This is a genomic window from Glycomyces algeriensis (assembly GCF_027622855.1).
Classification (GTDB): Bacteria; Actinomycetota; Actinomycetes; order Mycobacteriales; family Micromonosporaceae; genus Glycomyces; species Glycomyces algeriensis.
In genome coordinates this window covers 1-103081 of record NZ_JAPZVR010000003.1, presented here as the reverse complement: position 1 = coordinate 103081, position 103081 = coordinate 1, and the positions used below count along the sequence as shown (strand labels likewise).

95 protein-coding genes and 1 rRNA gene are annotated in these 103081 nt (G+C 70.7%); 52 read left to right on the top strand and 44 right to left on the bottom strand.

Annotated features, from left to right (window positions below; genetic code table 11):
• Positions 1-119: 119 nt before the first annotated feature.
• The 3 genes from O2L52_RS06720 to O2L52_RS06710 all read right to left on the bottom strand — a co-directional run bounded on the left by O2L52_RS06720 (position 120) and on the right by O2L52_RS06710 (position 2544).
• On the bottom strand, positions 120-773 hold the full coding sequence (locus O2L52_RS06720) for an excalibur calcium-binding domain-containing protein (protein ID WP_270114581.1): 654 nt from the start codon (positions 771-773) through the stop codon (positions 120-122).
• Between the two features lie 313 nt (positions 774-1086).
• Complete coding sequence (locus O2L52_RS06715) at positions 1087-1410, bottom strand: hypothetical protein (RefSeq protein ID WP_270114580.1); 324 nt, start codon at positions 1408-1410, stop codon at positions 1087-1089.
• A 6-nt stretch (positions 1411-1416) separates the two neighbouring features.
• A complete protein-coding gene (locus tag O2L52_RS06710; protein ID WP_270114579.1) occupies positions 1417-2544 on the bottom strand; it encodes a glycoside hydrolase in 1128 nt (375 codons plus the stop codon).
• A 173-nt stretch (positions 2545-2717) separates the two neighbouring features.
• Between O2L52_RS06710 and O2L52_RS06705 the strand changes: the two genes are divergently transcribed.
• From O2L52_RS06705 to O2L52_RS06670, 8 genes are all read left to right on the top strand, one after another.
• Positions 2718-3158, top strand: coding sequence for an Asp23/Gls24 family envelope stress response protein (locus tag O2L52_RS06705; protein WP_270114578.1), 441 nt, complete (start codon positions 2718-2720; stop codon positions 3156-3158).
• Between the two features lie 55 nt (positions 3159-3213).
• Positions 3214-3519 (top strand): Asp23/Gls24 family envelope stress response protein, encoded by a 306-nt coding sequence (locus tag O2L52_RS06700; protein WP_270114577.1) that lies wholly within the window; start codon positions 3214-3216, stop codon positions 3517-3519.
• A complete protein-coding gene (locus O2L52_RS06695) occupies positions 3516-3692 on the top strand; it encodes a hypothetical protein (RefSeq protein WP_270114576.1) in 177 nt (58 codons plus the stop codon). Before O2L52_RS06700 ends, O2L52_RS06695 begins: the two co-directional genes overlap by 4 nt.
• Positions 3685-4053 carry a hypothetical protein gene (locus O2L52_RS06690; protein WP_270114575.1) on the top strand — a complete coding sequence of 123 codons (369 nt, stop codon included), beginning with the start codon at positions 3685-3687 and terminating at the stop codon, positions 4051-4053. Before O2L52_RS06695 ends, O2L52_RS06690 begins: the two co-directional genes overlap by 8 nt.
• A complete protein-coding gene (locus O2L52_RS06685) occupies positions 4050-4571 on the top strand; it encodes a DUF6286 domain-containing protein (protein WP_270114574.1) in 522 nt (173 codons plus the stop codon). The genes O2L52_RS06690 and O2L52_RS06685 overlap by 4 nt, the downstream gene beginning before the upstream one ends.
• Positions 4568-5131 (top strand): hypothetical protein, encoded by a 564-nt coding sequence (locus O2L52_RS06680; RefSeq protein ID WP_270114573.1) that lies wholly within the window; start codon positions 4568-4570, stop codon positions 5129-5131. Before O2L52_RS06685 ends, O2L52_RS06680 begins: the two co-directional genes overlap by 4 nt.
• An 81-nt stretch (positions 5132-5212) precedes the next feature.
• On the top strand, positions 5213-5389 hold the full coding sequence (locus tag O2L52_RS06675) for a hypothetical protein (RefSeq protein ID WP_270114572.1): 177 nt from the start codon (positions 5213-5215) through the stop codon (positions 5387-5389).
• 44 nt (positions 5390-5433) lie between these two features.
• Entirely contained in the window at positions 5434-6435 is a 1002-nt protein-coding gene (locus tag O2L52_RS06670) for an SDR family oxidoreductase (protein WP_270114571.1), read from the top strand.
• Here O2L52_RS06670 and O2L52_RS06665 read toward each other — a convergent pair.
• From O2L52_RS06665 to O2L52_RS06610, 12 genes are all read right to left on the bottom strand, one after another.
• On the bottom strand, positions 6432-8171 hold the full coding sequence (locus tag O2L52_RS06665; protein ID WP_270114570.1) for a serine hydrolase domain-containing protein: 1740 nt from the start codon (positions 8169-8171) through the stop codon (positions 6432-6434). The genes O2L52_RS06670 and O2L52_RS06665 overlap by 4 nt on opposite strands.
• A gap of 27 nt (positions 8172-8198) precedes the next feature.
• The gene (locus O2L52_RS06660) at positions 8199-9443 is read right to left on the bottom strand and encodes an exo-beta-N-acetylmuramidase NamZ family protein (RefSeq protein WP_270114569.1); all 1245 of its coding nucleotides are present in this window, start codon (positions 9441-9443) and stop codon (positions 8199-8201) included.
• A gap of 13 nt (positions 9444-9456) precedes the next feature.
• The gene (locus O2L52_RS06655; protein ID WP_270114568.1) at positions 9457-11235 is read right to left on the bottom strand and encodes a glycoside hydrolase family 3 protein; all 1779 of its coding nucleotides are present in this window, start codon (positions 11233-11235) and stop codon (positions 9457-9459) included.
• Between the two features lie 126 nt (positions 11236-11361).
• Positions 11362-12285 carry a S66 peptidase family protein gene (locus O2L52_RS06650; RefSeq protein ID WP_270114567.1) on the bottom strand — a complete coding sequence of 308 codons (924 nt, stop codon included), beginning with the start codon at positions 12283-12285 and terminating at the stop codon, positions 11362-11364.
• On the bottom strand, positions 12282-14264 hold the full coding sequence (locus tag O2L52_RS06645) for an alpha/beta hydrolase family protein (protein ID WP_270114566.1): 1983 nt from the start codon (positions 14262-14264) through the stop codon (positions 12282-12284). The genes O2L52_RS06650 and O2L52_RS06645 overlap by 4 nt, the downstream gene beginning before the upstream one ends.
• A 14-nt stretch (positions 14265-14278) precedes the next feature.
• Positions 14279-15583, bottom strand: a complete 1305-nt coding sequence (locus O2L52_RS06640) for a M20/M25/M40 family metallo-hydrolase (RefSeq protein ID WP_270114565.1) — start codon at positions 15581-15583, stop codon at positions 14279-14281.
• Positions 15576-16400, bottom strand: coding sequence for a M55 family metallopeptidase (locus O2L52_RS06635; protein WP_270114564.1), 825 nt, complete (start codon positions 16398-16400; stop codon positions 15576-15578). The genes O2L52_RS06640 and O2L52_RS06635 overlap by 8 nt, the downstream gene beginning before the upstream one ends.
• A complete protein-coding gene (locus O2L52_RS06630; protein ID WP_270114563.1) occupies positions 16397-17413 on the bottom strand; it encodes an ABC transporter ATP-binding protein in 1017 nt (338 codons plus the stop codon). The genes O2L52_RS06635 and O2L52_RS06630 overlap by 4 nt, the downstream gene beginning before the upstream one ends.
• Positions 17403-18407 (bottom strand): ABC transporter ATP-binding protein, encoded by a 1005-nt coding sequence (locus O2L52_RS06625; protein WP_270114562.1) that lies wholly within the window; start codon positions 18405-18407, stop codon positions 17403-17405. Before O2L52_RS06625 ends, O2L52_RS06630 begins: the two co-directional genes overlap by 11 nt.
• The gene (locus O2L52_RS06620) at positions 18407-19315 is read right to left on the bottom strand and encodes an ABC transporter permease (RefSeq protein WP_270114561.1); all 909 of its coding nucleotides are present in this window, start codon (positions 19313-19315) and stop codon (positions 18407-18409) included. Before O2L52_RS06620 ends, O2L52_RS06625 begins: the two co-directional genes overlap by 1 nt.
• Entirely contained in the window at positions 19312-20400 is a 1089-nt protein-coding gene (locus O2L52_RS06615; RefSeq protein WP_270114560.1) for an ABC transporter permease, read from the bottom strand. Before O2L52_RS06615 ends, O2L52_RS06620 begins: the two co-directional genes overlap by 4 nt.
• Positions 20397-22226, bottom strand: a complete 1830-nt coding sequence (locus tag O2L52_RS06610; protein WP_270114559.1) for an ABC transporter substrate-binding protein — start codon at positions 22224-22226, stop codon at positions 20397-20399. Before O2L52_RS06610 ends, O2L52_RS06615 begins: the two co-directional genes overlap by 4 nt.
• A gap of 214 nt (positions 22227-22440) precedes the next feature.
• Between O2L52_RS06610 and aspT (O2L52_RS06605) the strand changes: the two genes are divergently transcribed.
• The 3 genes from aspT (O2L52_RS06605) to aspT (O2L52_RS06595) are packed head-to-tail and all read left to right on the top strand — an operon-like array spanning position 22441 to position 27508.
• Positions 22441-24150 carry an aspartate-alanine antiporter gene (gene aspT / locus O2L52_RS06605; RefSeq protein WP_270114558.1) on the top strand — a complete coding sequence of 570 codons (1710 nt, stop codon included), beginning with the start codon at positions 22441-22443 and terminating at the stop codon, positions 24148-24150.
• 38 nt (positions 24151-24188) lie between these two features.
• On the top strand, positions 24189-25808 hold the full coding sequence (aspD, locus tag O2L52_RS06600) for an aspartate 4-decarboxylase (protein WP_270114557.1): 1620 nt from the start codon (positions 24189-24191) through the stop codon (positions 25806-25808).
• Between the two features lie 14 nt (positions 25809-25822).
• Entirely contained in the window at positions 25823-27508 is a 1686-nt protein-coding gene (gene aspT, locus O2L52_RS06595) for an aspartate-alanine antiporter (RefSeq protein WP_270114555.1), read from the top strand.
• A gap of 1 nt (position 27509) precedes the next feature.
• Here the strand turns inward: aspT (O2L52_RS06595) and O2L52_RS06590 are convergent, their stop codons facing one another.
• Positions 27510-28400 carry an SMP-30/gluconolactonase/LRE family protein gene (locus tag O2L52_RS06590; protein WP_373897022.1) on the bottom strand — a complete coding sequence of 297 codons (891 nt, stop codon included), beginning with the start codon at positions 28398-28400 and terminating at the stop codon, positions 27510-27512.
• A gap of 144 nt (positions 28401-28544) precedes the next feature.
• Here O2L52_RS06590 and O2L52_RS06585 point away from each other — a divergent pair, with 144 nt between their 5' ends.
• The 5 genes from O2L52_RS06585 (at position 28545) to O2L52_RS06565 (ending at position 35224) form a co-directional block, all read left to right on the top strand.
• Complete coding sequence (locus O2L52_RS06585; RefSeq protein WP_270114552.1) at positions 28545-29789, top strand: cellulose-binding domain-containing protein; 1245 nt, start codon at positions 28545-28547, stop codon at positions 29787-29789.
• A 185-nt stretch (positions 29790-29974) separates the two neighbouring features.
• A complete protein-coding gene (locus O2L52_RS06580) occupies positions 29975-30739 on the top strand; it encodes an IclR family transcriptional regulator (RefSeq protein WP_270114551.1) in 765 nt (254 codons plus the stop codon).
• A gap of 450 nt (positions 30740-31189) precedes the next feature.
• A complete protein-coding gene (locus tag O2L52_RS06575; RefSeq protein WP_270114550.1) occupies positions 31190-31963 on the top strand; it encodes an MIP/aquaporin family protein in 774 nt (257 codons plus the stop codon).
• A 67-nt stretch (positions 31964-32030) separates the two neighbouring features.
• On the top strand, positions 32031-33560 hold the full coding sequence (gene glpK / locus O2L52_RS06570) for a glycerol kinase GlpK (protein ID WP_270114549.1): 1530 nt from the start codon (positions 32031-32033) through the stop codon (positions 33558-33560).
• Positions 33561-33604: 44 nt separating this feature from the next.
• Positions 33605-35224, top strand: a complete 1620-nt coding sequence (locus O2L52_RS06565) for a glycerol-3-phosphate dehydrogenase/oxidase (protein WP_270114547.1) — start codon at positions 33605-33607, stop codon at positions 35222-35224.
• A 142-nt stretch (positions 35225-35366) separates the two neighbouring features.
• Here O2L52_RS06565 and O2L52_RS06560 read toward each other — a convergent pair whose 3' ends face one another.
• Complete coding sequence (locus tag O2L52_RS06560; protein WP_270114545.1) at positions 35367-35864, bottom strand: GNAT family N-acetyltransferase; 498 nt, start codon at positions 35862-35864, stop codon at positions 35367-35369.
• 43 nt (positions 35865-35907) lie between these two features.
• Entirely contained in the window at positions 35908-36453 is a 546-nt protein-coding gene (locus tag O2L52_RS06555; RefSeq protein ID WP_270114543.1) for an ArsR/SmtB family transcription factor, read from the bottom strand.
• Positions 36454-36514: 61 nt separating this feature from the next.
• On the opposite strand from O2L52_RS06555, the gene O2L52_RS06550 reads away from it, so the two are divergent.
• Positions 36515-37816 carry an MFS transporter gene (locus O2L52_RS06550; RefSeq protein WP_270114542.1) on the top strand — a complete coding sequence of 434 codons (1302 nt, stop codon included), beginning with the start codon at positions 36515-36517 and terminating at the stop codon, positions 37814-37816.
• Positions 37817-37821: 5 nt separating this feature from the next.
• On the opposite strand, the gene O2L52_RS06545 is transcribed toward O2L52_RS06550, so the two are convergent.
• Both O2L52_RS06545 and O2L52_RS06540 read right to left on the bottom strand, forming a co-directional pair.
• Complete coding sequence (locus O2L52_RS06545) at positions 37822-38340, bottom strand: GNAT family N-acetyltransferase (protein ID WP_270114541.1); 519 nt, start codon at positions 38338-38340, stop codon at positions 37822-37824.
• Positions 38341-38389: 49 nt separating this feature from the next.
• Entirely contained in the window at positions 38390-38779 is a 390-nt protein-coding gene (locus O2L52_RS06540; RefSeq protein ID WP_270114540.1) for a DUF4267 domain-containing protein, read from the bottom strand.
• 206 nt (positions 38780-38985) lie between these two features.
• On the opposite strand from O2L52_RS06540, the gene O2L52_RS06535 reads away from it, so the two are divergent.
• A complete protein-coding gene (locus O2L52_RS06535) occupies positions 38986-39873 on the top strand; it encodes a sigma-70 family RNA polymerase sigma factor (protein WP_270114539.1) in 888 nt (295 codons plus the stop codon).
• A 216-nt stretch (positions 39874-40089) separates the two neighbouring features.
• Here the strand turns inward: O2L52_RS06535 and O2L52_RS06530 are convergent, their stop codons facing one another.
• The 4 genes from O2L52_RS06530 to O2L52_RS06515 form a co-directional block, all read right to left on the bottom strand.
• Positions 40090-42204 carry a beta-galactosidase gene (locus O2L52_RS06530; protein WP_270114537.1) on the bottom strand — a complete coding sequence of 705 codons (2115 nt, stop codon included), beginning with the start codon at positions 42202-42204 and terminating at the stop codon, positions 40090-40092.
• A gap of 230 nt (positions 42205-42434) precedes the next feature.
• Positions 42435-43841, bottom strand: coding sequence for an NAD(P)/FAD-dependent oxidoreductase (locus O2L52_RS06525; RefSeq protein ID WP_270114536.1), 1407 nt, complete (start codon positions 43839-43841; stop codon positions 42435-42437).
• Positions 43838-44095, bottom strand: coding sequence for a (2Fe-2S)-binding protein (locus O2L52_RS06520; protein WP_270114535.1), 258 nt, complete (start codon positions 44093-44095; stop codon positions 43838-43840). Before O2L52_RS06520 ends, O2L52_RS06525 begins: the two co-directional genes overlap by 4 nt.
• On the bottom strand, positions 44092-45273 hold the full coding sequence (locus O2L52_RS06515; RefSeq protein ID WP_344473095.1) for an NAD(P)/FAD-dependent oxidoreductase: 1182 nt from the start codon (positions 45271-45273) through the stop codon (positions 44092-44094). Before O2L52_RS06515 ends, O2L52_RS06520 begins: the two co-directional genes overlap by 4 nt.
• A 172-nt stretch (positions 45274-45445) precedes the next feature.
• On the opposite strand from O2L52_RS06515, the gene O2L52_RS06510 reads away from it, so the two are divergent.
• Both O2L52_RS06510 and O2L52_RS06505 read left to right on the top strand, forming a co-directional pair.
• The gene (locus O2L52_RS06510; RefSeq protein ID WP_270114533.1) at positions 45446-46075 is read left to right on the top strand and encodes a GNAT family N-acetyltransferase; all 630 of its coding nucleotides are present in this window, start codon (positions 45446-45448) and stop codon (positions 46073-46075) included.
• Between the two features lie 36 nt (positions 46076-46111).
• Positions 46112-46570 carry a hypothetical protein gene (locus O2L52_RS06505; protein WP_270114532.1) on the top strand — a complete coding sequence of 153 codons (459 nt, stop codon included), beginning with the start codon at positions 46112-46114 and terminating at the stop codon, positions 46568-46570.
• 56 nt (positions 46571-46626) lie between these two features.
• Here O2L52_RS06505 and O2L52_RS06500 read toward each other — a convergent pair whose 3' ends face one another.
• Entirely contained in the window at positions 46627-47526 is a 900-nt protein-coding gene (locus tag O2L52_RS06500) for an NAD-dependent epimerase/dehydratase family protein (protein ID WP_270114531.1), read from the bottom strand.
• A gap of 129 nt (positions 47527-47655) precedes the next feature.
• Here O2L52_RS06500 and O2L52_RS06495 point away from each other — a divergent pair, with 129 nt between their 5' ends.
• Positions 47656-48600: a GlxA family transcriptional regulator gene (locus O2L52_RS06495; protein WP_270114530.1), complete on the top strand. Its 945-nt coding sequence runs from the start codon at positions 47656-47658 to the stop codon at positions 48598-48600.
• A 54-nt stretch (positions 48601-48654) separates the two neighbouring features.
• Here O2L52_RS06495 and O2L52_RS06490 read toward each other — a convergent pair whose 3' ends face one another.
• Together O2L52_RS06490 and O2L52_RS06485 are read right to left on the bottom strand one after the other, a co-directional pair.
• Positions 48655-49398 (bottom strand): GNAT family N-acetyltransferase, encoded by a 744-nt coding sequence (locus O2L52_RS06490; RefSeq protein WP_270114529.1) that lies wholly within the window; start codon positions 49396-49398, stop codon positions 48655-48657.
• 8 nt (positions 49399-49406) lie between these two features.
• Positions 49407-51326 (bottom strand): GTP-binding protein, encoded by a 1920-nt coding sequence (locus tag O2L52_RS06485; protein WP_270114528.1) that lies wholly within the window; start codon positions 51324-51326, stop codon positions 49407-49409.
• Between the two features lie 178 nt (positions 51327-51504).
• Here O2L52_RS06485 and O2L52_RS06480 point away from each other — a divergent pair, with 178 nt between their 5' ends.
• Positions 51505-52683, top strand: a complete 1179-nt coding sequence (locus tag O2L52_RS06480) for a serpin family protein (RefSeq protein WP_270114527.1) — start codon at positions 51505-51507, stop codon at positions 52681-52683.
• A 92-nt stretch (positions 52684-52775) separates the two neighbouring features.
• On the opposite strand, the gene O2L52_RS06475 is transcribed toward O2L52_RS06480, so the two are convergent.
• On the bottom strand, positions 52776-53099 hold the full coding sequence (locus O2L52_RS06475; RefSeq protein WP_270114526.1) for a hypothetical protein: 324 nt from the start codon (positions 53097-53099) through the stop codon (positions 52776-52778).
• Between the two features lie 708 nt (positions 53100-53807).
• Here O2L52_RS06475 and O2L52_RS06470 point away from each other — a divergent pair.
• Complete coding sequence (locus O2L52_RS06470; RefSeq protein WP_270114525.1) at positions 53808-55004, top strand: serpin family protein; 1197 nt, start codon at positions 53808-53810, stop codon at positions 55002-55004.
• A gap of 152 nt (positions 55005-55156) precedes the next feature.
• A complete protein-coding gene (locus tag O2L52_RS06465; RefSeq protein ID WP_270114524.1) occupies positions 55157-56134 on the top strand; it encodes a pectate lyase family protein in 978 nt (325 codons plus the stop codon).
• 52 nt (positions 56135-56186) lie between these two features.
• On the opposite strand, the gene O2L52_RS06460 is transcribed toward O2L52_RS06465, so the two are convergent.
• The 3 genes from O2L52_RS06460 to O2L52_RS06450 are packed head-to-tail and all read right to left on the bottom strand — an operon-like array spanning position 56187 to position 60291.
• Positions 56187-56822 carry a hypothetical protein gene (locus tag O2L52_RS06460; RefSeq protein ID WP_270114523.1) on the bottom strand — a complete coding sequence of 212 codons (636 nt, stop codon included), beginning with the start codon at positions 56820-56822 and terminating at the stop codon, positions 56187-56189.
• A gap of 41 nt (positions 56823-56863) precedes the next feature.
• Positions 56864-58603, bottom strand: coding sequence for an ABC transporter ATP-binding protein (locus tag O2L52_RS06455; protein WP_270114522.1), 1740 nt, complete (start codon positions 58601-58603; stop codon positions 56864-56866).
• Positions 58600-60291, bottom strand: a complete 1692-nt coding sequence (locus O2L52_RS06450; RefSeq protein WP_270114521.1) for an ABC transporter transmembrane domain-containing protein — start codon at positions 60289-60291, stop codon at positions 58600-58602. The genes O2L52_RS06455 and O2L52_RS06450 overlap by 4 nt, the downstream gene beginning before the upstream one ends.
• Before the next feature lie 151 nt (positions 60292-60442).
• Here O2L52_RS06450 and O2L52_RS06445 point away from each other — a divergent pair, with 151 nt between their 5' ends.
• Together O2L52_RS06445 and O2L52_RS06440 are read left to right on the top strand one after the other, a co-directional pair.
• A complete protein-coding gene (locus O2L52_RS06445) occupies positions 60443-60751 on the top strand; it encodes a hypothetical protein (RefSeq protein ID WP_270114520.1) in 309 nt (102 codons plus the stop codon).
• A gap of 214 nt (positions 60752-60965) precedes the next feature.
• Complete coding sequence (locus tag O2L52_RS06440; RefSeq protein WP_270114519.1) at positions 60966-61265, top strand: hypothetical protein; 300 nt, start codon at positions 60966-60968, stop codon at positions 61263-61265.
• A 59-nt stretch (positions 61266-61324) separates the two neighbouring features.
• On the opposite strand, the gene O2L52_RS06435 is transcribed toward O2L52_RS06440, so the two are convergent.
• The 3 genes from O2L52_RS06435 to O2L52_RS06425 are packed head-to-tail and all read right to left on the bottom strand — an operon-like array spanning position 61325 to position 64130.
• Positions 61325-61834, bottom strand: coding sequence for an isochorismatase family protein (locus O2L52_RS06435; protein ID WP_270114518.1), 510 nt, complete (start codon positions 61832-61834; stop codon positions 61325-61327).
• 23 nt (positions 61835-61857) lie between these two features.
• Complete coding sequence (locus O2L52_RS06430; RefSeq protein WP_270114517.1) at positions 61858-62697, bottom strand: beta-keto acid cleavage family enzyme; 840 nt, start codon at positions 62695-62697, stop codon at positions 61858-61860.
• Positions 62694-64130 carry a KamA family radical SAM protein gene (locus tag O2L52_RS06425; protein ID WP_270114516.1) on the bottom strand — a complete coding sequence of 479 codons (1437 nt, stop codon included), beginning with the start codon at positions 64128-64130 and terminating at the stop codon, positions 62694-62696. Before O2L52_RS06425 ends, O2L52_RS06430 begins: the two co-directional genes overlap by 4 nt.
• Positions 64131-64348: 218 nt before the next feature.
• On the opposite strand from O2L52_RS06425, the gene kdd reads away from it, so the two are divergent.
• The 13 genes from kdd (at position 64349) to O2L52_RS06360 (ending at position 79281) form a co-directional block, all read left to right on the top strand.
• Complete coding sequence (gene kdd, locus O2L52_RS06420) at positions 64349-65407, top strand: L-erythro-3,5-diaminohexanoate dehydrogenase (protein ID WP_270114515.1); 1059 nt, start codon at positions 64349-64351, stop codon at positions 65405-65407.
• Positions 65408-66997 (top strand): lysine 5,6-aminomutase subunit alpha, encoded by a 1590-nt coding sequence (gene kamD, locus O2L52_RS06415; protein ID WP_270114514.1) that lies wholly within the window; start codon positions 65408-65410, stop codon positions 66995-66997.
• Positions 66994-67740 (top strand): lysine 5,6-aminomutase subunit beta, encoded by a 747-nt coding sequence (gene kamE / locus O2L52_RS06410; protein ID WP_270114513.1) that lies wholly within the window; start codon positions 66994-66996, stop codon positions 67738-67740. The genes kamD and kamE overlap by 4 nt, the downstream gene beginning before the upstream one ends.
• On the top strand, positions 67737-68117 hold the full coding sequence (gene kal, locus O2L52_RS06405) for a 3-aminobutyryl-CoA ammonia lyase (protein ID WP_270114512.1): 381 nt from the start codon (positions 67737-67739) through the stop codon (positions 68115-68117). The genes kamE and kal overlap by 4 nt, the downstream gene beginning before the upstream one ends.
• Positions 68114-69442, top strand: coding sequence for a glutamate mutase L (locus tag O2L52_RS06400; RefSeq protein WP_270114511.1), 1329 nt, complete (start codon positions 68114-68116; stop codon positions 69440-69442). Before kal ends, O2L52_RS06400 begins: the two co-directional genes overlap by 4 nt.
• 82 nt (positions 69443-69524) lie before the next feature.
• Positions 69525-70532: a serine hydrolase gene (locus O2L52_RS06395; protein WP_270114510.1), complete on the top strand. Its 1008-nt coding sequence runs from the start codon at positions 69525-69527 to the stop codon at positions 70530-70532.
• 196 nt (positions 70533-70728) lie between these two features.
• Positions 70729-72681 carry a phosphatase PAP2 family protein gene (locus tag O2L52_RS06390; RefSeq protein WP_270114509.1) on the top strand — a complete coding sequence of 651 codons (1953 nt, stop codon included), beginning with the start codon at positions 70729-70731 and terminating at the stop codon, positions 72679-72681.
• 139 nt (positions 72682-72820) lie between these two features.
• A complete protein-coding gene (locus O2L52_RS06385; RefSeq protein WP_270114508.1) occupies positions 72821-73714 on the top strand; it encodes a transglutaminase domain-containing protein in 894 nt (297 codons plus the stop codon).
• A 52-nt stretch (positions 73715-73766) separates the two neighbouring features.
• Positions 73767-74252: a cation:proton antiporter regulatory subunit gene (locus tag O2L52_RS06380; RefSeq protein WP_270114507.1), complete on the top strand. Its 486-nt coding sequence runs from the start codon at positions 73767-73769 to the stop codon at positions 74250-74252.
• A complete protein-coding gene (locus tag O2L52_RS06375) occupies positions 74252-75442 on the top strand; it encodes a cation:proton antiporter (RefSeq protein WP_270114506.1) in 1191 nt (396 codons plus the stop codon). Before O2L52_RS06380 ends, O2L52_RS06375 begins: the two co-directional genes overlap by 1 nt.
• Positions 75443-75543: 101 nt before the next feature.
• A complete protein-coding gene (locus O2L52_RS06370; RefSeq protein WP_270114505.1) occupies positions 75544-76866 on the top strand; it encodes a M20/M25/M40 family metallo-hydrolase in 1323 nt (440 codons plus the stop codon).
• A gap of 256 nt (positions 76867-77122) precedes the next feature.
• Positions 77123-78763, top strand: coding sequence for a ribosomal protection-like ABC-F family protein (gene abc-f / locus O2L52_RS06365; protein WP_373897066.1), 1641 nt, complete (start codon positions 77123-77125; stop codon positions 78761-78763).
• A gap of 143 nt (positions 78764-78906) precedes the next feature.
• Positions 78907-79281, top strand: coding sequence for a cupin domain-containing protein (locus tag O2L52_RS06360; RefSeq protein WP_270114503.1), 375 nt, complete (start codon positions 78907-78909; stop codon positions 79279-79281).
• An 11-nt stretch (positions 79282-79292) separates the two neighbouring features.
• On the opposite strand, the gene O2L52_RS06355 is transcribed toward O2L52_RS06360, so the two are convergent.
• On the bottom strand, positions 79293-80129 hold the full coding sequence (locus tag O2L52_RS06355; protein ID WP_270114502.1) for an AraC family transcriptional regulator: 837 nt from the start codon (positions 80127-80129) through the stop codon (positions 79293-79295).
• 73 nt (positions 80130-80202) lie between these two features.
• On the opposite strand from O2L52_RS06355, the gene O2L52_RS06350 reads away from it, so the two are divergent.
• Positions 80203-80679, top strand: coding sequence for a VOC family protein (locus tag O2L52_RS06350; protein WP_270114501.1), 477 nt, complete (start codon positions 80203-80205; stop codon positions 80677-80679).
• A 78-nt stretch (positions 80680-80757) separates the two neighbouring features.
• Here O2L52_RS06350 and O2L52_RS06345 read toward each other — a convergent pair whose 3' ends face one another.
• Complete coding sequence (locus tag O2L52_RS06345) at positions 80758-81732, bottom strand: aldo/keto reductase (RefSeq protein WP_270114500.1); 975 nt, start codon at positions 81730-81732, stop codon at positions 80758-80760.
• A 130-nt stretch (positions 81733-81862) separates the two neighbouring features.
• Here O2L52_RS06345 and mshC point away from each other — a divergent pair, with 130 nt between their 5' ends.
• From mshC to O2L52_RS06330, 3 genes are all read left to right on the top strand, one after another.
• A complete protein-coding gene (gene mshC, locus O2L52_RS06340; protein ID WP_270114499.1) occupies positions 81863-83104 on the top strand; it encodes a cysteine--1-D-myo-inosityl 2-amino-2-deoxy-alpha-D-glucopyranoside ligase in 1242 nt (413 codons plus the stop codon).
• A gap of 89 nt (positions 83105-83193) precedes the next feature.
• Positions 83194-84831 carry an enoyl-CoA hydratase-related protein gene (locus O2L52_RS06335; RefSeq protein ID WP_270114498.1) on the top strand — a complete coding sequence of 546 codons (1638 nt, stop codon included), beginning with the start codon at positions 83194-83196 and terminating at the stop codon, positions 84829-84831.
• A gap of 121 nt (positions 84832-84952) precedes the next feature.
• A complete protein-coding gene (locus O2L52_RS06330) occupies positions 84953-85840 on the top strand; it encodes a phenylalanine 4-monooxygenase (protein WP_270114497.1) in 888 nt (295 codons plus the stop codon).
• Between the two features lie 57 nt (positions 85841-85897).
• On the opposite strand, the gene O2L52_RS06325 is transcribed toward O2L52_RS06330, so the two are convergent.
• The 4 genes from O2L52_RS06325 to O2L52_RS06310 all read right to left on the bottom strand — a co-directional run bounded on the left by O2L52_RS06325 (position 85898) and on the right by O2L52_RS06310 (position 89604).
• Positions 85898-86614 (bottom strand): PspA/IM30 family protein, encoded by a 717-nt coding sequence (locus O2L52_RS06325; RefSeq protein ID WP_270114496.1) that lies wholly within the window; start codon positions 86612-86614, stop codon positions 85898-85900.
• Between the two features lie 52 nt (positions 86615-86666).
• The gene (locus O2L52_RS06320; protein WP_270114495.1) at positions 86667-88661 is read right to left on the bottom strand and encodes a TPM domain-containing protein; all 1995 of its coding nucleotides are present in this window, start codon (positions 88659-88661) and stop codon (positions 86667-86669) included.
• Between the two features lie 124 nt (positions 88662-88785).
• Complete coding sequence (locus O2L52_RS06315) at positions 88786-89424, bottom strand: pyridoxamine 5'-phosphate oxidase family protein (RefSeq protein WP_270114494.1); 639 nt, start codon at positions 89422-89424, stop codon at positions 88786-88788.
• Between the two features lie 48 nt (positions 89425-89472).
• Positions 89473-89604, bottom strand: a complete 132-nt coding sequence (locus O2L52_RS06310) for a hypothetical protein (RefSeq protein WP_270114493.1) — start codon at positions 89602-89604, stop codon at positions 89473-89475.
• A 102-nt stretch (positions 89605-89706) separates the two neighbouring features.
• Between O2L52_RS06310 and metH the strand changes: the two genes are divergently transcribed.
• The 4 genes from metH (at position 89707) to O2L52_RS06290 (ending at position 95302) form a co-directional block, all read left to right on the top strand.
• Positions 89707-93246, top strand: a complete 3540-nt coding sequence (gene metH / locus O2L52_RS06305; protein ID WP_270114492.1) for a methionine synthase — start codon at positions 89707-89709, stop codon at positions 93244-93246.
• Positions 93247-93336: 90 nt separating this feature from the next.
• Positions 93337-93894: a thymidine kinase gene (locus tag O2L52_RS06300; RefSeq protein WP_270114491.1), complete on the top strand. Its 558-nt coding sequence runs from the start codon at positions 93337-93339 to the stop codon at positions 93892-93894.
• A gap of 204 nt (positions 93895-94098) precedes the next feature.
• Entirely contained in the window at positions 94099-94731 is a 633-nt protein-coding gene (locus tag O2L52_RS06295) for an HAD family hydrolase (RefSeq protein ID WP_373897065.1), read from the top strand.
• A 46-nt stretch (positions 94732-94777) separates the two neighbouring features.
• On the top strand, positions 94778-95302 hold the full coding sequence (locus O2L52_RS06290; RefSeq protein ID WP_270114489.1) for a DUF2087 domain-containing protein: 525 nt from the start codon (positions 94778-94780) through the stop codon (positions 95300-95302).
• Between the two features lie 63 nt (positions 95303-95365).
• Here the strand turns inward: O2L52_RS06290 and O2L52_RS06285 are convergent, their stop codons facing one another.
• Positions 95366-95704, bottom strand: a complete 339-nt coding sequence (locus O2L52_RS06285; protein WP_344472650.1) for a winged helix-turn-helix transcriptional regulator — start codon at positions 95702-95704, stop codon at positions 95366-95368.
• Positions 95705-95792: 88 nt separating this feature from the next.
• Here O2L52_RS06285 and O2L52_RS06280 point away from each other — a divergent pair, with 88 nt between their 5' ends.
• From O2L52_RS06280 to O2L52_RS06270, 3 genes are all read left to right on the top strand, one after another.
• Positions 95793-96722 carry an NAD(P)-dependent oxidoreductase gene (locus tag O2L52_RS06280; protein WP_344473092.1) on the top strand — a complete coding sequence of 310 codons (930 nt, stop codon included), beginning with the start codon at positions 95793-95795 and terminating at the stop codon, positions 96720-96722.
• A gap of 63 nt (positions 96723-96785) precedes the next feature.
• Positions 96786-97649 carry an NAD(P)-dependent oxidoreductase gene (locus O2L52_RS06275; protein ID WP_270114486.1) on the top strand — a complete coding sequence of 288 codons (864 nt, stop codon included), beginning with the start codon at positions 96786-96788 and terminating at the stop codon, positions 97647-97649.
• The gene (locus O2L52_RS06270) at positions 97646-98551 is read left to right on the top strand and encodes an NAD(P)-dependent oxidoreductase (protein ID WP_270114485.1); all 906 of its coding nucleotides are present in this window, start codon (positions 97646-97648) and stop codon (positions 98549-98551) included. The genes O2L52_RS06275 and O2L52_RS06270 overlap by 4 nt, the downstream gene beginning before the upstream one ends.
• A 61-nt stretch (positions 98552-98612) precedes the next feature.
• On the opposite strand, the gene O2L52_RS06265 is transcribed toward O2L52_RS06270, so the two are convergent.
• Positions 98613-99479, bottom strand: coding sequence for a helix-turn-helix transcriptional regulator (locus O2L52_RS06265; protein WP_270114484.1), 867 nt, complete (start codon positions 99477-99479; stop codon positions 98613-98615).
• Positions 99480-99610: 131 nt separating this feature from the next.
• Between O2L52_RS06265 and O2L52_RS06260 the strand changes: the two genes are divergently transcribed.
• On the top strand, positions 99611-100357 hold the full coding sequence (locus O2L52_RS06260) for an NAD(P)H-dependent oxidoreductase (RefSeq protein WP_270114483.1): 747 nt from the start codon (positions 99611-99613) through the stop codon (positions 100355-100357).
• 62 nt (positions 100358-100419) lie between these two features.
• On the opposite strand, the gene O2L52_RS06255 is transcribed toward O2L52_RS06260, so the two are convergent.
• Positions 100420-101712 carry a KamA family radical SAM protein gene (locus O2L52_RS06255; protein WP_270114482.1) on the bottom strand — a complete coding sequence of 431 codons (1293 nt, stop codon included), beginning with the start codon at positions 101710-101712 and terminating at the stop codon, positions 100420-100422.
• 203 nt (positions 101713-101915) lie between these two features.
• Positions 101916-102341, bottom strand: coding sequence for an OsmC family protein (locus O2L52_RS06250; RefSeq protein ID WP_270114481.1), 426 nt, complete (start codon positions 102339-102341; stop codon positions 101916-101918).
• A gap of 670 nt (positions 102342-103011) precedes the next feature.
• On the opposite strand from O2L52_RS06250, the gene O2L52_RS06245 reads away from it, so the two are divergent.
• Positions 103012-103081, top strand: a 16S ribosomal RNA gene (locus O2L52_RS06245); the annotation flags it as partial.

The window sequence follows — 103081 nt, the reverse complement described above, 5'->3', positions numbered from 1 at the left end:
GTTCGCTGCGCGGGGACGGCCGTTTCGGCCGCCCCGTTCGGCGTTCCTCGGAGGCGCCGGGCCGCCCGCGCCTGGTGCGCGGGCGGCCCGCATTGCTCGCATCGTTCACGGCTGCCGTCTCACTCGTCCTCGGGAACCTGCGCGGCTCCGAAATCCTCGCAGGCGACACCGTCGTTGTCAGCGTCCAGGTGCGGTGCGTACCCGGGCTCGCCTTCCTTGATGGATTCCTGCCCGGCGTCGCGAGCGGCGTCGCAGTTCTGGTACAGGGAGTCCTCCGGAGCCTCCGGAGCCTCCGGAGCTCTGAAGTATTCCTCGCATCCGACGCCGTCACTGTCGCGGTCGAGGTGCGGGCCGAACCCGTACTCTTCCGGTGTCACCGGCGCCGCCCCGGCGTCGCGGGCCGCGTCGCAGTTCTCGTATTCGAACGCCTGATCCGCCGCGGCCGACTGCTCGCCGGTGTCCTCCATCGGCGGATCGGCTGCGGTGCCGTCCTGGTCGTCCGACTCCTGCATCGGCGGATCGGCTGCGGTGCCGTTCTGGTCGTCCGACTCCTGCATCGGCGGATCGACTGCGGTGCCGTTCTGGTCGTCCGACTCCTGCATCGGCGGATCGACTGCAGTGCCGCCTCGGTCGCCCGACTCCTCCGTCATGGATTCGTCGCCCGCGTCGAGCGGTTGGAAGTCGACCAGTTCGACGTGGTGGGTGACTTCCCGGTCTTGCGTTCCTCCTGCGGTGGCGGGCGTGATCGCGATGACTCCCAGGACGAGCGTCATCACCCCCGCTGCTTCGAGCAGCGCCCGAGGCAATGGGCGTCTGCGGTGAGAGAGCTCTTTCTGTCGTCCGTTGTGGACTGACGATGAGGACGGTGAATGCATCACTACCTCCAATAGCATCGCTTTCGTGCTATTCGACGACCCCTTCGGGATCCTCCTTAGACAGGATATCGGCGGCTCGGCCCGGGCACTCGAGATCTGCATTCGCCGACCCGGCCCCTGGTCGCGAAGGGGAATCGGCGCGTTCCGATCGCTTCCGGCACAGGACGATCGTGCCGAAAACCACCAAACAACGCGCCGATCAGCAGCGAATCTAGAGGACCACGCCCTCGATCTCGAAGGTCTGCACCGTGTTCGCCGGGAACGACCGGGCGAAGCGCTTGGACGCGACCTGCGTGTCCGTGTACCGCGCGTACCGCTCGGAGCCGCCGGTCTGGGTCGACCAGCGCGTGACCGTCCCGTTGGGGACCGTGGCGAACCGCGAGAGGTCGTAGGTGATCGTCTGCGCCGTGCCGTAGTTGGTGGTGACGAGCACGAGGCGCCGCGCGCCCGCATCGTAGGCGGCGACGGTGTTGGCCTCGCCGCCGTCGATGATCCGCATGCCGGGCCGGATGTGGCGGGCGTACTGGGCGTACACGAAGTACTAGGCGTTCGCGGAGCCGAGCGAGCCGGTCTCGTTGTTCGCCTCGATGAGGCCCCAGCCGCCGCCGTCGAGGACCTGCCAGTAGCACCAGGCTGTCGGGTGGAGCCAGCGGAAGTCGAGGTTGAGGTTGCGCGCCAGGCGCATTCCGGTGGCGTCGTTCTCGCCGTACTCGGAGTTCCAGAGCTTCTTCCCGGCGGCGCTGACGGCGCTGTACACGGAGTCGCGCCGGCCGTTCTCATACTGGTAGCCGTGGACGTTGACCTTCGCGATCTTGCCCTTGGCGGAGCTCGTGAGCCCGTTCCAGGTGCTCACGGCCTGGTCGTACAGGGACTCGTCGGAGGCGGTGATGGGCATCCACGAGAGCCCGCGGTTGTTCAGCTCCGTCCGCAGGTGGTCGATGACGATCGACTGGGTGGCCACGGAGAAGTGGCAGCCCTCCTGGGTGCCGGTGGCCGTCCACCAGTTCGCGATGGGCTCGTTGAAGGGATCCACGTAGTCGAAGTCGACGCCCCAGTTGTCGTGCGCGTACTTCGCGACGGTGGCCATGTAGACGGCGTGCTGCTGCCGGTTCCACGACTGGAGGTTGTCGGCGTTGCCGTCCGCGCCGCCGGAGGGGTTGTGGTTCGCGCACATCCACCACATCGGCGAGTTCGAGAACAGCTCGAAGATGTTCGCGCCGCGGTCGCGGGCCTTCCACATGAGGTTGCGCTGGGCGCTGTCGACGTTCCAGTTCCAGCTCGCGGAGGCGGGGTCGCTGGAGTTCCAGTCGGTCCAGTAGCCCTCGATCTGGCGCGAGCGCATCATGTTCGGCGAGACGACCATGCTCTCGCCGCCGATGGCGTTCCACGAGCACGCGCCCGCGTTGTAGCGCACGATGTTCATGCCCAGGCCGGGCAGGGTGGCGCCGCCGAAGGCGACGCTACCCCGGGTGAACATGATGTCCGCGAGGTCGTTGCGGTTGCCGAAGGCCTTGCCCCACCAGGCGAGCGAGGTGCCCCAGCCTTCCCAGGTGCCCCAGTTCACGCTGGGGTTGACGGTGGTCGAGTAGTCGGCCTGCGCCGCGCCGGGCGCGGCGAGGGCGCCGAGCGAGCCGGCGCCGGCGGCGGAGATGAGGGTGCGTCGTCGCATGAGGGCCTCCAGAGGGTCGCGATGCCTCCGATGATGGCACCGGGCATCGAGAAAGTCAACTCCTTCGATAAAGGATGAGAATAAGCCCGCCACCCCCTGTTCGTCACTTTCCGTGACAACTCGCGGACTCCTGTGCGACGGTGGAGGGCGGATCGCGACAAGGGAGGTCAGTGATGACGGAGAAACGCGCTGCGGCCGAGTTCAAAGACGACGGCCCGCTCGCCAGCGACCAGGGCAAGACCGTGATCGCCGACCAGGTGGTCGCCAAGATCGCCGGGATCGCCACCCGCGAGGTCGAGGGCGTCCACCAGCTCGGCGGCTCCGGCAGCCGCGCCGTCGGCGCCCTCCGCGAACGCATCCCCGGCTCCCGCACCAACTACGGCCAGGGCGTCTCCGTCGAAGTCGGCGAACGCCAGGCCGCCGTCGACCTCGACGTCGTCGCCGAGTACGGGGTCGCCATCGCCGACCTCGCCGCCGGCGTGCGCCGCAACGTCATCGCCTCGGTCGAGCGCATGACCGGCCTCGAAGTCACCGAAGTCAACCTCACCGTCCACGACGTGCACCTGCCCGACGAGTCCGACGGCGAACCCGAGGGCGAACCGCGGGTCGAATAGCCCGGTCGCGACAGCACCGGGCCCGAGCACGCAGCCGAGGAGCAGGGCCGAGGAGATGCCGAACGACGACTTCGCCGCCGACGCGGACGCCATCGCCGCCGCCGTCCGCGACGCCCCCGGCGTGAGCGGCCTGCACGGCGGCGTGCAGGGCGAGATCGCCGTGCTGCTGCCCGGCCGCCGCATTCCGGGCCTGCGCCTGGGCGACACCGCCTGCGAGGTCCACGTCGCCGTCGAATGGGACGCCGACATCCCGCGGACCGCCGCCGCGATCCGCACGGCGGTCGCACCGCTCGCCGGCGGGCGGCCCGTCATCGTCACCGTCGAAGACGTGGACGAACCGAGGAAAGAGGACAGACCATGAAGGCTTCCTTCGCCGGCCTGGTGGCCGGCCTGCTGCTGGCGCTGGCCGTCATCGGCGGCGGCTTCACCGGGTTCCTGCTCGCCGTCGTCCTCGGCGCGATCGGCTTCGCCGTCGCCGGGAAGCTCAGCGGCGAGGTCGACGTCCTCGAGCGCTTCCGAGGCCGCCGTGACTGAGGACGCCTTCAGCCTCGCCGACCTCCCCGGCACCGGAGCGGACCGGTCCCCCGAATCACGCGGCGAACTGCGCCTGGCCGACGCCGCGGTCGCCCACATCCTCGAAGGGGCCGCGCTCGCCTGCGCGGGCACCGCCGCCTCGCGCCGCCCGCGCGCCCGCGCCACCGTCAAGCACGGCCGGATCTGGGCCCACCTGGACGTGGGCGTCGTCTGGCCCGGCCCGGTCGGCGCCGTCTCCCGCGACCTCACCGCCCGCGTGCGCGCCGAGACCGCCCGCATCACCGGTTACGACATGGCCGCCCTCGACGTCGTGGTCCATCTCGTCGACGCCCCCAGGCAGGCCGAGCGGAGGGTTCTATGAAGGTCCGCGATCCCCGCCGCACGCCCGCCGCCGCCTGGCCCGCGGTCATCGCCGCGCTCCTGCTCGGCGGTTTCGCCGTGGTCCTCGGCCAGCACGCCGCGGCCGAGCTGGGCTGGATCGGCGCCGACTCGTGGCTGCGCACTGCCTTTGCGTCCCTTGACGACGCGCAGCCCTCGGTCTGGGTCCTCATCGCCGGGATCGCCGCCGCCCTCATCGGCCTGTGGTTCCTCATCGCCGCGTTCCTGCCCGCCCGCCGCAGCCACCTGCCCGCCGACGGGCCCGGCGACCTCTGGGTCTCGCCGCGCGTCGTGGAGGCGCTCGCCTCGGACGCCGCAGGGCGCGCCCCCGGCGTCCTCCACGCCCACAGCGAGCTGCGCCGCCGCCGCCTCAAGGTCAAGGCCCTGCTCGCGCCCGGCAACGAAGCGGCCGTCGCCGACATCATGGAAGCCGTGGGCGACCGCCTGGACGGGCTCGCCGAACTCGAAGTCGCCGTGCAGGCCAAGGAGGCGAGCCGATGAGGAGACCCGTGGCCGACCGCCCCGCTTCCGCCGTCATCGGCCTGCTGCTCCTGGCCGCGGGCGCGGCCGTGATCGACTGGCGCTTCGACCTCGCCGGCGTGTGGAACCGGATCGAGACCGACGAAGTGAACACCACTGTGGAGGCCGACTGGTTCGCCTGGGCCGCACTCGCAGCCGCAGTGGTGCTCGCGGTCCTCGCGCTCTGGTGGCTCATCGCGCGGCTCCCGCGCCCCACCGAAGGCCGGGTAGCCCTGGCCGCCACCGGCTCCGACCGGATCGACTTGGACGTGCGCTCCGTCGCGCCCCGCCTGCGCACCGACCTCGAACGGAACGCGCCCGTCGACCGCGTCACCAGCCGCCGCTTCGAAATCCGCGGCGGCCAGCTCGTGTCCCTCCACGCCCACGTCGACCCGCGCGCCGACGGCGCCTCGCTCATCAACGCCGCCAACGCCATCACCGAATCGGTCGCGACCGCCTTCCCCGACGGCGAGGTCACCGTCCGCGTCATCGTCGACGGCCCGAAGCGCGCCAAGGCCCGCCGCACGCCCCGCGTCCACTAGCACGATTCACCGCCCCCAGCCCGGGTACCCACAGTGGATCGGACCGCCCCCTTCGCGGTCCCCTGACACCGAGGAGGCGCCATGAGCGCGTCGTACACGGGACTGCTGGCCGGGATGCTCCTGGCCCTCGCGATCGTCGTCGGACAGGCCATGGGCGTCCTGCTCGTGCTGGTCCTCGGCGGGCTCGGGTTCGTCGCCGGCGCCCTGCTCAGCGGCGAGAGCCGCTCGTTCCGCCGCTACCGGCGCGGACGCCGCTGACACGGGTAGGGTGGGGCCGTCATCGACCGAAAAAGGGGTTTCACGTGAGCGTCAGCGTGCTGTTCATCGGCGGTACCGGCCGCATCTCCACCTCCTGCGTCCGCGAGGCCGTGCGCCGCGGCATGGACGTCACCGTCCTCAACCGCGGGCGGACCTCCGAGCGGACCCTCCCGCCCGAGGTCGCCCTCCTCACCGGCGACGCCAACGACCCGCAGTCCGTGCGCGAGGCCCTCGCCGACCGCACCTTCGACGCCGTCGTCAACTGGGTCAACTTCACCCCCGAGCAGGTCCAGCGCGACATCGACCTGTACGCCGACCGCACCGGCCAGTACCTGTTCATCAGCTCCGCGAGCGCCTACCAGACCCCGCCCGCGCGCCTGCCCGTCACCGAGTCCACCCCGCTGCGCAACCCGTTCTGGCAGTACTCGCGCGACAAGATCGCCTGCGAGGACCTCCTCGTCAAGGCCTACCGCGACAACGGCTTCCCCGCCACCATCATCCGGCCCTCGCACACCTACGACGAGACCATGCTGCCCTTCGACGGCGGCTACACCGTGCTCGACCGGATGCGCTCGGGCAAGCCCGTCGTCGTGCACGGCGACGGCACATCACTGTGGACCATCACGCACGCCCGCGACTTCGCCGTCGGCTTCGCCGGCCTCCTCGGCCGGGACGACGCCATCGGCGAGGCCTTCCACATCACCGGCGACGAGGCCCCCACCTGGAACCAGATCTTCGGCTGGGTCGCCGAAGCCGCAGGCGTGGAACCGAACCTCGTCCACGTCCCCAGCGACGCCATCGCCGCCGCCGACCCCCGCTGGGGCGCCGGCCTCCTCGGCGACAAGGCCCACTCGATGGTCTTCGACAACGCGAAGCTCAAGCGCCTCGTCCCCGAGTTCGGGCTCGGTGCGACCCCGTACAGGCTCGGCGCCCGCGAGGTCGTCGCCTGGTACGACGCCCACCCCGAGCACCAGACCGTCGACGCCGACATCGACAAGACCATGGACCGGCTGGCCGAGGCCTACGCGCCCCGGCCGATCGACTAGTCGCCCACCAGCTCCCAGCCGTCGGGCTCGAGGTCCGCGTCCTCGCACAGCAGGGCGCGGCCCTCGCGCACCCGGACCTTCTCGACGTACACGCCGCGGCCCTGGTAGTTCGGGTCGCTCGTGTACCGCCACCGCACCCGCGACGTCCCTTGCGGCAGCACCGCTTCCGCGTCGATCCACTGCCGTCCCGCGAAACCCGAGAACACGCCCTCGACACGCCAGCAGTGGTCCTCCGTGCGCAGGTCCAGCGGCACCGCCGTCCACACCGCACCGTCCGGGCTCGCCTCGAGCACGCCCACATCGGTCGCCTCGGTGTCGTACCAGAGCTTGAACGAGGCCTTCGCCCCCGAGACCGCCCGCGGCAGCATGCCCGTCAGCGTCGCGGTCGCGGCGTCGGCCTGACCCGCGTACCAGGCCCGGTCCTTGATCCGCACCGGCACGGCCCGGCCCATCGGGCGGCTCGCCGCCCGCCGGTACGCGCTCGCCGTGCCCCGGTTCCGCGTCGGGTGCACCCGGTTCGTCAAGAGCACGAGCAGCGTCCCGGCGAGCGGGTCGAGCACGAGCGACGTCCCGGTGTACCCGGTGTGGCCCACCGTGACCGGCGAGCTCATCGCGTCCATGTACCAGCGCTGGCCGAGCTGCCAGCCGAGGCCGCGCGCGGCGCTCTCGCCCATGCCGGCGTTCATGTCGGTGAAGACGAGCCGCGCGGTGTTCTCGGTGAGGACCTCGGTGCCGTCGTGCCGGCCGCCGTTGAGGATCATCTGGCCGAAGACCGCGAGGTCCCAGGCGGTGGCGAAGACCCCGGCGTGCCCGGCGACGCCGCCGAAGGCCCACGCGTTCTCGTCGTGCACCTGGCCGTGGACGACGCTCCGGCCGGTCCACGGCTGGAACTCGGTGGCGGCGGTCCGGGCCCGGTCGACCGGGTTGTACCCGGTGTCCCTGAGCCCCAGCGGTTCGCAGATGATCTCGTCCACGAGCACGTCGAGGGGCTTCTCGGCGACGATCTCGAGGATCTTGCCGAGCACGATCAGGTTGAGGTCGGAGTACTCGTACCCGCTGCCGGGCGGTCTGCGCAGGGGGCGGGCGTAGATCGCCTCCATGCGCGACTGCTCGTCGGGGAGGTCGTACAGGTTGATGAACGCGATCATCCCGGAGGTGTGGGACAGCAGGTGCCCCAAGGTGATCGGGGTCTTCTGCGGGTCGAGCGCGTCGAAGTCGGGCAGGTAGTCGACCACGGGCAGTTTGAGGTCGATGCGGCCCTCGTCCATGAGCGCGCCGGTGACGGTGGCGGTGAAGAGCTTCGAGATGGAGGCCAGGTCGTAGACGGTGTCGCGGGCGGCGGGCAGCAACTCCTCCCGGGGCAGTTCGACCGCGGTCTTCGTCGCCTCGTCCCAACCTGAGTAGCGCAGCCGGTGGCCGCCGGCGGCGTGTTCGACGACGACGCCGTCACGCGCCGCGAGCACGGTGTAGCCGGGGAACGCGGGGGCCGGCCCCTCCATGAAGGCGTCGAGGCCGGGGGCGATGCGGGCGATGTGGGCGGGCGTGAGCCGGGCTTCGCGGCAGGATCCGTACCGCAGTCGTGCAGGGGTTTCAGGGAAGGTCACGTCGTAGGGGCCGGCCGTTGGCGGGCCGGTGAGTTCGGGCATTGAGGGGATCTCCTCGGCGTTGGCGCGGGAGGCGAACGCGAGCGCCAGCGCCGCCCCCGCCGCGCCCCCGAGCATGGTTCGACGCTGCATTCGTGTCTCCTGGTTATCGTGCCATCACTAAGCGGTGCCGCGATAGAGCAAGTACGATTCTCTTTGCTCGGAAAACGCATCCAATTCGTCGGCCCAGAGCGTCGTCACCTCGTCGACGTCGGCGTCCGCCTCGATGGCGAGGCGAACGGCCTGGTTGCCGGTGAGCTTGTCCAGCCAGAACGAGGTCGTGTCCTGCGAGCGCCACCCGTACTGCGGGTAGGCGCGGCGCTGGGCGATGATCATCGCGAGCGCCGTCCGGATCGGGTCGAAGTCCCGCCGCGAGGTGACCTGGAGTTCGACGCCGCCGCAGACCTTGCCGGCCCATTTCGAGAACGTCGGCGTGAAGTAGGCCTCGCGGAAGCGGGTCCCGGGCAGCCCTTGCACGGCCTCGGCCCACGCGTGGTCGATGCCGGGAGCCCCGAGCAGTTCGAACGGCTTGGTCGTGCCGCGCCCCTCCGAGAGCGCGGTGGCCTCGAACAGGCAGGTTCCGGGGTAGGCGGCGGCGGTGGCGACGGTGGGCATGTTCGGGGAGGGCGCGACCCACGGCAGGCCGGTCTCCTCGAAGTGCATGCCCCGCTTCCAGCCGCGCATCTTGACGACGTGGAGGTCGGCCGGGGCGGGCACGAACTCGCCGTTGAACAGGGACGCGAGTTCGCCCACGGTCATGCCGTGGCGCTGCGCGATCGGCTTGAGGCCGACGAACGTGGCGTGCTCGGGGTGGAGTACGGGCCCGCTCGCCTCGCGGCCGGTGATCGGGTTCGGGCGGTCGAGCACGACGAACCGCAGGCCGAGCTGCCCGGCCGCCTCCAGGGCGAGGTACATGGTCCAGATGTAGGTGTAGAACCGCGAACCCACGTCCTGGATGTCGAAGACGAGGGTCTCGACGCCGGTGTCGGCGAGGAGCGCGGCCATCTGGTCCTTGTTGTTGTACGCGTTGTACACCGGGAGGCCGGTCTTCGGGTCGAGGAAGAAGTCCTCGCCCTCGCCGGCCTGCGAGACGCCGCGGAAGCCGTGCTCGGGGCCGAACACGGCCGCGATGTCGACCTTGCCGCCGGCGTGCATGCGGTCGACCTCGTGGCTCAGGTCGGGGAGCACGCTCGTGGGGTTGGCGATGATCCCGACCTTCTGGCCGGCGAGTTCGGCGAAGTCGTCGTCGGCGAGGACTTCGATGCCGGTGCGGACCCTGCGGCCTCCGGCCCGGGCCGGGACGGCGGCGGTGGTCGCGAGTGCGGCCCCGGCGAGGGCGCTCCCGAGGAGTCGTCTGCGCTGCATGGAATCCGCCCCTTCACTCGTACGAGAGGCCGTGGCCGAAGGCGTACAGGACCGATTCGGGGTCGTCGGCCCGCGGGATGTCCACGGGCAGCCGCCCCTGCGGGTCGAGGTGCCCGAGGACGGCGGCGACGGCCGATTCGAGGGCGTCGGCGGAGTACGAGTAGGTCGCCAGGTAAGCGTTGACGTCCTCGGTGAGGTGCGCGATGTCGTAGGGGTTCCTGACGCCGAGCGCGACCACGGGCACGCCGGTGGCGGCGAGCGCCTTGACGAGTGCCGCCTGGGAGGGGTTGTCGGCGACGCCGTTGGTGCTGACCACGATGAAGCTCTTACCGTTCGCGGCGGCGACGGCGGCGTTGATCTGCGCCTGCGTCGGGGCGATGCCGGTGACGACCCGGGTCGGGGTGAAGCCGCGCTTCGTGAACTCGGCGGTGAGAAGGTTCGTGGTGGTCTCGCCCCAGCCGGTGACCAGCAGCGGGCCGCCGTCGTGGGGGACCGGCAGGATCCCGTCGTTGTGGACGAGGGTGGTAGTGCGGTCCGAGAGTGCTTGGGCCGCTTCGAGATTCGCGGTGGTGCCGACGATCGCGGCCACCTCGTCAGGGTCGGCGTACGGGTTGTCGTACAGCCCGAGCCGGTACTTGAGTCCGAGGATGCGCGTCACGGACTGGTCGATGCGCCGCTCGGTGAGCTCGCCGTCGGCGACGGCGTTGAGGACCGCGTTGTATGCGAGGTCGAGGTCGACGGGCATGAGCAGCATGTCGATCCCGGCCTGCAGCGCGAGCACGGGGATGCGGTCGTCGCCGTAGCCTTCGCGCACGCCCTCCATGGCGAGGGAGTCGGTGACGATGACGCCCTCGTAGCCGAGCTCTTCGCGCAGCAGCCCGGTGAGGATGGGCTTGGAGAGCGTGGCGGGGGTGAGGGTCGGGTCGAGGGCCGGGAACTGGATGTGGGCGCTCATGATCGCGCCGACCCCGGCGTCGATCGCGGCGCGGAACGGCGGCGCGTCGACCTCCTGCCACTCCTCGTAGGTGTGGTCGATCTGCGGGAGGTCGGTGTGGCTGTCGTCCTCGGTGTCGCCGTGGCCGGGGAAGTGCTTCACCGTGGCCGCGAGGTCGCCGCGGGCCTGGTAGCCCTCGACCTGGGCGGCGGCGAAGCCGGCGACGTGGGCGGCGTCGGACCCGAAGGAGCGCACGCCGATCACCGGGTTGGCCGGGTTGACGTTGACGTCCGCGTCCGGCGCGAAGTTCAGGTTCAGGCCCATCGCGCGCAGCTCGGTGCCGCTGATGACGGCCGCGTCGTAGGCGGCGCCGGTGTCGTGGGTGGCGCCGAGCGCCATCGCGCCGGGCAGCTGCGTGGCGGGCGCGGTGATGCGCACGACGAGGCCGTGCTCCTGGTCGGTGGCGATGAGCAGCGGCTCGCCGCCGTCCGCTGTGGACGCCGCCTGGAGGCCGTTGGAGAGGCCGGTGATCTGGTCGGGGTTCGCGACGTTGTTGGACCACGCGAAGTAGATGATGCCGCCCACTTTGTACGTGGCGATGAGCTCGGCGGCGTTGTCCACGCCGTGGGTCTCCTGGTTCTTCGCCACGTCGGCGGCGTCGGTGGTGTCGGCGGTGCGCCCGTACGCGTAGACGGTGAAGAGCTGGCCCACCTTCTCCTGCAGGCTCATGGCCTTCAAGCGGCGCTTGACGAACCGCTTCTCGCTCTGGCCGCCGCCTGCTGCGGCGGTTCCGGTGGTGGCGGCAGCGGCGGCGGCGCCGAGGGCGGCGGCGAGCACGGTCCGGCGGGGATGCGTCATGGGCTCCTCCAGGGTGGGGCGGCCGGGATCGACGCGGCCCTATATGAGCCGGTTATCCCGATCGGCTCATCCTGGCAGAAAACTTCAAGTCAAGGCAAGACTACGGAGAATATTTTCAAGAGAGGATCAGTCGAGCGCCGGGACCGCGAAGTGGAGGGTCCCGGCGTCCGCGTCGAGGCGGGCCTCGACGCCCAGCGGGATCGTGAGCGATCCGGCGCAGTGCCCGAACCCGAACTCCTCCACCACGGGCACGCCGATGCCGGCGAACTGGTCGTACAGAACCGCTCTGACCCCCTCATAGGGGCCGCAGTCGGCCCAGGACCCGAGCACGACACCGGCGAGCCCGTCGAAGTACCCGGCCCGCCGCAGCTGCGTCAGGGCCCGGTCGATGCGGTAGGGCTCCTCGCCGATGTCCTCCAGGAGCAGCAGCCCGCCCGCGACGTCCCGCCGGTGGTGGACCGTGCCGGCCTCGGCGGCCAGGAGCGTCAGCGTGCCGCCGAAGGTGACCCCGGTGGCGGCGCCGCCCCGCAGCGGCGCGGCGGTGGGGGAGTCGATGCGCTGCACCCGTTCGGGTTCGAGGAGGTGGAGCCGCAGGTGCTCCTGCATCCCGGGGCCGCCGGTGAACTGCGTCCAGGTCGGCATGGGGCCGTGGACCGAGGCGACGCCCAGTTCCAGCGCGATCGCCTCGTGCACGGCCGTCATGTCGCTGAACCCGATGAACGCCTTCGGTTCGGCCCCGCGCAGGGCCTCCCAGTCGACGAGCTCGATCATCCGCTGCGAGCCGTACCCGCCGCGCGAGGCGATGACGGCCGCGATCGACGGGTCGAGCCAGGCCTTCGCGAAGTCGGCCGCCCGCGCCTCGTCGTGCCCGGCGAGGAACCCCGTGGTCGCGGCGGCGCTCGGCATCACGACCGGTTCTAGGCCCCAGCCGCGCAGCACCGCGAGCCCGGCGTCCAGGCCGCCCTGGGGGAACGGGCTCGCGGGGGAGACGACCGCGATGCGGTCGCCGGGGACGAGCCGCCTCGGGCGGCGCAGCGGTGCGAGGCTCAAGGCCGCAGCTCCAGGTCGAAGTCGGGGCCGGGGAATGCGAAGACCTCCGCGTACAGGGCGTGCTCGGCGAGCACCGCGTCCACGATCGTCGCGTCGCGGCGGAAGCCGTGCTGCTCGCCCTCGTAGGTGCGGTAGGCGTGCGGCACGCCCCGGCCCGCCACGGCCTGCAGCAGCTTCTCGGCCTGCGCGGGCGGGCACACCTCGTCCTCCAGGCCCTGGAGCAGGATGAACGGCACCTCGATGCGGTCGGCGTGGTGCACGGGCGAGCGCTCGGCCGACCGCTCCTCGAGGACCTCGGGCGGGCCCACGAGCGAGTACACGTACTGCGATTCGAAGTCGTGCGTGTCGTTCCCGGTCCAGCCCGAGAGGTCCAGGATCGGGTACTTCACCACCGCGCACGCATAGACCCCTTGGGACGCAGGCGAAGTGAGCGAGGCGGCGGCGGTCCAGCCGCCGGCGCTGCCGCCCCGGATCGCGATGCGCGCCGGATCGGCCGTGCCCTCGGCGGCCAGCGCCCGGGCCACGGCCGCGCAGTCCTCCACGTCCACCTCGCCCCAGCGTTCGCGCAGCCGCTCCCGGTACTCGCGCCCGTATCCGGTGGACCCGCCGTAGTTCACCTCGACCACGCCGATGCCGCGGGAGGTGAAGTAGGCCAGCTCCATGTCGAGCACCGCCCGCACGTGGCTCGTGGGCCCGCCGTGGACCCACACCGCGTACGGCGGCAGTTCCCCCTCGGACCCTTCGTACTCGGGGTTCCGGGGCGGGTAGACGTGCGCGTGGATCTCGCGGCCGCCGACGCCCGTGAACGTGCGGTGCTCCGGCACCGGGTAGTAAGTCGGGTCCACAGTGTCCTTGTGCTCGGCGGCGACGACCCGGGTCGTGCCCGCCATGGTGTCGACCTCGACCACCTCGTAGCCGGTGGCGGCGCTCGCGGCCAGGCCGTACACCCGGTCGCCGACCGCGGCGATCCCCGGCGCCCACTCGGTCCAAGGCCCTTCCACGAGGTTCATGGTGCGGTCCCACGCGTCGAAGACGCCGAGCCGCCCTTCGCCCCTGCCGTGCACGGCCGCGATGTCCCCGCTGGCGAGGATGCCGAACCAGGCCTTGCCGAGGTCCCACATCGGCCCGGCGAACTCGGCCTCGGCCTCGTGCACCGCGCCGGACTCCAACGTGAGCGGGTCGATCCAGTGCAGGTTCCACCAGCCGGTGCGGTCCGAGGCGAAGACCAGCGTGTTGTCGCGGGACCACTCGACCTGCGCGATCGACTCCCCGCCGCCCCCGGCGACCGTGCGGGTCTCGATGAGCTTCCCGTCCCCGGTGACCTCGGCGACCCGCAGTTCCGTCTCGTCCCAAGGCATGTGCGGGTGGTTCCAGGCGATCCACGCGACCGAGCCGCCGTCGGCGCTCACTTTCGGTCCGGTGAGGAACCGGTACGAGTCGTCGGTCAGCTCGCGCACCCGCGCGTCCTCCCCGTAACTGGTGAGGTCGACCGAGGCGAGCACCCGGCGGACGTCCGTGGGGTGCGGCCCGGTGTGCTCCTCCATGACCGCCCAGGCCTCAAACCGCTCCATGTCGACCACCGGGTCGGACCAGCGCAGCCCCCCGGGCGCCCGCGGCGCGGGGGAGACCGGCAGCGGATCGCGCCACCGGTCCGGCTCGAACACGTACAGGCGCTGGTCGTCGAAGTTCGTGAAGACGATGACCGGGCTGCCGTCCTCCCCGATCGCGCCCGCCCAGGGCCGCCCGCCATACTCGTGGACCCGGTTGCGCACGTTCCAAGGCGCCGGCAGGACCGACTCGACGGTCCCGTCGGCCTTCAGGCGCATGAGCGCCCGCCGCCCGCCCTCATCGGGACGCGGCTCGGTCCACCACAGCTCCGAACCGACCGCGCCGAGGTACCCCGGCCGCCCGTCGGCGGCCGCGACCATGTCGACGGTGATGGGCGATTCCCAAGCACCGTAAGGGGACTGCTGCACCATTGCGGTGTTCTCCTCTATGCGTTCCGCAGGAAGTCGTCCAAGACCCGCAACCCGAACCCGAGCCCGTCCACCGGCACCCGCTCGTCGACGCCGTGCGCGAGCCGCCCGTACCCCAGCTCGGGCGTCTGCCCGAGCGGGGAGAAGCCGTAGCCGGTGATGCCGAGCCGCGCGAACTGCTTCGCGTCCGTGCCGCCGGACATGCAGAACGGCACCGGGTGGCCTTCGGGATCGAACTTCTGGATCGCCGCGCGCATCGCCGCGAACGCGGGGGAGTCCACCGGGGCGGCCAGCGGCTGCGTCCGGTGCTGGTACTCCCAGGCCACGTCAGGGCCGCACAGCTCGTCCATCGTCGCAGCGAACTCGGCCTCGCCGCCGGGCAGCACCCGGCCGTCCACTTCGGCATAGGCGTGCTCGGGGATCACGTTCACCTTGTACCCGGCCCGCAGCACCGTGGGGTTCGCGCTGCTGCGCAGCGTCGACTCCACCAGCTGCGCCGCCGGACCGAGCTTCGCCACGAGGCCGTCCACGTCGTCCAGATCCGGCTCCACGCCGTAGACCCCGGCGAGCTCCGTCAGCGCCGCCCGCACCGTGGGCGTCAACCGCAGCGGCCACTCGTGCGCGCCGATCCGCGCGACCGCCGCCGCCAGCCTGCTCACCGCATTGTCCGGATTCGCCCGCGAACCGTGCCCGGCCGTACCGCGCGCCGAGAGCCGCAGCCACGCCGTGCCCCGCTCGCCCGCCCCGATCGGATAGATCCGCAACCCGTTCCCGCCGTGGAAGGTGAAACCGCCCGACTCCGAGACGCCCTCCGTGCAGTCCGCGAACAGGTCCGCGTGGGCGTCGGCGAGGTACTCCGAGCCGAACTCGGCGCTGGCCTCCTCGTCGGCGGTGAACGCGATGACGATCGGCCGCCGCGGCTTGACACCGGCCCGCGCCCAGGACCGCACCGCCGCCAGGACCATGGCGTCCATGCTCTTCATATCGATGGCGCCGCGGCCCCACAGCATGCCGTCGCGGATCTCCCCGCCGAACGGATCGACGCTCCAGTCCGCGGCCTCGGCCGGGACCACGTCGAGATGCCCGTGCACCAGCAGCGCCGGCGCGTCAGCCTCGGCCCCCTCGATCCGGGCGACCACATTGGAGCGGTTCGGCGCCTTCTCCAGGATCTGCGCCGCGACCCCGACCTCGGCGAGCCTGGCGACCACGTACTCGGCGGCCCCGCGCTCGTTCCCGTCCCCGCCGCCGTAGTTGGTCGTGTCGATGCGGATCAGCTCCGCCGTGAACCGCACGACCTCCTCAAGCGCTTGCGCGTCAACCATACTGTTCCTCCATCGCCGCGGAGGCGATCGTCGTGACAGCTTTGAAACACCGGATGGCCTCGTACATCGTCGGGAGCTCGAACCCGATCCGCCGCTCCGCGACGCGCTCCACGCCCGGGATCACCGTGACCGCCCCGGCCAGGTGCTCGGCGTCGAACTCGACCTCGATCCGGTGCGGCTCGACCACCGGCTCGCGCCGCCCGGCCAGCGCCACCGCCTCGGCCGCGCCCTTGCGGATCGCGCGCACCGCCCACTTCGGCGTCCGGCACGCGGCCGAGTACCGCGAGACGTAGTCCTTCACCGCGATGCCGACCGCCTTGGGCGCGTACGCATGCGCGTCTTCGATCGTCTTGTCGTCACCGGTCACCATGATCACCGGCACCCCGAACTCCGCCGCGACCGCCGCGTTCAAACGGCCCTCGCTCGCGCGCACGCTGTCGAGCCACACGCCCGTGATCGTGTTCGCCAGATAGGTGTGCGCGAGCACGCCCTCCAGGCCCGCCCCCGCGTGGTAGCCCAGGAAGACCACCGCGTCCACACCCTGCACGCCCTGCATCATGGACAGGTCCTTGTGCCGCCCGCTGACCACCGTCACCGGCCACTCGAACCGCTCGGGCATGAGGTTCCGCATCGACCAGTGCGCGTCGTTCACCACGACCTCCCGCGCCCCGCCGCGGTGCAGGCCCTCCACGGCCGCGTTCACCTCATCGGTGAACAACGGCCGCATCCGTTCCCAACCGGGGCCTCCCGGCAGCACGTCGTCGGGGCAGGTGACGCCCGTGGCGCCCTCCATGTCGGCACTGATCAGGATCTTCACGCGGCCATCTTCGCATCCCCGTGCAAGGCGCGGTCGAGATGGCACGCGACCAGGTGCGGTTCCGCCTCGGGCCCAAGCACATGCAGATCCTCACCGCTGCACTGGTGCAGCACCGCGGCCGCATTTCCGGAGGCCACCTCCTGGCAGCGCGGCCGGAACCGGCACCCGCCCGGGATCTTCGACGCGTCCGGCAGCTCGCCGGCCAGCACGATCGGCTCCGCCACCGCCGCCTTCACCGCCGGAGCGGCCGGCAGCACCGACACCAGCGCCCGCGTGTACGGATGCCGCGGCGCCGTGAGCACCTGCTCCACCGGCCCCTGCTCCACGATCCGCCCCAAGTACATGATCGCGATCCGGTCCGCGATGCTCCACGCCAGACCCAGGTCGTGCGTGATCACCAGCGCCCCCAGACCCTGCTCCTCCTTCAGCCGCAGCAGCAGCGACAAGATCTCGCCGCGCACCGACGCGTCCAGCGACGCCACCGGCTCGTCCGCGACGAGCAGGCTCGGCTGCAGCACGAGCGCCCCCGCGATCACCACGCGCTGGCGCTGCCCGCCCGAGAGCTCGTGCGGGTACGCCAGGAAGAACTGCTCCGGCGGCCGCAGGCCCGCCCGCGACAGCGCCTCGGCCACCCGGCCCGGCTCGTCGTCGTGGATCTTGTGGATCCGCAGCCCCTCGGCCACCGCGTCGTACACCGTGTGCCGCGGATTCAGCGCCCCCGTCGGGTCCTGCAGCACCAGCTGCACCTGCCGCCGGTACGCCTTCAGCGCCCGCGTCGAGTACCGCAGCGGCACGCCGTCGAACGCCACCGTCCCGCCCGTCGCGCGCTCCAGCCCGAGCAGCGTCCGCGCCAGCGTCGTCTTCCCGCAACCGGACTCGCCCGCCAGCGCCACGATCTCGCCCGGCGCCACGTCCAGGTCCACCCCGTCCACGGCCCGCGCGACCCGCCCGCCCGGCAGCCCGAACTCGACCCGCAGGTCCCTGGCGGTGAGCGTCTTCTCCTCAGAGGACAACGGGCATCCCTTCCTGTGCGACGAAACAAGCACTCACCCGCGCCGCGTCGGCGACGCCCGCGGAACCGCGCACGGGCACCGCGAGCAGCTCCGGCGACTCCGCGCCGCACCGCTCCACCGCCACCGCGCACCGCGGCCGGAAGGAGCAGCCCTCCGGCAGCCGCACCGGATCCGGCGGATCGCCCGCCAGCCCGCCCGGGCTCATCCGCGCGGCCGGGTCCCCGATCACCGGGAACGCCGCGCTCAACGCCGCCGAGTACGGGTGCCGGGCGTTCGCGAACACCTCGCCCGCCGGACCCTGCTCCACGATCCGGCCCGCGTACATCACCGCCGCCCGGTCGCACACCGCCGACAGCACCGACAGGTCGTGGCTGATCATCATCAGCCCCACGCCCCGCTCGGTCACCAGCTCCGCGATCAGCTGCAGCACCTGGGCCTGCACCATCACGTCCAGCGCCGTCGTCGCCTCGTCCGCGATCACCAGGTCCGGGTCGCACGCCAGCGCCATCGCGATCATCACGCGCTGCCGCTGCCCACCCGAGAGCTCGTGCGGGTAGCTGCGCGCCCGCGACGCCGGCAGCCCGACCCGCTCCAGCAGCGCCTCCGCCCGCCTCGCCGCCGCGGCCGGCGTCGTCTTCGCCTCGTGCACCAGGATCGGCTCGGCGATCTGCCTTCCGATGCGCTGCACCGCGTTCAGTGAGTGCATCGCCCCCTGGAACACGATCGACGCACCCGTCCACCGCACCGCCCGCAGCCGCCCCCACCCCATCTGGAGCAGGTCCTCGCCGTCGAGCAGGATCTCCCCGCTCACCTCGGCGCTCTTGGGCAGCAGCCGGAGCACCGCCATCGCCAGCGTCGACTTCCCGCACCCCGACTCCCCGGCGATGCCCAGCGTCTCCCCGGCGTCCACCGCCAGGTCGACGCCCCGCACGGCCGGGAGCCGCCCGCGCGAGCCCCGGTAGGTGACCCGCAGGTCCTTGAACTCCAGGAGCACTACGACTCACCCCGCAGCCTCGGATTGAACACGGCCTCCAGGGCCCGGCCGCACAGCATGAACGCCAGCACCACCAGCAGGATCGCCAGGCCCGGCGGCAGCAGGTACCACCACGCGTGCGCCGAGACCGCCCCGTTCTCGGAGGCGCGGTTGAGGATCGAGCCCCATGACACCACGCCCGGGTCGCCCAGGCCCAGCCACGCCAGCGAGGACTCCATGAGGATCGCCGAGGGCACCAGCAGCGTGGCGCTGGCGAGCACCAGCGGCAGCACGTTGGGGAGGATGTGCTTGGTCATCTGGTGCCAGTGGCCCGCGCCGAGCGCCTTCGCGCGCTCCAGGTACGGGCGCGACTGCACGGTGAGCGTCTGGGCCCGCACGAGCCGGGTCGTGCCGGGCCAGGAGACGAGGGCGATCACGGTGATGGTGGTGGCCATGCTGCGGCCGAGGACGGCGAGCAGCGCGATGGCCACGACCAGGCTGGGCAGCACCATGAACCAGTCGGAGAGGCGCAGCGCGATCCAGCCGTACCAGCCGCCGATGTGGCCGCTCGTGACGCCGACGGCGGTGCCGATGACGATGGCGACGACGGTGGCGGTCAGTCCGATCACGAGCGACAGGCGCGAGCCCCAGAGGGTGAGCGCGAGGACGGAGCGGCCGGTCTCGTCGGTGCCGAGCGGGTATTCGGCGCTCGGCGGGGCCATGCGCCCGCCGGTGGCCTGCGTGACGCTGAGCGCGGACGCGTCGATGAGGACCGGGGTGGCGATCGCGAGGACCACGATGGCGCCCAGGAGGACCAGGCCCCACATGCCGGTCTTCTGGCTGCGGTAGGCGGCCCAGGACCGGGAGAGGGACTGCCGCCGCCGCGCCCGTCTGAGGGCGCGCGGGGAGAGTGCGTTCGTTGCCGTCATGACCTGCGGATTCTGGGATCGATGAACCAGTAGAGGATCTCGGCGCACAGCACGGCGAGGATGGTGGAGCTGGAGAAGAGCACGAACAGCGCCTGCAGCACGGGCCGGTCGGGGTAGAAGATCGAGTTCACGAACAGCGTTCCGAGGCCGGGCCAGCTGAATACGGTCTCGGTGACGATGGAGCCGTTGACGACCGAGCCGAGCGCGAGGAACACGAGGGTCACGGTGGGCAGCAGCGCGTTCGGCACGGCGTGCTTCTGGCGCACCTCGTCGTCGCGCAGCCCCTTGGCGCGGGCGGTGGTGAGGTAGTCGCTCCCGATCTCGTCCAGAATGGACGAGCGCATGATCATGAGGTACCCGGCGTAGACCACGGCCGTGTAGGTGAGCACCGGCAGCACGAGGTGGTAGCCGATGTCCACGGCCTGCGACCAGAAGTCCGGCGGGGTGCTCGGCGAGCGCATCCCGTTGACGGGGAACAGCCCCAGGTACCGGGCGAAGACGAGGATGACGATCATCCCGAGCCAGAACGTGGGGGCCGAGTAGAGCACCAGGCCCGTGGCGACGTGCCCGCGGTCGAACCGGCTGCCCTGCTTCCAGCCCGAGCGGGTGCCGATCCAGAAGCCGAGGACCACGGCGAGGACCATGCCGGTGCCCGAGAGCAGGAGCGTGGCCGGGAGCCGCTCGACGATGAGGTCGAAGATCGGCCGCCGGTACTGGAACGACTCGCCGAGGTCCATGGTGAGGGTCCCGGCGATGTAGTCCCAGAACTGCTGCCATAGGGGCTGGTCGAGGCCGAGCTCGGCCCGCATGGCCGCGCGCTGCTCGGGCGAGACCGGCCGCTCCTTGGTGAGCTGGTCGATCGGGTCGCCGGCGATGAGCCGGAAGATGAAGAACGAGGAGAACAGCACCAGCAGCAGCGAGACGGCCGCGCCGCCCGCGTGCTTGAGCAGGTACCGCCCGAAGCCGCTGGAGACGCGCCGTTCACCGTGCTCATTGACGTCTCGCGGGCTTCGACGAGACTGGGCGCGCCCCGCGGACGGAGCCTCGGTCGAGGCCCCGTCCGCGGGTGGAGGAGCGTCCGTCATTCGCGCTCGTCGGCCGTCTTCTTGCGGCGCATCACGAAGACCACCGCGGCCGCCGCGATGGCGACGGCGCCCGCCGCGACCGCGATCCACACGCCCGCGGGCACGCCGCCGGTCTCTTCAGCGTCGGCGGGCTGCGCCGTGTAGTACGCCCACGTGAAGCCCTGCTGGCCGGTGTACATGCCGCCGGTCGGCTGCGCGGCCATCCCGGTGACCCGGTCGTGGTTGTAGGCCTCCATGACGTTCTGGTAGTACAGCCAGATCACGGGGGCGTCGGTGTACAGCATCTCCTGCTGCCGCTTGACGAGCTCGGCGCGCGCGGCCGGGTCGGACTCGACCTTCTGCTGCTCGTGCAGGGCGTCGTACTCGGGGTTGCAGTAGGAGTTCTCGCTCGAGCGCTCCGAGCCGTCGGTGAGGGTCGGCAGCACCGCGCAGGTGTGCATGCCCAGCTGCTCGGTCGGGTTGGGGCCGACGCCCCAGCCGGAGAACGCGATGTCGAACTCGCCGAGGTAGGCGAGGTCGTTCAGCGTGCCCTGCTCGATCGCCTGCGCCTCGACCTGGATCCCCAGCTCGGCCCACCACTCGGTCACGAACTCCACGATCGTGGCGTACGCGGTGTTGTCGGCGTGGTGGTAGAACCGGAAGTTCAGCGGCTCGCCGCCGCCGGGCATGGTCCGGATCCCGTCATCGCCGCGCGCGTAGCCGGCGTCGTCGAGCAGCCGGTTCGCCTCGGCCAGGTCGAACTGGACCAGGGCGTCGCCGCCATCCCAGTGCCACTGCTCGAAGATGGAGGGCATCAGCGAGGTCGCCGGGCTGCCGCTGCCGTCGAGCACGGTGTCCACGAGGGCCTGCTTGTCGATCGCGGTGTGCAGCGCCTGGCGCACCACCGGGTCCTTGAGCGCGGGGTGGCCGTCGCCGAACTCGGTGCCGTCCTGCGTGACCGTGCCGTGGTTGATCGTGAGGGAGACGTACCGGCGGCCCTGCACGTCGTTGGTGGTCACATGCTCCTGCGAGGCGAGCGCCCCGATCTGGGCCGGGTTGAGCCCGCCCTGCATGCCGCTGCCGACGATGTCGACCTCGCCGGCCTCGAGCGCGGCCACGGCGGCGTCAGTCTCGAGGTAGTAGGTGTAGACGACCTCGTCGAAGCCCGGCGCGCCCTCCCAGTACTCCTCGTTGGCGTCGAGCCGGATGAACTCGTCGGTCTTGTACTCGGCCACCTGGAACGGGCCGGAGCCCACGAGCGGCAGCTGGTTCGCGTCGTCCGCGGACGGGTCCGGGTACTGCGACCAGATGTGCTCGGGGACGATGTAGACCTCGCGGCTGAGCACCTCGGCGGGCGCGGGCTCGGCGAGGGTGAGCACGAACGTCGAGTCGTCGGGCGCCTCGGCGCTCACCAGGTTGGCCGCGAAGTCGATGTTCCAGTCGTGGATCGCCTGGTTCTCGATGAGCAGGCCGTACGTGTAGGCCACGTCCTTCGCGGTGAGCGGCTCGCCGTCGGACCAGGTCGCGCCCTCGCGGATCTGGAACGTCCACGTCAGACCGTCCGGGGACTCCTCCCACTCGGTCGCCAGGCCGGGCACCGGCTCGTAGTTCTCGGCGCTCATCCGCACGAGCGTCTCGTACGTCATCATGCTGGTCTCGTAGGTGATGACGAACCGCCGCTTGAACGGGTTGAAGGTGTCGACCTCCTGGTTGGTGGCGATGCGGAGGCTGTCGGTGTCGTCCTCCTGGGCGGTGGCGCCGGGCGCGGCCACCGCGAGCGCGCCGGCCGAGAGGGCCAGCGCGGCGACGGCGGAGAGGCACCGTCGCATCAGGGCGTGGGGATTCATGGGGTGCATGTCCTCGCATTCGGTTCCAGGATTCGGGCGCCCCGGCGGGCACGCCACCGGTCCTCGATGTACCGACCAGAATGACGGAACACTTCTTGAGTTGTCAATGAAGTGAAGAAAGTTTTCATTGCTGCAACATGATCCGGTTCGTCGCGGCGAACCCGCTGAGCGATCCGGCGGTTTCGACTAGATTCATGACACTACCGAGAGTCACGTGGAGGTCGCAGTGTGGGATTGGCTGTCCGACGCGCTCGTCGCACACCCCGAGATCGCGATCTTCCTGGCCCTCGGACTCGGCTTCTTCGTCGGCAAGTTCAAGATCAAGGGCATCGCCCTCGGGCCCGTCACCGGGACCCTCCTCGCGGGCGTCCTGGTCGGCATCCTCTTCGCTGGGCTCGACATCCCCGACCTCGTCAAGACCGTCGCCTTCGTGGCGTTCCTGTTCGCCCTCGGCTACAACGTCGGGCCCCAGTTCTTCGCCGGGCTCCGCGGCGACGGCGTAAAGCAGGTGGTCCTCGCCGTCATCAACTGCGTCTTCGGCCTGGTCGTCGTCATCGTCCTCGCAAAGCTGCTCGGCTACGGTCCCGGTTGGGGCGCAGGGCTCCTCGCCGGCGGCCTCACCCAGTCCGCCGTCATCGGCGTCGCCGACTCCGCCATCAGCGCCCTCCCCGGCCTCAGCGCCGACGAGGTCAAGGAGCTGGAGTCGCAAGTGGCCGTCGGCTACGCCGTCTGCTATCTCTTCGGCACCGCCGCCGCCGCGTTCTTCCTCTCCACCATCGCCCCGAAGATGCTCGGCTCCAAGGACCTCGCCGCGGACGCCCACGAGATGGAGCAGCGCCTCGGCGTCGCCAAGGAGCCCGGCATCGGCAAGGCCTACTACTCGGTCGTGCGCCGCGCCTACCGCATCCACGACGACGCCGCCACCGGCCGCACGGTGGGCGAACTCGAGGCCCGCGCGCTCGAACTCGGCCACCGCGTCATGTTCCACGACCTGCGCCGCGACGGCCGGGTCCTGCCCGTCCAGCGCTCGACCGCGCTGGAGCCCGGCGACGTGGTCACCCTCGCGGCCCGCCGCCCCGACCTCGTGGCCCTGGACCTCGACCGCTGGACCGAAGAGGTCGACGACGAGGAGCTCCTGTCCTACTCGATCGAGACCCTCGCCATCGTCATCACCAAGAAGGCGCTCGTCGGCATGTCGATCGGCGACGCCTTCGCCGCGCACGCCCCGCGCCTGTTCGTGACCAAAGTGGTGCGCGGCGGCCAGGAGCTGCCCTGGAGCGACGCCACCGAGATCCACCGCGGCGACGAGATCACCGTCCAGGGCGGCAAAGAGGAGGTCGAGGCCGTCATCGGCGACCTCGGCTACCCCAACCGCTCCAGCGACGCCACCGACATGAGCTACGTCGGCATGGGCATCGTCCTCGGCTGCCTCATCGGCGTCCCCACCATCGCCGTCGCAGGCGCGGACATCGGCCTCACCACCTCCGGCGGCGCGCTCATCATGGGCCTGGTCTTCGGCTGGCTGCGCGCCAAGACGCCCACCTTCGGGCAGTTCCCGCCCGCCGCGAACTGGATGCTCTCCACCGGCGGCCTCTGCATGTTCGTCGGCATCGTCGGCATCATGGCCGGCCCCGACTTCGTCTCCGGCGTCAGGGAGGAAGGCCTCAGCCTCGTCTTCGCCGGGCTCGTCGTCACCCTCCTGCCGATGCTCCTCACCATGTTCCTCGGCAAGTGGCTCTTCAAGATCCCGGTGCCGGTGAACCTCGGCATCACCGCCGGCGCCAACACCACGACCGCGTCCATCGGCGCGATCACCGACACCGCGAAGAGCCAGATCCCGGTGCTCGGCTACACGATCCCCTATGCCATCGGCAACGTCCTGCTCACGATCTGGGGCGCGGTCATCGTGGCCGTGCTCGCCTGAACCGCACCAGAAGGCCCGAACCACAGAAAGGCAGCGACATGTCCAAGGTCGACCGCGACGAAGAGCAGCGCCTCGAAGGGCTGAGCCCCTTCGAGCTGAAGAACCGGCTGATCGAGCTCGCAGGCGAGAACGAGCGCGCCAACGCGCTCGCGATGGTCAACGCCGGACGCGGCAACCCCAACTGGACCGCCACCGCCCCGCGCGAGGCCTTCTTCCTCCTCGGCCAGTTCGCGGTCACCGAGACCCGGCGCGACTGGGACGAGTTCGAGGGCCTCGGCGGCATGCCGCAGGCCGACGGCATCGCCGAACGCCTCGACACCTTTCTCAAGGCCAACGCGAACGCCCCCGGCGCCTCCGCCCTCGCCTCCTATGTGGCCCATGGTGTCGAGCGGCTCGGCTTCCAGCCCGACGCGTGGGTCGGCGAACTCGCCGACGCGATCATCGGCGACCACTACCCGGTGCCCGACCGGATGCTCACCCACATCGAGCAGGTCGTCCACGCCTACCTCGACGCCGAGATGGGCGGCGCGCCCGACGGCGGCTGGGACCTCTACGCGGTGGAGGGCGGCACCGCCGCCATGTGCTACCTGTTCGACTCCGCGCAGGTCAACGGGCTCCTGAACCAGGGCGACCGGATCGCGCTCATGGTCCCGATCTTCACCCCCTACCTGGAGATCCCGCTCCTGGAGCGGTACGCCTTCGACATCGTGGAGTTGGAGGCCTCCCGCACCACCGAGGAGGGCCTCCACACCTGGCAGTATCCGGACGAGGAGATCGACAAGCTCAAGGACCCTTCGATCAAGGCGCTGTTCCTCGTCAACCCGTCCAACCCGCCCTCGGTGAAGCTCGCCGAGGCCACGCTGGAGCGCATCCGCGGGATCGTCGCCAACGACAACCCGGGCCTGACGATCATCACCGACGACGTCTACGGCACCTTCACGAACGGCTTCACCTCGCTCATGTCGAGCCAGGCCGCCAACACCATCGGCGTGTACTCCTTCTCCAAGTACTTCGGCTGCACCGGCTGGCGCCTCGGCGTCATCGCCGTGGCCCGCAAGAACGTCTTCGACCAGCGCATCGCGGCACTGCCCGCGGAGAAGACCGCCGCGCTCAACGAGCGGTACTCGACGATCACGCTGGAGCCGTGGAAGGTCAAGTTCATCGACCGGATCGTGGCCGACTCGCGGGACGTGGCGCTCAACCACACCGCGGGCCTCTCGACCCCGCAGCAGGTCCAGATGGCGCTGTTCTCCCTGCACTGCCTCACCGACGCCGAGGACGCGTACAAGCGCGACTGCCAGGCGATCATCGCCCGCCGCCTCAAGGCCCTCGTCGAGGGCCTCGACGTGCCCTACCCGGCCGACCCGGAGGCCGCGAACTACTACGTCGAGCTCGACCTGCTCAGCTGGGCCCAGCGCAACTGGGGGCCCGAGTTCGCCGACTGGATGCAGGCCAACTTCGAGCCCGTCGACCCGATCTTCCGCCTCGCGGAGGAGGAGTCGGTGGTCCTGCTCAACGGCGGCGGCTTCGACGGTCCCGAGTGGTCGGTGCGGGTGAGCCTGGCGAACCTGCGCATGGACGCCTACAAGCGGATCGGGTCGGCACTGCGCGCGATCGGCGAGGAGTACCACTCGCAGTTCCAGAACCAGCGGCGTTAGCGGACGGAGAGAAGATGGACTGGGTCAAGGAGACGCTCTCGGACACCCCCGAGATCGCGCTGTTCCTCTGCCTCGCACTGGGGTTCGCGCTCGGCAAGGTGCGGATCTGGAAGATCTCCCTGGGCGGCGTCGCGGGCACGCTCGTGGTGGCGATCCTCCTGGGGATGTTCGCGGACATCGAACTGAACGACCAGGTCAAGCAGATCGCCTTCGCCCTGTTCATCTTCACGCTCGGCTACGTCTCGGGGCCGACGTTCTTCGCCAGCCTCAACCGCAAGAGCCTCAAGTACGCCACGTTCACCGGGATCGAGGTCGTCTCGGTCCTGCTGATCACGGCCGCCGCGGTGCTCATCATGAACCTGGACGAGGGCACCGCCGCCGGGCTGCTCGCCGGCGGCGCCACCGAGTCCGCCGCGGTCGGCACCGCGACGGACGCGATCGGCCGCCTCGACCTGCCCGCCGACCAGATCGCCACGCTGCAGGCCAACGTCGGCACCGCGTACTCGATCTCCTACATCTGCGGCCTCATCACGATCGTGCTGCTCTCGAGCCAGTTCTTCCCGCTCATCATGCGGATCGACCTGCGGGAGGAGGCCGCGAAGCTGTGGGCGAAGCTCGGCGGCACCGCCGACGAGGACACCGCCGCACCGGCGGCCCCGGCGGTCGTCGGCCGCGAGTACCGGATCACCACCGCGGCCGGGCGCACCGTCGCAGAAGTCCAGGCGGACCTCGGCGACGCCACGATCGAGGAGGTCCAGCGGGACGGCGAGAAGGTCGCCCTCACCCCCGACCTGCCACTCGACCAAGGCGACCGCGTCCTCGTCGTCGGCCGCCGCGAGGCCCTCGTGGGCTCGGCGAACCGCATCGGCGAGGAGGTCGCGCTCGACGAGTCGATGGCGATGAGCCTCGACCTCGCCGACGTCGTCGTCACCCGCAAGGGCTACAAGGCGACCACGCTGGGCGAGATCCGCCGCGACTTCGCGGACGAGCGACAGGGCGTCTACCTCCAGAAGGTCACCCGCGGCGACCACGAGCTGCCGGTCAAGCCCTCCACGCTGATCCAGCACGGCGACACGGTGCGCCTCTCCGGATCGGGGCGCGACCTGAGTCGCGTGATCCCGATGGTCGGGTTCCGGCTCGACCCCGCGGTGCGGTTCGACATGGTGTTCATCGCGATCGGCGTCGTGCTCGGCTTCCTCATCGGCATGCTGGTGTGGACCGTCGGCACGATCCCGCTGACGCTCGGCACCGGCGGCGGCTGCCTCCTCGCGGGCCTCCTGTTCGGCTGGATCCGCTCCAAGCGGCCCACGTTCGGCCAGTACGACTCGGGCGCGGCGGACGTCATCAAGACGCTCGGCCTGGCGGTGTTCATCTGCGCCGTGGGGCTCTCCTCGGGCCCGCAGGCGGTCGAGCTCGTCGAGGAGTTCGGCTGGGGCCTGCCGATCGCGGGCGTCGCCATGACCGCGATCCCGGCGTTCGTCTCGTTCTTCGTGGCCTGGAAGCTCATGAAGCTCCCGGCCCCGCTCGTGCTCGGATCGGTGACCGGGCAGCAGTGCTCGACGCCGGGCGTGACGGCCGTGCAGGCCGCCGCGGGCAACGCGACGCCGCTCATGGCCTACACGATCGTCTACGCCTTCTCGAACGTCGTGCTGCCGCTGCTGGGCCCGATCGTCGTCGCCATGGCCCACGCCCTCGGCTAGGTCAGAGCCGCCAGGTCCCGTTGGTGTTCAGCATGATCGAGTACACCGAGTCGGTGGCGGTGATGAACAGGCGGTTCCGCTTGGGGCCGCCGAAGACCAGGTTCGACACCGAGGGCTGCGGGACCGGCAGCGTCGCCAGGTGCGTGCCGTCGGGGTGGAAGCAGTACACGTCCGCCGCGGCGGCCCACACGCGGCCCTCGACATCGACCCGCAGGCCGTCGAAGCCCCCGCCCGGACTCTCGGCGAACACCTCGCCGCCGGTCAGCTTCCCGCCGTCTACATCGAACCGCCGGAGGTGGCCGCCCATGGTGTCGGCGATGTAGAGCACCGACTCGTCGGGGGAGAAGGCGAGCCCGTTGGGCCGCTGGAAGTCGTCGGCCACGCGCTCGACCGCGCCCGAGGCCGGGTCGACCCGGTACACGTGGCAGCCGTCGATCTCCGGGTCGGAGCGGTGGCCTTCGTAGTCGCTCGTGATGCCGTAGGGCGGGTCGGTGAACCAGACCGCGCCGTCGGCGGACACCACGACGTCGTTGGGGCTGTTGAACCGCTTGCCCTCCCAGCGGTCGGCGACGACGGTGACCGAACCGTCCAGTTCGGTGCGTTCGACGCGCCGCGCGCCGTGCGAGCACGACACGAGCCGCCCCTGGCGGTCGAGGGTGTGCCCGTTCGTGTAGCCGGCGGGGGAGCGGAAGACGCTGACCGAACCGTCGGTCTCGTCCCACCGCATGATCCGGTCGTTCGGGATGTCGCTGAACAGCAGGTACTTCCCGGAGGGCACGTACACCGGGCCCTCGGTCCAGCGTCCGCCGGAGAACAGGCACTCGAGGTAGTCGTCGCCGGCGACGGTGAAGCGGTCGTCGAGTTTTCGGAAACCCACCGGAGCATTGTGCATCGAAACTCCTCGATATAGCCTGTTCGTGTGATCGTGCACAATCTCGACACGACCACTGCATGCGGCGCAAAGCCGCACTCACGTTAGCGCAATCCGAGGTCGGCCGGGACATGCCCGGCCGCCGCTATGAGACGGGAAACGAACATGGGACCGGCACTCCCCAAGAGGCGCCTGCGCGCCGCGATCGCCGCGTTGGCGGTGGGCGTGGTCGGCGCGGCCGCCACGGCCTTCACAGTGGTGACGGCCGAGGCCGCCACCACCGGCTGCGAGGTCGACTACCAGGTCACGGCCGCGTGGCCCGGCGGCTTCAACGCCAATGTGGACATCACGAACCTCGGCGACACCGCGGTCGACCCGTGGAGGCTCGAATGGGACTTCCCCGGCACGCAGCAGGTCGCCAACGCCTGGAACACCACTGCGACCCAGTCGGGCCGGCACGTCACCGCCGGGGGCGTGGAATACAACAAGCGGATCGCCGCGGGCTCGACCGCGAGCTTCGGCTTCTCGGGCACGTTCACCAGTACGAACGCAGTCCCTGAAACGTTCAAACTCAACGGGGTCGCGTGCACCGGCGACACCGGCCCCTCGCCCACGAACCCGCCCACGAACGTGACCGCCTCGCCCACCGCAGTGCCCACGGGCGGCCCCGGTCAGGACGAGTGGAACCCGCCCTCGAACCTGGTCCAGCCGCTCAACGAAGTCTGGTCGCATGTGGAGGACACCTACAACCTGAACTTCCGCAACTTCGGCTGGGACCAGGTGATGGCCACCGGCGGCACGATCAACTACTGCGTCCGCTGGGACTCGCAGAACGCCGTGACGGCGCAGACCCGCGACGCGATCGAGGCGAAGCTCCAGCAGCAGTACGACCTCTGGTTCGCGCCGATGAAGGGCTGGAGCGAGTGGCCGTTCGACCGGATCGACGTGAACGTCGTCGGCTGGGCCGCTTACGACCGCGCCGACCTCCAGTGGAGCGACAGCTCCGTCGACGTCTACATCGGGGACATCCGCGAGGACGCGCCGCAGTGCTCCGAGGACTGCGGGCGGTTCTTCCACCAGGACGGCAATTACTCCCGCTGCCCGGGCGGCGCTGCGCACCACTACGACCAGAGCCTGTGGCTGACGCAGGGCATGGGCGGCGGCGCGGGCGGCGACTGGGGCCAGCGCATGGGCCAGGAGTACTTCGTCAACTCGCTGAACTCCAGCCAGATCACGATCTACCTGCACGAGCTCGGCCACACCTTCGGCCTCGACGATTTCTACGACTGGTCGCCGACGGGCCAGTGCTGCTTCATCATGAAGGCCGGCTCCTCCTCGACGATCACCACGTTCGACCAGTGGATGCTGCGCGACTGGTGGCGCCACCTCAAGAGCCGCTACGGCTACTAGCGCTCAATGACGGCGGCGGGCCGACGGCCCGCCGCCGTCCGCGTGCCCTCGAAGCTCCGAAAGGCGGACACGGTTGGTCGGCAAGAGCCGATAGCGTTTAGCATTGTCGAACGAGGCACTGCCGAGCGCGGCATTGCCGATCCGGCCCGGCCGGATGCGGACGACGGAGGAACGGGGGCGCTCGGATGGCCAAGAACATCCAGTCGCTGGAGCGGGCGGCGGCCATGCTGCGGCTGCTCGCGGGCGGCGAGCGGCGCCTCGGCCTGTCCGACATCGCCTCCTCGCTCGGCCTGGCGAAGGCCACGGCCCACGGCATACTGCGGACCCTCCAGCACGAGGGCTTCGTCGAGCAGGACCCCGGCTCGGGCCGGTACCAGCTCGGCGCCGAGCTGCTGCGCCTGGGCACGACCTACCTCGACGTGCACGAGCTGCGGGCCCGCGCCCTGGTGTGGACGGACGACCTGGCGCGCTCCTCGGGCGAGGCGGTGTACCTCGGGGTGCTGCACCAGCACGGCGTGCTCATCGTCCACCACGTGTTCCGCCCCGACGACAGCCGCCAGGTGCTCGAGGTGGGCGCGATGCAGCCGCTGCACTCCACGGCCCTCGGCAAGGTCCTCGCGGCGACGGACCCGGTGGCGCACGCGGAGCTGGTGGACGCCAAGCGCGAGCCGTTCACGGCCCGCACGGTCACCGAGCTCGACGAGATCGAGCGGACGCTGGACCTGACGCGCGCCCAGGGGTACGCCACGGACAACGAGGAGACCCTCGAAGGGGTGGCCGCGGTGGCCGCCCCGATCTACGACCGGCGTCGCCTCGCGGTCGGCGCGGTCGGCATTACCGGCGCCGTCGAGCGGGTCTGCCGCGACGGCGAGCTGCGTCCGGAGCTCATCGCCGCCGTGCGCGACACGGCCCGCTCCGTCTCACGCGATCTCGGGGCCAAGCCCTTTTAGGGCCTGTTCTGTGGATCAGACCGGTCGTTACCCGGCCCATTCGCCCGCTCGCTGCGTTGTCGGGGTTTTCGAAGACCCCTCCGCGGTCTCGGCGAAACTCGCGAGCCGTCAATTGGCACTGCGACCGAACGAATGGACTCGGATGCCGCCGCTCCCTGATCCGCAGAACAGCCCCTAACCTTTCGTCCGATTCCGCCACATTCGCACGCCCTTCGTGTGACCCTGGTATGCCTGTCTTGCAGGCGTTTCTAGTGGTTCATGAATGGAGATGTGATGGCCGTCACATAAGACTTGACGCACCGGTACGGAAGGAGAACACTTTCGTACATCGGTCGGCATTGTCGAACGCCTAACGGCTTCGGGGTTCGCTCTGCCTTCCGTGTCGAACAAGCCCTTCCAACGAGGTCGAAGCCCCCGGTGACGGCCTCGGACGCAGACAAAGGAGTCGGTGTGTCCAACTCAGACATCATCCTCGGCGAGGTCCTCGGCACCGCGGTGCTGATCCTCCTCGGCGCGGGCGTGTGCGCCGCCGTCACGCTCAAGAAGTCCAAGGCCCAGAACGCGGGCTGGCTCGCCATCGCCTTCGGGTGGGGCTTCGCGGTCCTGACCGCCGCCTACATCTCGGCCGGCATCTCGGGCGCCCACCTCAACCCGGCCGTCACCCTCGGCCTCGCCGTCCAGGGCAACGTCCCGTGGGACCAGGTCCCGCTCTACATCGCCTCCCAGATGGTCGGCGCCCTCCTCGGCGCGATCCTCGCCTGGGCCGCCTACTACGGCCAGTTCCAGGCCCACATGGCCGACGTCGCCAACCAGCCCGAAGCCGTCGAAGGCCCCGAGGACGCCAAGGCCGGCCCGGTGCTCGGCATCTTCTCGACCGGCCCCGAGGTCCGCAACGCCGCCCAGAACCTCGTCACCGAGATCATCGCGACCTTCGTGCTCGTCTTCGCGATCCTCACCCAGGGCCTCAACGACGCGGGCAACGGCCTCGGCACGCTCGGCGTGCTCATCACCGCGCTCGTCGTCGTCAGCATCGGCCTCTCGCTCGGCGGTCCCACCGGCTACGCCATCAACCCCGCCCGCGACCTCGGCCCGCGCATCGCCCACGCGATCCTGCCCATCAAGGGCAAGGGCCGCTCCGACTGGGGCTACGCCTGGATCCCCGTCGTCGGCCCGGTCGTCGGCGGCGTCCTCGCCGGACTCCTCTACAACGTTGCCCTCGGGTAGCGATGAGGACACAATCGACGTATCCGTCGCCGACTCCCACCACGACAACGACGTTCTGGAGCGAACCATGACCGACACGCACACCGGCCCGTTCATCGCGGCCATCGACCAGGGCACCACCTCCTCGCGGTGCATCATCTTCGACCGCGACGGCCGCATCGTCGCCGTCGACCAGAAGGAGCACCAGCAGATCTTCCCCAAGCCCGGCTGGGTCGAGCACGACGCCGCCGAGATCTGGAAGAACGTGCAGGACGTCGTGGCCGGGGCCATGGTCAAGGCCGGCGCCTCCCGCGAGGACATCCTCTCCATCGGCATCACCAACCAGCGCGAGACCACCATGCTGTGGGACAAGCGCACCGGCAAGCCCGTCCACAACGCCATCGTCTGGCAGGACACCCGCACCGACGTCCTCTGCAAGAAGCTCGGCGGGGACGCCGGCCAGGACCGCTGGCGACGCGAGACCGGCCTGCCGCTCGCCGCCTACTTCGCCGGCCCCAAGATCGCCTGGCTCCTCGACAACGTCGCCGGCCTGCGCGAGCGCGCCGAAGCCGGCGAACTCCTCTTCGGCACCATGGACTCCTGGGTCATCTGGAACCTCACGGGCGGCGTCAACGGCGGCGTGCACGTCACCGACGTCACCAACGCCTCCCGCACCCTCCTGATGAACCTCGACGACCTCAAGTGGAACGAGGAGATCGCGGCCGAGATGGGCGTGCCCATGCAGGTGCTCCCCGAGATCCGCTCCTCCTCCGAGGTCTACGGCCACGTCACCGGCGGCCCCCTCGGCGGGCTGCTCGCGGGCGTCCCGGTCGCCTCGGCCCTCGGCGACCAGCAGGCCGCCCTCTTCGGGCAGACCTGCTTCGGCGTCGGCGAGGCCAAGTCCACCTACGGCACCGGCACGTTCATGCTCATGAACACCGGCGAGAAGCTCATCCACTCCGAGTCCGGGCTGCTCACCACCGTCGGCTACCGCATCGGCGAGCAGGACGCGGTCTACGCCCTCGAAGGCTCGATCGCCGTCACCGGCTCGCTCGTCCAGTGGATGCGCGACCAGATGGGGCTCATCAAGACCGCCGCCGAGATCGAGACGCTCGCCATGAGCGTCGAGGACAACGGCGGCGCCTACTTCGTACCGGCGTTCTCCGGGCTCTTCGCCCCCTACTGGCGCTCCGACGCGCGCGGCGTCATCGCCGGGCTCACCCGGTACGTCACCAAGGCGCACATCGCCCGCGCGGTCCTGGAGGCCACCGCCTGGCAGACCCGCGAGATCTCCGACGCCATGGTCAAGGACTCCGGCGACGAGCTCGTGGCGCTCAAGGTCGACGGCGGCATGACCTCCAACAACCTCCTCATGCAGTTCCTCGCGGACGTGCTCGACGCACCCGTCGTGCGCCCCATGGTCGCCGAGACCACGTGCCTCGGCGCGGCCTACGCCGCGGGCCTCGCGGTCGGCTTCTGGGAGAACGTCGAAGACCTGCGCGCGAACTGGCGCCGCGCCGCCGAATGGACCCCCGACATGGACCCCGAGGTCCGCGACCGGGAATACAAGAACTGGCTCAAGGCCGTCGAGCGGACCATGGGCTGGATCGATGACTAGGCGCATCGACTTCAGCAAGACAGGCGAATAGAGGGAGCATCGCGATGACCACCTTGCAGCACGTCTCCGGACCGGAGGCGAACCCGACCGGCCCCATCCGCTTCAACCAGCAGGTGGGCCGCGCCGAAGCACGCGAGCAGTTGGGGAACGCCACCTTCGACCTGCTCGTCATCGGCGGCGGCATCCTGGGCATCTCCACCGCCTGGCACGCCGCCCAGTCGGGGCTGCGGGTGGCCCTCGTGGACGCCGGCGACTTCGCCGGCGCCACCTCCTCCGCCTCCTCCAAGCTCCTCCACGGCGGCCTGCGCTACCTGCAGACCGGCGCGGTGAAGCTGGTGGCGGAGAACCACTTCGAACGGCGCGCCGTCACCCGCCAGGTGGCGCCGCACCTCTCCCGCCCGCTCAAGTTCTACCTCCCCGTCTACAAGGGAGGGCCGCACGGCGCGGCCAAGCTCGGCGCGGGCGTCTTCGCCTACTCCGCGCTCTCCGGCTTCGGCGACGGCGTCGGCCACCTGCTCAGCCCCGCCAAGGCCCGCGCGGCCGTGCCGGAGCTGCGCGTCAAGGACCTCAAGGCCGTAGCCGTCTACGGCGACAGCCAGATGAACGACGCCCGCATGGCCCTCATGACCACCCGCGCGGCGGTCGAGGCCGGCGCGTCCGTCCTCAACTACGCCGAAGTCACCGGCCTGCGCTTCACCGACGGCCGCGTCTCCGGCGCCGACCTGCGCGACAAGGTCGACGGCACCGAGTTCGGCGTGAACGCCCACGTCGTCCTCAACGCCACCGGCCCGTGGGTCGACCACCTGCGCCGCATGGAGAACCCGGCCGCCGACCCGTCGATCCGGCTCTCCAAGGGCGCGCACCTGGTCCTCAAGCGCACCGCCGACTGGGGTGCCGCGCTGGCCACTCCCGTGGACAAGTACCGCATCACGTTCGCGCTGCCGTGGGAGGACATGCTCCTGCTCGGCACCACGGACGAGGTGTACGAGGGCGACCCGGGCCAGGTCTCGCCCACGAAGGCCGACTTCAAGCAGATCCTCGACGAGGCGAGCCTCTCGGTGCGCTCGGCGCAGCTGAAGCCCGAGCTCATCACGTACGCGTTCGCCGGACTCCGGGTCCTGCCGGGCGGGCCGGGCGCGACCTCGAAGGCCAAGCGGGAGACCGTGGTGACCGAGGGTCGCGGCGGGATGCTCTCGGTGGCGGGCGGCAAGTGGACCACGTTCCGCCACATCGGGCGGACCGTGATGAAGAAACTCGCGGCCCTGCCGGGCTACTCGCTCGGCGCGGAGATGGAGCCGATGGCGAACCTGCCGCACCGCCTGCCGCTGCCGGGCATCGCGAACCCGCACGCGGTGGCGCACCGGCTGCTCTCGGACGGCGGCGCGCCGCTGCCGAGCCTCGGCGAGGACACCGCGAAGCACCTTGCGACGCACTACGGTTCGCTCGCGTTCGACATCACCCGCCTGGCGGGGGAGCACCCGGAGCTCGCCGAGCGCGTCCACCCGGACGCGCCGGAGATCATGGCCCAGGTCGTCTACGCGCGCGACGTCGAATGGGCCGAGACCGCAGACGACGTCCTGCGCCGCCGCACCACCCTGATGATCCGCGGCCTCGACACCCCCGAGGTGCGGGCCAAGGTCCAGGGGCTGCTAGACCGCAAGTGATGAGGGAGCGGCGAGGCCGCCGCGCGGATTCGGTTCGCGCGGCGGCCTCGCCATTTTGCTGCAGCCCATCGCCTCTGCGCCACCAGACGCGAGCAGCGCGGCTGCGGTGACCGCGCTGGTAGCTGTCCTCGGGTCGAGCCGCTCACACGGCGCGCTCCATGCACACCAGCCGGTCCCGCTCCTCCCACGACGCGGCGGCGGAGAAACCGAGCCGCTCGTACAGGGCGATGGCGCCCGTCCGCCACTGCCACACCGACAGCCGCACCGTGCCGATCCCGCTCGCCGCCGCATGCGCGAGCGCGGCGCCCACCAGGCCGGACGCGATGCCGCGGCCCCGGAACACCGGGTCCGTCCACAGTCGCTTGACCTCTGCGCGGCCCTCGACCGGGGCGGTCAGCACCAGGCAGCCCACGGGGGTGTCGCCGCTCAGCGCCATCAGCACGACATCGGCGGCGAATGCCGCCCGCGGGTCGCGGATCTCCGCTCGGTAGCGGCCCGGCAATCCGTCCACATCGGTTACGGCTACGCCCTTCTCCGCCTCCGTCCGCAGGTGGTAGGAGGTCAGCAGCGCGGCCAAGCGCTCCACCGAAGGGTCATGACCCGGCCGGCGGACGAAGACGACTTCACGTCGACCGCTCATAGCGCCGAATCCTTTCCCGCAACGGACACCGAACGAGCCCGCCCTAGTCCCGGCCCGCGTCCGGGTGGATCGCCATGAACAGCGAGTACGGCAGCGCCCCCGGTCCCGGCTCCATCTCGGCGAGCTCGTCGAAGAGGAGTTTGAACCGGCGGCCGACCTCTTCGTACTGCTCCTCGTTGAGCCGCAGGCCGAGCCGTCCCGAGTTCACCTGCTTCGGGTCGGGGACCTGCGCGACCTCGGTGCGGAAGGCTTCGAGCATCGCCGTGGAGAGGTCCGACTTGAACTCCTCGCCGAGGCGCAGCGCCCACGACTTCCGGGTCGCCAGGTAGGGGATCTCCCGCGAGCCCCGCGCGCCGGTGCGCTCTTCTTGCGGCGTGAGGAACCCGGTGTCCACAAGCTTGCGAACGTGGTGCAGCACCGTCGCCGGGTTCGCGTCCAGACGCTGGGCGATCTCCTTGTTGGTGAGCGCGCGGTCGAGGCACAGCCGCAGGATCCGCAGCCGCACCGCGGAGGCCACCGCCTTGGCCTCGGCCTCCGAAGCGAGGGGCCGGTCGTCCTTGAAGCCTTCTGAGCTGCGCTTGTCTGACACCACCTCATCCTAGCGGGAAGAGTGATTGACTTTTCCCAACTGATTGGAAATACTCAATCGCATGATCTCCATCGGCGCCCCCGCCCCCGACGCCCCCGCGAAACGCGACCGACTGGGGCTCCTGCGCGAACCCGACTTCCGCGGCCTCTTCCTCTCGACCACCGTGGCGCAGTTCGGCTACCAGATCACCACCCTGGCCCTGCCCCTCGCCGCGGTCATCGCGCTCGACGCCGGCGAGTTCCAGGTCGGCCTGCTCTCCTCGATGACGATGGCCGCGTTCCTGCTCATCGGCCTCCCCGCCGGCGCCTGGGTCGACCGCATGCGCCGCCGCCGCGTCCTCATCGTCAGCGACGTCGTGCGCGCCGCCGTACTCATGACCGTGCCGATCGCCTGGTGGGCCGACGTGCTCACCATCTGGCAGCTCTACGCCGTCGCGTTCGTCATCGGGGTCTTCACCGTCTTCTTCGACGTCTCGTACCAGAGCTACCTGCCGCACCTCGTCGGCCGCGACCGCCTCGTCGAGGGGAACGCGAAACTCGAAGTCGTCCGCTCGACCGCCCAGCTCGGCGGCCCGGTGCTCGCGGGTCAGCTCATCGGCTGGCTCACCGCGCCCGTGGCCCTCGCGTTCGACGCCGTCGCGATGGGCGCCTCCGCGCTCTTCCTCGTCCGCATCCGCCGCCGCGAGGCCAAACCGCGAGTCGCCCACGACGCCCGGATCGCGACGGAGATCAAAGAGGGCCTGAGCTTCGTCTTCCGCAACCGCATCCTGGCGTCCATCGTGGCCGCGACCAGCTGGTGGAACCTCTGGATGGGCGCGTACATGGCGATGGTCATCGTGTTCCTGCCGCGCGACATGGGCATGACGCCCGGCGAGATCGGCCTGCTGTTCGCCGTCTTCGGCATCGGCGGCCTCGTCGGCGCGTTCGCGACCGGCCCCGTGACGGCCCGGCTCGGCGAAGGCCGGGCCATCTGGATCTCGACCCTCGTCACCTCACCGGGCCTGCTCCTGCTGCCCGCCGCCGAGCCCGGCTGGCGGATCTGGATCGCCGCGGCAGGCATGGGCCTGGTCGGCGTCGGCTCGGTCGTGTACAACGTCAACCAGGTGAGCTTCCGCCAGCGCCTCACCCCCGACCGGCTGCTCGGCCGCATGAACGCCACGGTGCGCTTCCTCGCCTGGGGGCTCAGCGCGGTCGGCGCGCTCATCGGCGGGGTCCTCGGCGAGTTCGCCGGTGCGCGGGAGACGCTCTGGATCGGCGCGATCGGCGTCTGCCTGGCCTTCCTGCCGGTCTTCTTCTCGCCCTTGCGGAACCTGCGCGAACTCCCGAAGCCGGAGCCCGAACCGGAACCGGTCCGGGCTGCCTGACCCGGTCAGTTCTGCGCGTCGAAGCCGGGGGAGTAGACGTACCGTCCGCGGAGGTCCTCGCGCCAAGCGGCGAGCCTGCGGACCTGGAACGCGGACTCCCATGCGGGCTCCTGCGGTTCGATCCCGTACCGCGAGGCTGGTTCGAACCCGAAGCGGCCGTAGTAGTTCGGGTCGCCCAGGAGCATGATCATCGGTTCGTCCATCGCGTCCGCGGCGCCGATCGAGGCGTGCATGAGGGCCGATCCGATCCCCTTGCCGTGCAGGGGCGGTTCGACGCCGATCGGGCCGAGGCCGAGGACCCGGGTCACGCCGAGCCGCCCGTACGAGCAGACGGCGTGACCGACCGGTTTCCCGTCGACCTCGGCCACGAAGGACAGCTGCGGCACCCAGTCCTCGCCGGCGCGCAGCGCGTCCACGATCGCGGCCTCCGTTCCGGAGGAGTAGGGGCGGCCGGCGAAGGCCGCGTCGTGGAGGGCGTGGATGAGGGGCGCGTCGCCCTCGGTCTCGCGTCGAATCAGGGTCACGGGCCGAGTATTGCAGCCCGTGCCTACGCCTGCAACGGATTTGGGCAGGTCAGGGACGGCGCGCGACCTGGAGCTGGAGCACCCCTGCGACGATCACCAGTGCAGCGGTGGCGTAGTGGATGCCGAACGCGGCGGCGGGGTTGCCGCCGTGCAGGAGGATGAGCGTGCCGTCGCCGAGCGGGATGAGGGCCTCGCACAGCAGGACCCAGCCGAGCGCCGCGCGCTGCCGGAGGGCCAGGAGTGTCAGCGGGATGATGCCGGTGACGATGTCGCGTACGCCTTTGACAGTGAGGAAGTCGGCTTCGATGCCGGTGGGCCACACCGAGAATCCGAAGCCCGAGGCGGTGGCCTCGGGTGCGACGAGGTACGAGACGCCGACGTACGCGATGCCGAGGGCGACGATGAAGGTGAGGACGTTGGCGGTGATGCGACGGGCCATGGGGAAAGCTCCTTAACGAGGGTAGAAAATCTAGCGTTGCTAGGTTCTGGCAGAACAGTAGCATGCGTTCGCTCGAAGATCTAGCGCCGCTAGGGGTTTTGGATCGGTGGGCTAGCTCACCGCTGCTGACCTCCGCTTTCGCCCGGGCTTGTCACGTTTCCCATGCCGTGCGGGTCAGTAGAGTGGTGGCCCGAGCGGAGGTTGGGATGAACGAGGGCGTCGATTTCGAGCAGGTGCAGCGCTTCGAGGAGCATCGCGATCATGTGCGGGCCGTGGCGTTCCGCATGCTCGGCAGCACGGGTGAGGCCGACGATGCGGTGCAGGAGGCGTGGATGCGCTTCGCCCGCACCGACACCGCCGACGTCGAGAACCTGCGCGGCTGGCTCACCACGGTGGTCTCGCGGATCTGCCTGAACCTGCTGCGCTCGCGGCGCCACCGCCAGGAGGACGCCTTGGACGGCGACCTCCCGCTGGCCGCGGGACCGGGCGCGGGCGGCGACCCCGAACTGGACGCGGTCATGGCCGACTCGGTCGGCCTCGCACTCCAGGTGGTCCTCGATGCGCTCGGCCCGGCCGAGCGCGTGGCGTTCGTGCTGCACGACCTGTTCGGCGTGCCCTTCGACCGCATCGCCCCGGTGCTCGACCGCACCACGGAGGCGACGCGCCAGCTCGCGAGCCGCGCCCGCCGGCGCGTTCGGGAGGGTCGGGCGCGCGCCGAGGCCGATCGCGATGCGCGGCAGCGGAAGTCGGTGGTCGAGGCGTTCCTGGCCGCCGCCCATGAGGGCCGCTTCGAGGACCTGCTCGCCGTGCTCGACCCGAACATCCTGGTGGTCGCGGACGCGGAGGCCGTCGCGACCGGTTTCGCCGGGCGCGAGGTCATCGGCGCGTCCGCGGTGGCCGCGATCTTCAACGGCCAGGCGAAGGACGCGGTCACCGTCCTGGTCGACGGCCTCGCCGGGGCGATGTGGGCTCCGGGCGGCGCGCCCCGGTCGGTCCTGTCGTTCGCCGTGGTCGACGGCCGAGTGGTGAGCATCGAGATCATGAACGCCCCCGACACGATCGCGGCCCTCGAACTGGCGGCGTTCGAGGACTGACGGCGATCGGCACGAAGCCTCGGACCGATTGCGGCCGTTGCATTCGAGGCCCGACGGAGTTCGGCGGGCAAGGCTAAAGCCGAAGGCGCCCGGGAAGCGGTCCCCTGATACAACGATCGCCGAGCGGTACGACCATCCAGGCGGCCTGCGGACGAGCGGAAGCCGGTGGCCCCGCTCAAAGAGCTCGACCACCGGCCTCCTGCTGCCGTCCTTTTACTACTGCTCGATGAGGACCTTCACGTCCCACGGCCCGAGGGGCAGCGACGCGCCCGCCTCGTACGCGGTGTCGTCGATCGCGTCGGTCGCCGCCGCGGGGAGCGGGAAGCCGACCTCGTCCCACGACCAGTTGTGCACGAACCGCACGGTGCGGCCGTCACCGGTGACGCCGCTGGTCACGGTCAGGCTCGGGTGCTCGGGCCGCCACGCGCCCGCGGGGACGATCCACTGGAACAGCGACTTCCCGAAGGCGGCGTTGGGGATCGCGCCCACGTAAGTGACCCGGCCTTCGCCATGCGCCCTCGTCGCCGCCGCGGCGAACCGGCCGTAGTGCGGGTGCACGTACTCGGCGAGGGTCTCGGCGCCTTCCACGTAGAGGCCATCGGCCCACTTCACCGCCGCCGCACCGGCTTCCAGCTCCAAGGGCGAACCCTTCGGGGCCTGCACGGCCACTTCGCCGGTGAGGTTCGCGAACTCCTCGTACCAGACTCCGGCGGCGTCGCGGAGCCTCGCGGGCTGCACCTCCTGGCGCGCCCGCGCCTCCTCGTCGGCGTAGCCCGTGCGCGGGCCCACCAGGAGGTGGCCGCCCGCCGCCGCGTAGGCGGTGAGCCAGTCGAGCATGTCGTCGTCCTCGGCGTACAGGCCCGCGGCCACCAGGACCGGGTACTCGGCCACCGCCTCCTCGGGCGAGCCCAGCTGACTCGTGTGGACGATCCGCGCCTGGAGCCCGGCATCGAACGCGCCCCGGTAGAACGGGCCGTGGATGACCTCGAACGAGCGGTGCTCGGGGCCGCCCTCGTCGTTCTGGATCTGCGGCTCGGCCGCCAGCGCCCATTCGCTGCGCTTGGAGTACAGGACCGCCACGTCGGCGCCCGGCACCATGCCCTGCAGGGCCCCGCCGGTCTTGCGCAGCTCCTTGCCGAGCCGCGCCAGCTCGCGGTAGGTCCGCCCGGGCCTGCCGCTGTGGGGGAGGACCCCGCCCCAGTACGTCTCTGCTCCGAAGTGGAGGGTCTGCCACTGCCAGTACTCGATCATGGCCGCGCCGCGCGCGACCAGCGCCCAGGCGGCCTGGCGCCACTGCCCGTCGTAGGCCGGCTCGTTCCACCACGGCATGCCGATGGCCTGCGCGTTGGTCTCGGTGACCAGGTACGGCGCCTGCTTCGAGGCGTACATGCGGTCGGCGGAGTGGTAGAGCGCCCAGGCGCCCTTGGTGTTCCAGTCGATGGCGCTGCTGCCGCCCTTGGCGGGCATCTCGAGGCCGTCCTGCATCGCGTAGTACGGGTTGCCGGCGGTGACGTCGAGGCCCTCGGTGAGCGAGGTGTCGTCGATGCCCGGGCGCGAGTAGGAGATGCACGTGGTGACGAACTGGTCCTCGCGCGCGTACTCGCGGGCGATGTCCGCCTGCCACCCGATGAACTCGGTGGTGAGGTCGGCCTGGAACCTGCGCCACGCGAGCTTGTACTGCGGCTGGGCGTTCCCGTCCGGGCGCCACAGGTCGGCCCAGGTGGTGAGGCGGTGGGACCAGTAGACCAGGCCCCATTCGCGGTTGAGGGTCTCCACGTCGCCGTACTGGTGGCGCAGGCGGTCGACGAACTGCTGGAAGACGCCCTCGTTGTGGAAGATCCGGAGGCCGGGCTCGTTGTCGACCTGGTAGCCGATGACGGCCGGGTGGTCGGCGTAGCGGGCGAGGATCTTGCGGCTGACCCGCTCGGCGTGGAACTTGAACGCGGCGTGGGTGTAGTCGACCTCCTGGCGCTCGCCCCATCCGATGCGCTGGCCCGTGCGGTGCTCACCGGCGATCTCGGGGTAGAGGCGCACGAGCCACGGCGGGACGGCGTACGTGGGGGTGCCGAGGATGACGGCGATGCCGCGCTCGTGAGCGCCGTCGAGCACCGGCTGGAGCCAGTCGAGCTCGAACCGCCCGTTCTCGGGCTCCCACGTGCTCCATACGGATTCGCCGACGCGGATCACGGAGAACCCGGCTTCGGCCATGAGGTCGAGGTCGTGGATGAGCCGCGCGCGGGCGGCCTCGGTCTCGAACCCTTCGGCGGCGTCGGGCTGGTACTCGAAGTAGTAAGCGGCCCCGAAGAGGATCGGGTTCGGCCAGTTGCTCATCTCGGCTCCTTATGACTACGTAGTCAGTCGTACCGTACGCAGCCTCGGGACCGTATGTCAAGCCCTATTCCGCCCGCGGGGATTCAGCGCGCAGCGCGCCAATGCGAGGAGCGCGACAGTGCGGCAATGCGAACAGTCGCTCGCAGTGCGGGCACTGCGAAGCGCCGCGCGCAGCTCAGGGAACGCGAAGAGCCGCCCGCGAACGCGGACGGCTCCTGCGGCCAGTGCTCCTAGTACTCGACGCCCAACGCCCGGCCCGACTCCTCGGCATCGATCGGCGACTCCACCGGCTCCTCTTCGGCCAGCTCCGACAACCTGATCGGCGACGCGATCGGCCGCTTCGCGAACCCGGTCCCGTCGACATCCGCCAGCTCGGCCACGTTCCGGCCGCACACCCGGCCCTGGCACAGGCCCAGCCCGGCCCCGCTCACGAGCTTGAGCGAGCGCGCCGCGCCCACGTCCCGCTCGTCGACGGCGCGGTAGAGCGCCGCCCTCGTGACCTCTTCGCACCGGCACACGATCGTGTCGTCGCGCAGCCAGCCCTGCCAGCCCGGCCGCACCGGGTACGCCGCGTTCAACGCCTCGGCGAACCGCCGGCCCGACCGCACCCGCGCCATCGCCCGCAGCGGCGGCTCGACCGCCGCGCCCACGAACTTCGCCGCCGCCGCACCCGCGACCGCGCCCTCGGACGCCGCCAGATCCGCCCCGCCGATGCCCGTCAGCTCCCCGGCCGCGAACACGCCCGGAGCCGAAGTCCCTTGCGCCGCGTCCACGACGACGAACCCGTCCTCGACCCGGCACCGCGCCGCCAGCGCGAGCTCCAACTGCGGCGTGAACCCGAACCCGACCGCCACCGCGTCCGCCTCGACCCGCCGCTCCGAACCCGGCACCGGATTCCACAGGGCGTCGAGCCGCGCCACGGTCACCGACTCCACGCACTCGCTGCCGTGCGCCTCGACCACCGCGGTCCGCGACCGGTACGGCACCCGGTGCCGCGCCAGCATCCCCGCGTACCGCGCCAGCTCACCCGATTTCGACCATCCCGCGAGCGCCCCCGCGGGCTTCGACAGCCACCCGGTCACCGCGGCGTTCGCCTCCGCGACCTCCACGACCCGCGCGCCCGCGCCGATCAGCGAGGCCGCCACCGGCAGCAGGAACGGCCCGGTCCCGCCGACCACGACCCGGTCGCCGACCGCCACGCCCTGGCCCTTCGCGAGCGCCTGCGCCGCACCGGCGGTGAACACCCCCGGCAGGTCCCAGCCCGGGAACGGCAGCGCCCGGTCGTACGCGCCGGTGGCGAGCACGAGCGCCCGCGCCTCCACGGCCCGGCCGCGCCGGTCCAGGCCGTCGGCCGGACCCACCCGCAGGTGCGCGCGGTGCCCGCCGTCGACCGGCTCGATCGCCCACACCGCCGCGTTCGCGACATGCTCCACGTTCGGCGGCAGTTCGTATCTGCGGCTCGCAAGTTTCACCGAGGGGGCGAACCGGTCGCCGGGCGCCAGCGCGTCCTGCCGGTGGTACTGCCCGCCGAGTTTCGCGCCCGCGTCGATCAGGACCACGTCGACCCCGTGCAGCGCAGCGGCACTCGCCGCCGCCATGCCCGCCGGGCCCGCGCCGATCACCACGATGCGCCTCATGACGGCAGCTCCGCCCCGGCCTGGGTGCGGATGTCGTCGCCGTCGGCGACCACCCGCTGGCACGCCCGCACATCGGGCACCCCGTTCACCTTCACCAGGCAGTCGAAGCACACCCCGATGCCGCAGAACAGTCCACGCGGCCGGCCTGCGCCCCGAGTGGTCCGCCACGAGCGGACGCCCTTCGCCAGCAGGACCCCCGCGACGGTCTGGCCCTCCTGGACCTCGACCTCTTCGCCGTCGAACCGCACTCTCACGTCCGCACCTCCGCGATCACCGCTGGTCTGTCCACTTTGAACCGCAGTGGGTCCACTTCCGATTCGCGCCCGCACATCAGGTCCGCGAGCAGCCGCCCGGTCGCCGGGGCAAGCCCGATCCCCGCGCCCTCGTGCCCGGACGCGTGCCACAGGCCCGGGAACCGCGGGTCCTCGCCGATCACCGGCAGGTGGTCGGGGGTGTACGGCCGGAACCCGCCGTACGTGCGCATCACCGGAACGCCCGCCAGGACCGGGAACAGCTTCACGGCACTGCGCGCCAACCGCCGCAGCACCTCCACCTGCAGGGCCTCGTCGAAACCGACGCGCTGGCGGCTCGAACCGATGAGCACGGTGCCCGTCGCGGTCGACTCGACGACTGCGGAGACCTGCAGGTCCACGTTCGAACTCGCCACGGCCGCGACATAGTCGGCGGCGTAGACCTTGCGGCCCACGACATGGGGGAGCGGGCCGGTCACCAGGACCATGCCCCGGCGCGGCAGCACTTCGATCGGCGCGCCCACGGCGACGCTGAAATGCCCCGCCCACGGCCCGCAGGCGTTCACGACCGCGTCGCACGCGATCGTCTCCCGGCCCACGTGCACGCCGGCGACCTTGCCCCAGGCGTCGAAGACCAGGCCGTGCGCCTCGGCCCCGCCGCGCACCTCGCCGCCGCGCGCGCGCACGGCCGCGAGCATCGCGGTCGCGGCGAGCACGGGCTGCAGCTGCGCGTCCCCGGGGTAGTGCACGGCACCGGCGACCTGCTCGGTCAGGTGCGGCTCCATCGCGCGGGCCTCGTCGGGGGTCAGCTCGACCGCCTCGACGCCGACTTCGCGCTGGGCTTCGGCGAGGATCGCGAGCGGCCCCACGGCGTCCTGGTCGGTGGCGACCACCAACCCGCCCTTGGGCTCCCATTCGACCCGCGCGGCCTCGTCCCCGAGCTCGGCGCGCAGCGCCTCGATCAGTTCGGGCCACAGGCGCCGCGACAGGACGGCCAGGTCCAGTTCCGGCCCGGGGGCCTTGTCGGACAGCAGCACATTGCCCTCGCCCCCGGCCGTAGTGCCCCCGGCGGGGGCGCCACGGTCGACCACGAGGACCCGCAGGCCCGAGGCACTGAGCGCCTCGGCGCACGCGGCACCGATGATTCCGGCCCCGATCACGACAACGTCAGCGGTCTCGATCCGACTCACCCGCCCCTCAGAACTCGCACGATCAGAGAGTATGCCCGCGTCTTACCCTGCCTACACGGTGGTCCAAGGACCGGCGCGGACCTCCCGCATCGTGGAAACCCGGCGGCCTCCCGCGCGCGTTCCCCCTACCCTTTCGGGCAGCGACGACGAAGGACTGGAGCCCATGGAACCCCTGCTCGAAGGCCCCGTGCTGCAAGGCGAGCGCGTGCGGCTCGAACCCCTCGCCCACCACCACGCTGCGGACCTCGCCGAGGCCGCCGAGGAGGGCCGCGACCGGTACGGGTTCACCTGGGTCCCGCGCGCCCACGAGGTCGGCGGGTACATCGACCAGCACCTCGAACGCAGCGCCCAGGGGACGCTCGCCCCGTACGCCCAGATCGACCTCGGCACCGGCCGCGCGGTCGGCGCGACCGCCTTCTGGGACCCGCGCTCGCTCCCCGGCCGCGGCCTCTACGCGGTCGAGGTCGGCTTCACCTGGCTCGCCGCCTCCGCTCAGGGCACCGGCCTCAACGCCGAGGCTAAGCTCCTGCTCTTCCGGCACGCCTTCACCGTGTTCGGCGTCGAGCGCGTCGACCTGAAGACCGACGCCCGCAACGCCCGCTCCCGCGCCGCCATCGAAGCCGCGGGCGCGCGGTTCGAAGGGGTGCTGCGCAACTGGTCCCGCTCCTGGGCGCCCGGCGAGGACGGCCTCCTGCGCGACTCCGCGATCTTCTCCATCACCCGCACGGAATGGCCCGAAGTCGAAGCGGCCCTGGAGAAGCGGGTCGCCCGCCTCGGCGAGGAAGACGCGTGAGCGCCTTTGCGGCTCAGCGGCGATATCGTTGCGACCATGCTCGTGAACGGACCGCCCCCGCACCCTGAGCCCGGTTCCGGCCCGGTGTGGCCTTCGCGGCTGGGACTGGCCCTCGTCATGACCGTGTCGCAGATGGTGGCGGCGACCGCCGTGTTCGCGCTGTCCTGGATTCCGGCCCTGAACATCGCCTCCGAGGGCCTCGACGACCGGTCCGGTTCTGAGTACCTGATCTACGGCGCCGTCGCCGCCCTGATCATGGCGGCCATCGTCGGTCTGGCTACGGCCGTGCGTATGCGCATGCCCATGTTCGGTCTCTACGCTCTGCCGGTGCCGCTGGCGGTCCTCGTCCTGTGGCAGCTCCAGTCCCACCCGGACGCCCCGTGGTTCGGCCTGCTCGTCTGTCTCGCAGGCAACTCCGTGATCGCCCTCGCCACGACCGGCCTTCCGCACCGCCCGCGAAAGCCGCGCCGCAGCGACCGCGGCATCCCCTCCTGACCCCGCGGCCGAGCGATGGCGATGGGACGGGCCCGACCGGGCCCGCCCTGATCCGCTCACATGCCTGCGAGCGCTTCGTCGAGCGAAGACGCCTTGAGCCCGAACGCCTCCCGGAAATCGCCGTCGTCCACGACGAACGGCCTGTCGCCCATGTAGGCCATCTCGCGGAACTCGTTCCAGATCGGCGCGGAGAACCCGAGCAGCGTCAGGTCCCGCTCGGTCAGCGCCTCCAGCCTCGGCCGCGGCGCCCCCTTGAGCTCGGCGAGGCGGTCGGCGGCCTGCCGCAGCGTGACCGTGAGGACCGGGGCGTTCCAGGCCCGGCCCCAGGCCGTCCCGCTCCCGGCGGCGGCCACGAGTGCGGCCGCCGCGTCCTCGGTGAACGTGAACGAGTGCGCCGCATCGGGGTTGCCGAGGACCAGCGCCAGCTCACCGGCCGCCACGTGCGCGGGCACCAGGAGGCTGAAGGCCGAGACCGCGCCGCGGCCGAGGTACTGGCCCGCCCGGATCTCGGTAACCCGCAGCCGCCCGGCCTCGTGCGCGGCCAGGGCCTGCCGCCAGAGTTCGGCGCGCACCTTCCCTTTGCGGGTGTGCGGCTCCAGCGGCGTGCGCTCGCTGACCGCGCCGCTCGTCTCCTGGTAGGCGTAGAGGTTGCCGAGCATCACGTAGTCCGCGCCGACCCGTTCGGTCGCGGCGAGGATCGAGTCGTACAGGGGCGGCATGGTCTCGGGCCAGGTGTCGTAGGCCGTCATGGACGCGTTGACCACGGTCGCCGCGCCCGCCATCGCCGCTGCGAGCTCGTCGGTCCTAGTCGCGTCGAGCGCGATCCGCTCGATCCCGGCCGCCTCGGGGCCGCTGCCGCTGCGGGTGATCACGCGGACCCGGTCGCCGTTCGCGGCGAACCGCCGCGCTGCCGCGGCTCCCGTGGCGCCGGCTCCGATCACGATGCGTTCGGCCATGGCTGTGCTCCTTCGATGTGCTTGCCTCAGTTGGTGCTCCGTGCTGCGGCGGGGCCGCGGGACCAATCCTGCGCGCGATCGGGGGCGTAGCCTAGTGGCCTGAACGCCATGCTTCCAAAGGATCCCGCCATGCGTGAAATCGCCGTCCTGGCCGTGCCGCCGGTCAAGCCCTTCGACCTGTCGATGCCGTCCACGCTGCTGGAGGACGTGCGGGTGGAGGGCAAGCCCGGTTACCGGGTCGCCGTCTGCACCGCCGAGCCGGGCGTCGTCGCCTCCTCGAGCGGGTTCGACCTGGTGATCGCGAACGGCCTAGAGGCGCTGGACGCGGCGGACACGGTGATCGTGCCCTCCACCGGTCGCCGCCACGACGCCGACGAGGCCACCTTGGACGCGCTGCGCCGGGCCGCCGCCGCGGGCAAGCGCGTCGCGTCGATCTGCACCGGCGCATTCGTCCTCGCCCAGGCAGGCCTCCTCGACGGCCGCCCCGCGACCACCCATTGGGCGCTCGCGGAAGAGCTGCGGCGGGCGCATCCGGCGGTGTCGGTCGATCCGAACGTGCTGTTCGTCGACGACGGCCCCGTGCTCACCGGCGCGGGCTCGGCCGCCGGGATCGACCTGTGCCTGCACCTGATCCGCTCCGACTACGGTGCGGCCGTGGCGAACGAGGCCGCCCGCGCGGCGGTCGTCACGCCGGTCCGCCAGGGCGGCCAGGCGCAGTTCGTGGCGACCCCGCTGCCGCCGGAGTCCGGTTCGCCGCTGGCCGAGACGCGCGTGTGGGCGCTCGGCCGCCTCGACCAGGCGATCTCCCTTGAGGACCTGGCGCGCGAGGCGAAGGTGAGCGTGCGGACGCTCGCCCGCCGCTTCACCGCCGAGACGGGAATGACCCCGTTCCAGTGGCTGCTCCAGCAGCGGGTCCACCGGGCCCGTGAACTGCTCGAGTCGACCGACTTCAGCGTCGACCAGGTCGCCCGCCGCAGCGGCTTCGGCACCGCCGAGTCCCTGCGCCAGCACCTCTCCCGCCACATCGGACTGACGCCGACCGCCTACCGGGCCGCGTTCCGCGCGGCCGCCTGAGCGTCCCGCAGTGCCCCCACTCGTCCATCCGCAATCCGGTCCGAACGCCGCCACTCACGGATGCCGGACGAGCTCGACCGTACCGCCGATGATCGTGCCGCCCGCCTTCTCCAGCAGCGCTTTCGATCCCATGTTCGCCGAGTCGCATTCGGTGACGACCTTCGTGTGCCCGCGCTCGCGCAGCACCCGGAACGCCACGCCCAGCAGCGCCGCCGCCACCCCGCGCCCCCGGTACGGCCGCGCCGCGCAGACCAGTCCGAGGCGCGGCCCGGACTCCACCATCCAGACCCGCACCATTCCCGCGAAGCGCCCTGCCACAGGGTCCCACGCCACCGGATAGACCGCCGGATCGTACACGGCCGCATGCTCATCCGCCCAGAACTCGGCGCTCGAGCGCCAGCCCCGCAGGCCCGGAATGTCGGCGCGCACCGCATCGTCGAAGCGCCGCACCACGTCCATGCCGAACCGCTCCGGCGGACCGACCACGAACCCGGCCAGCGCGGCCTCGTCCCAGCCTGCCGCCGTCGCCACCGGCAGGGTCCAATCGTGCTCGTACCGCTCGCCCACGAATCCAGCCGCCGCGAGCCGCCGCTGCAGACCGGTCTCGTGGACGTCGGCCAGCGTGTGTACCGGCCGATGTGCACTGATCCGAGCGCACAGCGCGGCGATCAGTTCCGCGTCGACGGGATCGAACCAGGCGAACCGCTTGCCGTCCGGGCGGTCCCACACGTGCGCCGTCCCGACCAGGCCCGTGCTGTCGCGGGCCTCCCAGCGGTCCTCGATCTGCTTGATCTCCAAGGGTTTTTTCAACCTCTCCTGGGCGGGGTGCCGTACACCGGGCGGTACTCGGCGAACTCGGTGGTGAACAGGGCCAGGCCCTCGGTGATGCCCGGCAGGCGCCGCTCGACGCCGTGGACGGCCTCGGTCGGCATGAACCCCGAGACGTACCCCGTGGTCTCGGTCGAGAACTGGCCCTTGATGTTCGACCGCGCCTCGCCGAGGACCTTCAGGACCGCGTTCCCGGTACCGGCCGGGAACTCCACATGGAAGCTGTTGACGGGCTCGCAGACCTCGGTGCCCGCCTCCTTGAGCATCACGTCGAGGAGGAACGCCGTCACCTCCCGGAAGTCGTTCGCCGTGCTCGCCCTGCCGATGTACCCGGTGGCCGTCAGCAGCACCCGGCAGTCGGTGACCGCCCAGCCGTACAGGCCCCGCTTCAAGATCTTGTGGACGGTCTCCTCGACCGCGTTGCGCAGCGCCCGCGTCAGCGAGCCCCGCTCGACCTCGAGACCGTAGTGCAGGCCCGAACCCGGCTCGCCCGGCTCGAGCCGCAGGCCCACCGTCGCGATGTGCGGCGTCTGCTGCCACGGGCCCATCTCGTGCAGCGCCTCCACGGTGCGCACCGGGCGCTCGATGTGGATCGCCCGCGTCTCCTCGAACTCGACGGCGATGCCGAACTCCTCGTCGAGCAGCGAGGCCACGACCTCCTTCTGCACCTCGCCGTAGAGGCGCACCGCCATCTCCTCGGACAGCTCGTCCAAGTGCGGGTCCACGAGCGGGTCGCGCTCGGCCAGGCTCAGCAGCGCCCGGTTCAGCGGAATGCGGTCCTTGGGATCGACCGGCCGCACCACCGTCTCCAGCGTCGGCGGCGTGAAGAACCCGCCGCTGCCCAGCGCCTCCTCCGAACCGATCGCATCGCCGATACGGACCTCCGTGAGCCCCTTGACCTTCGCGATGCTCCCCGGCTCGGCCACGGCCATCACGGTCGCAGTGCCCGTGGCGAACACCTCGACGCCGGTCACCTTGCCCTCGAACGACTCAATGGCTCCGTCGACCCTGCGGTAGGTCGTGAGCTGCTCGCGCGGCGCGATCCGCCCGCGGTGCAACCGGATGTACGCGACCTTCTGGCCCGCCGCGCCGTGCTCGACCTTGAACACCGTCCCGACCGGCGCCCCCTCCGGGTCGCGACTCGGCACCGGCAGGAACCGCCGCACCCCCTCGGTCAAAGCGGCCACCCCCGCACCCGTGACGGCCGACCCGAAGTACACCGGGTGCGCCTTCCCCGACCGCACCTGCGCGGCCAGCTCCGCCTCGCAGTCGAGGGCATCGGGGTCGTCGAGGTACGCGGCCAGGAACTCGTCCGAGCCCGCGGTCAGCATCTCCACCGCCCGATCGGTGAACGCCGGATCGCCGAACGCGAACGGCGCCACCGAAGCCGCACCGGTGCCGATCTCGCGCACCGTGCCCATCGGCAGCAGCCGCGGACTGAGCATCGCGGCCAGGTCGTCCAGCAGGTCCGCCTCGCGCGCACCGCGGCGGTCGACCTTGTTGACGAACAGGAGCGTCGGCACCCCGAGCCGCTCCAAGGTGCGGAACAGGACGCGCGTCTGCGCCTGCACGCCTTCGACAGCCGACACCACGAGCACCGCGCCGTCGAGCACGCGAAGCGCCCGCTCCACCTCGGCGATGAAGTCGGTGTGGCCGGGAGTGTCGATGAGGTTGACGGTGAGGTCGTCCAAGCGGAACGCCACGACCGCCGACTGGATGGTGATCCCGCGGCGGCGCTCCAAGTCCATGGAGTCGGTCTGGGTACTGCCGGAGTCGACGCTGCCGACGCGGTCGATGATGCCCGCGTTGAACAGCAGCCGCTCGGTCAGGCTGGTCTTACCGGCGTCGACGTGGGCGAGAATCCCCAGGTTCAGAAAGCTCGGGCTGAGATACGACAATGCAAGTCCTCGAGAGTGGGATCGACTGGAAGCTGATGGAGCACTCCGAGTTTTGGCGCATTGCGATCTCCCTCTATGGCGAGGACCGACACGTCAGGACCGACGATCTGCCGAGGGTAGAACCCCTGCGGAGGCCGCGCAAGCGAATTAGCGCAGCGGGCGGCTAGCATTCCGGGGCATGGAGCAGACCACCCTGGAAGACGCGCTCAGCGCCGACGAGATCACGGCCGCCAACGAACTCACCCGCCGCTGGCTCACCGCCCGCGCCGAGGTCCCCGCGGTCGCCTCCGGACTCGGCATCTGGCCCCTGCTGGCCGTCCTCGCCACCGGCGCCGTCGAAGCCACACTCGAGGAGCTGCTGGAAGCGGCCGGCATCGACATCGGCCAGGCCGCCGCCGTCCCGGCCGCGCTCCTGGACGCCGTCCGATCGGCCCCCGCCCTCAGCCTCGCGCTGGCGGCCTGGGCCGGGCCCGAGGTCACCCTCGACCCGGATTGGATCGCGGGCCTGCCCGGCGACGCCGTCGGCGCCCTCACCGGCGACCCGTCCATCGACAAGCCCGTGCTCGACGAGTGGGCCTCCCGCAACACCGGCGGCCTGATCGACAGGATGCCGGTCGACCTCAACGCGCCGATCGAACTGCTCCTCGCCAGCGCCCTCTCCGTGCGCACCAAGTGGCGCACGCCGTTCCAGGAGGACTACGGGCCCTTCCAAAGCGGCCCTTGGAAAGGCCGCGGCAAGGTCCTGCGCGCCTCGTACCGCGAAGAGGTCCTGCGGGTCGGCCCGGACGCGGCCGTCCTCACCGTGCCCGGCGACGACGACATCGACGTCCTGCTCGCCACCGGCCGCGAAGACGCCGCGCCCCAGGAGGTCATGTCCGCCCTCATCGACGCCGCCGCCGACGCCCGGTGGGGCAGCCCGGCGAGCGCCCCCGCGCCATCGCTCGGCGTCACCTTCCACGAATACCAGGCCAGTACCCCGCAGACCGCACCCGAGACCAACGCCGTGGTCCCCGCCTTCAGACTCGACACCGATCTCGACCTCCTCGAAGACGCGGCCGTACTCGGCCTCGAACTCGCCTCCGACGACGAGTTCGCCCAGTTCGACCGCCTTGCGGCCCAACGCCTCTACATCAGCCAGGCGAAGCAGGCCTGCACAGCCGTGTTCAGCGCCACCGGCTTCGAAGCCGCGGCCGTCACCGCCTTCGGCATGGCCTTCCTGGGTGCCGCACCGCCGCAGCTGATCCACAAGCACCGCTGCGCAGAGGTCACCTTCAACCGCCCCTTCGCCTACCTCGCCCGCCACCGCCCCTCGGGCCTCATCCTCATCGCAGGATGGGTCAACGACCCGGTGGAGTAACCGACCGGCCTAATCAAAGGCCCCAAGACGAGGTGAGAGACCCCCGGGGCCGCTGCCTCGGGGCCCGGCCCGGCGAAGACGCGGGAGGTCGGCTAGACGAGGGTGCCCTCGTAGTACACGTGCCAGACGGTGCCCATGGCGTTCCCTTGCAGACACCAGGCGTCGGTGATGCTCTCGAACTTTCGAAGCCATTGGGCCACCTCCACGCACCGAGTGGAGGAACGCCAGGTGCCGTAAAGCTTGCCCCGGGTCGCCGCGTATTCGCCGGTGACGGTGGAAGCCGCCTCGGCCTGGGCGACGGCCGGTGCCGCCGCAGCAGTGCCGGCGACGGTGACTCCGGCAAGGGTCGCCGCCATCGCGAGTCCGGCGAGCATCGCCGAGGCCCTTCGCATGTGCTTCTTGAGGGCACTGTTCATGGATATCGTGTTCCTTTCGCTGCACTGGGTCGCGCCGAATGCCGACGCAAGGGTGAGTCTGTGTTCGAAGCTCGGCCGACCGTCCAGTGCGGATCGATCAGGCGCGGCTGCGATCAGTCTCCTGCCGGGAACCGGACCCGCACAAGGCGGAACTCCGGCGGGAAATGGGCAGGAATAGAGCGGCTGACCTCCTCAATGCAGTCCTGGTCTCACCGGCTTCGATCGGAGCCAGCGCTCGCACGACCGGCACCGCACCCGGTCCGGTCGTCTCACCTGGCCGGCTCATCCACCATCGGGACCTCGACTCAGGCAATGGCACAAGGGAGGAAGCGGTCGCTGCTCCGCGCTTCTGCAGCGCGGTCGACTAGGGCTTCTACGGAGTGGTCGGAGTATCTGGCCAGAGGCTGTCTTAGTCTGCTTTCACCAGACTTTCGTCCACCGACTCGGATTTCGCATCCTTGTACGTAAGTTCAATTATCCGACTCCGAGGCTCCTCCGCATCACCCACGGGATGCGAAAACACTCGCATTCGCCCGCCCCGACGCGGCCGGATCGCCTGCGCCCCAACCCGAATCATGCCCGCCACCCGAAAGCCGACCCCGCCCGCCGACCGCCTCGTCGCTGCCAGGTTTGACCCTGAACCCCACCGCCGAACGATGAACAGTCAGCCCAAACCGCTCCAAGCCCCGAGGCACTAGCATCCAAAGCATGGGCACCGAGACGACGATCCAGGACGCACTGACCAAGGGCGAGACCAAAGCCGCCAACGAACTCACACGGCGGTGGCTCACCTCGCGGGCGACGCTCCCGGCCGTCTCGTCCGGCCTCGGCATTTGGCCGCTGCTCGCGGCGCTGGCGACCGGTGCGGTCGGAGCGACCCGCGACGAGCTCCTGACCGCCGCGGGCATCGACGCTGAACAATCCGCCAAACTGCCCGCCGCGCTCCTCGAAGCGGCCCGCTCGACCCCGGCGATCAGGCTCGCCCTCGCGGTCTGGGCCGGGTCCCGGGTCACGCTCGATCCAGAATGGACCGCGAACCTGCCCGTGGACGCGGTCGGCTCGCTCACCGGCGACGCCGCCGCGGACAAGGCCGCCCTCGACGAGTGGGCCTCCCGCAACACCGGTGGGCTCATCGAGCGGATGCCGCTCGATTTCGGTCAGCCGATCGACCTCGTCCTCGCCAGCGCCCTCTCAGTACGCACGACCTGGACCACCCCGTTCGCCGATGCCGCCCGCGCCTTCAAGCAGGGCCCGTGGGCCGGACTCGGGCGCTGCCGAGCCCTCACCGCGACCCTCCGCGACGACCTGCTGCGCGTCGCCGCCGACGCCTCGGTGCTCACCGTCCCCGGCGACGGCGACATCGACGTGCTCCTGGGCCTCGGTCGTGACGGCCTCGCTCCGCAGGCGGTCATGAACGCCCTCATCGACGCGGCCACCGATCTCGCCTGGGGCCGCTCGTCGACGGGGCTCGCGGTGGGGGAGTGGGCCGTCGGCGTCGAAGTGACCGAGTACCAGGCCGTGCGGCCGCAGACCGGCCCGGAGGTCGAGGTCCAGACCGTCCGCTTCAAACTCGACGCCGACCTCGACCTCAGCGAGGACGCGGCCGCGCTCGGCCTCGTCACCGCTTCCGACGAGGACCGTGCGCAGTTCGACCGCCTTGCGGCCGAACCGGTCTACGTCACCCAGGCCAAGCAGACCGCCACCTCGATATTCAGTGCCACCGGTTTCGAGGCCGCCGCGGTGACCGCGATCGCCATGACCCGCGCCGCCGGTTTCGTGAAACCGAAGCACCGCCACGTCCGCGCCTCGATCAGCTTCGACCGTCCCTTCGCCTACCTGGCCAGGCACCGGCCGTCCGGCCTGATCCTCATCGCGGGCTGGGTCGAGGAGCCCGAGCGCGCCTAGCCCGGAAGGCGGTGTGGGCGCTGCGAAATCAATTGTGCAACCGGTTGCATGTGGAGGTCGACACCGATAGCATATCGATACCTACCAATATCCTCACGAGAGGTCATCCCATGCGAAGACGACCCCGTACCCGCGCAGCCATCGTCACCGGCATGGCCGCGATCGCAGCGGTAGCGACGATGAGCGCGCTGCCGACCGCGCAGGCCGCCGAAACCGATGGCACCCGGAACGCCATCGACCAAGCGCTCCTGCAGACCGGAACGCCGACCGGGTTCGCCTCGGTCAACGCGCTCGGCCAGAACGGCACCACCGGCGGCGCCGGCGGCACCACCGTCACCGTCGACACCACCGACGAGCTGCTCGAGGCCATCGACACCGTGGGCGCCATGACCATCCTGGTCGACGGCACCATCGACATCACCAGCAAGCAGGGCGTCCGTCCGAACAAGACGATCCTCGGCCTCGGCGACGACGCCGTGATCAACGGCGGCGGCTTCGAGTTCTACCGGTCCTACAACGTCATCATCCAGAACCTCACCTTCACGAACGCCGAGGACGACGCCGTCGGCATCGGCCAGCAGTCGCACCACATCTGGGTCGACCACAACACCTTCGTGAACCCGGCCGACGGCTCGATCGACATCGCGCGCCAGGCGGACTACATCACCGTCTCCTGGAACCACTTCGACGGCACCGACAAGAGCATGCTCCTCGGCCACTCCGACGGCGCGTCCGGCGACGCCGGGCACCTCAAGACGAGCATCCACCACAACTACTTCGACGGCTCGACCCAGCGGCACCCGCGCGTGCGGTTCGGCGAGCCGGTCCACGTCTACAACAACTACTTCCGCGCCAACCAGCTCTATGCCGCCGCCTCCACCATGAACGCCGGCGTACTCGTGGAGGGCAACTACTTCCAGAACGTGCCCTTCCCGTGCTTCTCCGCCAGCGGCTACGCCGACAGCGACCCGGGGCGGCTCGTCCAGCGCGGCAACATCTTCACCGCCTCCGGCTCGTGCGAGACGGCCGGAACGGTCGAAGAACCCGGCGACTACTACGACTACACGCTCGACGACCCGGCGACCCTGCCGACGACGGTTCCCGCCGGAGCGGGCGCCGGAAACCTGTAGGCAAACGGCACAACAGCACACGCTCTCGGCGCTCGCAGCAGCGCCGAGAGCGCTAGTCCCCGTCCAGCGGCGCGGAATGCCAGGTCCAATCAGGTCCACGCGATGCGCGGCCCTCGAGTTCCCCTCGCCCCGTGGCCCACAGCAGCGTCGGCCACGGATCGGTGTCCGCAGGCGCCTCGGGGAACAGGCGCGCCAGCGCCGGCGCCACCAGGTCCGCCGGCGCCTCGAAGCCCAGGCCGAGGCCCTGCGTGAGGTCGAAGGCGTGCGCGAGCGTCTCGACCACGCCCATCGCCGCGTAGCCCTCGGGGTCGGCGGTGCCCCAGATGTGCCACGCCCGCGCCGTCGCCGGGCGGGTGTCCACCACGGCCGCGACCAGGCCGCCGACCATGAGCAGCGCCTCGATGGCCGCCTCCGGCCCGGCCTCGCGGTCGGTGACGAGCGGCAGTGACGGCGTGCCCGGACGCTTCCAGAAGATCGTGGGCCGCGCCTGCACGGACGGGACCGGCGGCACGAGCCGCGTCGCGTACGAGAACACACCGTTGTTCAAGTGGTCCATGGCCTCCCAGCAGGAGCAGTCCATCGGCCCGGCCTGGGCGTCCCAGGCCCCGGCGGGCGCGGGGCGCAGCGCCTCGGCGGTGAGGGCAACGGCCCGTTCGACATCGGCACCGGACACACGAGTTCTCGACATCCTCGGACCCTAACTGCCGGCACCGCCCCGGGCAACCCGGATCAGTCGCCCTGCCACGCGTGCCAGAGCCCGGCGTACACCCCGCCCGCCGCGAGGAGCGCGCTGTGCGTACCCTCCTCGGCGATCCGGCCGTCCTCGACCACCGCGATCCGGTCGGCCGAGGCCGCCGCCTGCAACTGGTGCGCGATCGCGATGACCGTGCGGCCCGCGAGCGCCGCCGCCAGCGCGACCTCCACATTGCCCGCGCTGGCGGGGTCGATCCCGGCCGTGGCCTCGTCGAGGATCACGATCGGCGGGTCGGCGATGACGACGCGCGCGAGCGCGATCTGCTGCGCCTCGGCCGTGGTCAGCGCGCGGTGCTCGGGGCCGAGCACCGTGTCGAGCCCGGCCGCTACGGCCCACCCGGCGTCGACCCGCCGCAGCGCCGCGACCAGCCGCGCATCGTCCGCATCAGGCGCGGCCAGTATCAGGTTCTCCCGCAGGGTCGCGGTGAACACGTAGTGCTCCTGGGTCACGAGCACGACCCGGCGGCGCAGCTCCTCGACCGCGATGTCGCACACCGGGACGCCGCCGAGCAGCGCGGTCCCGGTCCGGGGCCGGTCGATCCCGGCGAGGAGCCGCGCGATGGTCGACTTCCCGGCTCCCGAAGGGCCGACGACGACGAGCCGCTCGCCCTGCCGCGGATGGAGGCTGAGACCGTGCAGCACGTCGGGGCCGTCGCCGTACCCGAACGTCACGGTGTCGAGGACCAGGTCGTTCCCGTCCGGCTCCGCCTCGCGCGGTGCCGCCTCGATGAGCCCGACGCCCGCGATCCGCGCGAGCGCGGCCGAGCCCTGCTGGAACTCGCTGAGGTGGATCATGACCCCATTGGTGGGGTTGGCGATCCGCACGACGACGGTGATCGCCGCGATCGCCGTGCCGAGGCTCAAGCCGCCCTCGAGGAACCAGAGCCCCGCGGCGACGACCGTGATCAGGAGCTGCATCCGGTTGAGCCACAGCAGCAGGAAGAAGAACTCGACCTGCAGCCGGATGAGCCGCAGGAACCGCTCGAGCAGGGTCGCGCCCCGCTCGTACCCGAGCGCGCGCCGCTCCTCCTGCATCGCCAGCGCCGCCACCGTCCGGGCCCCGCTGCCCGACGCGGACAGGGTCTCGGCCGCCTCGCTCATGGCCGCGCGCTGCGCGGTGAACACCACGTTCGCCTGGCGCAGGTACCGGCGCGCCGCGAGCACCAGGGGCGGCAGCGTCAGCAGCGAGACCAGGCCCAGCAGCGGGTCGACCACGAACAGCGCCAGGTACAGCACGAGCACCTCGATCAGCGAGGTCACGATCGTGGGCCCGTTGTCGCGCAGCAGGTCCGCGACCGTGTTGACGTCGGACGCCGTGCGGGTGCCGAGGTCGCCGCGACCGGCCTGCTCGACCCGGTCGAGCGGCAGCCCGAGCACCCGGGCCACGACGTCCTCGCGCAGCCGCGCGGCCGCCCGCTCGCCGAACCGGTAGCCCGCGCGCCGGCCCAGGCGGCTGAACACGAACTGGACGGCCACGCACGCGAGGATGACCCCGCACCACAGGTTGACGTCGCCCGCGCCCCAGCCCGCGCCGATGCCGTCGACGACCCGGCCGAGCAGGACCGGCACGGCGACGCTGAACGCGGCCGCGAGCGTGTACATGACCAGGACCTGCACTGCCGGCCCCTTGTCGGCGGCGAGGAGATCCAGGAACGCCCGTCGCACCTGCGCCGGGCTCGCGATCGGCAGGCGCGCTCGTGTGTCGTTGGCGCTCATGCGGGCTCCTCGTGTGATGTGAGACGGCGGTACTCGGGGTCGGCCAGCAGCCCGGCGTGCGGGCCGGTGGCGCGGACCTTGCCCTCGACCATCCACACCACCCGGTCGGCGTGGGCGAGCCACAGCGGCGAGGCCGTCACCACGAGCGTTGCCTGCGCCGCGCGGGCGGCGGTGACGCGGGCGGCGATGAGCGACTCGGTGTGCGAGTCCACCGCCGAGGTCGGCTCGACCGCCAGCAGGGCCCGCGGCCCGGCCGCGAGCGCGCGGGCGAGTCGCAGCCGCTGGCGCTGGCCGCCCGAGAGGTTCCGTCCTCCTTCGGCGATGCGGCCGTCGAAGGACCCGCCGAGGGCGGTGAACACGTCGCCCGCGCAGGCGGTCGCGATCGCGTCCGACGCCGCGTCGGGGCCGACCCGCAGGGTCTCGGCGAGTGTCGCCTCGAAGAGGTAGTCCTCATCGGTGAGCAGCATGATCTGCTCGCGCACGTCCGCGAGTGCATACGCCTCCAACGGATGCGCGCCCCACATCGCTTCGGAGTCGCGGTAGCGGGCCAGCCGCTCGCAGGCTTCCATCGCCGGGGCGGTCTCGGCGGTGACGAGCACGGTGAGCCCGGTGTCCGGGACGGTGAGGCCCGAATCGGGGTCGCGCAGCTCGCCGCCTTCGCCGCGCAGCGATCCTTGATCGTCCACATCGGTCGAAATGGCGAGGAAGCGGGTGAGGCGGCCCGCGGCGACCCAGCTCGCCACCAGGTAGTTCGCGGAGATGATGAAGTTGCCGGAGACGGCGATGAAGATCGTGGCGAAGCTGAACGCCGAGGCGAGGCCGCCGATGGTGAGCGCGCCGCCGACGGCCAGGAGCGCGCCGGCCCAGGTGATGACCGCGACGAACACGATGGGCATCGAGCTGCGCAGGGCGTGGATCCACGAGCTGGAGTTCGCGACGTCGTAGCCGCGGTCGCGCAGCGCGGTCGACCGCTCCCGGTACCGGGCGGTGAACATCAGGTCGCCGCCGATGCCGCGGAGCACCCGGAGGCCGCCGACGATGTCGGCCGCCTGCGCGGTGAGGCCGCCGATCATGTCGCGGTAGTCGGCCTGGCGGCGCTGGAGGCGCTTGAGGAGCGGCCCGGCGACGAGGGCGGTGACGACGCTGCCGGCGATCACGATGCCGCCCAGCAGGGGGTGGATCGACCACACCAGCGCGGAGCCGATGGTGAACATGGCGAGGTTGTTGGTGAGGAACCCGATCTCGGTGACCGAGTGGGCCGCCTTCCGCATGTCCTCGCTGGGCAGGTTGACCAGCTCGCCCGCCGAGACCCGCCCGCGCACACCGGTTCCGGCGGTGTTCAGGTGGTCGGTGAGGCGCTCGACGATGACCCGCTGGTTCGCGGCGTCCGCGCTGTTGAACTGCCGGTACCCCAGGACCCAGAACGTCGGCTGCGCCGTGACGGCGATCGCCATGAGCGCCAACCAGAATGCGAAGTCGCCGCCGTCGCGGGCGATGAGGCCGTCGTCGACCACCCGGCCGAGCATCCACAGCTGCGACATCGAGGCGCCGCCCGCGAGGAGGAAATACAACGCGCCCAATGCGATTCGGCCGGAATGGGGCCGGGCGAGGCCGGTGAGGAGGCGCAGCGGGGTGAGCGGCCGTTCCAGGGGCGGGGCCCCTGTCCCGGAGCGAGGTCTGGAAGGCATGGGACCCAAGCTTACCGGTCGGCCGGTATTCCGAAAAGCGCATAAACGGGCACCCCGACCTCGCGGAACTCGTCTTTCCCGTTTGCGCTGCACCTCAGCGGGATACCCCTCAGTCCAAGAGCGACAGATCATCGACCCGAATGGAATCGCCATGCCTTACGTCGCCACACGCCACAACCCAGTAGTCGTGCACATCATCTCGGCGGTCTTCTATTTCATTGCCCTGATCATCGTGCTGCACCTCGCCTTCATCCTCCTGGAGGCCAACCCCCACAACCCGCTGGTGGACTTCGTCGGCGACCTCGCCAACTGGTTCGCCTGGCTGTTCAAGGACATGTTCACCCAGATCGAGGATCCGAAGGTGCGAGCCGTCGTCAACTACGGCATCGCAGCCCTGGTCTACATCGCGATCGGCGGGATCCTCTCCGGGGTCGGTCGTAGCCGCTGGCGCCGCGACTGACCGCAGCCCCTCCGATCCACTGGTTCGCCGACTGCAGGGCCCGACCGCTTCCCGCGGCCGGGCCCTAGCACGTCGACCAGCGATCGGCGGGCACATGAGGGTATTTCTGAAAACCGGACAGGGACTCTCGAGCGCGGTGTGATGAGGGCGTCGCCCGGTGCGGGGGCCGCCCAACGCGCGGTCCACCGGTGCGGCCGCCAGGAGGATGAGTGCCATGAGAGTCTGCCTGAAAGTACAGATCCCGGTCGAAGCGGGAAACAAGGCGATCACGGACGGGGACATGCAGCCGAAGCTGAAGACGCTCATGGACCAGCTGAACCCCGAGGCGGCCTATTTCTTTCCGCAGGACGGCATGCGGACCATGATGCTGTTCTTCGACCTGAAGGAGACGTCGATGATCCCGCCGATCACCGAACCCCTGTTCGAGGGCCTCAACGCGCAGGTGGACTTCTCGCCCGTCATGAACCTCGACGACCTGATGGCGGGTCTCAGGAAGATCGAGAGCAGCCGCTAGCAGCGTCCGCAGGCCACGAAAAGGCCCGGCCGTCGCGGCCGGGCCTTTCGCCGTGCTCATCAGTCCGCGGTCCGCCAGCCCAGGTCGGACAGGCGCACGACCTCGCCGAAGCGGGGCAGGTTGAGGCCGGTCGCGGCCTCATGCTCGGCACCGCTCAGCGCGCTCATCGCGTCCTCGACGAAGACCAGCTCGTAGCCGTGGTCGGCGGCCGCCCTCGCGGTCGACTCCACCCCGAGGTTCGACATGATCCCGGCCATCACCAGCGTCTCGGCCCCGTGCCGCTTCAGCACCGCGTCGAGGTCGGTGCCGTAGAAGCCGCCGATGCTGCGCTTCACCACGACCGCATCGGCGGTCTTCGCGACCGCTCCTGCAAGTCCGCTTCCCGGCGGCTGCTCGTCGACGTTCGGGCGCTCCACCCGGATCGCCACGACCGGGGCGCCCGCTTTGCGGGCGCCCTCGGCCAAGGCGAGCGAGGCTTCGAGCACGGCGGCTCCCGGGCGCGGTTCGAGGTCCAGTTCGAGGAGCCTCGGCATGGTCCACGAGGACGACCGCAGTGCGTTGGGGGTCAAGGACAGTCATGCGTCCACACTAATCAGTCGGCGTCGCGCGTCCGCAGGAGCTTTCTGGCCTCGACCGTCGAGATCGCCGGCCGCTGGGCCAGCGCCGCTGCTGCGGCCGCCCGCTCGACCAGCTGGTCGTTGCCGGTGACCGCCTGCCGCCTCGCGAACGAGACCGTGTCCTCCATGCCCACCCGCAGGTGCCCGCCGTGGGCCAGCGAGGCGAACATGACCGGCAGCGTCGTCCGGCCGATGCCCGTGGCCGAGAACGTGGTTCCCTCGGGGAGGTAGCGGCGCACCCCCTCGGCGAACGCGGTCACCGTGGCGGCGTCGCCGGCCGCGCCGCCGGGCACGCCCAGTACGAAGTCCACGTGCACGTGCCCGCCGAACGGCAGCCCCTCCTTGTCCAGCAGCCGCTCGAGCGCAGGCAGGTGCCCCAGGTCGAACAGCTCGTACTCGGGTACGACCGCCTTCTCCTGCATGCGCCGGTGCAGTTCGGCGATGAACGCCCACCGGTTCATGAAGACGTCGTCGCCGAAGTTCACCGTCCCCATCGTGCAGGAGGCCATGTCCGGTTCGGCGTCCAGCACCGCGAGGCGGGCCGCCTCGCCGTCGCGCACCGAGCCGCCCGTGGAGAGCTGCACGATCAGGTCGGTCGTGTCCCGAAGGGCCGCAACGGCATCGCGCAGCCGCACCGGGTCGAGGGTCGGCCGGGCGTCGTCGTCGCGCAGGTGCACGTGGATGATCGAGGCCCCGGCCTGCTCGCACCGCTTCGCGGTGTCGACCAGCTCGTCCAGCGTCACCGGCAGCGCGGGGACCTCGGCCTTGTCGACCTCGGCCCCGGTGGGCGCCACCGTGATGAGGGTGCCGGTCATGCGACCTCCGCGTCCTGGCGGGCCGCGGCCCGCCGCGACCGCGCCGCGGCCGCGTCGCCGTCCTCCTTCGCGCGCACCGGTGCGTGCATGTTGGCCCACCACTGCTGGCCCGCCTTGGGCAGCGTGTCGATCGGGTCGTAGAACGGGTACCGGCGGGTGAGCGCGTCCGGGTCGTCGGCCTCGATCGAGGTCCGGTAGTTCTTCGTCCAGTAGGAGATGCCCAGCTCCCGGTCGTACTCGGAGAGCTGGTGGACCCAGCGCTTGCCGACCATCGGCACGTCGCAGATGATCCGCGGCGTCGCGTACCCGGGCAGGTAGCCCATGATCGCCGTCTGCAGCTCCTGCGCCTGCGCGACCGAGGTGCGCCAGTGCTCGGCGTTGGGGATCATGTCGCACATGTAGAAGTAGTACGGGAGGATGTTCGCCTCGCCCTGCAGCGCGAAGCACAGGTCGAGCAGGTCCGCCTGGGTGTCGTTGACACCGCGCATGAGCACGCCCTGGTTGCGCACGTCCCGCACGCCCGCGTCGAGCATCGCCGCCGCCGCCTTCGCCACCGCCGGGGTCACCGAGTTGACGTGGTTGATGTGCGTGTGGATCGCGAGGTTGACGCCCTGCCCGGCCGCGCGCTTGGCGACGCGGGCCATGCCCTCGACGATCTCGTCCTGCAGCCAGTGCTGCGGCAGGCCCATGAGCGCCTTCGTGGCCAGGCGGATGTCGCGGATCGTCTCCACGTCGAGGAGCCGGTCGAGGAACCGCTCCAGCTGCTTCCACGGCAGGTTCGCCACGTCGCCGCCCGAGACGACCACGTCCCGCACGCCCGGGTGCGCCGTGAGGTAGTCGAGGATCGCCGTCTGCCGGTCGACCGGCTTGAGCGCCAACCGCCGCTTGTCCACTGTGGGCGTGGAGTTGCCGACGAGGTCCATGCGGGTGCAGTGCCCGCAGTACTGCGGGCAGGTCGAGAGCAGCTCGGCGAGCACCTTCGTCGGGTACCGGTGGGTGAGGCCTTCGACGGCCCACATGTCGTGCTCGTGCAGCGAGTCGCGGGCTGCGAACGGGTGCGACGGCCAGTCGGGGTGCCGGTCCGAGGCGACCGGGAGCATGTAGCGGCGCACCGGGTCGGCGTAGAACGCATCGGTCCACGAACCCGGACCGGTCTCCTCGACCTGCGGCGCCATCGTGTTGAGCATCTGCGGCGGCAGCAGCATCGACATGGTCGCCGAGCGCTCCATGTCCGCGGCGAGGTCCTCGTAGAACGACTCGTGGAGCCGGTCGCCGATGAGGTCGCGAAGCTGCTTGACGTTCTTGACGCAGTGCACGCGCTGCCACTGCGCCGAGGCCCAGTCGGCCTCGGTCACGTCCGCCCAGCCGGGGAACCGCGTCCAGTCCGGCTCCTCCAGCTCGCGACGCCGGTACTGGTACGGCTGCTCGATCACGGGCGCACTCGGCGACGCTTGCGAGCCGTAAACGGGCACAGTGTCTCCCGCAGGTCGATCCGACACCTTCTCACCTCCATGTCCGGGCTGTTGGCCCGGGAAACCTCGCAGACGGGGATGACCGTCCTTGTGACGAGGATAACCTTCCGTTACTGTAGTGCGCTAGGTCCCGCATATTGAGACTCCATAAACTCCCTGCTACAAGAAGGGCGGCAACGATGTCGAAAGGCTCACCGGTCGGATCGCACCGGGTCGTCAGCCCCGCCGGAGCGCTGCCACAAGCGGCCGACCGGCTCGACCCCGACCCCGAGATCGCCGACGACGAGGTCCGCATCAGCGTCCAGCGCCTCAACCTCGACGCGGCCTCCTACCGGCAGCTCCACACCGCCCACGGCGGCGACGGCGAGGCCATCCGCGACGACGTGCGCGCCATCATCGAGCGGCGCGGCAAGATGCACAACCCCGTCACCGGCTCCGGCGGCATGCTCATCGGCACCGTCGACGCCGTCGGCCCCCGCTCCCCGCTGGGCCTCAAACCAGGACAAAAGGTCGCCACTCTCGTCTCGCTGACCCTCACCCCGCTGCGCATCGATGACCGATTGATGCTCTGGGACGGCCTGTCCGAGCAGGTTCCGACCAGCGGCCACGCGATCCTCTTCGCCCGCTCCATCGCCGCCGTCCTCCCCGAGGACCTCCCCGAGCACCTCGCGCTCGCCGTCCTCGACGTGTGCGGCGCCCCCGCGCTCGTGCGCCGCATCGTGGCCCGCCGGCCCCACGCGACCACCACCGTCGCCGTCCTCGGCGCCGCCGGGAAGTCCGGCTCGCTCTCGCTCGCCGCCGCCCGCGACGCCCACGCCGCGAAGGTCGTCGCCGTCGTCCGCGACGAGATCGAGGACGCCCAGCTGCGCGGCTCCGCCCTCGCCGACGAGATCGTCATCGCCGACGCCACCGACCCGCTCCGCCTCGCCAAGAAGGTCCACGACGCCCTCGACGGCCGCGGCGCGGACGTCACCGTCGTCTGCGTCGACGTCCCCGGCTGCGAGCACGGCGCCATCCTCGCCACCGCCACCGGCGGCACCGTCGTCTTCTTCTCCATGGCCACCTCCTTCCCGGCCGCCGCGCTCGGCGCCGAAGGCCTCGCCGCCGACGTCGAGATGCTCATCGGCAACGGCTACGTCCCCGGCCACGCCGACTACGCCGTCCACCTCATCAGGGCGAACCCGCACCTCAAGGACCTCTTCATCGGCCGCGTCGGCACTCCCGAAGGCGAGGCGTAGATGCCCGCCGAACTCCCGCTCGACCCCGCCGTCGTCGCCCAGGCCCGCCGCCTCGCCGCGAAAGCCGCGCAGCCCGTCGTCGACCTGGCCCGCAGCCACACCACCGTCTCCGTCGAACGCGCCACCCTGCGCCTCGCCGGACTCACCGGCGCCGACCCCGACGGCATCCCGTGGGTCAACCGCCTCGCCGACGCCGTCCAAGCGCAGGTCGGCATCGAACACGGCATCGCCCTCCCGGTCTTCCACGCGCTCAAGGACTTCCCCGACCTCGACCGACTCGCCCACGCCGCCGCCGCGGACGGCGTCCGCTTCGCCCTCCCCACCGGGAACGACGCCCGAGCAGCCCGCGAACGCGCCCAAGCCGCCGTCCAGCAGGGCTTCGACCGCATCGACCGATCCCGCGGCCGCCGAGACCAACTCGTCGCCGAGATCGGCGACCCGTCCCAGCGCCCCTGGATCTACCTCATCGTCGCCACCGGCGACATCTACGAGGACATCCCGCAGGCCCAGGCCGCCGCCAAAGCCGGAGCGGACGTCATCGCCGTCATCCGCTCCACCGGGCAGTCCCTCCTGGACTACGTCCCCGAAGGCGCCACCCGCGAGGGCTTCGCCGGCACCTACGCCACCGGCGAGAACTTCCGGCTCATGCGCGCCGCCCTCGACGAGACCTCCCGCGAGGTCGGCCGCTACATCCGCCTCACCAACTACGCGTCCGGGCTCTGCATGCCCGAGATCGCGGCGCTGGCGGGGATGCACCGGCTCGACATGATGCTCAACGACTCGATGTACGGCATCCTGTTCCGCGACATCAACCCGATCCGCACCTTCGTGGACCAGCGGTTCTCGCGGCAGGTGCACGCCCGCGCCGGGATCATCATCAACACCGGCGAGGACAACTACCTGACCACGGCGGACGCGGTCGAGGCCGCCCACACCGTGACCGTCTCGCAGCTGCTCAACGAGCGGTTCGCACACGAGGCCGGGCTCCCGGACCCGCTGCTGGGCCTCGGGCACGCCTTCGAGATCAACCCCGAAGTGCCCGAGTCGTTCCGGCTCGAGCTCGCCCACGCGCTCCTGGCCCGGCAGCTGTTCCCGGACGCGCCGCTGAAGTGGATGCCGCCCACGAAGCACATGACCGGCGACGTGTTCCGCGGCAACCTCCTCGACGGGTTCTTCAATCTCGCCGGGGTCATGACGGGGCAGTCGATCCTCTTGGTGGGCATGATGACCGAAGCGGTCGTCACCCCCTGGCTCTCCGACCGCGACATCGCGCTCCAGAACGTCCGCTACGTGCTCAGCGCCTGCGCCGGCCTCGCCGAGGACTTCCACCCGCCCAAGGACGGCTTCATCGCCAACCGCGCGAACCAGGTGCTCGGCGAAGCCGTCGAGCTGCTCGGGAAGATCGTGGACGACGGCCTGCTCAACGCCATCGCCGACGGCACCTTCGGCATCATGAAGCGCCCCGCCGACGGCGGCCGCGGCCTCGACGGCGTCGCCCAGCGCGCCCCAGACTATTGGAACCCGGCGGCGGAGGAGTTGGACAGGACCAGCCCCGACCAGGACGCCGCGCCGAAGGAGGCCGCCCGATGAGCCGCATCGTCAGGCCCTACGGGGACACCACCGGCGACGGCATGGTGCAGCTCTCCTTCACCCTGCCCGTCCCGCACGACAAGCGCGCCGAGGGCGCGGCCCTCCAGCTCGCCGCCAAGATGGGCCTCGACGGCGCGATGCTGGTGCACGCCAAGCCCATCGGCGACGGCTACACGTTCTTCGTCGTCTACGGGGCGTCCACGCACCTCGTCAACCTCGACGAGGTCAAAGTGGTCGAGAAGGACTACCCGCACCTGAGCCCCAAGGAGGTCAACGACGCCATCCGCGAGCGGCTCGGCCGCAAGCTCTGCGTCGTGGGCGCCTGCATCGGCACGGACGCGCACACCGTGGGCATCGACGCGATCCTCAACATCAAGGGCGTCGCGGGGGAGAAGGGCCTGGAGTACTACCGGGAGCTGCGGGTCGTGAACCTCGGCGCCCAGGTCGCCGTGCCCGACCTCGTCAACCGCGCGGTCGACGAGGAGGCCGACGCGGTGCTGGTGAGCCAGGTCGTGACCCAGAAGGACGCGCACCTGCACAACACCCGCGAGATGGCCGCGGCCTTCCGCGAGGCCCTGCCGCCCGGCCGGCGCCCGCTGCTCGTCGTCGGCGGGCCGCGCTTCGACGAGGGCGCCGCGAACGACCTCGGCGTCGACCGGATCTTCACCCGCGGCACCACGCCCTCCGACGTGGCCTCCTACCTCGTCCACCGCCTCGTCACCAGCAGGGAGACCGCAGCATGACCGACCACGACGGCACCACTGTCACCCACCGCCGGTACATCCCGTACAGCCACGCCCACTACGGCGGGAACCTCGTCGACGGCGCCTACAGCCTCGGCATGTTCGGCGACGTGGCCACCGAGCTGTGCATCATCACCGACGGCGACGAGGGCCTGTTCGCCTCCTATGCGGACGTCCAGTTCAAGGCGCCGGTGAAGGCCGGCGACGTCGTCGAGGCCACCGCCACGGTGGTGCGCACGGGCCGTCGCAGCCGCACCGTCGAGTTCACGCTCAGCGTCGTCTGCCGCGCCGACCCCGCACGGGGCGACTCGGCGGCGGCCGTGCTCGACGAGCCGATCATCGCCACCACCGCCACGGGCACCGTGGTCGTGCCGTGAGCACAGCCGTCGTCTGCGTCGACGTCGGATCGACCTACACCAAGGCCGCCGCCGTCGACGCGGACTCCGGCGACCTCCTCGGCACGGCCTCGCGCCCGACCACGATCGGGACCGATGTGATGGACGGCCTCCGCGCCGCCGCCGCGGAGGCGACGCCCAAGGGCGCCAAGGTCGTCGACACCCTCGTCTGCTCCTCAGCAGGCGGGGGCCTGCGTCTCGCCGTGATCGGCAACGAGCCGCTCGTGACCGCGCGCGCCGCCTACCGGGCCGGGCTCAGCGCCGGGGCCCGGGTCGTGGACGTGCGCGCGGGGGACCTCGCGGCGGGCGACTTCGTCGAGCTCGCCGCCTCCCGGCCGGACGTGATCCTCCTGGCCGGAGGCACCGACGGCGGCGACGACACCGCCCTGCGCGCCCACGCGGAGGCGCTGGCCGAGTCCGGACTGCGCACACCGGTCGTCCTGGCGGGCAACGCGGACGCCGCCGCCGACCTCGCCCGGCTCCTCACCGGTGCCGGCATCGACACCACTGGCGTCGCGAACGTCCTGCCGCGCATCGGCGTCCTCAACCCCGTGCCCGCCCGCACCGCGCTCCGCGAGGTGTTCCTGCGGCATGTGATCAGCGGGAAGCACCTCTCCGCCAGCGCGGAATTCACCCGGATGGTCAAGGCCGCCACCCCCGACGCCGTGCTCACCGGGGTGGAGCTCCTCGCCGAGACCACGGGCGCTGACCTCCTCGTGGTCGACGTGGGCGGTGCTACCACCGACGTGTACTCGGTGCTCACCCCCGACGCCGAACGGGAGGGCCCGCGCGCCGACGTGGCCGGGACCGCTTGGCGCTCAAGGACCGTCGAAGGCGACCTCGGCGTCCGCCACACCGCCGTGGGCATCACCGAAGCCGCCGACGACGAGGACCTCGCGACGAGCTGGGGCCTCCCGGAGGCCGCGCGGCTGCGCGCCGCGAACCCGGCGTTCCGGGCCTCCGACCCGGCAGACGACGCCGAGCTGAGCGCGCTCGCCGCCCGCATCGCGGTGCGGCGGCACGCCCGCGGCGAGCGGATCGGCGGCCCCCACGAACCGCTGCGCGGCGGCAAGGACCTCGCGGCCGTGAGCCTCGTGGTCGGCTCCGGGGGGATCCTGCGCCGCGATCCGGGCGCCGCCGACTGGCTGCGCGAAGCGGTCGGCGCCGACACCTCCGGCGGCGTGAGGCCGCCCAAGGACGCGCGCTACGCGATCGACGCGGACTACCGGCTCGCCCCGGCCGGGCTCCTCAGCGCGAACGGCCACCGGGCCGCCGCGATCGGACTCCTCGAGTCCACTTCGTTCTGATCGGAGACAACCCCTCGGGCCCCTTCGCGCGTACCAATGGTGGACATCCCTCAACACCCTTGCAAGACAACGAAAGGCGACCATGGAACGACGCGATGTAATCAAGCTCGGTGCCGCAGTGACCGCAGGCGGGGCCGTCCTCGGCGCCTCCTCGAGCGCGCACGCGGAGCAGGCGACGGCGCAGGCCGCCTCAACGATCGCCTCCCAGATCCGGTCGGTCTACACCACCGAGACCACCAAGGCCGGGGGCACCTGGCAGGGCTATGTGACCCTGCTGAACGGCACGGCCGCACCGGTCGTGGCCGTCGACCACAGCTCGAGGAGCGTCCAGACCGCCGCGAGCATCAACAAGCTCGGCATCGCGCTCGGCGTGCTCGACAAGATCGACCGCGGCGAACTCGCGCTGGACGACCGGATCACGCTCACGCCGGACATCATCCTCACCGGCTCGGGCTTCTACTTCCACCAGACCGCGTACGGCGACGAGATCACCGTCGCGAACGTCCTGGTCGCGATGCTCCTGACCTCGGACAACACCTCGGTGCGGCTGTGCGGCCTGGTCTGCCCGCCCGCCGAGATCAACGAGACGCTGGCGGCGAAGGGCTTCACCGCCACCCGCGTCGAGCCCAACCCGGCCAACCCGGCCCGCATGTGGCTCGGCGACACCACCACCTACGAGACCAACGACCTGCTCACGCGCCTCGCCAAGGGCGAGCTGCTCTCGGCGGGGAGCACGAGCTTCTTCCTGAACGTCCTGAAGGGGCTCAGCGGCTACCACGACGGGTTCCGCCGCAACATGTCCTCGGTCGAGCGCGCCCGCATCGCCATGAAGTACGGCGCGGACGACGCCACCCGCAGCGAGTCGGGCGTGGTCTACAGCGCCTCGGGCGCCCCGGCGCTCGTCTACTCGTTCATGGCCCAGTACACCAACCACTGGGGCAACTACGGCGCGACCCACCCGGCCGTGCAGGCCCACGCCGTCATGGGCCGCAAGATGTTCGACATCGTGAACGCCGCGGGCCTGGCCGCCACCGACGCGGTCACGCTCGAAGTGGAGCAGGAAGCCCTCAACGGCGGCCTGACCCAGTAGCAGCGAGTGCGAAGTCCCGGCCGCGGTGCGGCCGGGACTTCGCCGTCTCGAGCAACCGTTAGCCATCGTGCAACCCGTGCTCACCGGCCCGCTACGATCCGTTCACCGCGCGGGGCGAGAGTGATGCTCGCAATCAGCTCCCGCGGCGCCCCCCGAGTCCGCGAGGCTTGGCCCACCGCACCGAAACGAGCACAACATGCCAGGACTACAGCACACGATCGGCCGCCGCACCCTCCTCGCCGGCTCCGCCGGCATCGTCGCCGCCACGGTCGTGTCCGAAGCCGCAGCCGCAGCTGAACCCGCCGCCGCAGCCGAGACCACTAGAGCGCTCCAGTCCACAGTAGAATCAACGGGCGCGCAGTGGGCCCAGTACGACGGCCCCGCCTTCGTCGACACCTACGCCACCAACATCAACGCGAACACCACCCCCGAGACCAACGCCGCCGTCCGCCTCCTCAGTGGCATGCAGGACCTCTGGCAGACCGGCCCCGCCTGGGACAACGGCACCGTCCTCGACGAGGACACCCTCCGCGCCAACATGGACCACTGCGCCGAGACCACCGCCGGCCGCACCGACGCCGAAGCCAAGCAGTCGTTCATCTTCGACCGCCAGCACCAGAGCTACAGCGCCATCGGCGGCCTCGGCCCCCTCGAGACCGCGTACAAGACCGGCGCCAAGGCCGTCACCGCCATCACCAGCGCCCCCGACGGCATCCCCGCCGCCAAGATCGACGACAAGGTCCCCGCCGGAGCCCCCGCCGGATCGGCCGTCGGCTCCGGCGCCACCGACTCCGACCTCGGCAAGGTCGCCCAGCTCGTCAACGCCGTCCGCGGCGAGTTCACCTCCTCCAACCCCAGCAAGTTCGCCTACCTCTACCCCCGGCCCTGGCGCATGAACCGCGACAGCGAAGTCGAAGCGACCGGCGGCATCCCCGTCCTCGGCGTCCCCGCCTACGACTCCGAAGTCCGAGCCGCCCCGCAACTCCTGCGCCAGCGCTCCGACAAGCCCGCCGAAGACGGCGGCTTCCCCTCCGGCCACACCAACGCCGCCTGGATGGCCGCCTTCGCCTACGCCTACGCGGTCCCCGAGCGCTTCCAGGAACTCCTCACCCGCGCCGCCGAGATCGGCGACTCCCGCATCGTCGCCGGCATGCACTCCCCGCTCGACGTCATCGGCGGCCGCGTCCTCGGCACCGCGCTGGCGGCCGCGACCCTCGGCAACCCGATCAACGCCGAGCTCAAAGCCGCCGCCCGCGAGCAGGCGCTCGCGTACTTCACGGCGGTCACGGGCGTCTCGGCCGACGAGCTGCCCGCCTTCGCCCACCGCGAAGGCACCGACACCGACCGGTACGCCGACCGCGAGGCCAACCGCGCCGCCTACCTGCCGCGCCTGACCTACATCCTCGAGCGCGACCGCTCCGACACGGCCATGACCGTCCCCAAGGGCGCCGAGGTCCTCCTGGAAACGCGCCTGCCCTACCTGGACGCCGCGCAGCGCCGCGAAGTCCTGCGCACCACCGCCCTCAAGGCCGGCTACCCGATCCTCAACGGCCCCGAGCAGTGGGGACGCCTCGACTACTTCGCCGCCGCGGACGGCTACGGCCGCTTCGACGTCGACCTCACGGTCACCATGGACGCCGCGAAGGGCGGCTTCCACGCCGCCGACACCTGGCGCGGCGACATCGGCGGCACCGGCAAGCTCACCAAGGCCGGCACCGGATCCCTGGCCCTCACCGGCGACAACGCCTACTCCGGCGGCACGGCCCTGCAGGCCGGCACCCTCCGCGCCGCCTCCGAGAGCGCCCTCGGCAAAGGCGGCGTCACCGTCACCGGCGGCACGCTCGCAGTCGACACCGGGCAGCTCGAAGTGCGCGCCCTCGCCCTGTCCGACGCGACCCTGCAGGTGGTGCTGAACGACGGCGACGAACCCGCCCTGGACGTCGCGAAGCAGTGCACCCTCGACGCGGGCGCGGTCCTGCGGATCACCCTCGACCCGCAGCGCCCGCCGACCCCGGGCGTCGACCTCCCTGTCATCAAGGCCCAAGAGGTCAAGGGCGAGTTCGCCGAGATCGTGCTCGACCTCCCCGGCTACACCGCCACCGCCGTGTACGAGAAGAAGCGCGTCAAGGTCCGCATCGACGCGGCCTGATCCTGTAGGGCCCGGCCGGCCCTGCGGCCGGCCGGGCCAAATCCCTACAATTCAAAGCCCGTACATTTGTACGATTGAATTTGGTCAAAGGGCCCTTAACCTCCATACGCTTCATGGCACCTCCCACGAAAGGAACCCCATGAGCGCCAAAGCAGTCCTCGACTACTACACCCAGGCCGGCCCGCTCACCGACGCCGGCGCCCACCGCGACGCCCTGCTCGATCTCCCCGCCGACGTCCCCGGCATCCTCGCCGCCGTCCAAGGCAACCTCGTGCACCAGGCGCTGACCGGCCTCTACGGCTTCGAACTCCCCGAAGACCGCAAGGACACCGCCCACGTCCGCCCCACCACCGGCATCCTCGACCGCATCCTCGGCGACGACCGACGGCCCCTGACCGAAGCGCGCGAACCCGAACACCGCTTCGCCTGCACCTGCCGCACCTTCACCCTCGTCACCGTTGCCGCCCTGCGTGCCCACGGCGTCCCCGCCCGCGCCCGCTGCGGCTTCGGCAACTACTTCCCGGTCGCCGACTGGCACATCGACCACTGGGTCGCCGAGCGCTGGGACGGCGAACGCTGGATCCTCACCGACGCCCAGATGGACCCGGTCCAGGTGAAGGAGTTCGGACTCGACTTCGACCCCGCCGACGTCCCGCGCGACAAGTTCGTCGTCGCCGGCCAGGCCTGGACCGCCTACCGCGCCGGCGAACTCGACGCCGAGAAGTGCGGGCTCCCCGGCATCCCCGGCGAGTCCGGCCCCTGGTGGATCGCCGCCAACCTCATCCGCGACGTCGCCGCCCTGTCCAACATGGAACTGCTGCCCTGGGACCTGTGGGGTGCGATCCCCGAACCCGAGGACGAGATCGGACCCGACCTCACCGCCCTCTTCGACGAACTCGCGGCCGCCACCGCCGACCCCGCGACCGCCGCCGAGGTCCGCGCACGCTACGCGAGCGACGCGCGGCTCCGCGTCCCCGACCAGGTGCGCAACGCGCTCCGCCAGGCGGCCGAACCGGTCATCGCGGCCTCCTGACCCACCGGTGCTGTACGGTTCGGTGCGTATCCCACACATAAGGAGTGAACCAGTGGACGTGGAGCGCACCGAGCTGCCCGGAATCGGCGTGCGGTTCGAATTCGAGACCAAACGCCATGTGCGCCTAGGCATCGTCGCCCACCGCGAAGGCCGCCGCGACTTCATCATCTACGACCCCGACGACCCGGACTCGATGCTCGACTGCATCGTGTTCTCCGCCGACGAGTCCGCCGCGATCGGCGAACTCCTCGGCGGCGCCCGCATCGTCGAGAAGCTCAACCGGCTCCACCACGAGATCGACAACCTCGTCTCCCGCCAGTTGAAGGTCGACGCCACCAGCCCCTACGCCGAGCGGCCCCTCGGCGACACCCGCGCCCGCACCCGCACCGGCGCCTCCATCGTCGCCATCGTCCGCGCGGACGGCGTCGAGACCGGCCCGCCCCCCTCAGCGATCCTGCACGTAGGCGACCGCCTCGTGACCATCGGGACGCAAGAGGCCGTCGACGCCGTCGACCGGATCCTGCGCGGTCTCGAATAATGCACGGGACCGTCGAGCTCCTCCTTGAACTCGGCCTCCTCATCGGAGCCCTCGGTCTGCTCGGAGCATTCGCCGGCAAGTTCGGCATCTCCGCCATCCCGCTCTACCTTCTCGCCGGCCTCGCCTTCGGCCACGGCGGCATCTACGAGATGCACGCGATCACCGGTTTCCTCGACGTCGGCGCCGAAGTGGGCGTCGTCCTCCTCCTGTTCACCCTCGGCCTGGAGTACACGCCGCGCGAACTGCTCGGCACCATGAAGACCTCCTGGCTCGGCGCCGTCGTCGACCTCGTCCTCAACGCCACCCCCGGGGTGGTCTGCGCGCTCCTGCTCGGCTGGGGGCCCGTCGCCGCCGTCGTCTTCGGCGGCGTCACCTACGTGTCCTCCTCTGGCATCATCGCGAAGGTCCTCTCCGACCTCGGCTGGCTCGGCAACCGCGAAACCCCCACGATCCTCGCGCTGCTCGTCGCCGAAGACCTGGTCATGGCGCTCTACCTGCCGATCCTCACCACCATCCTCGCCGGGCTCGCGTTCGCGCAGGCCGCCGTCGGCCTCGGCGTCGCCCTCCTGGCCGTCGCCGCCGCCTTCCTGATCGCCTCCCGCTTCGGCGGGCTGCTCTCCAGGTTCCTCGCCTCGCCGAACGACGAGATCCTCATGCTCAAGGTCATGGGCATCGTCCTCGTCGTCGCCGGACTCGCGGAGAAGGTGCACGTCTCGGCCGCCGTCGGCGCGTTCATCGTCGGCATGGCCCTCTCCGGCGAGGTCTCGCGCCAAGCCGAGGAGACCCTGGAACCGCTCAAGAACCTGTTCGCGGCGGTCTTCTTCGTCAACTTCGGGCTCGAGACCGACCCGACCGCGCTGCCACCGGTGCTCCCGGTCGCCATCGCGCTGGCGGTCTGCACGATCGCGACGAAGTTCGCCACCGGCTGGTGGGCGGCCGGCCGCTCCGGCTCCGCCTTCACCGGCAAGCTCCGCGCCGGACTCGTGCTCCTGCCGCGCGGCGAGTTCTCGATCGTCATCGCCGGGCTCGGCGTCACGGCGGGCCTCGACCCCGCGCTCGGCTCGGTCGCCGCGGCGTACGTGCTGATCCTGGCCGCCGTCGGCCCGCTCGCACCGCGCCTCGCGGGCCCGATCGTCGCCAAGCGCCGCAAGAAGAACCGCGCGAGGCGGCTCGCGCAGGCGGCCTCGTAGCCGCACGGTGGCGGGGGTGCCGGTTCCAGCGGCTGAGTCGCATCCTTCACTCCCGCCACCGCACACGCCGAACGGTCATCCCGGCTTGATAGAACTCAGGGATGGCTGAAACCGCGAAAGAGCCCCGCCCGCAGGACGAGGTCGTCGACATCGCCCGCGATCTGATCCGCATCGACACCACGAACACCGGCGACAACGCGACCGCGAAGGGCGAGCGCGCCGCCGCCGAGTACGTCGCCACGATGCTCGCCGAGGTCGGCCTCGAACCGAAGATCTACGAGTCCGCGCCCGGCCGCGCCTCGGTCGCCTGCCGCTACCCCGGCGCCGACTCCTCCCGCGGGGCCCTCCTCCTCCACGGCCACCTCGACGTCGTCCCCGCCGAACCCGACGAGTGGACCGTCCACCCCTTCTCCGGCGAGATCAAGGACGGGTACCTCTTCGGCCGCGGCGCGGTCGACATGAAGGACTTCGACGCCATGCTCATCGCGCTCGTGCGCGACTGGAAGCGCCGCGGCAAGGTCCCCCCGCGCGACCTCGTCCTCCTCTTCACCGCCGATGAAGAGGCCGGCTCCGACTACGGCGCCCGCTTCATGGTCGAGGAGCACCCCGAGGTCTTCGAGGGCGTCACCGAAGCGGTCGGCGAGGTCGGCGGGTTCTCCATGACCCTCCCCAACGACCTGCGCGTCTACGTGGTCCAGACCGCCGAGAAGGGCCTCGACTGGCTCCGCCTGCGCGCCACCGGCCGCCCCGGCCACGGCTCGATGCTCCACGACGACAACGCCGTCACCCGCCTCACGCGCGCCGTCGCGAACATCGGCCAGCACGAGTTCCCGGTCGAGATGACCCCCACGGTGCGCCAGTTCCTCGAATCGGTCTCCGAGCTCACCGGCATCGCGTTCGACCCGAACAACCCCGATGAGACCGTGGCCAAGCTCGGCCCGGTCGCCCGCCTCATCGGCGCGACCCTGCGCAACACGGCCAACCCCACCCGCCTCAACGCCGGCTACAAGACCAACGTCATCCCCTCGACCGCCGACGCCGTCATCGACTGCCGCTCGCTGCCGGGCCGCAACGACGAGCTCGAGGCGATCCTGCGCGAGCTCGCCGGCCCGGGCATCGACTTCGAGTACGAGATCCGCCAGCCCGGCTACGAGACCTCCTTCGACGGCGTGCTGGTCGACGCGATGGCCGAGGCGATCCGCCAGGCCGACCCCGGCGCCCGCACCGTCCCGTACATGCTCTCGGGCGGCACCGACGCCAAGGCCTTCGCCACCCTCGGCATCCGCTGCTTCGGCTTCGCGCCGCTCAAGCTCCCCGCCGACCTCGACTTCACCGCCCTCTTCCACGGCATCGACGAGCGCGTCCCGCTCGACGGCCTCAAGTTCGGCGTCGACGTCATGGACCGCTTCATCTCCCAGTCCTAGTCGCGAGAACCCAACGGGCCCTAGCGCGGTGAGCACCCTCACCGCGCCAGGGCCCGTCAGATTCTGGACACGCACTCCGATTCACCGCTATAATCGAGCACGATGTTGATTTTCCTTTAGAAAGCAGCCAGGCCTTCGCGTAGAGCAGTGCTCCGCGGCGGCCGCCGAGGCACGCATCGCATTCCACGAAGCCCTGAACGCTTCCCGCGTGCCGTCGACCATCTCCCTCGCGAACGACTGCTTTCTGGAGGCGCGCATGTTCCGCCATGCCCAACTGACCCTTGTAGACATCACCAAGCGCTACGCCGACCACCTCGTCCTCGACCGCGTCAGCTTCACCGTCAAGCCGGGGGAGAAGCTCGGGATCATCGGCGACAACGGCTCCGGCAAGTCCACCCTGCTCAGGCTCATCGCCGCGGCCGCAAGGCCTGACAGCGCGGGCGAGGCGCCCGACAACGGCGAACTGACGATCGCCTCCCCTGGAGGCATCGGCTACCTGCCGCAGCAGCTCGACCTGCCCGAGCACGACACGGTCGCCGACGCCATCGACCTCGCCCTCGCGGACCTCCGCGAGATCGAGCGGCAGATGCGCGAGACCGAACGGGAGCTCGCCGACGACAACGAAGCCGCGGGCGAGCGGTACGCCGATCTCCTGGCGCACTTCGAAGCCCGCGAAGGCTGGGACGCCGACCTCCGCGTCGATCGGGCACTGGAGGTCCTCGGACTGCCAGGCCTCGACCGGGGCCGTCCCTTGGGGACGCTCTCGGGCGGCGAGCGGTCGCGGCTCATGCTGGCCGCGACCCTCGCGGCCAGGCCCGCGCTCCTGCTGCTCGACGAACCGTCGAACGACCTCGACGACAACGCCGTGACCTGGCTGGAAGCGCAACTGCGCGACTGGCCCGGCACCGTGGTCGCCGTGACCCACGACCGGGCGTTCCTGGAGGCCATCACCACCACCATGCTCGAAGTGGCCGACCGCAGCGCCCGGCGCTACGGCAACGGGTACGCCGGGTACCTCGTCGCAAAGGAGACCGAACGCCAGCAGGCGCAGGAGGCCTACGAACGCTGGACCGCCGAAGTCGAACGCCAGGAAGGCATCGTGGACCACAACGCGGGCCGCATGGCCGCGATCCCGCGCAAGCTCCCGATGGCCAACATGTCCACCGGCGCGTTCCGGGCCCGCAACCGCGACCACGGCGCGGGCAGCCGCATCAGGGTCGCGAAGCAGATGCTCGAACGGCTCCGGGAGCACCCGGTCCCGAGGCCGCCCGAGCCGATGCGGTTCGAGTCGGGCCTGGAGACCACCGGCGCGGACACCAAGGCCACCGCCTTGGCGCTGAAGGACATCCGCGTGGCCGACCGGCTCAAGGTGGACGAGCTGACGATCGCCCGGGGCGAGCGGATCCTCATCACCGGTCCGAACGGCGCGGGCAAGACCACGTTGATGCGGGTCCTCGCCGGTGAACTCGAGCCCGACCAAGGCGAGGTCGAACGCACTGGTGCGATCGGCCACCTGCGCCAGCTCGCCGGCCCGGGCTCGGGCCGCCAGTCGGTCCTGCGGGCCTTCGCCGCAGGCCGCGTCGGCACGCTCGAAGAGCACGCCGAGGCGCTCGACCGGCTGGGCCTGTTCGGCCACGACCAGTTCGGCACCCAGGTGTCGGCGCTCTCGGTCGGCCAGCGCCGCCGCCTCGAACTCGCCAGGCTCGTGTCGCGGCCGGTCGACGTCCTGCTCTTGGACGAGCCGACCAACCACCTGTCGCCGCTGCTGGCCGAGCAGTTGCAGGAGGCGCTGCGGGGCTATGCGGGAACGGTGGTCCTGGTCAGCCACGACCGCCGCCTCCGCGAGTCCTTCCAAGGCCGCCACCTGGAGATGGACGCCGGCACGATCCTCGCCTGAGGGGCCGGATCGCCGCACCGCGATCCGGCCCTCGGGCCAGACCCGGCCGGTCGGCGCACCGGTCCGATCGGGCGTTCGCGGCCTCAGACCGGCTGCCGGGGCGATGATGGAGGCAGGCCCTCGCGATCCGAGGAGGCACGACAATGCCGAAGACATCGAAGGCGACAGCCGAGGACACCATCCGGCTCGAAGGCTATGAAGGCCGCACCACCGAGCTGGACACCGGTTACACGGTGGTGTTCGAGTCCTACACCGCCGACGCCGATCTCACCGAGTACTTCAAAGGGCTGCCGGACGACCGCTGCCAGTGCCCGCACTGGGGCTACGTGTTCAGCGGCAAGGTCACGTTCAAGACCGCCGACGGCGACGAGACGTTCGAGACCGGGGACGCGTACCACGTCGGCCCCGGGCACACGCCGGTCCTGTACGCCGGGACCGACCTCGTCGAGTTCAGCCCCACCGCCGAGCTCACCCGCACGATCGAGGTGGTCTCGAAGAACATGGAGTCGATGGGCTGACCGTCTAGCGGTCACCGGTGCGCCATGACCAGCTCCCTCCCGGCCGTCGCGCACTGCGCGGCGTACTCGGAGGGCGGGTAGCCGATGAGGTTCTTGAAGTCGTGGGTGAAGTGGGCGTGGTCGGACCAGCCGAGCTCGGCCGCGAGGCGGGCCAGGTCCGCCTGCGGGTCCTCGGCGAGGCGGTCGGCCGCGTCGTGGAGGCGGTACCGCTGGATCAAGGTCTTCGGGCCGAGCCCCAGGAAGTCCTGGAAGAGCCGCTGGAGTGTCTTGGGGGACATGGCGAAGCGGGCTGCCACCTCGTCAACGCGCGTGATCGAGCGGTCCTCGAGCATCGCTCGCACCACCGCGAGCACCCGCCCGTAGCGGGGGTCGGGCCGCTCCGGGACGCGCTCGGCGAGGAACCGGGACACCACCTGGATGGCGTCGATGTCCCCGCCGCTCATCACGATCGCGTTCAACTCGTCGGCCTCGGGGCCGAACACGGTGGCCGCGCCCGCCGACCAGTCCGCCAGCGCCGCACCCGCCACGCCGCTGAACGCCGTGAACCCGCCCGGCCGGAACTTCACGCCGAACACGCGGCCGCGGCCGGTGAGCGGGTGCCGCGAGACCGCGATGCCGGGCCCGTGCAGCTCGGCGCCGATCACCGGCATGAAGCTCAGGTTCACGCACGGGTGCGGGATCACCACCGACTCGTACGAAGCGCCCTCCGGCAGGTCCCAGTGGACCGACCAGTACCGCTCGACGTACTGCCCGAGCAGGCCCGTCTCGCGGTATCGCCGCAGGTCGATGAAGTGCACGGCCTCCTGCGGTCGCAGCAGGCCCTTGTCGCTCGCCGTAGCTCCGTTCACGTCCCGAAAACTACCCCGGGGGTACGTCGTTTTTTTACAAGCGAGCCCGGCCGCACCGGGCGAGACTGGGGCCATGAGTGAGAACAAGGTGAACCCGATCCCGGACGGCTACCACAGCATCACGCCGTTCATCGTCGTCAACGACGGCGCCAAGGCCGTCGAGTTCTACAAAGAGGTCTTCGGCGCGGAAGTCCTGACCCGCAACGACATGCCCGACGGCACCATCGCGCACTGCGAGATCAGGATCGGGAATTCGATCCTGCAGCTCGGCGACGCGAACCCGGCCTGGGGCATGGCCTCGCCCGACCCGGAACAGATCACCGCGAGCCTCGTCCTCTACGTCGAGGACTGCGATGCGGTGTACGCCAAGGCCGTCGAGGCCGGCGCCACCGTGCGCGAGGAGCCCGCGGTGTTCCTCACCGGCGACCGGTACGCGTCCATCGCCGACCCGTTCGGCCGCCGCTGGTCGATCATGACCCGCGTCGAGGACGTCTCGCGCGAAGAGGGCGAGCGCCGCGTCGACGAATGGATCGCAGGCATGGCGAACTAGTGAGCCTGCAATGGGCGCTGCTGGGCGACGGCAAATAGCGGCAAGGAAACCAAGGGGCGGGCCCGCCGGGCCCGCCCTTCAGTAGCTCTCCGGGTACCCCACGGTCGGTGCGGAGACGTCGTCCAGCGCCAGGCGGATCTCCGGCGGCAGGAACAGCTGCTCGGCCGCGAGCGACGCCCGCAGCTGCGTCGCGTTCCGGGCGCCCACGATCGCCGAGGCCACCCCCGGCTGGTCGCGCACCCACGCCAGCGCCACCTCCAGCGGGCTCACCCCGAGCCCTTCGGCCGCGGTCGCGCACGCCTCGACGATCCCCGCCGAGCGCTCGTCCAGGTACACCCCGGCGAACCGCGACCACTGCGCCGAGACCGCCCGCGAATCGGCGGGCCGCCCGAACCGGTACTTGCCTGTCAGCACGCCGCGCCCCAGCGGCGACCACGCGAGCACGCCCATCTCCAAGGCGAGGCAGGCCGGCAGGACCTCCCGCTCGACCCCGCGCTGCAGCAGCGAGTACTCGACCTGGTTCGCCACGATCGGGGTCCGCCCCGGCCACGCCGACTGCCACGCGAACGCCCGCGCGGTCTGCCAGCCGGTGTGGTTCGAGAGTCCCACGTAGCGGACCTTGCCGCTCGACACGGCCGCGTCGAGCACCGACATGGTCTCCTCCAGCGGTGTGTCCGGGTCGTACACGTGCAGGATCCACAGGTCGATGTAATCGGTCCCGAGCCGCCGCAGCGAGCCCTCGAGCGACCGCATCAGCCACCCGCGCGACGTGTCGCGCTTGCGCGGCGCCCCGTCCGTGCGCACCCCGGCCTTGGTCGCGATGTGCAGCTGCGACCGGGCCGCGATCTTGCCGATGAGCTGCCCGATCACCGCTTCGGACGCGCCCTGCCCGAACACGTCGGCGGTGTCCACGAGCGTGCCGCCGGCCTCCACGAACGTCTGCAGCTGCGCCGCGGCGTCCTCGAGGCCGGCCTCGTCGGTGGTCCACGTCATCGTCCCCAGGCCGAGCGAGGAGACTTCGATGCCGCTGCGTCCAAGTGGTCGGCGTTCCATGACCACACAAGTTACATCGAGCAACCTTCGCATGAAAGCCTCAGGTGCGCTTAGAAGGACAACGAGTGCGCATCGGACGCCGACGCCCGGCACTGGCCGGTCGGCCGGTATTCGAAATATGATCGCGGGCATGGAATCCTGGACCGCCCCGCACCTGCCCGCCCTCCCCGGCCACGGACCGGCCCTGTGCCTGCACGACACCGCGTCGGCGGGCCTGCGCGAGACGGTCAAGCCCGGCGCCGAGCGCGCCTCGATGTACGTCTGCGGCATCACCCCCTACGACGCCACCCACCTCGGCCACGCCGCCACGATGATCACCTTCGACCTCGTGCACCGGTACTGGCTCGACCAGGGCATCGACGTCCACTACGCCCAGAACGTCACCGACGTCGACGAACCGCTCTTCGAACGCGCCGAGCGCGACGGCACCGACTGGCAGGTGCTGGGCCTGCGCGAGACCGCCCTCTACCGCGAGGATATGGAGGCCCTCCAGGTCCTCCCGCCCCGCCACTACATCGGCGCCGTCGAGTCCATCCCCTCCGTCGGCCAGGCCATCGCCCGCCTCCTCGAGTCCGGCGCCGCCTACCGCCACGAATCCGGCGACGTCTACTACGCCGTAGCCGCCCACCCCGCCTTCGGCGGCGAGTCGAACTACGACCGCGAGACCATGCTCCGCTACTCCCGCGAACGCGGCGGCGACCCCGATCGCGAAGGCAAGCGCGACCCGCTCGACGCGGTCCTCTGGAACGCCCCCCGCCCGGGTGAACCCTTCTGGGACTCGCCCGTCGGCCCCGGCCGCCCCGGCTGGCACATCGAATGCGCCTGCATCGCCCTCGACCACCTCGGCGAGAGCATCGACGTGCAGGGCGGCGGCAACGACCTCATCTACCCCCACCACGAGTTCTCCGCGGCCCACGCCGAATCCCTCACCGGCACCAGCCCCTTCGCGCGCAACTACGTCCACACCGGCATGATCGGCCTCGACGGCCAGAAGATGTCGAAATCCCTCGGCAACCTCGTGTTCGTCTCCAAACTCCGCGCCGAAGGCGTCGACCCCGCCGCCGTCCGCCTCGCCCTCCTCGCCGACCACTACCGCGCCGACCGCCAGTGGAGCGCCGCCGCGCTGGCCGAGGCCGAACTGCGCCTGGGCCGCTGGCGCGAGGCCGCCGCCCGCGAACTCGCCGTCCCCGCCGGCGCGATGCTGAAGGCCGTTCGGGAGCGGCTGGCCGACGATCTGGACACCGCCGGGGCGCTCGCCGCGGTCGACACCTGGGCGAACGAAACCTTGACGAATGGGGGCGAAGACCCCTCGGCCCCGACGCTCGCCCGCGACACGATGCGAGGACTGCTCGGAATAGACTGCACGCGCTGATTGTGCGAAATGCCGAGTATCGGTACGCTCGAAGTTGAGCGTGGCCGACTCCCCGTCCTCCTGGAGTCGAATTGAAGATCCTGCTGCTGGTGTCCGCATTCAACGGACTCACCCAGCGCGTCTGGTGCACCCTGCGCGAGCAGGGGCACGAGGTCGGCGTGGAACTCGCCCCGGCCCACAAGGACCCCGAGACGCTGGTCCGCGCGGTCGAGCGCATCGACCCCGACCTCATCCTGTGCCCGTTCCTCAAGCACCGTGTGCCCGAAGCGGTCTGGCGCCGCTGGACGACCGTGATCGTCCACCCCGGACCGGTCGGCGACCGCGGACCCTCCTCACTCGACCACACCCTGCTCGGCCAGGGTCCCCGCTGGGGCGTCACCGCGCTCTCCGCGGTGGAGGAGATGGACGCCGGCCCCGTCTGGGCCTGCTCCACATTCGACGTCCCTGAGGGCATCACGAAATCGGCGCTCTACAACAGCCGCGTGGCCGACGCCGCCATGGAGTGCGTCGCCACCGTCATCCGCAAGGTCCAGGGCGGCGACCGCCCGGTCCCCGCCGAGGAGCTGCCCCTGCCGGTTCCGGGCACCGGCGAGCTCCCGCTGCTGCGCCGCAGCGCCTTCGAACTCGACTGGCGCGCCTCCGCGACCGAGCTCGCCCGCCGCATCGCCGCCGCCGACGGCGCACCCGGCGCGCCCGCAATCCTGGACGGCCGCACCTACTGCCTCTTCGACGCCGCCGCCGTCAGCGAGGACACCGGCGCCGAACCCGGCACCATCGTCGGCCGCGACTGCGAATCCATCGCCTTCGCCACCGGCCGCGGCACCCTCTGGGTCGGCTACGCCGCCCTGCTCGAAAAGAAGCGGGGCCCGAAACTCCCGGCCGCCATGGTCATCGACGCCGCCCACGCGCCCTTCAAGCCCGCGCCCGACGCGATCGCCGAGACCGTCTACCGCCGCGAAGGCGACATCGGCTACCTCACCATCCGCTCCTACAACGGCGCCATGCACACCGAGCAGTGCCGCCGCCTCACCGGAGCGGTCGAGAAGGCCCTCACCGAGGACACCCGCATCCTCGTCCTCACCGGCACCGAGCACGCCTTCTCCAACGGCATCCACCTCGGCGTCATCGACGCCGCCGCGGACCCCGCCGCCGAGGCCTGGGACAACATCAACGCCATCGACGACCTGTGCCTCGCGATCGCCGAGGCCGAGCAGCTCACCGTCGCCGCCTTCTCCGCGAACGCGGGCGCGGGCGGGGTCATGGCCGCCCTCTGCGCCGACGTCACCGTCGCCCGCGACGGCACCGTCCTGAACCCGTACTACGACATGGGCATCTACGGCTCCGAGCTGCACACCTGGTCGGTCGCCAACCGCGTCGGCGAGCAGGCCGCCGCCCGCCTCCTGGGGGAGAAGCTGCCGGTCTCCGCCACCGAGGCCAAGCAGATGGGCCTCATCGGCGCGGTCGGCCCGCGCGACTGGGACGAGTTCCAGCGCTGGCTGCGCGCCGTCGCGATCGGCTACAACGACCCGGTCACGCGCGGGCGCATGTTCGCCGCGAAGGGCCGCCGCCGCGCCGAGTCCAAGCCCCTGTCGTACTACCGGACGATCGAGCTGGCCGAGATGGCCCGCGACATGTTCGACGACCGGCACGGCTTCCACGGGAAGCGCCGCGCGTTCCTCGGCAAGTCGGCCCCGACCGAGACCCCGGAGAAGCTCCGCTTCAAGTGAGGAGAGCAGCTCCGCTTCAAATGAGGAGGGAGGCCCCGCTTCACGCGAGGCGGGGCCGGAGAGGGTTTGCCAGTCTCGCCAGTGCGTTGACAGGGGCCGTCCCACCTGATGGACTGTTCACATGTTCGAAGAAGGACAGTACTTCGCGCCGGTCAACACCGACGCCGACGGCACGGTCGTCGTGGAACTGGGTGAGAACCACCCGGGCTTCGCCGACCCCGAGTACCGCGACCGGCGCAACGCCATCGCGGCCCTCGCACTGGACTGGAAGCCCGGCCTACCCATGCCGACCGTTTCCTACTCCGACACCGAGCACGAGATCTGGCGGCTGGTCAGCGCCGAACTCTCCGTGAAGCACCAGGCCCTGGCCGCACACGAGTACCTGGAGGGCGCCGAGCGCCTCAAACTCCCCGCCGACCACATCCCGCAGCTCCACGAGGTCTCCGAGGCCCTGGAGCCGCTCACCGGCTTCAGCTACCTGCCCGCGGCAGGCCTGGTGCCCCTGCGCGAGTTCTACGGGGTGCTCTCGGACGGGAGGTTCCACGCGACCCAGTACATCCGCCACCACTCGGTGCCGCTGTACACGCCGGAGCCGGACGTCATCCACGAGGTCATCGGCCACGCCAACGCCCTCGCCTCGCCGCGCTTCGCCGCCCTGTACCGGGCCGCGGGCGAGGCGGCCCGCCGCGTCCACTCCGAGGACGCGCTCGAGTTCGTCTCCCGCGTCTTCTGGTTCACCCTCGAGTTCGGGGTCATGAGCGAGAAGGACGGCCTGAAGGCCTACGGCGCGGGCATCCTGTCCTCGTACGGGGAGATCGACGAGTTCCGGGGCATGGAGATCATGCCGCTCGACCTGGTCACGATGGGCACCATCGACTACGACATCACGAAGTACCAGGACCACCTCTTCGACGCCGGCTCGATGGAGCAGCTGGAGGACGTGGTGGGGGAGTTCTGGACGACCTGCGACGACGAGTCGATCGAGCGCCTGAAGGCGGACGCCCGCTAGCCGGCACAGCGAAGCGGCCGGGCGCCCCGCCCGGCCGCTCGCACCTCGTCCCGCGGTTCAACCGCCGCTCTTGAGCGCGGCCATGCGCGCCTCGATCTCGGCGTCGTCGGCGAGTCCGTCGAGGCTCTCGAACTGCTGGTCCAGCGAGGACATCGCGAGCTCGGACTGGCCCCGGACCTTGGCCTCCTCGCGGCGCACCTTCTCCTCGAAGCGGTTGACCTCGCTGAGCGGGTCCATGATGTCGACGCTGCCGATCGCCTCGTTCACCTGCTTCTGCGCCTGCGCGGTCTTCGCGCGCGCGGCCAGGCTGCTGCGCTTGGACTGCAGCTCGGTGAGTTTGGTCTTCATCTGGTTGAGCGCGCTCTTGAGCTTGTCGACGACCTCCTGCTGGCTCTGGATGGTCGGCGCGGAGGCCTTGATCTCCTTCTCCGCCTGGAGCTGCTTGCCCAGGGCCACCTTGACGAGGTTGTCGAACTTGTCGGCCTCGGCGGTGTTGCCCGCCGCCCGCAGCTCGTCGGCCTTGCGGCTGGCGTTGCGGGCCTTGTTCTCCCACTCCTGGGCCGCCTCCTTGTCGGCGGCGGCGTCCTCCTCCATCATCCGGAGGTTGCCGATGGTCTCGGCGATGGAGCTCTCGGCGTCGGCGATGCTGTTCTTGTAGTCGCGCTCCATCTGGGCGAGCATCTTCTCCGGGTCCTCCGCGGAGTCGATGGCGTCGTTGATGTTCGCTTTCAGCAGCTGGCCGATGCGGCCGAAGATCGACTGCTTCTTGGTCATTGGTCCCCACACCTTTCGGATCGGTTGTCAGTGGTCGCTGTGCTCGCGGTCGTCAGAATCGGCCACCGCCGCCCCTGCGGGTGCCCGCGCCGCCGAAGGATCCCGGCGAGGGCCCGCGGCGCCGTGAGGAGCTCGGCGCGCCGAACCCGCCGCCGAACCCGCCGCCGCGGCCGCCTCCGGAGCCGCCCAGGAGCCCGCCGAGGAGGATGCCGCCGAGCATCGCGCCCGCGTTGCCGCCCCCGCCACCGCCCAAGCCGCCGCCCATGCCGCCGCCCGGCCCCGACGGGCTTCGGTAGGCGCTCACGTCCTGCTGGGCGAGCCGCGAGGCGGCCGCGGCGAGCTGGTCGGCCCGCTGCGCCCCCGCCAGGGCCTGCACCGGATCGGAGGGGGCGAGCGCGCGGGCGGCGTCGAGCTGCTGGTTCGCCTCGTTCAGACGGGTGCGTGCCTCGGTGCCGACGCCGCCGCGGTTGGTGTTGATGTAGTCCTCCACCGCGGCGGCCGTGGCCGAGGCGTTCGCGATCGTATGCGCCAGTTGGGCTTTCGCGCTCTCGCGCTGCTCCTGCTCGTCGCGCACGGCCTGCAGCTCCCCGCCGACGGCGGCCTGGGCCTGCTCGAGGCGGCGGGTGCTCTCGAGCGGGTCGAGGGGCCCGGCGGCCTTGGCCGCGTCGATGGCGGCGGTGACGGCCCGCGCGTCGGCGGCGGCGCGACGCAGCCGCTCCCCGCCGGGGGAGCCGTCGGCCTTGCGCTCGGCCTCGCCGATGTCCTGCTGGAGCGAGGCGAGCAGCCCGGGCAGCCCTTGGGCGGCCCCGGCGAGTTCGGCCTGACGTCCGGTCACCGCGTCGAGCAGTTGCTTCGCCTGGGCGAGACCGCCTTCGGCGGCGCGCACGCCACCCGCGGCCCGGCCGCTCTCGTTCTTCGCGAGCGCGTCGCGGGCCTCGGTGAGGCTCCGGTCGGCGAACGCCAGCCGGTCCTCGGCGTCGTCGGCGTTCGCGGCGACGGTGTCGTAGGCCGAGGCGGGGTAGGCCGCCGCGAGTGCCGCCAGCGCCTCCCTCGCGGGGCCGGTGCGCCCGGCGAGCGCTTTCGCATCGGCGGTGAGCTTCTCGATGGCCTCGGGTGCGCGGCGGCCGAGGTCGCGCAGCTCCTCGAACTCGGCGGCGGCCCCGTCGAGCTCCGCGTCGGCCTTGGTGAGCCGGTCGACGATCTCGCTCAGCAGCGCGCGGCGCTGCTCCTCGGTCTCGGGCACGTCGTCGTCGAGGGTCTGGCGCAGCCGGAAGGCCTCGGCGAGTTCGCTCTTGGCGGTGTCGAGGGCGGCGGAGAACCGGGCGGTGCTCTCCTGCCCGAACTCGGCGACGGCGAATCCGAGGTCCTGGTCGCTGGTGCGGACCGCGTCGTCGCCCTCCACGAGGAGCCGGCTCGCCTCGCGGTCGAGGTCCTGCGTCGACATGCGCTGGATCTGCTTGCCGGTCGGCGTGCCGCGCTTGCCGCGGCGCTTGCGCCAGATGAGGAAGGCGACGATCGCGATCACGATGAGGACCAGGAGGAGCACGAGCCAGCCCGCGCCGCTGCCGCCCGCTCCGCCGTCGGCCTGCTCCCGGTAGCCGTCGGCGGCGGCGATCGCCGCGCCGGCCCAGTCGTCCTCGGCGAGTTCGGGTTCGATCGCCGATGCGGCGACCTCGTTCAGCTGCTCGTCCGAGAGCGGGAACCCGGCCTCGACCGACCACGAGTAGCGGCGGTCGCCGGTGGCGATCGCGAGCAGGATGTCGTTGGTGCCCAGGCCGCTCCGCACGGCGGTCTCGTTCGCCCACTCCTGCGGCGCATTGCCCGAGAACGAGTCCACATAGGCCACGTAGAGGCCGATCGCGGCGTCGGCGCGGAGCCGGTCGATCGCCGCGTCCACCTCTGGGCCGCGGTCGCCGACCGCGCCGACCTGGTCGGTGACCGCGCCGGAATCCAGATCGATCGGCGGCACGGCGAAGGCGGCGCTGCCGGAGAGGACGAGCCAGAACGCGGCCAGCGCGGCCGCCGCGTACTTCACTGTCGCCGCCATCCGCGCCCCTGCCTTCCCGGGTCTGAGCTGCGATTACCGCGATCTCAGATTAGGGAACAAAATTCGGGGCTTGCACGATTCGGTGAAAGAGCCCGCCGTGTCCGGATCGGCGGGTAAGGGGCCGCTAGTACAGCTCCGCTTCGTACTTCGGGCCGTACTTGTCCACGAGCTGCTCCAGGGTCGCGTCGACGACCTGGGTCTCCTTGACCAGCTGCGCGTGGCGGGGCAGCGTGTCCGAGGTCCAGGTCTCGGGCTTCCAGATGCCCGACCGCATGGAGGCCTTGCCGCAGTGGAAGTAGATGGTGTCGATCTCGACGACGAGCGCCAGGACCGGCTGGTGGCCCTTGACGACCATGTCCGCGAAGAACGGCGCGTCCGCGACGACCCGGGCGCGCCCGTTGATGCGGAGCGTCTCGCGCCGGCCGGGGATGAGCGAGAGCAGGCCGACGTGCGGGTTCGCGAGCACGTTGTGGTAGCCGTCGACGCGGTGGTTGCCGCGGCGCTCGGGGATCGCGAGCGTCGAGTCGTCGAGGACGTGCACGAGGCTGCCGGCCGGGTCGCCCTTGGGGGAGGCGTCGCAGTTGCCTGCCGCGTCGGCGGTCGCGACCACGCAGTAGGGGGAGGCGGCGAGCCATTCGCGGTCGCGCTGGTGGAGCCTGTCGCGCTCCTTGGTGGCCGCCTGGGGCATCACCTCGCCCACGATCTCGCGGAGCTTGGCGGGGTCGGTCACTTCGGTCCACAGGTGACTGTCGAGCGAGTCCATCTGGTTCCCTTCGGGGGAGGGCCATTACGACCCGATGCTACGCCTGGCTCAGTCCTCAGGGCCAGCGTGATCTCGGCGCTCGTCGGCGTCGGCGATGCCGTCGCGCACCCCCAGCCGCACGGCCCAGTACACGGCGCCGGCGGCGATCAGGAGGAAGGGGAAGAAGAGGAGGAGTTCCATACCGCGCATCCTATTCGTCCGACTGTGATCTTCAACCGACCCAGTGCCCATCCAGTGAAACCGAGTTCCCACACAGCGGCACTCCCAAGTACCCTTGACCGCGTGTCTGCGAACAGTCTTTTCCTTGATGTCCTGAGCCGCCGCGTCGTGATCGCCGACGGCGGCATGGGCACCATGCTGCAGACCTTCGACCCCACGATGGAGGATTACGACGGCCACGAGGGCCTCTCCGACATCCTGTGCCTGACCCGGCCCGACATCGTCCTCGGCATTCACGACGCCTACCTGGCCGCCGGCGCCGACTGCGTCGAGACCAACAGCTTCAACGCCAACTACGGCGGCCTCGTCGAGTACGACATCGTCGACCGCGCCCGCGAGATCGCCCACGCCGCCGCGAGCCTGGCCCGCCAGAAGGCCGACGAGTACGCGACCCCCGAGTGGCCGCGCTTCGTCCTCGGCTCCATGGGCGGCGGCACCCGCCTGCCCACCCTCGGCCACGCCCCGTTCGCGGTCCTGCGCGACCACTACGAGGAGTGCGTCCTCGGCCTCATCGAAGGCGGCGCCGACGCCATCCTCGTCGAGACCGCCCAGGACCTCCTCCAGGCCAAGGCCGCCGTCATCGGCGCCAAGCGCGCCAACGCCGCCCTCGGCACCGAGGTCCCGATCATCGCCCAGGTCACCGTCGAGACCACCGGCACCATGCTCGTCGGCGGCGAGATCGGCGCGGCCCTGACCAGCCTCGCCGCCCTCGGCATCGACCTCATCGGCCTCAACTGCGCCACCGGCCCGGAGGAGATGAGCGAGCACATCCGCTACCTCTCCCGCCACTCGCCGGTCCCGATCTCGGTCATGCCCAACGCCGGCCTCCCCACCCTCGGCCCGAACGGCGCGGTCTACCCGCTCACCCCCGAGGAGCTCGCCGACGCCCACGAGGAGTTCGTCAAGAACTTCGGCGTCAACCTCGTCGGCGGCTGCTGCGGCACCACCCCCGACCACATCAGGGCCGTCCGCGCGCGCCTCGGCGGCGCCCCCGAGAACCTGATCAAGCCGAAGGAGCGCACCCCGGTCATCGAAGCGGGCGTCTCCTCCTCCTACCACCACGTCCCGTACCTGCAGGACGCCTCGATCCTCAACATCGGCGAGCGCACGAACGCCAACGGCTCCAAGGCCTTCCGCGACGCCATGCTCGCCGCCGACTACGACCGCTGCGTCGAGATCGCCCGCGAGCAGGCCGGCGGCGGCTCCCACGTCCTCGACCTCTGCGTCGACTACGTCGGCCGCGACGGCGCCGTGGACATGAACGTCCTCGCCGCCCGCTTCGCCACCGCCTCCACGCTCCCGATCATGCTCGACTCCACCGAGCCGAACGTGGTCGAAGCCGGCCTCGACGCCCTCGGCGGCAAATGCATCGTCAACTCCGTGAACTTCGAGGACGGCGACGGCCCCACCTCCCGCTACCAGCGGATGATGCCGCTCGTCGCCGAGCACGGCGCCGGCGTCGTCGCGCTGTGCATCGACGAGGAGGGCCAGGCCCGCGACCGCGACTGGAAGGTCCGCGTCGCCGCCCGCCTCATCGACGACCTCACCGGCACGTGGGGCATGAAGATCGAGGACATCTTCGTCGACGCCCTCACCTTCCCCATCTCCACCGGCCAGGAGGAGACCCGCAAGGACGGCATCGAGACGATCGCGGCCATCCGCGAGATCGCCCGCCTCTACCCGGGCGTCAACTTCACGCTCGGCGTCTCCAACATCTCGTTCGGCCTCAACCCGGCCGCCCGCCAGGTCCTCAACTCCGTGTTCCTCCACGAATGCGTCGAAGCGGGCATGACCAGCGCGATCGTCCACTCCTCCAAGATCCTGCCGATGGCCTCGATCCCCGAGGAGCAGAAGCAGGTCGCCCTCGACATGGTCTACGACCGCCGCGCCGAGGACTACGACCCGCTGCAGAAGCTCATCGAGATCTTCGACGGCGTCAGCCTCGCCGGCACCAAGGAGGCCCGCGCCGAGGCCCTCGCCGCCCTCCCGCTGGACGAGCGCCTCGCCCAGCGCATCATCGACGGCGACAAGAACGGCCTCGACACCGACCTCGACGAGGCCCTCGCCAACGGCAAGCGGCCCCTCGACATCATCAACGACCACCTCCTCGAGGGCATGAAGGTCGTCGGCGACCGCTTCGGCTCCGGCCAGATGCAGCTGCCGTTCGTCCTCCAGTCCGCCGAGGCCATGAAGTTCGCCGTCGCCCACCTCGAACCCCACATGGACAAGGCCGACGCCGCCGACAAGGGCACCATCGTGCTCGCCACCGTCCGCGGCGACGTGCACGACATCGGCAAGAACCTCGTCGACATCATCCTGTCCAACAACGGCTACACCGTCGTCAACCTCGGCATCAAGCAGCCCATCAACGCCATCCTCGACGCCGCCGAGGAGCACTCGGCGGACGTCATCGGCATGAGCGGCCTGCTCGTCAAATCGACGGTCATCATGAAGGACAACCTCGCCGAGATGATGGCCCGCTCGATGCACACGCGCTGGCCGGTCCTCCTCGGCGGCGCCGCGCTCACCCGCGCGTACGTCGAGGACGACCTCCGCGAGATGTTCGAAGGCGGCCAGGTCCACTACGCGCGCGACGCGTTCGAGGGCCTCGACCTCATGAACAAGGTCATGACCGCCCGCCGCACCGGCGTGCCCATCGTCGACGCCGAGAAGGAGGCGAAGATCGCCCTGCGGCGCGAACGCCGCGCCAAGCAGGCCACGATGGTCGCCGACACCCTCCCGGACCTGGACGACACGTCGGTGCGCTCCAACGTCGCCACCGACGTCGAGATCCCGGTCCCGCCGTTCTACGGCTCGCGCGTCGTCAAGGGCATCCAGACCTCCGAGTACGCCGCGCTGCTCGACGAGCGCGCCACCTTCCTCGGCCAGTGGGGCCTCAAGCCCGCCCGCGGCGACGGCCCCTCCTACGAGGAGCTGGTCGAGACCGAGGGCCGCCCGCGCCTGCGCTACTGGCTCGACCGGCTCGCCACGGACAACGTCCTCGAAGCGAAGGTCGTGTACGCCTACTTCCCGGCGTACTCCGAGGGCAACACCCTCGTCGTCCTCGACGAGAACGGCCACTCCGAGCGCACCCGCTTCACCTTCCCCCGCCAGCGGCAGGGCCGGCGGCTGTGCCTGGCGGACTTCTTCCGCGCCAAGGACGGCGACCGGCTCGACGTCCTCGGCATGCAGCTGGTCACCTTGGGCTCCAAGGTCTCCGAGTACACCAACGAGCTGTTCCAGGCCAACGCGTACCGCGACTACCTCGAGGTGCACGGCCTCACCGTGCAGCTCACCGAGTCGCTCGCCGAGTACTGGCACCGGCGCATGCGCCGCGAATGGGTCCTCCCCTCGGGCGGCACCGTCGCCGACGCCGACCCCGGCGACCTCAAGGGCTACTTCGACGTCGACTTCCGCGGCTGCCGCTACTCGTTCGGCTACCCGGCCTGCCCCGAGCTCGCCGACCGAGCGACCCTCGTCGACCTCCTCGGCGCCGAGCGCATCGGCGTCGAACTGTCCGAAGGGGACCAGCTCCACCCGGAGCAGTCCACCGACGCGATCGTCCTGCACCACCCCGAGGCGAGCTACTTCAACGCCAAATGACCCCGGTAGGTGCCCGGTCCCGTTAGGGCGCCGGGCACCGTACCCGCGGCCGCGTTCACCCCCGCTCCACCCGCCCGGCACCATAGAGCCATGTCGCACGAACTCGTCGCCTACCTCGGAGTCATGGACGCAGGCAAGTCCACCCTCGCGCTCCAATACCACCACTCCCTCGGCGGCAAGGGCGTCGTCTACACCTCCATGGACCGCGGCGGCGAAGGCGTCGTCTCCAGCCGCATCGGCCTCAGCCACGAAGCCCGCGAGGTCAAGCCCGGCTTCGACATCTACGACGACCTCGCCGCCACCCGGCCCCCGTACGTCATCGTCGACGAGGTCCAGTTCCTCGAAGCGCCCAAGCAGATCAACCACCTCGCCGACGCCGTCGACGGCCTCGAACTCGACGTCTACGCCTTCGGCCTCAAGACCGACTTCCTCGGCCGCCTCTTCCCGGCCACCCAGCGGCTCATCGAGCTCGCCGACCGCGTCGAAGAGCTCCCCGTCCGCGTCAACTGCTGGTGCGGCGAGCGCGGCACCCACAACGCCCGCCTCCGCGACGGCGTCATGGTCTTCTCCGGCGACCTCGTCGAAGTCGGCGACATGGACTCCTACACCGTCCTGTGCCGCCGCCACCACCGCGCCGGCCTCGCCTGACGCAGGCGCGGCCCGCCGGCACCGCCTCCATCCCGGCCGGACAGCATGGGCCGGCCCGGGACCCGGCGGCACCGTGCAGGCCCCCCGTGGCCCCGCCGCGCAGTGTGAGCCCCCTCGCGGGCCCGCCTCGACGCGCACCGGCCCACCAGCCCCGCCCGTACTGTTGACACCGTGACCGACCAAGCGAAAGCGTTCCCGCAAGCCGTGCTCTTCGACATGGACGGCACACTCGTCGACAGCGAGATCATCTGGGACACCGGCGTCGAAGAACTCGCCGCCCTCCTCGGCGGCGCCCTCGACCCCGAGGTCCGCGCCCGCATGGTCGGCACCAACGAGGACGCCTCGGTCGTCATGCTCCTCGACAGCCTCGGCATCCCCCTCACCGAAGCCCCCCACCGCCAGACCTGGCTGCGCACCCGCATGAAAGAGCTCTTCGCCGCAGGCGTCGAGTGGAAGCCCGGCGCCCGCGAACTCCTCCTCGAATGCCGCGCCGCCGGCATCCCGACCGCCCTGGTCACCTCCACCCCGCGCGAACTCGCGGACATCATCATCGGCCACGTCGGCGCCGAGAACTTCGACCTCACCGTCTGCGGCGACGAGGTCGAGAAGCCCAAGCCCGACCCCCGGCCCTACCTCAGCGCCGCCGCGACACTCGGCGTCGACATCGAACGCTGCGTCGTCGTGGAGGACTCCGTCTCCGGCGTCGGCTCCGCGCTGGCCGCCGGCGCGGTCACCCTGGCCGTCCCGGGCGACGTCGAGCTCCCGGTCGACCTCGACGTCAAGCGCCTCGACTCACTCCGCGGCATCGACCTGGCGTACCTGCGCAGCCTCGGCTAACCGATAACGCGTTGACGGGCGCGGCGGTCCGCACCAGTCTGTCCCGATGGAGCCAAGCCACCTGATCGTCAAAGCCCTGGCCGACCCCGAACGCCTGCGCGTGTTCGCCGACATCGTCCTCACCGACTCCGGCACGACCGTCACCGACCTGAGAGCGCGCCATCCGCGCGCCGAGAAGGCCCTCGTCCGCCTCTTCGAGGCCGGACTCGTCACCCGCGAGGACGGCAAGGTCCGCGCCGCACCCGACGCCTTCAAGGACGCCGCCGCGGCCGCCCGCGCCGCGGCCCCCGCCGCCCCGCCCGGCGTCAGTCCCGAAGTGGCCCAGTTGTACTCGAACGGCCGGGTCAGCGTCATGCCGGTGAACCGCCGCACCCGGGTCGCGCTCCTGCGCGATATCGCGGGCCGCCGCTTCGCGTTCGACCGCGTCTACACCGAAGCCGAGGTCACCGAGACGCTCGCCGCCGAGTACCATGACCCGCTCCAGCTGCGCCGCGACATGGTCGACGAGCTGCTGCTCGAACGCACCCTGGGCGGCAGGGAGTACCGCCGCCGCGAGGCCCCGCCGATCTGACCCGGCCCCGAAACGACGACGTCCCGCCCTCCGGACCGGAAGGCGGGACGACTGCGTTCAGGGCTACAACCGCTCGGCCAGCTCCTCGCGGTTCAGGTCGCCCCAGACCTCCAGCGGCGCCAGCGCCCGGTTCAGCGACTCGCCGAGCGCCGTCAGCGAGTACTCCACGCGCGGCGGCACCTCCGCGTACAGCTCCCGGTGCACGATCCCGCTCGCCTCCAGCTGCCGCAGGTTCTCGGCCAGCACCTTCTCGCTCACGCCGTCGAGCTTGCGGCGGATCTGCCCGAACCGCACGGGCCCTTCGGCCAGCACCCACATCAGGTGCATCTTCCACTTGCCGCCGACCACGTCGATCGCGAGCGACATCCCGCAGATTTGATCTGCGTCACTCTGCGTCTCCATCGGACCCCTCCCGGCCATATTTCGAACCTCGAAGTAAGTAGCCCCACCCGAAAGTGCGGTCTTGCAGAGCCTATCCGGCCCGGCGAACATAGATCCCGTCAGCAACACCCAGGGAACATCACTTCGCAAGGGGCACAACATGACTGCGTACAACAAGAAGTCCGTCACCGTCATCGGGCTGGGCCCCATGGGCCAGGCCACCGTCAAGGTCCTCCTCGACGCCGGCTACGACGTCACCGCCTGGAACCGCACCCGCCCCAAACTCGACGCGATCGCCGAGCTCGGCGCGAAACCCGCCGACACCGTCGCCGAGGCCATCGCCGCGAACGACGTCGTCCTGCTCTCCCTCATCCACTACGACGCCATGTACGGCGTCCTCGAGCAGGGCCCCGCCGACCTCGCCGGCAAGACCATCGTCAACCTCTCCTCCGACTCCCCGGAGAAGACCCGCAAGGGCGCCGCATGGGTCACCGAGCGCGGCGCCGCGTTCGTCACCGGCGCCTACATGACCCAGAGCGACGACCTCAAGCACGCCTCGTCCCGCCTCTACGTCAGCGGCCCCGAGACCGACTACGAGGCCCACCGCGAGCTCCTCGAGACCCTCGTCCCCGGCGTCGAGTACCTCGGCGACGACTACGGCCTCGCCCAGCTCTACTACCAGGCCGGCCTCGCCCAGTTCCACGCGTTCCTCACCTCCCTGGAGCAGGCCGTCGCGATCATCGACGCCGGCGGCGGCGACGTCGACAAGTTCATCGAGTTCGCCAGCAACGGCACCGAGAGCAACCGCGACTTCACCCTCTTCTTCGGTGCCGCCGCCAAGCAGGGCGGCTGGGGCGACATCGCGAACCTCAAGATGATGCACGCCGGCGCCCAGCACGTCATCGACGCCGCCGAGGAAGTCGGCGTCGACGCCTCCCTCACCCGCGCCGTCCAGGACCACTACCAGCGCGCCCTGGACGCCAGCGAAAAGGCCGGGCACCCCGTCCCCGTCTACCAGATCCTCCGCAACGCCGCCTGAACACGGCACGAGCCGGGGTCGGTCCACCAGCCCGACCCCGGCTCTACCGAAAGGAGTAGCCACATGGGCTCGCGCACAACCATCCTCGGCCTCGGCGCCATGGGCTCGGCCATCACCGCCCGCCTCCGCGACACCGGACACGACACCACCGTCTGGAACCGCACCGCCGCCAAGACCGCGCCGCACGCCGCAGCCGGCTCCAAGACCGCCGCCACGATCAGCGAGGCGATCCACGACGCCGACACCGTCCTCGTCGTCCTCCTCGACCACGCCAGCGTCCAAGAGCAGCTCACCCCGCACGCCGCCGAACTCACCGGCAAGACCGTCGTCAACCTGGTCACCACCACACCGAACCAGGCCCGCGAAACCGCCGCATGGGCCGCCGACAACGGCATCGCCTACGTCGACGGCGCCGTCATGGCCGTCCCGTCCATGATCGGCGAGCACCACGCCCGCCTCCTCTACTCAGGAGACGAGCACGCCTACGACACCGTCCGCCCGATCCTCGAAACCCTCGGCACCGCCGAGTACGCGGGGGAGGACCCCGGCCTCGCCTCACTCAAGGACATGGCCCTGCTCGCCGCCATGGACCTCATGCTCCTCGGCTACGTCCAGGCCATCGCCATGATGCGCACCACCGGAACCCCGGCCGCCGACACCGCCGCCGAAGTCGAGGCCTGGCTCGCCGCCATGCTGCCCCAAGGCAGGGAACTCGCCGCGATCGTCGACGGCGGCACCTACGACACCGGCGGCCAGAGCGTCGACTTCGACCGCTTCGGCATCCAGTCCCTCATCACCGCCAGCCGCGAACAGGGCGTCAGCGCCCAGCTCCTCGAACCCCACCGCAAACTCCTCGAAGAGCTCGCCGCCACCGGCCGCGGCGACAGCGACTGGATCCGCATCATCGAACGCCTCACCATTCAATGACCGCCACCGCAACACCCACGCACACAAAGGAAACCACCATGCCAAAGGGCACCATCAGCATCCTCGGCCTCGGCGCCATGGGCTCGGCCATCGCCGCCCGCCTCCGCGACACCGGCTACACCACCACCGTCTGGAACCGCACCACCGCCAAGACCGCACCGCACGCCGCAGCCGGCTCCACCGCCGCCGCCACCATCACCGAAGCCGTCCAGGCAAGCGACATCATCGTCGCCGTCCTCCTCGACCACGCCAGCATTCACGCGAACCTCGAACCCGCCGCCGCGGACCTCAAAGGCAAAGTCCTCGTCAACCTCACCACCACCACGCCCAACGAAGCCAAGACCACCGCGACCTGGGCCGCCGAACACGGCATCACCTACCTCGACGGCGCCATCATGGCCATCCCCGAAATGATCGGCGGACCAGCGGCGAGACTGCTCTACTCCGGTGACGAGAACGCCTACGCGATCGCCAGACCCGCCCTCGAGACCCTCGGCACCGCCGAGTACGAAGGCACGGACCCCGGCCGCGCCTCGCTCAAGGACATGGCGCTGCTGACCGCCATGTACTCGATGTTCAACGGCTACTTCCAGGCCGCCGCCATGATGCGCACCGTCGGCGTCTCCGCCGAGGCCACCGCCCAAGAGGTCATCGCCTACAACGGCGCGCTCCTCCCGCACATCGCCCACTACGCCGCCCTCATCGAACACCGCGACTACAGCGCCGGCCAAAGCGTCGACTTCACCCGAACCGCCGTCGGCTCGCTCATCACCGCCGCCCGCGAACAGGGCGTCAGCGCCGACGCCCTCGAGCCGCTCGCCAGGCGCCTCGACGAACTCACCGCCACCGGCCGCAGCACCGCCGACTGGATCAGCGTCATCGAGCAGCTCACCATCAAATAAGCACCGCCAGGGGCGGACCGGCTACCGGTCCGCCCCTAGGGGGTACTGGGCGATCCCGGGATCACCCAGCACCCCCGAGCAGCGCCAACTTGTCGTAATCGTCAGTACCCGGCGACGCCGTCAACGTCACCAGCATCTGCCCCGAACCGTCCGCCACCCGGAACTGGTCCTTGTACAGCTCGAGCAGCCCCACCATCGGATGGTCGAACCGCACCGACCCGATATTGCAGTCCTTCACCTCGGCCCGCGCCCACAACTCCGCGAAGAACCGGTGCCGCACCGACAACTCGCCGATCAGCCCCGTCATCGCCGTGTCATCCGGGAACAGCGCCGCCATCTTCCGCAACTGCGCCACCGTCTCCCACGAGCACACCGACTCCCAATCAGGGAAGAACTCCCGCGAATCATCGTCGAACAGCAGCCGCACGAAGTTCGGATTCGCCTCCAGATCCCACCCGAACCCGCCGTACAGCAAGCGCGCCAAGCGATTCGACGCCAACACGTCCTGCCGGTGGTTCATGATCAGCGCCGGGAACCCGTCGATCGCCGCGAGCATCGTCTGCAGCGACGGCCGCACCCCCGCGCTGGCCTGCATGGGGCTCAACCGGGAGTTCCCGGCCAGCCGGTGCAGGTGCGCCCGCGTCGTCTCGTCCAGGCGCAGCGCCCGCGCCACGGCGTCCAGCACCTGGTCCGACGGGTGCTTCGCCCGGCCCTGCTCCAGGCGCGTGTAGTAGTCCACGCTCACCCCGGCCAGCAGCGCCAGCTCCTCCCGCCGCAGGCCGGGCACGCGCCGCCGCGCGTCCTCCCGCAGCCCCACGTCGCCGGGGTTCACGCGTGCACGCCGCGCTTGCAGGAACTTCCCCAGGTCGACCACGTCCTCGAGCTTGTGGATCTCGGTCTTCCGGGTCTCTGTCGCATCAGGCGTCATCACGCAAACCTCCGCGGCAAGTATCGCCGGGAACTCCGACGAGTGCCTAGGTCTGTCAGTCCTAGGGTCGAACGACCCCAGGTCGAACAGACGTCTGGCAGCCCCTGCGAAACCGCAGCAGCATGGTCCGCATGAGAACCCACCTGGTTTACGCCCACCCGCACAACGGCTCGTTCAACGCCTCGCTCCGCGACGAGGCCGTCCAGACCCTCGAAGGCCTCGGCCACACCGTCACCGTCTCCGACCTGTACGCCATGAACTGGAAGGCCGTCGCCGACTACGACGACTTCGGCCCCACCGAGAACGAGCACTTCATGGCCGCCGCCGGCGAAGCCTGGGCGAAGGGCACGATTGCTCCGGACATCAAGGCCGAGCAGGCGAAGCTCCTGGAAGCCGACCTCGTCCTCTTCCAGTTCCCCCTCTGGTGGTACACCGTTCCGGCGATCATGAAGGGCTGGTTCGACCGGGTGTTCACCAACGGCTTCGGCTACAGCCCCTCCCGCGACTGGCCGCGCTTCGGCGACGGCGTCCTGAAGGGCAAGCGCGCCATGGTCGTCGTGACCACCGGCGCCGCCGAGTCGCACCTCTCGGACCGGGGCGTGAACGGCGACATCAACGACCTGCTCTTCCCGATCCAGCACGGCATCCTCTTCTACACGGGAATGGAGGTCCTCCCGCCCGTGGTCGTCACCGGCGCCGGCTGGCAGGCCGAGTACGCCGACGTGACCAAGCACCTGCGCGAGCGCCTCGAAGCCGTCGCCGAGACCGAGCCGATCGCCTACCGCAAGCAGTCCGAGGACTACGACGAGCACAAGCGCCTCATCCCCGGCCGCGAAGCCGAGGGCACCACCGGCTTCGCTCTGCACATCGCGGGCTAGCCGCACCCGAAAGGGCCGGAGCGGCGACGCCGCTCCGGCCCTGACTTTCGCTTCCTACCGCACTACTCGAACGGGAACTTGTCGGCGAACGCCGGCTTCAGGTCGTCCACCCACACCGCGTTCTCATCGAACTTCGCATAGAACGGACGGCCCACGAGGTCGGGATCCCTGGCCTGGAGCATCCGCAGCGCGAACACCTTCTCCCCGCCGATCTCCACGACCCCGTCCACCGCGACCTTGCCCGGCGTGGCCGACATCGACGGACCCCGCACGGTCCGGCACAACCCCGACACCTGGCTGAACGCGTCGCGGAAGATCTCCCACGCCCGCACCAGCGGCACCGAGAAGTAGTCCTGCGGCCCGGTGTCGCGCTCGACGAACATGTAGTACGGGATCATCCCCAGCTTGTGCTGGGTCCTCCACATCCCCGCCCACTGCTCCGCGTCGTCGTTGATCGTCCTGATCAGCGGCGCCTGCGTCCGGATCACCGCACCGGTGGCGCGGATGCGGCGCACCGCCTCCCGCACGATCTCGGAGTCCAGCTCCTTCTGGTGCGAGAAGTGCGCCATGAACGCCAGGTTCTTGCCCGAAGCCACCACCCGCTCGAACAGCCGCAGCGTGTCGTCCGCGTCGGGGTCCGACACGAACCGCTGCGGCCAGTAGGCCAGCGCCTTCGAACCGATCCGCACCGACTCCACGTGCTCCATCTCGAGCAGCGGTTCGATGTACCGCCGCAGCACCGGCTCGCCCATGATCATCGGGTCCCCGCCCGTGAGCAGCACACTGCTCACCTCGGGGTGGTCCCGCACGTAGCCCGTCAACTGCTCGACGTCGTTGTTCGCCATCTTCAGGTCGGCGATGCCCACGAACTGCGCCCAGCGGAAGCAGTAGGTGCAGTACGCGTGGCAGGTCTGGCCCTGCTGCGGGAAGAACAGCACCGTCTCGCGGTACTTGTGCTGCAGACCCGGGATCGGCTCCTCGCCGGCCTTCGGGATGTTCAGCGCGAGCTGCCCGGCCGGATGCGGATTGAGCTTGAACCGGATCTGGTTGGCCGCGGCGGTCACCTCCTGCTTGGAGGCGTCGTTCTGGAGCAGGCCCGCAATGTGGTCGACGTCCTCGACGGGAAGCATGTCCTCCTGCGGGAAGACCAGCCTGAACATCGGGTCCCCGAACGGGTCGTCCCAGTCGATGAGCTCGTCGACGACATAGGCGTTCGTCCGGAACGGCAATACGGACGCCACGGCCCGGGTCCGGAGCCGCTGCTCCTCGGTCAGCGGCGCTCTCTGGAGCAACTCGTCCAGGTGGCGGATGGTGTAGGCGTGGAACCGCCTACCGGTGTTTTCAGGAGCAGTCACGAGAACCCCCTCCTCTGCGATGTCGGTTTGCAACTGGGCAGGCGGGCCTGGTTACAAACAAGTGCGCGAAACCAACGACCACCGTGCCGCTCCGCAGGCGAAGCCCGCGTTCGGCTCCGTGGCGTTTCGACCACGGATGGTGCACCCGATGCTTTCGCGCACACTGTGCGTGGATATGAAATTTTCAGTCGTTTGTGACGACCCTAACCCAGCGTCGCCTCAATGGAAATCGGGACCGCCTTCAGTGCCTGGCTCACCGGGCAGTTCTCCTTGGCGCCCTGCGCGATCTTCTGGAACTCGTCGTTGTCGATCCCGGGGATCGAGGCGCGGACGGTCAGGACGATGTCCGTGATCCCCGTGCCCGGCTTAAAGGTGACGGCGGCTTCGGTGTTGATCTCGTCGGCGGTGTACCCGGCCTTCGACAGGGCGCCTGAGAACGCCATGGAGAAGCAGGAGGTGTGCGCCGCCGCGATGAGCTCCTCCGGGCTGGTCTTGCCCTCGGGGTTGTTCGCGCGCGCCGCCCAGGTCACCGGCGTGTCCGGCAGGCCCGACGACAGGAAGCTGGTGACGCCGTTGCCTTCCTGGAGGTCGCCGGTCCAACGAGTGCTTGCATTGCGAGTGGCTGACATGCCTTCTCCTATACGAGTCGGAGTTCCTTCGCTCGCAGGCTAACAGCAGAAGCGGTGCCGAGGAGACGGTCCGCGTCGGCGGCCGGGCGCACCACGCCGCCGCCGACTTTCCGGAAGATCTTGATGTCTCCGCTGGTCAAGCGTATCGTTGAACGCGAGGTGACCCCCCTGGTTTCGGCCCCTTCGAGGGTGTGTATATTTGTCTTTGCCCGCGGGGGAACGGAACAGCCGAGGAAAACGAGGCCGGTCCGGAGATCACGGAGGCACGCGACAAGCTCTGAAGAGCGCTGGCGCGGTCCGAGATCGAGACGCGGGGATCACCTGAGACTCCATAGAGGCTCAATCGCATGTGACGAGGGTCAATGACCCCCAGTTAGACAGTGCGGATTGAGACTAGTAATGTTGTTCGGGTTGCTCCGGCTGAGGCCGAATCCTTATGAGGATCGTTCTGGGTTGGCGTGTTGTTTGAGAACTCAACAGGGTGTTTGGATGGTCAGCGTGCGGGCTGATTGAGTGTGCTGGACAAGGTTTCAGCGCTGCTTGATCGGTACTGTTTTTGACTGTCTTTTCCTTGGGACACTTGCTTGGTGTCCCGTTGAAAATCGGTCAGGACATGCTTCGACACCTACCAAGTCGCCATTCTCGCGAGAGGGTGGTGCGCAACAGGTTTTTGTTGGAGAGTTTGATCCTGGCTCAGGACGAACGCTGGCGGCGTGCTTCACACATGCAAGTCGAACGGA

Coding starts and splice junctions, on each gene's coding strand:
- O2L52_RS06720 (WP_270114581.1), bottom strand. CDS start 773: ATGACGCTCGTCCTGGGAGTCATCGCGATCACGCCCGCCACCGCAGGA.
- O2L52_RS06710 (WP_270114579.1), bottom strand. CDS start 2,544: ATGCGACGACGCACCCTCATCTCCGCCGCCGGCGCCGGCTCGCTCGGC.
- O2L52_RS06705 (WP_270114578.1), top strand. CDS start 2,718: ATGACGGAGAAACGCGCTGCGGCCGAGTTCAAAGACGACGGCCCGCTC.
- O2L52_RS06700 (WP_270114577.1), top strand. CDS start 3,214: ATGCCGAACGACGACTTCGCCGCCGACGCGGACGCCATCGCCGCCGCC.
- O2L52_RS06695 (WP_270114576.1), top strand. CDS start 3,516: ATGAAGGCTTCCTTCGCCGGCCTGGTGGCCGGCCTGCTGCTGGCGCTG.
- O2L52_RS06685 (WP_270114574.1), top strand. CDS start 4,050: ATGAAGGTCCGCGATCCCCGCCGCACGCCCGCCGCCGCCTGGCCCGCG.
- O2L52_RS06680 (WP_270114573.1), top strand. CDS start 4,568: ATGAGGAGACCCGTGGCCGACCGCCCCGCTTCCGCCGTCATCGGCCTG.
- O2L52_RS06675 (WP_270114572.1), top strand. CDS start 5,213: ATGAGCGCGTCGTACACGGGACTGCTGGCCGGGATGCTCCTGGCCCTC.
- O2L52_RS06665 (WP_270114570.1), bottom strand. CDS start 8,171: ATGCAGCGTCGAACCATGCTCGGGGGCGCGGCGGGGGCGGCGCTGGCG.
- O2L52_RS06660 (WP_270114569.1), bottom strand. CDS start 9,443: ATGCAGCGCAGACGACTCCTCGGGAGCGCCCTCGCCGGGGCCGCACTC.
- O2L52_RS06655 (WP_270114568.1), bottom strand. CDS start 11,235: ATGACGCATCCCCGCCGGACCGTGCTCGCCGCCGCCCTCGGCGCCGCC.
- O2L52_RS06645 (WP_270114566.1), bottom strand. CDS start 14,264: ATGGTGCAGCAGTCCCCTTACGGTGCTTGGGAATCGCCCATCACCGTC.
- O2L52_RS06640 (WP_270114565.1), bottom strand. CDS start 15,583: ATGGTTGACGCGCAAGCGCTTGAGGAGGTCGTGCGGTTCACGGCGGAG.
- O2L52_RS06620 (WP_270114561.1), bottom strand. CDS start 19,315: ATGACGGCAACGAACGCACTCTCCCCGCGCGCCCTCAGACGGGCGCGG.
- O2L52_RS06615 (WP_270114560.1), bottom strand. CDS start 20,400: ATGACGGACGCTCCTCCACCCGCGGACGGGGCCTCGACCGAGGCTCCG.
- O2L52_RS06610 (WP_270114559.1), bottom strand. CDS start 22,226: ATGAATCCCCACGCCCTGATGCGACGGTGCCTCTCCGCCGTCGCCGCG.
- aspD (WP_270114557.1), top strand. CDS start 24,189: ATGTCCAAGGTCGACCGCGACGAAGAGCAGCGCCTCGAAGGGCTGAGC.
- aspT (WP_270114555.1), top strand. CDS start 25,823: ATGGACTGGGTCAAGGAGACGCTCTCGGACACCCCCGAGATCGCGCTG.
- O2L52_RS06590 (WP_373897022.1), bottom strand. CDS start 28,400: ATGCACAATGCTCCGGTGGGTTTCCGAAAACTCGACGACCGCTTCACC.
- O2L52_RS06585 (WP_270114552.1), top strand. CDS start 28,545: ATGGGACCGGCACTCCCCAAGAGGCGCCTGCGCGCCGCGATCGCCGCG.
- O2L52_RS06580 (WP_270114551.1), top strand. CDS start 29,975: ATGGCCAAGAACATCCAGTCGCTGGAGCGGGCGGCGGCCATGCTGCGG.
- glpK (WP_270114549.1), top strand. CDS start 32,031: ATGACCGACACGCACACCGGCCCGTTCATCGCGGCCATCGACCAGGGC.
- O2L52_RS06565 (WP_270114547.1), top strand. CDS start 33,605: ATGACCACCTTGCAGCACGTCTCCGGACCGGAGGCGAACCCGACCGGC.
- O2L52_RS06560 (WP_270114545.1), bottom strand. CDS start 35,864: ATGAGCGGTCGACGTGAAGTCGTCTTCGTCCGCCGGCCGGGTCATGAC.
- O2L52_RS06550 (WP_270114542.1), top strand. CDS start 36,515: ATGATCTCCATCGGCGCCCCCGCCCCCGACGCCCCCGCGAAACGCGAC.
- O2L52_RS06540 (WP_270114540.1), bottom strand. CDS start 38,779: ATGGCCCGTCGCATCACCGCCAACGTCCTCACCTTCATCGTCGCCCTC.
- O2L52_RS06535 (WP_270114539.1), top strand. CDS start 38,986: ATGAACGAGGGCGTCGATTTCGAGCAGGTGCAGCGCTTCGAGGAGCAT.
- O2L52_RS06530 (WP_270114537.1), bottom strand. CDS start 42,204: ATGAGCAACTGGCCGAACCCGATCCTCTTCGGGGCCGCTTACTACTTC.
- O2L52_RS06525 (WP_270114536.1), bottom strand. CDS start 43,841: ATGAGGCGCATCGTGGTGATCGGCGCGGGCCCGGCGGGCATGGCGGCG.
- O2L52_RS06510 (WP_270114533.1), top strand. CDS start 45,446: ATGGAACCCCTGCTCGAAGGCCCCGTGCTGCAAGGCGAGCGCGTGCGG.
- O2L52_RS06505 (WP_270114532.1), top strand. CDS start 46,112: ATGCTCGTGAACGGACCGCCCCCGCACCCTGAGCCCGGTTCCGGCCCG.
- O2L52_RS06500 (WP_270114531.1), bottom strand. CDS start 47,526: ATGGCCGAACGCATCGTGATCGGAGCCGGCGCCACGGGAGCCGCGGCA.
- O2L52_RS06495 (WP_270114530.1), top strand. CDS start 47,656: ATGCGTGAAATCGCCGTCCTGGCCGTGCCGCCGGTCAAGCCCTTCGAC.
- O2L52_RS06480 (WP_270114527.1), top strand. CDS start 51,505: ATGGAGCAGACCACCCTGGAAGACGCGCTCAGCGCCGACGAGATCACG.
- O2L52_RS06475 (WP_270114526.1), bottom strand. CDS start 53,099: ATGAACAGTGCCCTCAAGAAGCACATGCGAAGGGCCTCGGCGATGCTC.
- O2L52_RS06470 (WP_270114525.1), top strand. CDS start 53,808: ATGGGCACCGAGACGACGATCCAGGACGCACTGACCAAGGGCGAGACC.
- O2L52_RS06465 (WP_270114524.1), top strand. CDS start 55,157: ATGGCCGCGATCGCAGCGGTAGCGACGATGAGCGCGCTGCCGACCGCG.
- O2L52_RS06460 (WP_270114523.1), bottom strand. CDS start 56,822: ATGTCGAGAACTCGTGTGTCCGGTGCCGATGTCGAACGGGCCGTTGCC.
- O2L52_RS06455 (WP_270114522.1), bottom strand. CDS start 58,603: ATGAGCGCCAACGACACACGAGCGCGCCTGCCGATCGCGAGCCCGGCG.
- O2L52_RS06450 (WP_270114521.1), bottom strand. CDS start 60,291: ATGCCTTCCAGACCTCGCTCCGGGACAGGGGCCCCGCCCCTGGAACGG.
- O2L52_RS06445 (WP_270114520.1), top strand. CDS start 60,443: ATGCCTTACGTCGCCACACGCCACAACCCAGTAGTCGTGCACATCATC.
- O2L52_RS06440 (WP_270114519.1), top strand. CDS start 60,966: ATGAGAGTCTGCCTGAAAGTACAGATCCCGGTCGAAGCGGGAAACAAG.
- O2L52_RS06430 (WP_270114517.1), bottom strand. CDS start 62,697: ATGACCGGCACCCTCATCACGGTGGCGCCCACCGGGGCCGAGGTCGAC.
- kdd (WP_270114515.1), top strand. CDS start 64,349: ATGTCGAAAGGCTCACCGGTCGGATCGCACCGGGTCGTCAGCCCCGCC.
- kamD (WP_270114514.1), top strand. CDS start 65,408: ATGCCCGCCGAACTCCCGCTCGACCCCGCCGTCGTCGCCCAGGCCCGC.
- kamE (WP_270114513.1), top strand. CDS start 66,994: ATGAGCCGCATCGTCAGGCCCTACGGGGACACCACCGGCGACGGCATG.
- kal (WP_270114512.1), top strand. CDS start 67,737: ATGACCGACCACGACGGCACCACTGTCACCCACCGCCGGTACATCCCG.
- O2L52_RS06395 (WP_270114510.1), top strand. CDS start 69,525: ATGGAACGACGCGATGTAATCAAGCTCGGTGCCGCAGTGACCGCAGGC.
- O2L52_RS06390 (WP_270114509.1), top strand. CDS start 70,729: ATGCCAGGACTACAGCACACGATCGGCCGCCGCACCCTCCTCGCCGGC.
- O2L52_RS06385 (WP_270114508.1), top strand. CDS start 72,821: ATGAGCGCCAAAGCAGTCCTCGACTACTACACCCAGGCCGGCCCGCTC.
- O2L52_RS06375 (WP_270114506.1), top strand. CDS start 74,252: ATGCACGGGACCGTCGAGCTCCTCCTTGAACTCGGCCTCCTCATCGGA.
- O2L52_RS06370 (WP_270114505.1), top strand. CDS start 75,544: ATGGCTGAAACCGCGAAAGAGCCCCGCCCGCAGGACGAGGTCGTCGAC.
- abc-f (WP_373897066.1), top strand. CDS start 77,123: ATGTTCCGCCATGCCCAACTGACCCTTGTAGACATCACCAAGCGCTAC.
- O2L52_RS06360 (WP_270114503.1), top strand. CDS start 78,907: ATGCCGAAGACATCGAAGGCGACAGCCGAGGACACCATCCGGCTCGAA.
- O2L52_RS06350 (WP_270114501.1), top strand. CDS start 80,203: ATGAGTGAGAACAAGGTGAACCCGATCCCGGACGGCTACCACAGCATC.
- O2L52_RS06345 (WP_270114500.1), bottom strand. CDS start 81,732: ATGGAACGCCGACCACTTGGACGCAGCGGCATCGAAGTCTCCTCGCTC.
- mshC (WP_270114499.1), top strand. CDS start 81,863: ATGGAATCCTGGACCGCCCCGCACCTGCCCGCCCTCCCCGGCCACGGA.
- O2L52_RS06330 (WP_270114497.1), top strand. CDS start 84,953: ATGTTCGAAGAAGGACAGTACTTCGCGCCGGTCAACACCGACGCCGAC.
- O2L52_RS06325 (WP_270114496.1), bottom strand. CDS start 86,614: ATGACCAAGAAGCAGTCGATCTTCGGCCGCATCGGCCAGCTGCTGAAA.
- O2L52_RS06320 (WP_270114495.1), bottom strand. CDS start 88,661: ATGGCGGCGACAGTGAAGTACGCGGCGGCCGCGCTGGCCGCGTTCTGG.
- O2L52_RS06315 (WP_270114494.1), bottom strand. CDS start 89,424: ATGGACTCGCTCGACAGTCACCTGTGGACCGAAGTGACCGACCCCGCC.
- O2L52_RS06310 (WP_270114493.1), bottom strand. CDS start 89,604: ATGGAACTCCTCCTCTTCTTCCCCTTCCTCCTGATCGCCGCCGGCGCC.
- O2L52_RS06300 (WP_270114491.1), top strand. CDS start 93,337: ATGTCGCACGAACTCGTCGCCTACCTCGGAGTCATGGACGCAGGCAAG.
- O2L52_RS06290 (WP_270114489.1), top strand. CDS start 94,778: ATGGAGCCAAGCCACCTGATCGTCAAAGCCCTGGCCGACCCCGAACGC.
- O2L52_RS06285 (WP_344472650.1), bottom strand. CDS start 95,704: ATGGAGACGCAGAGTGACGCAGATCAAATCTGCGGGATGTCGCTCGCG.
- O2L52_RS06275 (WP_270114486.1), top strand. CDS start 96,786: ATGGGCTCGCGCACAACCATCCTCGGCCTCGGCGCCATGGGCTCGGCC.
- O2L52_RS06270 (WP_270114485.1), top strand. CDS start 97,646: ATGACCGCCACCGCAACACCCACGCACACAAAGGAAACCACCATGCCA.
- O2L52_RS06265 (WP_270114484.1), bottom strand. CDS start 99,479: ATGACGCCTGATGCGACAGAGACCCGGAAGACCGAGATCCACAAGCTC.
- O2L52_RS06260 (WP_270114483.1), top strand. CDS start 99,611: ATGAGAACCCACCTGGTTTACGCCCACCCGCACAACGGCTCGTTCAAC.
- O2L52_RS06250 (WP_270114481.1), bottom strand. CDS start 102,341: ATGTCAGCCACTCGCAATGCAAGCACTCGTTGGACCGGCGACCTCCAG.